Origin of the sequence: Paraburkholderia sp. Clong3 (assembly GCF_050436485.1) — a bacterium.
Taxonomy (GTDB): domain Bacteria; phylum Pseudomonadota; class Gammaproteobacteria; order Burkholderiales; family Burkholderiaceae; genus Paraburkholderia; species Paraburkholderia tuberum.
This window is the reverse complement of record NZ_JBNDMH010000003.1, coordinates 2,355,918-2,469,183: the sequence shown is the minus strand read 5'-3', so window position 1 is coordinate 2,469,183 and position 113,266 is coordinate 2,355,918. Positions and strand designations below refer to the sequence as shown.

The following is a 113,266-nucleotide window of genomic DNA, read 5'->3' as shown; positions in this document are numbered from 1 at the left end:
GCGAATCGATCGGTCAAGCGGCCTGCGCAACCTGCGCCGCGTCGAGCGCTTCCCGGCGCGCGGCTGCTGCCTTCTTCGTCTTGCCGGCACGCGACGGCGGCTGGCAGGCGCCGCACACGACGTTGTGCTGCAGGTCGTGCTTGTGCGCGACGAACTTGCCGGTACAGCGGCAGCATCTGGTCAACTGCAGGATGTCGGCGTCGAAGAAACGCACGAGCGTCCACGCGCGCGTCAGATCGAGCACCGGCTCGGTTTCGCTGTGCTGACAGTGTTCGAGATACAGCCGATAGCCCTTGGTCAGCGCATCCAGATGCGAGCAGCGCGCTTCGTTCTTGAGGAACAGGTACGTGTTGTAGAACAGCGACGCGTGAATGTTCGCGAGCCACGTCATGTACCAGTCCGCCGAGAACGGCAGCATGCCCTTGGGCGGCGATACGCCCTTGACCTCGCGATACAGGCGGATCATACGGTCGCGCGACAGCGTCAGCTCGCTCTCGAGCACCTGCATGCGGGCGCCGAGTTCGATCAGTGCGATCGCGCGAAATACTTCCTGTGCATCTTCGGTCAGGCTTCGCTTGAGCATTGCAGTCACCTCGATCAGGCAAATTGCTCGGCGGGCTGGCCTGCAAGCAGGATCGCCGTGTGGGTCGGTGCAACTGCGGTGTGCTTCGTCGTTTGCGTCAACGCCGACAGCATCGCGTGGTCGTTGAAGCGGAAGAAGCACAAAAGCTGGTCGGAAGCGGCCAGCTTGACGATTTGCGCGAGCGACAGCCCGGCAAGCAAGTCAGCCAGTTCCGACGACAGTCCCAGCCGGAACATTCCGACCGGCTTGTCCTCGCGCAACATGCGTTGCGCGAGCATGATGTAAGACAAGTTGATCTCGCGGATTGAATCCAGCGTCTCGCTGCTACGGTCCATTTTGTCTGTTTCCGAAGCCCCGAATTACTATGTCGGCTTTGCGCCGTTATGTCTTTTCTGCCTCGCCGGCAACGCGGCCTCCGGCTACATGTTGCTACTTGCTACAGACAGCGAACATTTGATACAAGACGTTACATTTCGTAACAGCTCGGGACGAATTGTATGAAGGCTAAAAGCAGAAATCAATCCCTTCTCAAAAAAATATCTCAAAAAACTACATCATTTTTCGGTAAGTTTTTCACGCCATTGTAATGAATGATGCCAAGTGAATTTATAGCTCTTTCGACACTGGCCTCTATTCCATGAAAACCCTTGCTGGATGGGCATCCTACGCGACTGTCCGAGACGTGCGTCCGCACCGCGCGGCGATCGGTAAATTTGTTTTGGATTAGAAAGGAACAGAAAGCGATGGAATGGACGGTAATAAATACTCGCGCTGGGTGGCGCGTGAGGGGCGGATGGAGCCTGTAACCGTATGAAGCGTCCCCCGTTACAAACTACGCAAACGAGGGCCGGATTTGTAACGGCTCGATGAGGATGGGCAGCCGGTCTGGCGCACGCGTGCGACCCCGAGACCGAACAGCGGTCGCAGACGCGTACCGATCACGTTGCGGACGGAGGCTGCGAGAAGCCAGTGCCGTGCAGGCTGCCTGACATGATGTCGGTGCAATAGGACGACATTACAACGTTGACGAGGCGCCGGGAATGGCCGCAAGGAAGCGTTGTCAATGATTCCGAGGGCGCTATGCGAGGAATCGCGCCATCAGATCCTCGTCATGAAACACCCCGTCGACGTTCAAGGCGCCGACTTCGCACCCATATTTGCGAAAGCCGAGCGATTCGTACAGCCTGCGCGCCGCGTCGTTGCGGCTACCCACGGTCAGCTGCACCTGTCGCAAACCGTGGACGCGCGCCGCGCGCGTCAGCAACTCGCCGAGCAGCGCGCGCCCGACCCCACGACCAGCCGCTTCCTGTGCGACATACATGCCGACCACGTTCGCCTTGTGCCGCTCCTTGTGGGCTTTATTGCGCAGCAGACCGACGACGCCGATCAGCGGAGCGTCGGCCGACGCATACGCGCCAAGCAGAAACGTGCCTTCCGTCTCCGAGCCCTGCAGTGTCACGTCATGCTGCCCGGCGCCTTTCGCCAGCGCTTCGTCGTGGCTTTGTCCGAACGAAGCGGGGTGCGCCTTCAGCCCGCGCAGACGAAGCTGGAAATAGGCGTCCCGGTCGGCGGGTCCGAGTTGGCGGATCAGCAGGGTGTCGACGTTGACGGACATCTCACTTATTCGTGGTGAGTGGAGTGGAGGTACGCGAGCGGCTAGCCGCGCTGGTGTTCGGCAAATTCGCGCAGCGCCGACGCGGTTTGCTGATCCGCCGGAAAGAACGCCTCGATGGCGAGTTCCGACAGCGTAACGTCCACGGGCGTGCCGAACACCGTGGTGGTGCTGAAAAACGACAGCACGCCAAGCGGCGTACGCAGCCGCAATGGCACGGCGATCTGGTTGAGGACTGCATCGTCCAGCGTCGAGGCGTCTGCATCCGGCGGCGCGGGGTAGCCGGCCAGTTCGTCGCGTAGTGCGCTCAGCGTGTCGTCGCCGCTGACGTCGATCTGCCGTTGCAGGCGGCCCAGCACATGCTCGCGCCACGCATGCCAGTTGACGATCGACGCCGCAATGCCATGCGGATGCAGACTCAGGCGCAGTGCGTTGACCGGTGGCTTCAACAGTTCGGGACTCGCGCCGCTCAACAACGGCGCAATCGCATTGTTGGTCGCGACGATGGTCCAGTGCCGGTCGATCGCGAGGGCCGGGTAGGGCTCATGTCCTTTGAGCACCAGTTCGACGGCTTCGCGTGCGGCGGCGAGCTGCGGGTCGGAGAGGGGACGTTCGCGAAACAGCGGCGCGTAACCGGCCGCGACGAGCAGAGCATTGCGCGCGCGCAACGGCACGTCGAGGCGCTCGGCGAGATGCATGACCATTTCCCGGCTCGGTAGCGCGCGCCCCGATTCGACAAAGCTCAGATGGCGGGTCGAAATGTCAGCCTCCGTGGCGAGCAGCAACTGACTCATGCGCCGCCGCTGCCGCCATTCGCGGAGAAGTTCGCCGACCGCCCGAGTGCCGATCGGCGCGGATGATGGAGCCGCTTGTGCAATAGAGAGTGTGTTCATGCCACCGATCATAGTCAAAGCGTGCAAGCAATCGATTACCTGAGAGGTAATGCCCCGCCAATTTCAGTCAACGAGACGCGTGCCCGGCTCAGGCGGCAGCCAGGCGCAACGGCACGGCAGTGAATTTGACGCCGATCGCACTCGCCAGTTTGAGGACCGTGTCCATGCGTGGCTTGGAGCCGGGCGCGAGTGTCTTGTAGAGGCTTTCGCGGCCCAGGCCCGCTGCCGCGGCGATCTTCGTGATGCCACGTGCCTTGGCGATATCCGCGATGGCGGCGAGCAGCAGATCGGAGTCGCCTTCGTCGAGGGCGGCGTTCAGATAGGCCGCGACCATTTCGTCGTTGTCGAGGTACTTCGATGCATCGAAGCGTGCCGTTTTGATCTTGCTCATGACCGTTCCTTTCTGATGGTTGTCCACATTGCTCCGGCATGCCTGATATCCGCCTGCTGCGTGGACTTGTTACCCCCGCAGAGCAGCAGATACATCATGCGTTCCTCGCGCGCGTAGTAGACCCGGTAACCCGGCCCGCAATCGATGCGCATCTCGAACACGCCGTTTTCCAGCAACTTCGCGTCACCGAAAAGCCCGCGTTCCGCGCGGCGGAGCCGCACGAGAATTTGCGCCTTCGCCTTGAGGTCGGTGAGGCCGTGAAGCCAACGGTCGAACTCTTCGGTGCAGTTGATCGTGTACACGCGCGGTGTTTCGATCTGCGGATGATTGTATCTCCGGGGATACGGTCGTGCAAGCGAGAAAAGCGTCTCGATAAAGCGGTCCAAGCGGTCCTCCTGTTCATTGCATTGCCCGCCTCGCGATGTCGTCGGCGGGCTTCGATGAGTCACTTGAGGTTAGCGGTGCGAAGGTTTTTTGACGACTCGGCCGAATGACCTATTTGGCGAGAAAAACAGTGAAAAGCGCTGCGTGACAGCGAAGGCTGCATCCGCTTGATTACCTCTCACGTAATCGACGCAATGCGCGCGAGTCGTCAATCTTCATTCCGAGCCCGCCGCATGCGATGCGTATGCCGCGCGAAGTGCTCAGTCCTGTCAATCGAGGAGTTTGAGATGAATGCGCATACCGATTTGATCGACCGTTATTTCGATACCTGGAACGAGACCGATGGCGCGCGTCGTCGCGAGTTGATCGCGGCAACGTGGAGCGCCGATGCCGACTATCGCGACCCGCTGCTGGCGGGCGCGGGCCACGATGGCATCGACGCCATGATCCGCGCGGTGCATGAGCGTTTTCCGCATCACACGTTTCGCCGTACGACCGACGTCGACGGCTTCGCGAATCGCCTGCGCTTCTCGTGGGCACTGACGACCCCCGCGGGCGAGGCGATCGTGAAGGGCTCGGACTTCGGCGTGGTGGACGCGCATGGGCGTCTGCAAGCGGTCACCGGTTTTCTCGACGAAACCCCCGGCGCCGCCTGAGGCGTTTTTCACGGAGACGATCATGCATCAGCCCGCCGCTGCCAAGCCCGCACAAGTCCATCTCGCGTTGCTGCGCGTCGCGGCCGCGCTCGATGCGTTATCGAGTGCGATCGCCGGTTTCGCGCTGCTCGGCGGCGCGCGGGCGTTCATGTTCATCGCACTGCTCGGTTGGCGCGAGCCGGTGCTCGGCGGCGCGGGGCTCGTGTTGCTCGCTTTGGTCGGATGGCTGCGCTGGCAATGCGGTGCGTGCGCAGCGCCGCAAGACGTCCGGCGCGCTTGCTACAATCGATCGTCGTGCGGATGAAGCGTGACACCCCCGCAGCATGTTCCCAACCGAACGACCTGGAGAGCCCGTGCTGAAAAATCTGGACCCGCTACTGAACGCCGATATCCTGCACGCGCTGCGCTCGATGGGCCACGGCGACGAGCTCGTGATCTGCGACGCCAACTTCCCGGCCGACGCCGTCGCGCGCGATACCGTGCTCGGCAAGCCGCTGCGTCTCGACGGCGTCAGTTCGCCGCGCGCGATCCGCGCGGTGTTGTCGGTGCTGCCGCTCGACACCTTTATCGAGCATCCCGCGTCGCGCATGGAAGTGGTTGGCGAGCCGCACACGATTCCCGCGGTGCAGCGCGAAGCGCAAGCCGAGGTCAACGCGGGCGAGGGGCGCGAGGTGCCCTTCGTGTCGATCGAGCGGTTCGCGTTTTACGAGCGTGCGCGTCAGGCATACTGTGTGATCGCGACGGGCGAGGAGCGCGGCTACGGCTGCTTCGTATTCACGAAGGGCGTGTTGCTCGCGCCGGACGCGCCACGCGTATAGTCGCTACCACCTTTCTCGATTCATCACGACAAACCCATGAGCTTCCAGCTAGCCAGTCTCGATCATCTCGTTCTGAACGTCGCCGACGTCGAAGTGAGCGCGGCGTGGTACGCGCGGATGCTCGGCATGCGACGCACCGAGTTCGCGTCGCGCACCGGCACGCGCGTGGCGATGAACTATGGTAATCAGAAGATCAATCTGCGTCCCGCGTCGGCCGATACCGTCGCCTGGTTCACGTCGCGCGAGGCGGTGCCGGGCACGGCGGACCTGTGCTTCGTGACCACCGCAAGCCCGGACGACGTCAAGGCGCATTGGCTCGCGCAAGGCGTTGCTATCGAGGCGGGGCCGGTGGAGCGCGACGGCGCGCGCGGCAAGATGACCTCGGTGTATTGCCGCGACCCGGACGGCAACCTGATCGAGGTCGCCACGTATCCGTCAGCTTGAGCGGGCTTGGAAATCGCGGCCATTGCTCATATGCTCAGGGGCGAGGCGGGGAACTGAGCCCGTCCATTCGGGTCTGCTGCTTATTCAATACAGGAGTCCCCCCATGTCGCGTCCCGTCGATTTCGGCATTATTTTCATCGCCCGTCTTGCGCTTTCCGTGCTGTTCCTGTGGAGCGGGGTGATGAAACTGCTGGGCTATGCGGGCTTCGTCGGCTACCTGCATTCGAAAGGCGTGCCGTTCGTGCAGATCGCCGCGCCGATCGCAACCGCGGTCGAGGTGCTCGGCGGCCTGCTGCTCGTGGTCGGCTTCAAGGTACGACCGCTCGCGCTGGTCATGGCGGTGTATACGGTCGCGACGGCGGTGCTCGGCCACGACTTCTGGAATATCACCGACCCGGCCTTGCAGCACGACATGGTGATTCATTTCTGGAAGAACATCGGAATCGCGGGCGGTTTCCTGCTGCTGTTCGTTACCGGCGCGGGGCGACTGAGCATCGACAACGCGCGCGCGCCGCGCGGCGGACTCGGCGGCCTGTAAAGCGGGCTGTCAAGCGCGAGCGCGCGCAGTCGGCGCGGCCCGCATCCTGCTACACAGCAGGATTTCCAATCCGCGCCAATCATGGGAGCAGATGATGATTCAGAACTTCGAGCAAATGATCGGCGGCAAGCTCACGCAACTGTGCGCGAGTCTCGGCGAAGGGCCGACGCCGCATCGTGTGATCATCAGCCTCGCCGAGTCGGCGAAGACGCTGGTGGTTCTGGATGCGTCCGGATTCATCGGCACGCTGAAGGCGGACATCGAGGACCCGGAAAAGCTGGTCGCGGATGCGATCGCCAAAGCGCGCAACGAAGGCCTGATCGAGCGCGCAATCGCTACCGGCACGATTCAGGAGACGTCGCTGTAGGCGCCTGCATTACACACCGCTTACTTGCTCGCGGCGCTCGCGCCGCGCGCAGACGATGCCGCCGCGTGCGGCTCCGGATGCACGAAACACGCGAGCACGAGACCCAGCACCAGCAGTCCCACCGAAATAGCCGTCGCCGCTTGCATCCCCGGCACGATCTGCGTCGCGGCCGCACCGCCCGCGAGCGCGCCGAAGGCCGCCACACCCACCGCGCCGCCGGCCTGGCGCGCCGTGTTCAATACCGCCGACGCCGTGCCCGCGCGTCGCGCTTCGGTCGATGCGAGCACCGCCGTGGTCATCGCCGGCACTGCGAGTCCCATGCCCGACGGAATCAGCAAAAACGGCAGCAGCAGGCCAATCAGCGGCGTCTCGGCGTCGACGAGATGCAGCAGGCCATAGCCGAGACCAGCCGTGATCGCGCCGAGGATCATCGGCACGCGCACTCCCAGGCGGCCGATCACCCAGCCGCTCGCGACGTTCGAGATCAGGAAGCCGCCCGTCAGCGGCAGGAACGCGAGGCCCGCCTGCAACGGCGTGTAGCCGCGCACGCGCTGCAGGTAAAGGCTCAGCACGAACACCATGCCGTAATACGTCAGATTCACGCAGATGCCGAACAGCACCGCCGCGCTGAACGTGCGCGTGCCGAACAGCGACAGCGGCAGCATCGGGCGCGCGACGCGCGCTTCGACGAACACGAACGCACCCGCCGCCAGCAGCGCCAGCACGAAGCCGCCGGCGACCAGCGGATGCGCGAGCCCGAGCGGCCGCCATTCGATCACTGCGGCGACGAACGCGGTTAGCGCGACGATCGCGAGACACTGGCCGCCGAGATCGATGCCGCGTGGCGTCGCGCCGGTGTTGCCGCGAGCGGCGGCCGGCACGCCGCGTTGCGAGGTTTGCGGACGCGGAATCCACAGCAATGTCGCGAGCAGGCCGGCCGCGCAGATCGGTAGATTGACGAGAAAGATGCTGCGCCAGCCGAACGCGGCGATCAGCAGACCGCCAGCCACCGGCCCGGCCGCGATCGAAATCGCGCCGGAGGCGGTCCACAGGCCGACCGCGCGTGCCCGCAGCTTCGGTTCGTGGCCGAACGACTGATTGAGCAGCGCGAGCGAATTCGGCAGCATCGCGGCCGCGCCGATGCCCTGCACCGCGCGCGCGGCGATCAGCATCGGGGCGTCGAGCGCGAGCCCGCAGGCCAGCGACGCGAGCGCGAACAGCACGATTCCGCACGCATACATGCGCCGCGCGCCGAAGCGGTCGCCGAGCGCGCCGGCCGACAGCATCAGCACCGCAAACGCGAGCGTGTATGCATCGACGACCCATTGCAGGCCCGCGACGTTCGCGTGCAGGTCCGCGCCGATTCGTGGCAACGCGATGTTGACGATGGTCACGTCGAGTTGCGTGACCACGAAGCCGACGCTGACGGTCGCGAGAACGCGACCGAGGGCGGGCGAAAAGGAGGGTGTGGATGAGTTCATGACTGCATCGTAAGCCCGATGCAGCGCGCCACGTTTCGGCGTGGCGTGAAGTATGGATGTCGCCGGATCAACGCCCCCGCGGCGCATCCTTGATGAACAGCGTGGTCAGCGCGCCCAGCACGCAGATCGCCGCGACGTACAGCGGCGCGGCCAGCGGGTTCGACTTCATCATCAGCGATACGGCGATCGGCGTCAGACCGCCGAACACCGCATACGCGACGTTGTACGAGAACGAGATGCCCGAGAAGCGCACCACCGGCGGGAATCCGCGGACCATCACGAGCGGAATCGCGCCGATCACGCCGACGAAAAGTCCGGCCAGTGCATACAGCGGCACGAGCAGGGACGTATCGACGGCCAACTGGCGAAACATCACGTAGTACGTGATCGCAAGCGCAATGCCGCCGACGAAAATCGTGCGACCCGCGCCAATGCGTCCGGCGATCGAACCCGCCACCACGCAGCCGATCGTCAGGCACAGCGTCGCGACACAGTTCGCGAGCAGCGCGGTGGCCGGCTCGATGTGAAATTGCTTTTGCAGCAGCGTCGGCGTCATCAGGATCACGACGACGATCGCCGCCGACAGCATCCAGGTGAGCAGCATCGACACGATCACCGCGCGGCCGTGATCGCGCAGTACGGCCTTCAGCGGCACTTCCGCGGCGATCGCCTTGCGTTGCTTCAGTTCGGCGAACACCGGCGTCTCGTGCAGCCAGCGGCGCAGATAGACCGAGAACATACCGAACACGCCGCCGATGAGGAACGGAACACGCCACGCATATTCGGAAATATCGGCCGGCGTGAAATGGCGATTGACCGCCGACGCAATCAGCGAGCCGAGCAGAATGCCCGCCGTGAGGCCGGCCGTCAGCGTGCCGCACGCATAGCCGACGTGCCGCCCGGGCACATGCTCCGAGACGAACACCCATGCGCCCGGGACTTCGCCGCCGACCGCCGCGCCCTGCATTACGCGGAACAGCAATAGCAGCACCGGCGCGAGCACGCCGATGCTCGCGTAGGTGGGCATCAGGCCCATCAGCAGCGTCGGCACCGACATCAGCAGCACGCTCAGCGTGAACATGCGCTTGCGGCCGAACAGGTCGCCGAAGTGCGCCATGATGATGCCGCCGAGCGGCCGCGCCAGATAACCGGCCGCGAAAATGCCGAAGGTCTGCACCTGACGCAGCCAGTCCGGCATCGCCGCCGGGAAAAACAGCTGGCCGATCGCCGGCGCGAAGAAAACGAAGATGATGAAGTCGTAGAACTCGAGCGCTCCGCCGAGCGCGGCGAGACCGAGTGTCTTGTAATCGCTGTGCCCAAGCGGGCGGGGGGTGACAGCCTGCGCTCCACCCAGATTTGTCGCTTGCATTGCCATGTCTTTTGATGAATTGTGAGCCACGCGGGAGACGCGTGGACATACGGCGGTTGTCGGGCGAGAAGTGTGGCAGGCGCTGGGTAGAGCACGGGACACGGGCGCGCTGTCCGGATAGGGCGGGCGCGCTGACGACGGAGGCCGGCGCGGATTTTACAGGATGAAAGCGGAAGTCCTGCGGAAGCGCCCAGTTGGGCGAAGAAAGCGGCGGAAAATCGGAATGCTCCGAAGGGAGGGACCGGGGTGCGGCTCGGAGAATGGCCTGCATGTTCCTTGTCGAGAGTCCATCCCATGCGCGTTGCAGTCCTTCAGCGTGACCCGGTCATGCGTCAGTCCATTGAATCAAGTCTGGTGAGAGCCGGCCATTTCTGCGCGGCCTATGACGACGGCGTTGCGATGTCGAGGTCGCTCGTGCGCTCCACGATGGATCTGCTGGTGCTCGACTGGCAGGAGATGCGGCCCGCCGGCGCGGACCTGTTGCACTCGGTGCGCCGCGTGGCAGGCGAGCACGTGCCGATCATGTTCGTGTCGAACGACGGCTCGGAGGAAAGCATGGTGCGCGCGCTCGCCGGCGGTGCCGACGATTACCTCGCGTTGCCGCTGCGGGACGCCGAGTTTCGCGCGCGAGTTGCGGCGCTTCTGCGGCGCGCGTATCCGGAGCGTTTCAGCGCCGCGACCTGTTTCGAGATCGGCCCCTATTGCTTCGACACGATCCGCCGGGCGGTCACGCTGCGCGGCGAGCCGGTGCCGCTGTCGCCCACCCAGTACCGGATCGCGGCGCTGTTCTTTTCCAACGTCGATCGCGTGATGTCGCGCGACCATATCTTCGCGACGGTGTGGGGCCGCGAACTGCGCGAGTTCACGCGGACCATCGACAGTCACGTGTCACGGCTGCGTGTGCTGCTCGCGATCGAGCCGCACAATGGTTTCCGGCTGCAGCCGGTATACAGAAGCGGCTACCGGTTGCTGCGGCTTCACGACCATGTGCTCAGGGAGTGAAGATTGGCAGTCGGCGCGCACGGCATGAGGTCGCCACGGCCAGGTATATGCTGAAATCCGCGTTGCAGCCCGTCGCGCTCGCCAGCGGTGTTCATTCTCCTTACGTGTCCGTATCGGTTAGCCGGGTTGCCGCGTTTGCGCCGAGGGTCATCGACGCCGATACCGAATAGCGGGACGTTTCGCGCGCCGCGCGCGCGGCGGCTCACGCATCGCGCCGCTATGCCGAAATCGTCTCAATCCGCGCGTACGCGCACCAAGACCCACCGGCCCGCGATTCCTACCATGGGCGACATGAAAACCCTCAACATTATCGACTCGCACACCGGCGGTGAGCCCACCCGCCTCGTGGTGTCGGGTGGCCCGGATCTGGGCGGCGGCACGCTCGCGCAACGGCTCGAGGTTTTCCGCACCCGCTTCGACGACTGGCGCGCCGGCATCGTCACCGAACCGCGGGGCTCGGACGTGGTGGTCGGCGCGTTGCTTTGCGAGCCCGACGATCCGACTTGCGCGGCCGGTGTGATCTTCTTCAACAACGTCGGCTATCTCGGCATGTGCGGGCACGGCACCATCGGGCTCGTCGTGTCGCTCGCGCACATGGGGCGGATCGGGCCGGGACGACACCGCATCGAAACGCCGGTCGGCATGGTCGAGGCGACGCTGAACGAAGACGGCGGCGTCGCGGTGCGCAACGTGCCCGCGTATCGCCACCGCAAGGCGGTGCAGGTCGACGTGCCAGGCTATGGCGCACTGACCGGCGACATCGGCTGGGGCGGCAACTGGTTTTTCCTCGTCGCCGAGCATGGGCACGAGCTCGAAGCCGCGAACATCGCGAGCCTGACGGCTTTCAGCTCGGCGATTCGCGACGCGCTGATCGCACAGAACATCACCGGCGCGAACAGCGCGCTGATCGACCATATCGAGCTGTTCGGACCGGGTTCGCGCGAGGGCCTCGACAGCCGCAGCTTCGTGCTGTGTCCCGGCAATGCGTACGACCGCTCGCCGTGTGGCACCGGCACGAGCGCGAAGGTCGCGTGTCTCGCGGCCGACGGCAAGCTCGCCGAAGGCGCGGTGTGGCGCCAGGAGAGCATCATCGGCAGCGTGTTCGAGGCGAGCTATCGCACGGCGGGCGACGGCGTCCACGTGATTCCGACCATCACCGGTCACGCGCACATCATGGCCGAAGGGCGTCTGTGTTTCGACGAGCGCGATCCGTTCGCGTGGGGTATCCGGACCGCATGAGCCCGGACGCGCTGATCATCGGAGCGGGTATCGTCGGTGCCGCGTGCGCGGCGGAACTGGCCGCGCTCGGCATGCGCGTCGACGTGCTCGATGCGCAGCGCATCGGCGGCGGCGCGACGGCGGCCGGCATGGGCCATATCGTCGTGATGAACGACTCGCCCGCCGAATTCGCGCTGAGCCGCTATTCGCGCGAGCTATGGCTCGAGCTCGCGCCGCAGCTGCGCGCGCGCGACGCGTTCGCGCGCTGCGGCACGCTGTGGGTCGCAGCCGACGACGAAGAACGGCAAGCCGCCCGCGCAATGCAGGCGGCGTTTGAGAGCCAAGGCGTCGCCGCGCAATTGCTGGACTCGGCCGAACTGCGCGCCTGTGAACCAGCGCTCGCACCATCGATGGCGGGTGGCTTGCGCATCGAGCACGACAGCATCGTTTATGCGCCGACCGCCGCCGAATGGCTGCTCACGCAGTCGCCGCATGCGGCGAATATCAGCGTGCGACCTGGAGCGCCGGTCGCGTCGGTCGGTGCGGGCGGCGTGACCCTGGCGTGCGGCGAGCGCACCAGCGCGACGCACGTGGTCGTCGCGAACGGCCTCGGGGCGGCGCAATTGTTGCCGCGGCTGCCGTTGCAGCCGAAGAAAGGCCATCTGCTGATCACCGACCGCTACCCGGGGCTGATCCGTCATCAACTGCTCGAACTTGGCTATATCAAGAGCGCTCATCACGCGACCGGCACGTCGGTCGCGTTCAACGTACAGCCGCGTCCGACCGGGCAACTGCTGATCGGCTCGTCGCGCCAGTTCGAAACAACCGATCCGGCCGTCGAGATGCCGGTGCTCGCCCGGATGCTGCAACGCGCCGCGCAGTATCTGCCGGGGTTGCCGGCGCTCAGCGGCATCCGCGCGTGGACGGGGTTTCGCGCGGCGTCGCCGGACGGCCTGCCGCTGATCGGACCGGCCGGCGAGTTCGCGCCCGACGTCGGCTCTGGCTCCGCATCCCGCCTATGGCTCGCGGTCGGCCACGAAGGGCTTGGCGTGACGACCTCGCTCGCGAGCGCGAAACTACTCGCGGCGCAGATCGCGGGCCATGCCGCGCCGATTCCGTGCGAACCTTATCTACCGGTGCGTTTTGCAGAGCAGGTGGCCCATGACCGACACTGACGCGGCCCGCATCCGTTTGAGCGTCGACGGCCGCAGCATCGAAGTGAAACCCGGCACGACCATCGCCGCGGCGCTCGCGATCGCGGGTGTGCGCGGCTCGCGGCTGTCGGTCAAGGGCGAGCCGCGCGAAGCCTTGTGCGGGATGGGCGTGTGCCAGGAGTGCCGCGTGACGATCGACGGTCGCGCGCACGCGCTCGCGTGCCAGACGCTATGCCGCGACGGTCAGCGCGTGCAGACACGAAACGGGACAGTACACGTATGACGCAGCACTTCGACATCGTGGTGATCGGCGGTGGTCCGGCCGGGCTCAATGCCGCGCGAGCGGCGGCGCAGGCGGGCGCGACGGTCGCGCAGATCGATGACAATCCGCGCGCCGGCGGCCAGGTCTGGCGCCAGGGGTCCGCCTATCCGCCTAAAGCAGCGTTGCAGGCGTTGCTCGCGGCGTTGCAATCGCAGCAAAACTTCACTTACTGGCCATCGACGCGCGTGATCGCGCCGCTCGGCGCGCAAGGCTTGCTGCTCGAATCCGCCGAACACGGCGGCGTGTCGATCACCTATGACAGACTGATTCTTGCGACCGGCGCGCGCGAGCGTCTTCTGCCGTTTCCCGGCTGGACCTTGCCCGGTGTGACCGGCGCGGGCGCATTGCAGGCGCTGATCAAAGGCGGCATGCCGGTGCGCGACGAACGGATCGTGATCGCCGGCAGCGGCCCGCTGCTGATGGCCGCGCTCGCCACCGCGCGAGAGGCCGGCGCGCGCGTGATCGCGGTGGTCGAGCAGGCATCGGCGGCCGAGGTCGCGCGTTTCGGCGTGTCGCTGCTGCGCGAGCCCGCGAAGCTGCGTCAGGCGATCAGCCTCACGCGCGGCTTCGCGGGACTGCGCTACTGGACCGGCAGCATCGTGAGCGAAGCCCGTGGCGCGCAGCGTGTGCAACAGGTGACGATCCGGCGCGGTGAACGCGAGGTGACGCTCGATTGCGACCGCGTCGCGTGCGGCTTCGGACTGCTGCCGAACGTCACGCTTGCCCAGGCGCTCGGCTGCGCGATCAACGACGCGGGCGAAATCGTCATCGACGACGGACAGCGCACCTCGCTCGAACGCGTTTATGCAGCGGGCGAGTGCACGGGCGTCGGCGGCGCTGAGCTCGCTGGCGCGGAAGGCGAGATCGCCGGTCTCGTGGCGAGCGGCGCGGCGAGCACGCAACGCGCCGCGCTGGCGGCGCTCGTCGCGCAACGCGCTCGCTGGCGGGGCTTTGGCGGGCGCGTCGCGGCGTCGTTCGCATTGGGCGAGGCCGCGCGCACGCCGCCCGCCGACGCGACGCTGTTGTGCCGTTGCGAGGACGTGAGCGTCGGCGAGGTGCGCCGCTGCGCCGACTGGCGTGACGCGAAACTGCAGACGCGCTGCGGTATGGGCCCTTGCCAAGGGCGCATCTGCGGGGCGGCCGCGAGCCTGTACTTCGGCTGGCCGACCGCCGCGGCGCGTCCGCCGTTCAGTCCGGCGCAAATCGGCACGCTGATGAGCGCCGCCGAACCGCCGACGGCGGCGCCATGACGGCTCCGCGCTTACCCTCGGTAGATATTGGCGGGCGACGCGCGGCTCTATAATCGACCGCAATCAACCGAACGAGCGGGCTGCCCGGCCGCACCGGCGCAGCGATCCGCGAACGCAACCTAACGCAATCAACCAGGCACGCACCCACGGAACCGCACGATGAACACGCTGGCGCATCCGCTCGAAACTGACGATACGACGCTGTCCGGCATGCTGTCGCATTTCAGGTTGCTCGAGCCGGTATTCGATGCAATGCCGGACGTCGTGTTCTTCGTCAAGGACGCGGACGCGCGGTATGCGCTCGTCAACCGCACGCTCGCTTCGCGTTGCGGCTTCAAGGAAAAGGCCGCGCTGCTCGGCAAGACCGCGGAAGACGTGTTTCCGCGCCGCTTCGGGCGCATCTATACCGCGCAGGACAAGGCGATCATCGGCGTCGGCAACCAGATGCTCGATCAGCTCGAACTGCATCTGTATCCGGGCCGTCAACCGGGCTGGTGCCTGACCTGCAAACAGCCGTTGCGCGATGCGACCGGCAAGGTGGTCGGCCTCGCCGGCATCTCCCGCGATCTGAAAGCCGACGAAAGCAGCCATCCGGCCTACAGCCGGCTTGCCGCCGTCGTGCAGTCGATCCAGCAGAATTACGTGCAGCCGCTGAACCTGAAGCAGCTTGCGGCGATGGCGGACATGTCGGTCGCGCAGTTGGAGCGGTACTTTCACAAGGTGTTTCATCTGACGCCGCGCCAGGTGCTCCTGAAAACGCGACTCGATGCGGCGACCGCGCTGCTGGTGTCGCACGACAAGGTCACCGACGTCGCCGCGCGTTGCGGCTACACCGATCACAGCGCGTTCACACGGCAATTCAAGGCGACCGTCGGCGTCACACCGACCGAATACCGGATGTTGCTGCACGGTACGCTGCGCGGCTGAACGGCGTCGCACGTGTCATGGCGGGTCGCGCGCATCACTACTACGTGTACGTCGTCGCGCTCGACGACAAGGTGTGGAACGAGGCGCGCTTTCGTCGCGCGAATCCTGGTTACCGTTTCGACAAGCCGTGCGTGTACGTCGGCATGACGGGGCTCGACCCGGACGTGCGCTTCGATCGGCACAAGGCGGGCATTCAGGCGAATCGCTATGTGCGCGACTACGGCCTGCGTCTGATGCCCGAACTGTACGACGTGTTCAACCCGATGCCTTACCGCGGCGCGCAGGATATGGAAGTGGAATTGGCGATCGGGCTGCGTGAGGCGGGGTATGGGGTATGGCAGGCTTGAAAGGCTCGACGCGGCCGAATTCCATTGTGACGAGCGTGCTCAATGTGCTCGCCGCCATGCGATGACGCTGGCCGGCACTACCAATGCGATGGCGACGATATATCCCGAAACGATCAGCACAAAGTTGCCCCAAGCCTCGACATCGTAGGCGTCGGGCTCCCAGTTGGGATATAGGCAACGCAGTAGCCATCGAACGGAACCGGCGAACCATAACGGTATCTGGAACGATAGTTGTTGCGTGCCCCATGCGAGTGCAGTGCCTAATGCGACCCATATCCCAAGTGCACTGATGCACCATCGAAGCAATCGGGCGTCTCTCATCGCACTTCTACTCGCCCGTAAGCTCGCATGTTAGTTCCTGCCTCGACCGCGCCAAAGCCTGAACAGACGAATCGTGAAGTCTCTTTCCGATTGAGCTCGAAGGTACAGCTTACAGTCATTGGTTTTTGCTCCAGAATTCCCTGAGGTAACGGAGCAATGACTATTGCGTGTACGTCGGTGCCAGACAATCGGAGCGTTCTTAAAGATGCCTCGCATGTCTACGAAACTGATGCAGAAGCGCGGCGGTCTGATCTATCGCCAAAAACGTAGGCCACGCTCAATGGCTGTGCCTGAATAGAAAAAAGCCGCGTCAACGCAAAGCGCTGACGCGGCCTCAGATGACCGGGTCGCGAGCCGATCTGCTTACTTCACCCCAAGCCCTCGCAACACCGCATTACCCTCGGACGTCAGACGGATATGCGGCGTGCCCGCATCGTTCGAAACGGTCTCGACGAGACCTGCTTCGTAAAGCTGCGGAATTTCGGGTTTTGCGGATGCATCGATCGGCGCGTGCAGCAGCAGCAGCAGCGTCGCGAGCTCGTGATGGCTCAACAGACGGCGCAGGATAGTAGGCCGTTTGGCCGGTGTTTCGTTGGTGTTGATTTCGGGCTGATTCATGGAGCGCACCTCGTGCGGGGACATGTCCGGGGGATCTTGCGGACGAAGTCTTAAACGATTCTTAAGACTCCATTGTCCTGTAACACCGTGACATGAACGTTGCAATGGATCAGATTCCGGCGCCCGCAACTTCGCCTTTATGCGCCACAAGGCCTTATGGCGCGCAGGTTTTGCTTGCCGATTCGATCCACAGGTTGCTTACATGACGCTTGCCCGCATAGAAACGGTAAGTTGTCGCGCCGTTGTCGCTGCGTACCTTGACGACGTTCGAGTCGCCGAAGTCGAGCATCTGACCCTGCGGGATCCCGGTCGACTTGAACGCGGCGTTGTGATGATTGGCCATCTGCGTCAGACAGGCGACCACGTCGTCGACGGAACGCTGTGTCGTCGTGTCCGTGACGGGTTCGCCGGAATCCGGGTCTTTCTGGAAATACGCGCAAGCGCTGAGCAGTAGCGAAAGGGACAGGACTGCAGCGAACTTCTTCATATCTCTCCTGGCGTTGATTCGGCGATTCGGCTGAGCAGGCGCCATTATATCGAGACGGCGAGCCTGCCCCGATCGGGGACGCAGGTCGCGTGCCTGAAAAGACGAAATCCGTATCGACGCGGCGACTTCGAATGACGAAGCCGCCGTCGTGCCTCCGGTGTCCGCCCGTTACTTGCGCCGCTGCGCCTGCGCCGCGAGCCGCACCGCCGCATTGGTCGCGCCGTAGCCGTCATAGCCGCCGCGCCGCTCGACGATCTCGAGGAAGAAGCGCTGGTCCAGTTGCTCCGTATAAGCGTGGAAAAACTCGCCGCCGCGTTCGTCGCGGTCGTACAGGATATTGTTCGCGCGCATCGCTTCGAGCAGCGTGTCGGACAGCGCGTAGCGGGCCGCGAGGTCGTCGTAGTAATTGCGCGGAATGCGCAGGATCGGCACGCCGTCGGCGACGAACTCGGGGAGAGCGCTGAAGATGTCGCCGGTACTGAACGCGACGTGGTTCAGTCCGGAGCCGTGATACGTGTGCAGCGCCTCGGCCACCGCCGTATGGCGATCCACCGATGCATTCAGCGCGATCCGCACCGAGCCGTCGGGGCTGCGCAGCGCGCGGCTGCGCACGAGGCCGTACGGATCGGGAACGAGCACCCCCGGCTCGGCCAGGAAGCCGAACGCGGTGCGCAGAAACAGCACCCACGTATCGAGCGCATTCGCCGGCACCGACAGACACACGTGATCGATGCGCTCGAGCGGTCCCACCTCGGTCGGGCCGTTGACGTCGGTCAGCACGAAATCGGCCTCGAACAGCGTGGGCTGATCGGGCGTTTCGTCGACGAAGTAGTTGAGACTACCGTCCGGCGCCTGCACGGCCGGCAGCACGCGCTCGTTCGGCCCGATCTGGCCGGAGAACGGCGCGTAGCCAAAGCCGGCCGCGCGCTCGAATGCGTGGCTCGCGTCATCGACACGAAACGCCGATGCGCACAGCGACAAACCATGCTGCTGAAAAAACGCGTTCGCGAACGAATCGGGCTCGGCGTTCAGCACGATCGAGGCCGCGCCGTGCTGATACAGCGTGACGTCCTTCGAGCGATGCTGGCCGGCCTGGCGAAAGCGCAGCTTGCCGAGCCAGTCGGCTAGCTGCGTGCGCGTGGTGTGATCGACCGCGAATTCGAGGAACTGATAGCCGACGTGCGCGGGCGCGGCGGGCGAGCGGTACAGGCCGCCTGTCGTTTTGCGCGGCTGCTGTTGCTCTTCGAGCAGCGCGCGAGTTTGCTCTTCGAGGAACAACAACGAGCGATGGCCATCGGCGGCCGTGATCGTGGTGGGGGCGGCGCGAAAGCCGTCGTTGAAGATTTCCAGCGAAAGCGGGCCCTTGTAGCCAGCTTTGACGACCTGCGCGGTGAAGTTCGCGAGATCGAAGTCGCCCTGGCCGGGGAAGCAGCGGTAGTGGCGGCTCCATTCGAGCACGTCCATCGCAAGCTTCGGCGCGTCCGCGATCTGCACGAACGCGATGCGCTCGCCAGGAATGTCGGCGATCGCGTCGGGCGTGTCGTTCAGCGACAGCGTATGAAAGCTGTCGAGCACGAGCCCGAGATTCGGATGATTCACGGCGTCGACAAGCTTCCACGCGTGGCGATAGGTCTTTACGTGCCTGCCCCAGGCGAGCGCTTCGTAACCGGCGACCACGCCAGCCGCTTCGGCCGCGCGGGCGAGCGCGCCCAACTGGTCGATCATCAGCGAGTCGTCGCAGATCGTGTCCGGCGACACGTTGCTGCACACGAGGATGCGGTCCGTGCCTAGCTCGTGCATTACGTCGAACTTGCGCTTCGCGCGGTCGAGATTACGCTCGAGCCGTTCGGGACTGACACCGTCGAAATCGCGAAACGGCTGGAACAGCATGATCTTCAGGCCGAGGTCGTCGGCGATGCGGCGCACGTCGGCGGGCGAGCCGTCGAAATACAGCAGGTCGTTCTCGAAGATTTCGACACCTTCGAAACCCGCCGCACGGATCGCGCTCAGCTTCTCGACGAGGGTGCCGCTAATCGACACGGTGGCAATCGAACGTTGCATGAACGGCTCCTGCAAAAACGGACAAACGAGGGGGAAACTCAGAGAAAAACCGCGGCGGCGCGCCTGGAGGCGCGGCCTGCCGGGCTTGCTGCAATGCGCAAAAATGAGCGAGTTCGTTACGCACTGAAGCAGGACGCAGGCCGGAATACCCCACACTACCCGGGAGTTTCGATAGTCTATACAAACTAACTAGATGGTACAAATTCGTAGAAACCCCGAATGACGACGACGGCCGATGCGCGCACACTTCGCCATGCGTCGAAGAACCGCCGCGGGTGCCGCGGTTCGAGTCGCGCCTTATTTTGCGGGAGTCGTTGTCATGAGCTTTGCCTCCGTACTGGTCCTGAACGGACCGAACCTCAATCTGCTCGGCACGCGCGAGCCGGCCATCTATGGCGCGCAAACGCTCGACGACGTCGCGAAGCTGTGCCGCGACGCGGGCGAGCGCCTCGACCTCGCGATCGACTTCTGCCAGTCGAACGCCGAGCATCAGCTGATCGACTGGCTGCACGCGGCGCGCACCAAGGTCGACGGCATCGTGATCAATCCGGCCGCTTACACCCATACGTCGGTCGCGATCGCCGACGCATTGAGCGCGATCGAAAAGCCCGTCATCGAGGTGCATATCTCGAACGTGCATCGGCGCGAGGCGTTCCGGCATCACTCGTACGTGTCGGCGGTGGCGGACGCGATCATCGTCGGCTGTGGCACGCAGGGCTATGTGCTCGCGCTGGAACGGATGGCGACGATTCTTAAGAATAGGGCGGCGAAATGAACACTCAAGCGAACACCCGGGGAAATTCCCGGACCGACGCGCAGATCGCCGCGTTGGCCAATGCGCAGGCGAGCTTGCGGGCCACTCCCCGCTCCTTTCTGGTCGGCCTGATCGGCTCGGGCATCGGCGGTTCGCTCACGCCCGCGATGCACGAGGAAGAGGGCAGCAAGCTCGGACTGCACTATGTCTATCGACGCATCGATCTCGATGCGCAGAAGCTCGACACCGCCGCGCTGCCGGAGCTGCTGACGGCGGCCGAACGGATGGGTTACAACGGCCTGAACATCACGTATCCGTGCAAGCAGGCGGTGATTCCGCTGCTCGACGAACTGTCCGACGACGCCCGCGCGCTCGGCGCGGTCAACACCGTGCTGTTCAAGGACGGCAAGCGCATCGGTCACAACACCGACTGGTCCGGCTTCGCGCGTGCGTTCCAGCGCGGCTTGCCGGACGTGTCGCTGGAACGCGTCGTGCAGCTTGGCGCCGGCGGCGCCGGCGCGGCGGTCGCGCATGCGGCGCTGAACATGGGCGCGCAGTCGCTGACGCTGTTCGACGTCGATGCCGCCCGCGCGCAGTCGCTCGCCGACGAGTTGCAGGCGCGTTTCCCGAAAGCCAAGGTCAGCGCGGGCACGTCGCTCGAAGAATCGCTCTGCGCCGCGCAAGGCCTGATTCACGCTACGCCGACCGGTATGGCTAAAATGCCGGGCCTGCCGCTGCCGGCCGAATTGCTGCACCGCGACCTGTGGGTCGCCGACATCGTCTATTTCCCGATTCGCACCGCGCTGCTGCAGGCGGCCGAGGCGCTTGGCTGCCGCACGCTGAGTGGCGGCGGCATGGCGGTCTACCAGGCGGTCGACGCCATGCGTATTTTCACGGGCCTCGAGCCGGACGCCGAGCGCGTCTACACCCACTTTCAATCGTTGTTGCAACGCTAACCGGCCGCGTAGAGACCGGCACCCAAGCTGATCGAGGAGACAAGCACGCCATGACGCAATCGTTCCAATCCAGCTCCGCGGGCTCGCCCGCGCAGAACAAGGCGGCGAGCCCCGCGCGCCGTTCGAAAGCCCGTTACAAGATCCTCGCGCTGCTCGCGGTCGGCACGATGATCAACTATCTCGACCGCACCGTGCTCGGCATCGCGGCACCGCAGCTGACGAAGGAGCTTGGCATCAACGCCGCGCTGATGGGCCTGCTGTTCTCCGTGTTTTCGTGGAGCTACGTGGCCTCGCAGATTCCGGGCGGTCTGTTTCTCGACCGCTTCGGCAGCAAGCTCACATACTTCCTGTCGATGACGTTCTGGTCGCTCTGCACGCTCGCGCAAGGGCTCGTGGGGAGCATCGGCGGCCTGTTCGCCTTCCGTCTCGGCCTTGGCGTTTCGGAGGCGCCATGCTTTCCGACCAATAGCCGCGTGGTCGCCACGTGGTTTCCGCAAAGCGAGCGCGCGATGGCGACCGGCACCTACACGGTCGGCGAATATATCGGCCTCGCGTTTTTCAGCCCGTTCCTGTTCATGCTGATGGGCGCATTCGGCTGGCGCTCGCTGTTCCTCGTGGTCGGCGGCGTCGGTATCGCGTTCGGCGTGGTGTGGTGGCTGCTGTATCGCGAGCCGCGCGATCATCCGTCGGCGAATCAGGAAGAGCTCGACTATATCGAGGCGGGCGGCGGTCTCACGCAACGCAACAAGGATGTCGCGGGTGCGGCCGCGGGTGCAGCCGCGGGTGCAGCCGATACGGCGGCATCGAAGAAGAGCGGCTTCCAATGGGGCACGATTGGCCAGCTGCTCAAGCATCGCCAGTTGACCGGCATCTGCCTCGGCCAGTTCGCGGGCAATTCGACGCTGGTGTTCTTCCTCACGTGGTTCCCGACGTATCTCGCCACCGAACGTCATATGGCCTGGCTGAAGATCGGCTTCTTCGCGATCATGCCGTTCATCGCGGCTTCGATCGGCGTGATGTTCGGCGGCGTGTTCTCCGACTGGCTGCTGCGCCGTGGCAAATCGCCGAACGTCGCGCGCAAGCTGCCGATCATCGCGGGTCTGCTGCTCGCGTCGACGATCATTCTCGCCAACTATGTCGAGAGCAACGTCGTGGTGATCGCGATTCTGTCGGTGGCGTTCTTCGCGCAGGGCATGGCCGCGCTCGGCTGGACGCTGGTGTCGGATATAGCGCCCGAGGGCTTGCTCGGCGTGACCGGCGGCATCTTCAACTTCGCCGCGAACCTGGCGGGTATCGTGACGCCGCTCGTGGTGGGCCTGATCGTCGCGGCGACCGGTTCGTTCGTGGGCGCGCTGGTGTTTATCGGTGTCATCGCGTTGATCGGCGCGCTGTCGTATATCTTCGTCGTCGGCGATATCAAGCGGATCGTGCTGGTGGATTGAGTCTTCCCGCCGAGCCGTCGCTTCATGTGACGGTCGTGGTTCCCTTCGAATCCCCGGTTGTCGTCGCGGTGCGGCGGCAACCACGTCGACTGCCGTCACCGGTTTGCCGGGGCAGTAAGCCGCTGAACGCGCTGCGTTTCTCGAAGCGATAAAAAACGGGATGTGGCTTTCACCACATCCCGTTTCCATTTCAGCCGGTCGCCGCGCAACCGGCGTCAATCGTCCTTCTTCACGAACCGCAAGATCGCATCGACGATCATCGCCCGATGCCGCGCCCGCAGCCGCGGATGCGACGGATCGCGCCCAAACGCGGTGCCGAACGTATGCCGGTTGCCCACGCGATGGAAACACAGCGAGCTGATCATCAGATGCAGATCGATCGGATCGATGTCGCTGCGGAACTGACCCGCCGCGATGCCGCGCGCGAGCAGATCCTCGATCGTGTGAATCACGGTGACGTTGCGTCCTTTGAACGTCTTGACCTGCTCGACGTACTTCGCGCCGTGAATGTTTTCGATCGTCACGAGGCGCACGAAATCGCGCTGACGGTCGTGGTAGTCGAACGTGAATTCGACCAGCGCGCGCATGCCTTCGACCGGATCGAGTTCGCTGATGTGCAGGTCCTGTTCGAGCGCGCGAATGTCTCCATATACCTTTTCCAGCACCGCCTGGTACAACCCTTCCTTGCTGCCGAAGTAGTAGTACAGCATGCGCTTGGTGGTGTTCGTGCGTTCCGCGATCGCGTCGACGCGGGCACCCGTCAGCCCCATCGCGGAGAACTCCTGGGTCGCGACGTCGAGGATGTTGCGCTTAGTCTGCTCGGGATCGTATTTGCGTGGGGCGTCCACACGCGGGGCGTCGGTACGCCTGGCGCCGGTACGTCGCGCGTCGGCGTGCGGCGTGCCAGACACGATGCCGTTGGTATCAGGCTCGGCGGCCTTGCTTCCCTTTTTCATTGTGGTTTCGAGCGGCAGTGACGGCGCATTCTAGCATGGCGAAACGGGCCTCTGGCGTGGGTCCCGGGCATCGACGAAGGCATCTCGAAGGGGCTTGCGTGGCGCTTACGCGACCGGGCGCGTGGGCCGGCGGCGCGCGGCGAGTGCGTCGCGTGTTTGCATCGCGGTGTACGTGAGCTGCGCGGCCGCGAGGCCGAGCGCGCCGTACGTGCGCGCGAGGCCGAAGGTCGCGAACGCGTCGGGCACCGGCCGTTCACCGGAGATAGCCGCGGCCAGCAGTTCGCCCGACACCGTGGTCGGCGCCATGCCGTGTCCGCCGAAACCGACCGCGTACCAGACGCCGTCCGTGCTTTGGCCGATCTGCGGCATCTTGTGTCGCGCGTAGCTCATCAGGCCGCCCCATGCGTGCTCGATGCGCACGTCGCGCAGCTGCGGATAGACCTTCAGCAGGTCCTGTCGCAACAGACGCACGATCGCCTCGGGCTCGCGGTCGCGCACGGAGATGCGGCCGCCCCACAGGATGCGCGTGTCGGGCAACGGGCGGTAGTAGTCGAACGCGAAGCGGGTGTCATAGATCGCGGCGCGTGTGGCGATTGCGTCGTGCAAGCGTTCGCCGAGCGGCTCCGTTGCCATCACGTAGGTGGCGATAGGCAGCACTGCGCGCTCGACGCGCGCGTACACGTTGCGTGCATAGCCGCCGCCCGCCATCACGACGTGACGCGCGTCGAGCGCACCTTGCGGCGTCTCGACGACGAAGCCAGCGCCGTCGCGCCGCAAGCTGACGACCGGCGAGCGCTCGTGTATCGTCACGCCCGTTTGCGCGGCCGCCGCGGCGACGCCGACAACGTACTTGAGCGGATGAAAATGGAACGCGTTGCGCTCGAACAGGCCGCCGTGATAGCGGCTCGTTTTCAGTTGCGCGGCGAGTTGGTTGGCAGCGATCGGTTCCCAGTCGATGCCGAACGAATCGCGCATCAGACGCCGTTGGGCTTCGAGACGCGCCGGTTCGTCGAACCAGTTCGCGAGGATCACGCCGGCATCGGTCGCGTCGCAATCGATCCGATAGCGCGCAATTCGCTTGCGCATCAGCTCGACCGCGTCGGTGGTCAGCGCATAGAGTTCGCGCGCGCGAGTCGGCCCGAGCGTCTTCAGCAGGTCGGCGCAATCGAGGCTGTAGCCGCCGAACACGAAGCCGCCGTTGCGTCCCGATGCGCCGAAGCCGACCTGCTGCGCCTCGAGCACGACGACGTCTTCGACGCCGCGTTCGGCGAGTCCCAGCGCGGTGGAGAGTCCCGCAAGACCGCCGCCGACGATGCAGACGTGCGCGCTGCGTCGGCCGTTGAGCGGCGCGTAGGCGGAGGAGCGGGTGACGGTGGCTTCGTAGAAACTTTGCATGAGGCGCGAGCTTGTGGACACGCCCTAGGTTAGCGGCAATCGCGTGTGCCCGTCCAGCCCGCGTGAGCCCGCACGTCGACAGGCGCCCCGCCGCGCTTCGTTCTGCGTTATCGACCCCAGCGCAACACCAGCGGATCGAGCCGGCGTGCGATCTTCAACAGTCCTTCGCGCGTCGCCGGATGCATCTGCGGCAGCGGGTGACGCACCGCGTCCGAACCGATCACGCCGCCTTCCTTCATCAGCGCCTTGCACGATGCGAGGCCGCCCTGGCGATTCTCGTAGTTGATCAGCGGCAGCCACTGCTGATAGTGCGCGGCGGCGGCCTCGGTATCACCGGCCGCATAGGCATCGACGATCAGGCGGATGCCATCGGCATAACCGCCGCCCGTCATCGAGCCGGTCGCGCCCGCATCGAGGTCGGCCATCAGCGTGATTGCTTCCTCGCCGTCCCACGGACCGACGATCGCGTCGCCGCCCAGTTCGATCAGCTCGCGCAGCTTGTTCGCGGCCTGCGGCGTTTCGATCTTGAAGTACGACACGTTGTCGATCTCGCGCGCCATGCGAGCGAGGAACGGCGCGGACAACGGCGTGCCGCTGACCGGCGCGTCCTGGATCATGATCGGAATCTGGATGGCATCGGACACCGTACGATAGAACTCGTAGATGCCGCGCTCGCCGATGCGGATCGTCGCGCCGTGATACGGCGGCATGACCATCACCATCGCGGCGCCCGCGGCCTGCGCTGCGCGGCTACGCTCCGCGCACTGGTACGAGCTGAAGTGCGTGGTCGTGACGATCACCGGCACGCGGCCCGCGACGTGTTCGAGCGCGAGATGCATCAGTGTGTTGCGCTCGTCGTCGGACAGCGCGAACTGCTCGGAGAAGTTCGCGAGAATGCACAGGCCATTCGAGCCGGCGTCGATCATGAAATCGAGGCAGCGCTTCTGACCTTCGAGGTCGAGACGCCCGGCATCGTCGAAGATCGTCGGCACGACGGGGAAGACGCCGCGTAGGGCGGGAGAGTGTGACGCTTGGCTCATGGCGATGTGGTCCGTACGGGGATGGAAGGATTGCGCTCGAGCCCGCGAACGGGCGGCGCAACTGGATGAATGTCTCCTTCGGCGACTATACGGCGCTGGGCCTCGCGGGTATATTGAATTGTTTCCATATCGTGATCGCTTTTGCGACTCACCCCACCGATGAAAGACACGCTCAGCGTCCTGCTGTCGAAGCTGCGCATGAAGCAACTGCATCTGCTGATCGCGCTCGACGATCACAAATCGCTGCACAAAGCGGCCGGCGTGATGTCGATGACGCAATCGGCGGCGAGCAAGGCGCTGCAGGAGCTCGAATCGATGCTCGACGCGCCGCTTTTCGAGCGCTCGAAAAGCGGCATGATCCCGAACCAGCTCGGTCATTGCGTGATCCGATATGCGCGCGTCGTGACGTCGGACCTCACCGCGCTCTGCCAGGACGTCGCCGAAATTCGTTCGGGGCGCGGCGGGCGGCTCGCGCTCGGCGCGATCATGGGCGCGATTCCCGACTGCGTGGTGCCCGCGCTGAATCAATTGCATGCGGCGCAACCGGGTCTGGCGATCGAAGTGGTCGAGGACACCAGCGCACGAATGCTCGCGCAGCTCGACGACGGGCGGCTCGATCTGGTGGTCGGCCGAGCGGCGGTCGCGGCCGATCCGTCGAAGTATCAGTATCGTCCGCTCGGCGACGAGCCGTTGGCGGTGGTGGTCGGTTATCAGCATGCGCCGTTGCCGCGCCGCGAGATGATGTTGCGCGATCTCGCCGGGCATCGCTGGGTCATGTATCCGTCACACATGCCGCTGCATGCGCTGCTCGAACGCGAGATGGATCTCGCCGGCCTCGACATGCCCGACAATCCGATTTCGACGGCTTCCACATTCGTGACAGTTGCACTGCTGCAAAGCAGCGCCGAACTCGTTTCGCTGCTGCCGAGTGCAATTGCTGGGCCGTTCGTGCGGCACAAGATGCTGCGCGTCGTGCCGGTCAGGCTCAAATCGCCATCGCAGACGTTCGGCATCGTCACGCGCAAAGGCGGCGTGCTGTCGCCGCCGGCGGAACGGTTTATCGCGCTGTTGCGTGCACAGACGAAAGCGCGAATTTAGGCGCGGCGCAAACAGGTTGCTCAGCTGTCCGCCCGGTTGCCGGTAAGAATGCCAGCCAAAAAGCGACTTTCTTTCGGCAAGGGCCGCCAGAAACGGCAAAACCGCCCGAACAGGCGGTTTGTTATTCGTGTGAAAAGAGCTTCAATATCTCATGCCGGTTCGCGTTTTGTCATCCGACGCCAGCAGGTGTTGTAGCCGCGACACTGTCGCATCAATCCGAACCGATGAGGGTTTCTCGTTCCGAGCTACACTGGTTTGAATGAACTGAGCCAGGCTTGACGCCCTGGCCATCGCTCGGGGAGAGCAGCCATGAATCGGCCACCGCTTCGGTTTCCGCTTCGCGTGACCAGCACCGTGCCCGTGCGGAGTTGGCGTTGGCTCAAATGGGGGCTTGGCGCGTTTTTGCTGCTCGCGGTGGCGCTGATTGCGCGGCTCGTGCAGATCGAGATCGAGACCTCGCGACTGCAGGCGCGGTACCTTTCCGAGCTGACCCGCGACGTCGCTTTTTCGGTCACCGACGGTCCCAGTCATTCCATCCGCTTTCCGCAAGCCGACAAGGGCCCGTACGACGCGCGCCTCGGCTACGCGCTGTTGCCGGCTATCCAGCAGCGTCTGTTGCAACATGGCTTCGAAATCAGCTCGCAGGCGCGCGATTCAGAACGCATGCTTTCGCTAGCCGATGACGGCCTGTTCCTGCCTTACGACGAAAAAGACACGGCCGGCCTGCAATTGTTCGACGGCACCGGCGTGCCGCTATACAGCGCTCAGTTTCCCGGTCGCGTGTACGACAGCTTCGGCGCGATTCCGCCGCTCGTGGTGAACTCGCTGCTGTTCATCGAAGACCGCTATCTGCTCGATCCGGATCAGCCGAACCGCAATCCGGCGATCGACTGGGGGCGCTTCAGTCGCGCGCTCGTCGACCAGGGCGCGCGCGTGTTCAATCGTCATCAGCAGACGCCCGGCGGCAGCACGCTCGCGACGCAGATCGAGAAATTCCGTCACTCGGCGGGGGGCCGCACCGCGACGCCGCCGGAAAAGCTGCGGCAAATCGCGTCGGCGTCGGTGCGCGCTTATCTGAACGGACCGCAAACGCTGCCGGCGCGCGAACAGATCGTGGTCCATTATCTGAACTCGGTGCCGCTTGCCGCGCAGCCCGGCGTCGGCGAAATCAACGGTATCGGCGATGGGCTCGCCGCCTGGTATGGGCGCGATTTCCGCGAGACCAACCGGCTGCTGAAGGCGCCGTCGACCGATGCAAATCTGCCCGACCAGGGTCTGGCGTTTCGCGAAGTGCTGTCGCTGATGATCGCGCAGCGCGCGCCGTCGTTTTTTCTGCAGCGCGGCTATCCCGAGCTCGAACGGCTGACCGACAGCTACATGCGGCTGCTCGCGAGTGGCGGCGTGATCACCGGGCAGTTGCGCGACGCGGCGCTGGCGGCGCACGTCGAACTGCATCGCGCGCCGCGCAGCACACCGGATCTCGGTTCGTTCGTGTCGCGCAAGGCCGTCACGTCGATGCGCTCGCATCTGCTCGCCGCGCTCGGCGTGCGTAGTTTCTATGAACTGGACCGCCTCGATGTGCAGGCGACAGGCACGCTGAACAATGACGTGCAACAAGCCGTTGCCGAGCGCCTCGCCGCCGCCGCGACGAAAGACGGCGCGAAGGCCGCGGGCCTCGTCGGCTACGAAATGTTGCGCGGGTCCGACGATCCGTCGCATATCGCCTACAGCTTCACGCTGTTCGAGCGGCACGGCGACGCGAACCTCGTGCGCGTGCAGACCGATAGCGTGAACCAGCCGTTCGACATCAATTCCGGCGCGCGCCTGAACCTCGGCTCGACCGCGAAACTGCGCACCGTCATCACGTATCTGCAGATCGTCACCGATTTGCACACACGGTACGCATCGCTGAGCAATGCCGAGCTGAAGGCGATCACGCCCGATCCGAACGATCGGCTGACGCGCTGGGCGATCGACTATCTGCTGCACACGCGCGACCATTCGCTGCAGCCTATGCTCGACGCCGCCGTCGAGCGTAAATACTCGGCGAGCCCGGGCGAAACGTTCTTTACGGGCGGCGGCGCGCAGACCTTCACGAACTTCGAGTCCGACGACAACAGCCGCATCCTGACCGTGCATCGCGCGTTCCAGCATTCGGTGAACCTCGTGTTCGTGCGGCTGATGCGCGATATCGTGCACTATGAAATGGTGCAGACCACCGGGCCGTCGTCGCAATGGCTCGGCGATCCGGCGACCCGCAAGATGTATCTGACACGTTTCGCCGATCAGGAAAGCCGCGTGTACATGAAGCGTTTCTACACGAAGTACCACGGCAAGACGCCTGATCAGCAGATCACGCTATTGCTGCTCGGAGTGCGCAAGTCGCCCCCGAAAGTGGCGACCGCGTTGCGCAGCGTCGCACCGGATCAATCGAACGCGTGGTTCAACAAGATGATGTACGCGGCGCTGAAGAACACGCCGGCGGCTTCGATGCTCGACGACGAAGATCTCGCGAATCTGTACGACAAGTACGGCATCAACCGCTTCAACCTGAACGACCGCGGCTATATTTCGAGTGTGCATCCGCTCGAACTATGGACGCTGAACTACCTGCGCTCGCATCCGGATGCGACGCTTGCGCAGATCGAAGCCGCGAGCCAGGACGTGCGCCTGTCGACTTACTCGTGGCTCTTCAAAACGCGCTATCACGTGACCCAGGATCACCGCATCAAGCGCATGGTCGAGCTGCGCGCCTACGACGCGATCGGCAAATCGTGGCAGGCGCTCGGCTATCCGTTCGCGACGCTGACGCCGTCGTATGCGGCGGCGATCGGCGCGTCGGGCGATCGTCCGGCGGCGCTCGCGCAACTGATCGGCGTGATCACGAACGGCGGCAACAAGGTGCCGACCGAAACGCTGACGCAAATCGACTTCGCGAAGGACACGCCGTACGAAACGCATTTCAGGCGCGCGGTGGTCGCGCCGCAGCAGCAGGTGTCGCCGGAGATTGCCGGGGAGGTGCGGATGCTGTTGCGCGACGTCGTGACGGGCGGCACCGCGAGGCGTCTCGCGCAAGGCATGACGTTCCCGGACGGCGAAACGCTCGAAGTCTATGGCAAGACCGGCACCGGCGATCAGCGCTTGAACGTGTACGCGAAGGGCGCGCGGTTGATCGAGTCGCGCAAGGTGAATCGCAGCGCGACCTTCGTGTTCGCGCTCGGCGACCGCTTCTACGGCACGTTGACCGCGTGGGTGCACGAGCCGTATGCCGCGCGTTACGACTTCACGAGTGCGCTGGCGGTGCAGTTGCTGAAGTCGATGGCACCGGCGTTGCAGCCGTTGCTCGATAAGCCGGTTGAGAAAACGGTGACGGCGGCGCCGGCGGGATCGACGCCTGCGGCGACGAAAGTTGCCGCGCAGTGAATCGCTCACCGCTCGTCATAACCTGCCTCCGACGCCGCCGGCTTCAGGAACAGCTCATGCACCGGCGCGAAATGCGCATATAGCGGCAGAATCGCACCGCCCATCGCGCGGGCATCGGCGCCGATCGCGCCTTCGAGCAATTGCGGCCGCACCATCCCTTCCCATTCGAAACGATCGAGCACGCGCTCGGTGCGGCGAATGATCTCGCGCAGCAGTAGCCGGTCGAACTCGCCGTCGATCACGACGGCTTCGAGATCGAGCAACGCGGCCGCATTGGTTAGCGCGTTCGCGATCGCCGGGCACGCGCTGTCGAGCCATCGCTCGGTATGCCGCCACAACTCGGGCGACAACGCGCGATGATCATGCGCCGCGGCCGCCGGCGCGCCCGCATCGCTGAACAGTCGTTCGAGCACGAAGCCCGATGCCGCGTGCAGCAACTGCCGCGCGGGTTTGCGTGCGCCGCCTTCGCGCAGCGGGATCGAACCGACCGCGCCCGCGTTGTCGTGCGGACCGCCATGCAGACGTCCGTCGATCACGAGACCCCCGCCGATGAAGGTGCCGACGAACAGATACAGGAAGTTGTGGATGCCGCGGCCCTGGCCCATCACGAGTTCGGCCGCGCAGGCGGCCGTGGTGTCTTTGGCGAACTCGACGGGCAGGCCGGTTATCGTCGCGATGCGCGCGCGCAGATCGATGTCGTTCCAGGCGTCGAGCGCGTCGGGCGGCGCGCCGAGAAAGTCGCGCCAGCCGCCGAGCCACAACGGCGCCGCGACACCGACGCCGACCACCTTGCCCGCCTTCGCGCCGAGCGTCTGGTTCACGCGCGCGAGTTTGTTTTCGAGCGCGGGGAACAGCGCGCGCGGATCGGGATACGCATACTCGAATACGTCGCGGCATACGATGCGCCCGGCGAAGTCCATCGCGAGCACGTCGAGACTGCGGCGTCCGACCTTGATACCGATCGTGTACGCGCCGTCCGCGCACAACGCGATCGGCACCGACGGCTGGCCGATCTTGCCGCGCACGCGCGCGTGCTTTTCGAGCAGGCCGTCGGCGATCAACCGGTCGACGATCATCGACACCGTCTGCATCGAAAGACGCGTGAGGCGGCCGACCTCGGCCTTCGGCAGTGGTCCATGCAAGCGGATCGTTTGCAGCACGATGCGCTCGTTGAATTGCCGCATGCCGACCTGATTCGAACCGACCGTGCGTTTGACCGGCGAACGCCTGCTGGTGCTGGGGGTGTCCATTGTCGTGTACCGGCCTCGTGGCTCAGCGGATTGGGCGGCGCGTTATGCGATCGCCTTCACGTCGGCTTCCTTCGCGCCGGTCATGATCGCGACCGCTTCCGACATGTGCACATCCTTCGTATTGACGAGCGCCGCGCGCCGGCCGAGCCTCTGGATATGGATGCGGTCCGCGATCTCGAACACGTGCGGCATGTTGTGGCTGATCAGAATCACCGGCAGGCCACGCTCGCGCACGCGCCGGATCAGTTCGAGCACCATGTTGCCTTCCTTCACGCCGAGCGCGGCGGTGGGCTCGTCCAGAATCACCACGTGGCGCGCGAATGCCGCGCTGCGTGCAACGGCGACGCCCTGGCGCTGGCCGCCGGACAGCGTTTCGACCGCCTGGCGCATCGAGCGGATGCCGATTTGCAGATCCTTCATGGCGGCGGTCGCTTCGTCGAGCATGCGGCGCTTGTCGATCATCTTGAACAGCGAGCCGCGCCAGCCGGGCTTCAGCAACTCGCGGGCGAGAAACAGGTTTTCGGCGATGCTCATCGCCGGCGCGACGGCGAGTTCCTGGTACACGGTCTCGATGCCTTGTGCGCGCGCATCGAGCGGACTGCGGAACTTGACCGGTTTGCCGTCGAGCAGAATCTCGCCTTCGTCGGGCACCGTGGCGCCCGAGAGCGCCTTGATCAGCGACGATTTGCCCGCGCCGTTGTCGCCGATCACCGCGAGGATCTCGCCGGGCAGCACTTCGAAATCGCAACCGTCGAGCGCGGTCACGTTGCCATAACGTTTGACGAGCCCGCGTGCCTGCAGAACCGGCATCGCAGCGGACATGGAAGAGGAGGTGGAGGTCGACATGACAGGGCTCCTGTGCGGGATCAACGGCCGCGGTGCGAGAGTTTATCGGCGGCGACCGCGAGAATCACGAGGATGCCGGTGATCAATACCTGGTACACCGAGGAAACACCGATCAGCGTCAGGCCGTTACGGAATACGCCGACAATCAGCGCTCCAAGCAAGGTGCCGACGATCGAGCCGCGTCCACCGAACAGACTTGTGCCGCCGAGCACGACCGCGGTGATGCTGTCGAGGTTCTCGGTTTGCCCGGCCTGCGGATCGCCGACACCGGTGCGCGCTACCGACAGCAGCGCGGCGATGCCGTAGATCGCGCCGGCAAGCGTGTAGACGGTCAGCAGAATCCGCTGCGACGACAGGCCCATCAGTCGCGCGGCCTCGGCGTTGTTGCCGAGCGCGTACAGATGCCGGCCGGGCACCGTGTCGCGCAGCACGAACCACGTGGCCAGATACATCAGCAGCGTCAGCACGGTGCCGTACGTGACTTCCGCCGGTCCGAGCCTGAACGTGCTGCCGAGGAACATGATCGCATCGGGCAGGTTCGACACGCTTTCCGCGTTCGAGTAGATCTGCGTGAGCGCAAACGCGATGTTCAGCGTACCCAGCGTGACGATGAACGCCGGCAACTTGATGCGCGTGATCAACAGACCGTTCAGTAAGCCGAACAAGGTGCTGGCGCCGATGCCGCACAGAATCGCGAGGATCGGCGGCACGCCGAGCACGACCGCGAACTTCGTCATGATGATCGAGCCGAAGGCCATTACCATGCCGCAGGACAGATCGATGCCACCGGTCAGCACGATCAGTGTCTGGCCGATCGCGATGACCGCGACGACCATCGTCTGTTGCAGGATCAGCGACAGGTTCTGGAACGATAGAAAGCGGCTGCTCTGCGAGACAAAGAATGCGCAGGCCAGCACCAGCGCGATCAGCGGTCCGATTTCGGACAGCGACGGCAGGTGCTCGGTGAAAGACGGGCGCGGGCGGCCGGCGGGCGCGGAAGGTGTCGACATGATGGCAGTCCTCGGTACATGAGCGTGACATGTAGGTCACGCTGCAAATCAATTGGCGGCCCGGTGCGACGCGCAACGGGCCGCTGTGCAATGCGCGTTACTTGTTGCCCCAGCAGTTGTCGAGGCCGAACTTCGTATCCTTGCTGTCGATGCCGGACATCGGCTTGTCGGTGATCAGCGTGACGCCGGTGTCCTGATAACCGGACACCTTCTTGCCGGTTTTCGCGTAGTCGACGCCGGCGGTGACGCCGAGCGCGGCCATCTTCAGCGGATACTGCTGCGAGGTCGCCGCGATCGCGCCGGCCTTCACGTTGCGCACGCCTTCGCAACCGCCGTCGATCGACACGATCATCACGCCCTTGTCCTTACCCGCCGCCTTCAGCGCGCGATACGCGCCGGCCGCGGCCGGTTCGTTGATCGTGTAGACCACGTTGATGTCGGGCGCTTTCTGCAGGCAGTTTTCCATCGCCGTCTGACCTTTCGCCTGATCGCCGCGCGTGTCCTGGCTGCAGACGATCGACGGATCGCCTTCCTTGATGCCGAAGCCTTCGAGGAAGCCGTTGTGGCGCAGCACGCCAACCGACACGCCCGGCGCGAGATCGAGCGTGGCGATCTTCGCGGGCTTGCCGTTCAGCGCGGCCTTCGCATATTTGCCGATCAGCACGCCGGCCTTGAAGTTGTCGGTGGCGAACAGGGCGTCGGTTGCGTCCTGCGGATCGGTCGGCGTATCGAGGGCGATGACCATCACACCGGCCGCGCGTGCCTTCTTGATGCTCGGCACGATCGCCTTGGTGTCGCTCGGCGTGATCAGGATTGCTTTCGCGCCGGCCGTCATCATGTTTTCGATCGCGGTGACCTGACTCGCATTGTCGCCGTCGAACTTGCCGGCGGCCGTGATCAGTTTCGCGCCGTCTTTCGACGCGGCCGCGTCCGCGCCCTGACGCATCTTGACGAAGAACGGGTTCGTATCGGTCTTCGTGATCAGGCCGATGACGGGCTGGTCGGCGGCCTGGCTCGCGCTTGCGCACCACAGCGCCGCTGCCACGGCGCACATCGACGCGATTGTCCTGGCGACAGGACGCCTGTGGAAATTCCGATTCATGAGACGCTCCTCCGGTTATTGGCAACGACGTATGGGACTGCAGATAGATCGAAACTGCGAAGCTGCGGGCTTGACGTTTGACGATGACGCTTCGACGCAATGTGGTCCGAAGGAAATCGCCTAAATCACTTTGGTTGATTTAGTACAGCAGGCGGGCGACTGCTCGTCAAGGAAATGTGAACGCGGAAAATCGCTGTGCAGCGAACCGCGTGCAGGCTGAGCGCCTTGTGTGGTAACGCTTTGGCGCCGTGCTGCAGTGCGAAGCGGCGCTTCTCGGCTTGGGGAAAGTCCTGGCCCGTCTGAAAGCGGGTTGAAATATCAGCGGTGGTTTTTCAACGCAATTCGAGGTGCGTAACGCGCTTTTTCAGTGGGCGCCGAATGTTTGCGAGAGGTTGCGGCGGAACAGCGCTTGCTCGCATCGACTGAATGCGAACCTTTCGGAGAGACCCATGCCCTCGCACTGGTGGCAGCGACGACTTTCTGGTCACCGTGGCGTTGGCGGCGCTCGCATGCGAAACGGTCCAGGCGCGCGTCCAGACGTTTGCACAGGTGTCGTTCGCGCCACGCATCGGCGTGCCCGCGCAATTGCGCGTTACTGCAACCTTGCGGCGCGGCTGTAACCGCCACATCAACGCGAACGCGGTGCGGCCGTCGATGCGCGCACGACCAGATTCGGCTCGGACGAAATCCGCATCGGCACGGGCGCCGGCATGTCCCGCGCGGCGCGTCCCGGCTGTCCGTACGAAGTCTCGATCAGCTCGCGCAGCAGTTCCACTGCAAGTCCGGCGACCTCGACCGTCGGCACCGCCACCGTCGTCAGTGCGGGGCGCGACTCGCGCGCGAGCTGGATGTCGGTGATGCCGATCACGGACAGATCGTCCGGCACGCGCAGGCCGAGATCCGCGGCCGCGTGCATCGCGCCGAGCGCAGGCAAATCATTGGTCGCGAAGATCGCGCTGAGTTGCGGATCGGCTTCGAGCAGCGCGCGGGCCGCCAGGTAGCCGCCGTGGATCGTGTCGGCCGCGTGTCGCACACGATTTCTCGTCACACCGGCCGCGCGCAACGCGTCGACGAAACCTTCGAAGCGCGCCGCGTGAATGCCCGACGCCTTGCTGCCGACGATCGCACCAAAGCGCCGATGCCCGAGCTCGAGCAGATGCTCGCCGGCCAGTTGGCCGGCCAGCCGGAAATCGACCGCGACGCACGGCAGCCCGGGCGGCTCGGTGGGCCGCTCCCACATGCACAGCACGACCGGCGTGCCGCGCGCTTCGGTCTTGTGCAGATCGGCGAAATCGAGGTTCGCGTTGGTCACGAGCACGCCTTCGGACAAGGTGCCGGCGATCTGGTCGAGGTACGCGCGGCCGCTTAGCGGATCGTCGTTGGTATTGCAGATGATCACGAAGTGGCCGCTCGTACGCGCAGCGCGTTCGACCGCGAGCGCGAACTCCGGATAGAACGGATTCGCGATGCTCGACACCATCAGCGCGAGCGTCGGCGCGCGGCCCTCGGCGAGCGCGCGTGCGGCGAGATGCGGGCGATAGCCGAGCGCCGCGACTGCCTCGAGCACGCGTTGCCGGGTCGTTTCGCCAACGCGGCCGCGCTTGCGCAGCACGTTGGACACCGTCGCTGGCGTGACGCCGGCATGACGCGCGACTTCGCTGAGTGTGGGCATGATGTGGCCAGTATTTGGGATGGCTGTCCGACATTTGCGTCGCGGCGCGAGGCGCGGCAACATCTGTCATCGAACCAACGTACAAAACGATATCGGAGACAGACCAACGATCGCCTTGCGATCGATTTTTCGGTCGCGCTGATTAAGCGCTTAATCTCCGACTTCGCGCCGATTAAATCACGGAGTCGATGCAATGGCGAGCATTTCGTTACGAGGCGTGCAGAAGGCGTATGGCGACGGTGCACCGGTGATTCGCAACGTCGATCTGGACATCGGCGAAAACGAGTTCTGCGTGTTTCTCGGCCCGTCGGGTTGCGGCAAGTCAACGCTGTTGCGCATGATCGCCGGGCTCGAGGATGTGACCGACGGCGACCTGTCGATCGGCGGGAAGATCGTCAACGACGTGCCGGCCGCGCAGCGTGGCGTAGCGATGGTGTTCCAGAGCTACGCGCTGTTTCCGCACATGAGCGTGTTCGAGAACATGGCGTTCGGCCTGAAACTCGCGAAGACCCCGAAGGATGAAATCGAGCGCAAGGTGCGTGAAGCCGCGCGCATCCTGCAACTCGAGGCACTGCTCGAGCGCAAGCCGAAGGCGCTGTCGGGCGGGCAGCGGCAGCGCGTCGCGATCGGCCGCGCGATCGTTCGCGAGCCCGGCGTGTTTCTGTTCGACGAACCGCTGTCCAATCTCGATGCAACCTTGCGCGGACAAACGCGCGTCGAAATCGCGCGTCTGCATAAGCAGTTTGCGAAGGCGAGCGTGGTCTACGTGACGCACGATCAGATCGAAGCGATGACGCTCGCCGACAAGATCGTGCTGCTGCATTCGGGCAAGGACACCGAGCGCTACGGCAGCATCGCGCAAATCGGCGCGCCGCTCGAGCTGTATCACCGCCCGAAAAGCCGCTTCGTGGCCGGCTTTATCGGCTCGCCGCGAATGAATTTCCTGCCGGGCAAGGTGGCGTCGCTCGATGCGCAGGGCGTGCTCGTCACGCTCGATCACACCGGCGAGAACGTGCGTGTGCCGGTCAGCAGCGCCGGATTGCAGCCAGCGCAGCCGGTCACGTTCGGCGTGCGTCCCGAGCATCTCGAGTTCGTCGATGCATCGGCCACGACCAATGCGGCCGCGTCGCAAGACGGCGTGCTCGCGCGCACCGTATCGCTCGTCGAGCAGCTTGGCGAACACAGCTACGTGCACCTCGATCAACCCGGCGGCGCCGTTCTGATCGCCAAGGCGCCCGGCAACACGCGCCTGGCTCCAGGCGATCGCGCGAGCCTGCGGGTGTCGCGCACGGCCTGTCATCTGTTTACCGAGGACGGTTTCGCGGCCGCGTCGCTCGAATCCGTCGAACACTACGCTTGAAAAACACTGGGGACATAGGGATGCGTCTTGGAGTCTGTTATTACCCGGAGCACTGGCCCGAGTCGATGTGGGACGACGACGCGCGCCGGATGAAAGCGCTTGGCATCGAGCAGGTGCGGATTGCGGAATTCGCCTGGAGCCGGATCGAGCCGACTCCCGGCGAATACGACTGGGACTGGCTCGATCGTGCCGTCGACGTGCTCGGCGCGGCTGGCCTGAAGGTCGTCATGTGTACGCCGACCGCGACGCCGCCGAAGTGGCTGATCGATCGTCATCCGGAGATCCTGCCGATCGGCGCCGATGGACGTCCGCGCGCGTTCGGCTCACGGCGTCATTACGACTTCTCGTCGCCCGCGTATTTCGAGGCTTCGCGTCGTATTTGCACGGCGGTGGCCGAGCGTTACGGCAAGCATCCGGCGGTCGCTTTCTGGCAGACCGATAACGAATTTGGCTGTCATCACACGGTGGTCAGCTATTCGCCGGCCGCGGTCGCGCGCTTTCGCGAGTGGCTGAAGGCGCGTTATCGCACGATCCAGGCGTTGAACGAGACGTGGGGCACAGTGTTCTGGAGCATGGAGTACCGCGGCTTCGAAGAAATCGACGCGCCGGTCGGCACCGTGACCGAGGCGCATCCTTCGCATCGTCTCGACTACCGGCGCTTCGCATCCGACGAAGTGGCGCGCTACAACCGCATGCAGGTCGAGATCATTCGCGCGCATTCGCCGGGGCGGCCGGTCGCGCACAACTTCATGCAGCTCTTCACCGAGTTCGATCACTACAAGGTCGCGGCCGATCTCGACGTCGCAACGTGGGACAGCTATCCGCTCGGCGCGCTCGAAGAGCAGTGGTTCGCGCCGGACATCAAGGCGCGCTGGTTGCGCACTGGTCATCCGGACTTCGCGTCGTTCAATCACGACGTCTATCGCGGCATGTCGAAGCTGCCGTTCTGGGTGATGGAGCAGCAGCCGGGTCCGGTGAACTGGGCGCAGTGGAATCCGGCGCCGCTGCCGGGCATGGTGCGGCTGTGGAGCTGGGAAGCGTTCGCCCACGGCGCGGGCTGCGTGTCGTATTTCCGCTGGCGTCAGGCGCCGTTCGCGCAGGAGCAGATGCACGCGGGTCTCAATACGCCCGATAACCGGCTCGACGTCGGCGGCAATGAAGCATCGCGGGTGGCGTCCGAAATTCACGCGGTGCTCGCCGCGAACGCCGATGCCAATGCGTCGATCCGCTCGAAAGTCGCGCTCGTCTACGACTATGAAGCGAAGTGGTTGTTCGAGATTCATCCGCAGGGCGCGGACTTTCACTATCCGCGGTTCGCGTTCGAGTACTACTCGGCTTTGCGCGCGCTTGGACTCGACGTCGATGTCGTGCCGGCCGATGCATCGTTCGATGGTTATAGCCTCGTCGTCTTGCCGCCGCTGCCGGTCGTGCCCGACGATTTCGCCGAACGTCTCGCGCGCTCGGGCGCGCAGGTCGTGCTCGGTCCACGCACCGGATCGAAGACGCGCGAGCTGCGGATTCCGGCGAATCTGCCGCCGGGCGCATTGACGTCGGTGCTGCCGCTGCGCGTGTGGCGCGTCGAATCGATGCGGCCGAACGTGACCGAAGCGGTGCTGCTGGAACAGCAGGGCGGTGCCGCCGAGGGCTTCGCGCGACACTGGCGCGATTTCATCGACAGCGATGCATCATCTTCATTCGACGTGCGGGCGCGTTTCGCGGACGATCATCCGGCGTACGTGCGAAGCGGCGCGTATCACTACTTCGCGAGCCTGTTCGACGACGCCTTGACCGTGCGCCTGTTCGCGCGCATCGCGCAGGAAGCGGGCCTCGAAACGCAGGCACTCGGCGACAGCGTGCGCATCAGCCGTCGCGGCGGACTGACGTATGTGTTCAACTATGGCGATCGAACCCACGCGCTCGACGACATTTCCGACGACGCATTCGTGATCGGCTCGCGGGAGGTGGCGCCGCAAGGGGTAGCGGTCTACCGCTCGCAATAGAAGTCCGGCCTTGGCAATTCCACGCAGTCATTCGATATAGAAGCGACAACGACGTAAAAACCATGGAATGAAGGAGACAGTCAGGATGAAACTGAAACCACGCAAGATTCTGTTGGCGCTCGCGCTGGCCGCGGTTGCCGCGGGGACCTCGGTCGTCGTCGGCACCGCGCAGGCGGCCACGCTCGCGCTGAACATCGCGTACAAGGGCGCGAGCCAGCGCGCGGTTTGGCAGCAGGTGGTCGACGAGTTCAAGAAGGCGCATCCCGGGATCGACGTGAAGGTATCGTTCATCGATGAGGAAGCCTACAAGGTTCAGTTGCCGGGTTGGCTTTCGACTGTCGCGCCCGATATCGTCAACTGGCACGACGGCGAGCGTATGGCGTATTACGCGCAGCGTGGCCTGTTCGAGGATCTGACCGGCGACTGGCAGAAGAACGGCTGGAACGACATGTATGCGTCGACGAAGGAAGCATCGTCGTACAAGGGCAAGCAGTATGCCGCGCCGACCGTGTACTACTCGTGGGGGATGTTCTATCGCAAGGACCTGTTCGAGAAGGCCGGCATCAAGGGCGAGCCGAAAACGTGGGACGAGTTTCTCGACGCCGCGAAAAAGCTGAAGGCCGCCGGCATTACGCCGATCGCGGTGGCGGGCCGCGATGCCTGGACGCTGGCCGGCTGGTTCGATTATCTCGATCTGCGCCTGAACGGCAATGCGTTTCACCAGAAGCTGATGGCCGGCGAAATTCCGTACACCGATCCGCGCGTGAAGAAGGTCTATACGACGTGGAAGCAACTGATCGACGACGGCTATTTCATCAACAATTCACTGTCCTACGATCTCGACGCGGTGCAGCCGTTCCTGTTCCAGGGCAAGGCTGCCATGATGCTGATGGGGACGTTCATTGCGGCGGGTTTCCCGGACAACGTGAAGCCGCAGATGGGGTACTTCCAGTTCCCGATCATCGACTCCAAGGTGCCGACCGCCGAGGATGGACCGGTCGAATCGCTGCATATTCCGTCGAAAGCGAAGAACAAGTCCGATGCGCACACGTTCCTTGCGTTCGTCGAGACGCCTCAGATCGGTGCGCAACTCGCGAAGGGACTCGGCTCGTTGTCGGCGAACAGCAAATCGCCGGAGCCAGAAGATCCGATTTCGAAGATCGGCTTCCAGATCCTGTCGAACACGAAGGGCGGCATTGCGCAGTTCTACGATCGCGACATGACGAAGGAAATGGCCGACGAAGGGATGAAGGGGATGCAGCAGTTCGTCTCCGATCCGTCGAAACTGGACGACGTCCTCGCGCAGCTCGAGCAGACGCGTCAGCGTATCTACAAGAAGTGAGCGGCGGCGGCCGCAAGGCCGCTGTCCGATGCATCGGATTGGATCGGGAGATTGATCGTGTCGCATTCCGTCAGCCGTCATAGCGTCGACGGTCCTGTTGAACCCGGCGGCCCGGGCTTGCCGGCGTCGAGCGGTGCGCTGGGCGGCGCGTCGGTCGCGTCGCGCCGGCGCGGCCCGACGCCGACCGCGCGGCGGCAGCGGCGCGCCGCGTTCCTGTTTCTCGCGCCGGCCTGCTTCATGGTGGCCGTGTACGTGGTGTGGCCGATCCTCTCGACGATCCGCCTTAGCTTCTTCAACTGGGATGGGATGACCGAGCCGACCTTCATCGGCCTCGCGAACTACATCGAGCTGGTCCATACGCCCACGTTCTATACGGCGCTCAAGAACAACCTGATCTGGCTCGTGCTGTTTTTGCTCGCACCGCCGATGGGCCTCGCCGTCGCGCTGTATCTGAATCAGGCGGTGGCGGGCATCCGCATCGTCAAGTCGCTGTTTTTCGCGCCATTCGTGTTGTCGGGGGTCGTGGTCGGACTGATCTTTTCATGGTTCTACGATCCGACCTTTGGCCTGCTCGCAATGATGCTCGGCCACGGCGTGCCGGTGCTCGGCGATCCGCGCTATGCGACGCTCGGCATCGTGTTCGCGGCGCTGTGGCCGCAAACCGCGTACTGCATGATTCTTTATCTGACCGGCTTGACCACGTTGAACGCCGAGCAGATCGAAGCTGCGCGAATGGAAGGCGCGCAGGGCTGGTCGATGCTCTGGCATGTCATCCTGCCGCAGTTGCGGCCCACGACGTTCATGGCCATCGTCGTGACGATCATCGGCGCGCTGCGCAGCTTCGATCTGATTTCGGTGATGACGGGCGGCGGTCCGTTCGAAAGCTCGACGGTGCTCGCCTATTTCATGTACGACCAGGCGATCAAGTACTACCGCATCGGCTATTCGGCGGCGATCGCGGTGGTGCTGTTCGGCATCATGCTCGTGTACATCGTCTATCACCTGCGGCGAATGCTGCGCGCCGAGCAATGAGGAGCCGCTGATGTTTCCGATTCCGATCGACAAATGGAAGCCGGCCACGCGCCGCGCATACAAACTGACGTTGCCGATTGCACTCGTGATCTGGCTGTTGCCGATGATCGCGGTGCTGGTCACGTCCGTGCGTTCGACCGAAGAACTGAGCGAGGGCAATTACTGGGGATGGCCGAAGCACTTCGCGATGTTCGATAACTATCGCGAGGCATTGACGACGTCGCCGATGCTGCATTACTTCTGGAATAGCGTGCTGATTACGGTTCCTTCCGTAGTGGGTTCGATCGCACTCGCGGCGATGGCGGGCTTTGCCTTGGCGATCTATCGCTTTCGCGGCAATTCGACGTTGTTCGCGACGTTCGTCGCGGGCAACTTCGTGCCGATCCAGGTGCTGATGATTCCGGTGCGGGATCTGTCGTTGCAACTCGGTCTGTTCAATACCGTGAGCGCGCTGATTCTGTTTCATGTGTCGTTCCAGACCGGCTTTTGCGCGCTGTTTCTGCGCAACTTCATCAAGCAGCTGCCATTCGAGCTGGTCGAGGCGGCGCGCATCGAAGGGGCGAACGAGTGGACCGTGTTCTTCAGGATCGTGCTGCCGCTGATTCGTCCCGCGCTCGCGGCGTTGGCGATCCTCGTGTTCACGTTCGTGTGGAACGATTATTTCTGGGCCTTGTGTCTGACGCAAGGCGACGACGCCGCGCCGATCACGGTCGGCGTGGCCGCGCTGAAAGGGCAGTGGACGACCGCGTGGAATCTCGTTTCGGCGGGATCGATTCTGGCGGCGCTGCCATCGGTCATGATGTTCTTTGCGATGCAGAAGCATTTCGTCGCGGGTCTGACGTTTGGCGCGACGAAGGGGTGATGCTGTTCACGCGTGGCGCTGCCGCGTAGAGAAGGGTTGCCCGCGGAAGCGGGCTTTTTTCGGTGCGGCGCGCAGCTGCTCGCACGCTGACTTCTCGATCAACGCTTTTCAGCTGACGCCGGGTTGACCCGCTGCATAACGGCATTCAACGCCGCGCGCACTATCGAGAGGCCGCTTGCCTTCGCCGACTTGGCTCGCGAAGTCCAACTTCTGCTTCCGGTATGGCTGCTACCCCTATCAACCATCGAACGAGGCCTTCCTGCCTGAAAACAGGAAGGAAGGCGCCTGCCGCTATCAGGCCGGATCAGCGTACTTCAGCGTCCACGTCAGCGTACGGCTGGCGCCGCCCGTCAACGCGAACGGGTTGGTCGAGGTAAGACTGCATGTCGAAGCATTCACTCGTCATGGAGCCGACGCATTGCTTTCGCCTCCATGCCGACTTCCTTCGCTTTTCTTTGATCTGTCGAGGCCAGGGGCGATGCGAAAAATTACCAAGAATACCAGACCAGGTATCAGATGCGCGTGCCGATCCGTCGAGGCCACCAATTCGCCCGCTCGCCGCCCATCGGATAAGATACGGCCCGCCATGCATTTTTTAGAACGGAAGGAGTGGTTTCAATGATCGAGCCGAGCAACGTTTTCAAGGAAAATCTCGCCAGAATGCCGGCAATCGACGGCATCGCACGCATCGATCTGGTCAACGGCAGCGGTACCGTGGTCGCTAGCATCGAGAACAAACCTGGCAAGCAGGGCTCGCTCGCGGTGTACAACTACCTGCGCGGCGCGTTCGGCACGCTCGACGCGAAGGCGGCCGAACACGGCCTCGCGCTGTTTGCCGAGCATACGGCCGACGCGCGCAACCGTCCGGGCGCGCATCCGAACGTCGATCACCTGCTGGCGATTGCCGCTGGCGGCGAGGCATTGCGCATCGATGTTGTTCCGGCAGCTTGAGGCCGCTCAAAGTCTTTTCCGCGCCGGCAAGGTAGAGGTTTTCCTGCCGCTGCCGCGAATTCCAACGCCCCGGCGACGGGATTTGCGGCCCACCTGCGCTAATTGCTCGGTAAAAACCCTTGTTTTTCCCGAAGCCCCCGGATTGGCTTCAGATTCGGCTTCTGTTCGGTGAATTGAAACGCGTGGGGCGGCGCACACTGGGTTCGTCCCGTCGCGTATATCGCGCTTTTCCGTCAGGAGCCCCGGATGTCTTCCCGTCACAACAAACCCCACCGGTTCGACGCCGACCCGCCGGAACTCACCACCTCGGAACGGGATCAGCCGACGCCGGGTCCGGACGACCGCGCGATGCGCGAACTGCAACGCGGTTCCGAAGCCATCGTGCGTCTGGCCACGCAGGCACACGCGGCCATCGCCCGAAGCGACGAAGCGGGCGCGCAAGCCGCGCGCCAATCGCTCGAAACGCAGCTGACGTTCACGACCGCCCTGATCGATGAACTGCTGTTCGGTGCGCCCGAGCGCTCCACGCTGCATTGACAGCCTACGCGGCAGCATCACCGTATTAACCCGCAGTTCCGGAAACTGACATGAGCGCTTTGACCGTCATTCTTTGCATCTGGGCCATGGTCGCGTTTTGCGCGGTCCTGTTCATCCGCGGCGCGAGTCCGCGCGTCGAGCGTGAGGCGGAGCAGCCGCGTGCTCGTCCGTCGCGCTATTCGATCGCAGAGTAACGCGCACGACCAACGACGCGGAACCAACGGGGTAACATGAGGAGCGCCGGCGCCACTGCCGGCCGGCACCGACGATGTTCCCCACGGAGGTTCCCGTATGGACACACATTCGATTCTCGGCATGCTGCATGCCGAAGAGGCTTTGCTGGTCTCCATCGTGCGGTCGCTGCCCGACGATATCAGGCGCAGGATCGCCAACGACTTTCACGAGCAGGCGCAACTCGCCGAAAGCTCGCATCTGAATCCCACCACGAACCGCGAAACGAGCGACGCGTTCAAGGCCCATGTCCGACGGCTGTCGAACATGCTTGCTTCGTTGTCGTAACCCGGTCGCGCAACGGCGACCCCGACGTCTCGCTCCTGAGCAAGGACTCGACGCGGGCCGTTGCCCGCGTGCCGATACCGGCGTCGGCACCCGCACCGGTCGTGCCCGCTGCGCAAGCTCCCGCGTACACCGTGAGGGAAGCGCCGGTCGAGCGTACATTCGCGGCGGCCGCGCAGAGCATCGGCGTCGATGCGGGCACCACAGCCATTCTGTCGCGCGCGTTTCACGACGAGCTCGATCTGTCGCGCGATCTGCAACCTGGCGACCGCGTGCGCGCCGTATTCGACACCGGTAGCGACAACAGCAAAGACGCATCGCGCGAACCGCTCGCGGTGCGCATCATGCGAGGCTCGACCGCGCACGACGTGTTCCTTCAGAAAAATCTTCACGGCCAACCGGTCTACTACTCGAAAGACGGCGTCAGCCGAGGGCCTGCGTTCGAGCGCTATCCGCTCGACTTCACGCGCGTGTCGTCGGCTTTCTCGTTGCGCCGCTTCGATCCGGTGCTGCGTCGTTGGCAAAGTCATGACGGTGTCGACCTTGCCGCGCCGGTTGGCACGCCCGTGCGTGCCACCGCGCGCGGCGTAATCCGCTTTATCGGCCGTCAGACCGGTTATGGCAACGTGGTCGTCATTCAGAACCCGGCACTGTTTTCTACGACGTTCGCGCATCTGTCGCGCTTCGCGAAAGGACTGCGCTCCGGCAGCCGCGTAATGCGCGATCAGGTGATCGGCTATGTCGGCAAGACCGGTTGGGCAACCGGACCGCATCTGCATTTCGAGGTCCACGTGAACGATGTGCCGCAGGATCCGCTCAAGGTCGACCTGCCGCGGAAGAGGTCGCTTGCCGGCGATGAATTACGGCAGTTCGAGTCGCGTGTCGCGCATTTGACCGCGCTGCTGTAAGCCGCTTGCCGTCTCAACTTTGCGACACGCCGGTCCGCATGATTCAGGCGCGCTTTCGTCGCATGACGTGTCGGCATGTTGACTGGTACGGGTCGCAAACCTTGATCCGTCAATGCGCGTTCGGGTATTCCCGCGCGCGTCGAACGACGTGTACGAGCCAGCACGAAGGCGTCGGGGCATTCCCGCGGCGTCTCATTTCCGATGCATTGCGTGCGATCAGGCCCGCTTCGAAGTGCCCCGGCAGGCATTTCTCCATACGTAGCAAGCCTTCATTCCAGCATGGCATAGCCATTGCAATGACGAATGCACAAGAACTACACATGTTGCAGCCGGGATTTCACGCAGTGAACAAATGCCGACGGCAGCAAAAATCTTCGCGATTCGCGCTCGGGGAGCGTGGCGCAACTTGCGAGGTGGGGCGGGGCCAATTGCAAACGGATGTCGACAAACAACGACGACGCGAGCGGACGTTACGGCTGCATCTAACGTCCGCTCGCGATCGTGACGGCGTGAAGCGATGACCCCGCCATTTTTTTTTCGTGCTCGCGGGTGAAGCCGAATTCGCGGCGGGCCCCGCTAAAGGGCGCTTGCGCGCGGGCCGGCGGGCTGCGAAGATCATGCTAACGACCGCCGCATCAGGGAATTCCATGTTAGCGTCGAGCCCGTTTCCCGCATTGCTGCACCACGCGAGCCTGTGGCTGCAAGCCTACGCGCTCGTCATGGTCATGATGGGCGTCGGTGCGTTGCTCGAGCGTCGCTGGCCGGCCGCATTGCTGCAATCGCGCGCGGGGCAGCGTCTGAACATGGCGTATGCGGGTCTGTATCTGGCGTTGGCGGAAGCCACGAAGCCGCTGACGGCGGCCGCGAGCGTCGCGATCGTCAATGCACTCGGCGGCGGGATGGTGGTGCTGGTGTCGCGCGGGTGGGGCGCGCTCGCTTCGTTCGTGATCGTGCTGCTGACGATCGATTTCCTCGAATACGCGTTTCATCGCTTGCAGCACACATGGCCCATCCTGTGGAAGCTGCATTCGCTGCACCATAGCGCGGTGGATTTCAACGTGACGATCACGTTGCGGCATCATTGGATAGAAGTGCTGCTCAAGGGCTGCCTGCTTTATCCGCTCGTCGGCGTACTGTTCAAGGTCGAGCCGTGGATCGTCGGTGCGACCTCGATCGTGTTCATGTTCGGCAACTATTTCGCGCATCTGAATCTGCGCATGGACTTGGGCCGCTACGTCACGTGGGTCAACAATCCGCAGTATCACCGGCTGCATCACTCGATTCGCGCCGAGCATCTCAATCACAACTTCACGCAGCTATTGCCGATGTGGGATCACGTGTTCGGCACGCGTTGGGTGCCCGCGAAACACGAGTGGCCCGCCACCGGTCTCGACGATGGTACGCAGCCGAGCTCGCTGCTCGGCGCGTTCAGCTGGCCATTGGGTCAGCATGCGGCACGCGATGCGTTACCCGTTCGCAAGCCGCTTGCCGTGCTCGACAAGAAAGCGAAATAACGCTGGCTACGCGGGTTGCGCGGCGCGCACCGCCTTGCCGTCCAGCAGCGACACGATCAGCGTGGCCATCACGAGCACGCCCAGCGCCGCGCGCAGGCCGAGCACGCCGGCACCGAAACCGATCAGCGGCGGCCCGACCAGAAAGCCCGCATAGCCGAACGTGGCCGCCATCGACACGCCGATCGCCGGCGTCGCGCTCGAGCGACCCGCCGCGCTGAAAATCACCGGAACGATATTCGCGAGACCGATGCCGACCATCGCGAAGCCGACGCACGCGCTCAGCACCGTCGACAGGCTCAGCACGAGCGCGAGTCCGGCGAGCGCGATCAGACCGCCGAGCGCGACGACCTTGCTCGAACCGAAGCGCCGCACCGATGCGTCGCCGGCGATCCGGCAGGCCGCCATCGAAAACGCGAACGCGGAGTAGCCGATCGCGGCGACGCTCGCTTCCTGGTTCAATGTGGAGCGCAGGTACACCGCGCTCCAGTCGGCCACCGCGCCTTCGACGAGCATGCACATGAACGCGAGCAGCGCCAGTTTCATCACGCTGCTGTCGGGCCATGCGAAGCCGCTCGACGCGGCGGCCGCGCGCGGACCGATATCGCGCAACGCAAACGACGCGGCGAAAATGATCAGGGCCGCGATGAACAGATCAGGCGCGAACAGCCCGCCCACGACGCCGACGCCGCTTTTCTGCAACATCGCGCCGCTCGCCGCGCCAAGCAGGCCGCCCGCGCTCCACGCGGCATGAAACGACGACATGATCGGCGCGCGCCAGCGTGTTTCGATCGCGCTCGCATGTCCGTTCATCGACACGTCGAGCGCGCCGTTCGACGCGCCAAGCGCAAACAGCACCACGCACAACGTCAGCATGCCCGGCGCGAGTGCGGGCAACGGCAGCGCGATCGCGAATGCCGCGCCGAGCAGCGCGGTGGCGCGGCCGCTGCCGACGCGCGGCGCGAGCTGTCCCGCGAGCGGCATCGCAACGATGGCGCCGAGCGCGAAGCAGAACAGCGCGATGCCGAGCGAGGTGTCGCTGAGCGCCAGGCTTTCCTTGATGCGCGGCACCTCGACCGCCCATGCGCCGATGCCGAAACCGTTGGCGAGAAAGACGGCGAGCGTCGCGATGCGTTCCCTGACGAGTGAGTTCATGGGCGTGCCGTCATCACGTTATCGCAGACGGCCTGGAGGCTCGCGACACGCGCGTGCGGCACGTCCGCTTCGACGAACAGATAATCGACGGCCGAAACAGGCGCTACCGCGAACGGCGCCGCTGTCATGAGCTTTTCCGAAGTCAGTGCGATGGCGATCTGGCTACTCGCTTTGACCATCGCGCGTTTCAATTCGGCGTCCTCTGCGTCGAATACGGCGACGCCTTCGTCGGGGTCGAAGGCGCAGGCGCCGAGAAAACAGAGATCCGCGCGGATCTGTTGGATCTGCAGCAGCGCGGTCGCGCCGAGCGAGCCCGCCGCGCCGCCGGCGATGCGGCCGCCGATCAGGATCACGTCGATACCGGGGCGGTTCAGCAGCCGCGCGCAGGCCTCGGGCGAATTCGTGACGACGCTCAGGCCGGCGTTGTCGGGCAGCGCCGCCGCGATCGCGACGTTCGTCGTGCCTGCGTCGAGCAGCACGATCTGCTTCGGACGAACGATCGATACGGCCGCCGCGGCAAGGCGTGCCTTGCGATCGACGGCCTCATGCATGCGCAGCGCCGCGGGTTTGTCGGCGGGCGACATCAGTAGCGCACCGCCGTACACGCGCTTGCAGTGCCCCTGATCCGCGAGATCGCGCAGATGACGGCGCACGGTGTGCTCGGAGATCTGCAGCTCGGCGGCCAGCTCGGCCGCGAGCACGCGACCATGCGTGCGCAATCGCTCCAGAATCAGTGCTTCGCGCTGCTCGGGCAGTAGCCCGTTGATTGCATCTTCCCGGGTTCGCTGCATGGATCTCGTCTCCGTTTCGGCGTGAATCGATCATAATCGAGCAAAATATATCGTAAACGCTCGTGAGGCACAAGCGGTGCGCCCCGGCTCGTCTTGATCTCACGCGACGCCGTTCGGTTCGGGTGGTGAGTCACGGCCGAAAACCAGCCGGTCGAGCAGCCACACCGCGACGAGCGTTGCGCCCATCAGCGGGAAAACGACGCCGAGAAGCGCGAGGCCGGTTTTCCAGCCACGCATCGGCGGCGCGGCGCGCTCGCGCGACGGCGCGCCGAGCGAGCGTTGCGGCCGACGTTTCCACCACATCACGAAGCCGGTCACAGCGAGCGCGCCAAGGCCGAGCGAAATGGCCGCGCACAGTATCTGATTCGCGACGCCGAAGTAGCGACCCATATGCAGCGAGGTGCCGTACGACACGGCCTTCGCGATCGCGCCGTAATCGCCGTAGCGAATGTCCTTCAGGATCGCGCCGCTGTATTGGTCGACGTACAGCGTGCGTTCGTCTTTGGGATTCGCGGGGAACCAGGAGAGCGTGTAGACGCCGGCTGCGGAGTTCGGCAGCACGATGCGGTAGCCGTCCGCGATACCGAGCGACGCGGCGAGCGCGACGATATGCCCGAGCGACAGAGGCTGCGCCGCGTCGGTGGCCGCGGAAGAGGGCACGCTCGCGTTGCCCGCGGCCCACGGCGTCAGCGGCAACGGCAGGTCGTCCATGACCATGCCGGGCATCGAGCCCATGTCGGCGCGCGTGGCATGCGCGAGCGTGGCGCTCGCGTGGTCCGGGTGGTCCGAGGGCGTTCCCGGCACGATGGAGCGCAACGGCAAACCGCCCCACGCGCCCGGCGGAGCGCCAAGCTGCGTCGCGGTCGCGAACGCCTTGAACTGCTTGCCCCACGAGCCGGTCCACGGCAGCCCCGTCAATACGAACGCAAGTGCGCCAAGGGCGAGCCAGATGCCGATCACCGCGTGAAGACTTTTCCATAGCGGACGTCCTTTCAGCGCCAGGCGCGGCAGCAGCACAGCGCGCGTGGTCGTTTTGCCGCGCGGCCACCATAGTGCGACGCCGGTGCCGATCATCACGAGCGTCCAGCATGCGGCCAGTTCCATCAGCAGTTCGCCGGGCTTGCCGAGCAGCAGCTTGCGATGAAGCATGCGATCCACCTGCATCAAGCGATGCTCGACGCTCAGCGTGCCCAGCACCTCGCCGCTATACGGATTCAGATAGACGCTCTGCTGCGTGCCGTCGGCGAGACGAAATACGAATTCGGCGCTGCGTTGCGGATCGCGCGTGATCACCGCGGTCGTCGCGATCGAGCCGGGCGGCATCGCCGCGCGCGCTTTCGCGAGCAGCGCGTTGTCGGCCAGCCTCGGCACGGCTTGCGGTGCGACGACCAGTTGCTGTCGATAAAGCAGCGGCTCGATCTGCGGCTGGAAGCAATACAGCGTGCCGGTGATGGCGAGCACCAGTAGAAAAGGCATCACGAAGAGGCCCGCGTAAAAGTGCCAGCGCCACAGGGTTCGATAGCCTGGATGTGTCGGGCCGCTCGCGGCGGCGGTTGTACCGTTCTGCGCGCGCACGCGTTCGGCGGTTCGAGTCGTGGACATGAAATCCTCGTCGGGCAAATGGGTCGATGGTTCGTGTGCGACAAGCGGTTTGCCGCGTCTTGCGTCAGGCCTAGATATGCAGCTTCGCTTCGACATAAAACGTGCGGCCCGGATACGGGTGGTAGACGAAGTAGCGCGCGTCGAACAGGTTGTCGACGCCGATGCCGAGTTCGCTGAGCTTCGTCGGCTTGAACGTGAACTTCGCGTCGGCGACCGTGTAGGTGCTGGTGCCGCCGAACACGTTGGGGTTCGTGTCGGTATTCGTCAGCGTGTTGTATTGACGACCCGAGTAACGCGCAGCGAGCGTCAGCGCCGCGCGCGCGTCGAAGTGATACGTCGCGGCAAGATTCGCGCGCCACAGCGGAATGCGGTAGAAGTACTTGCCGACCGAGGCCGGATTCCGTGCGTTCTCGAGGATCTTCGACTGCGTGTACGCGACGCTCGCGAGCAGATCGAGCCCGCGCACGAACACGTCCTCGCCCGAATAGCTCGCTTCGACGCCGCGCGAGCGAACCTTGCCGATGTTCTGGAAGTTCGTCACGTTCGGAATCACGGTGGTGTCGGTCTGACTGAAGATCGTGTTCTTCACGTCGTCCTGAAACAGCGAGAAGCGGAACACGCCATTCCAATGCGCCCATTCGGCGCTCAGCTCTTTCGACAGATCGTCTTCGGGCTGCAAATATGGATTGTTGTTGACGATCGCGGAGCCGTTGATTTGCCCCTGGAACAGTTCGCTCGCGGTCGGAAAGCGATACGCGCGAGCGATCGACGCGCGCAAAGTCAGCTCGTCGCTGACATCGAACGATAACGACGCCTTCGGCGAAAGGTGGCGCTGGCTGGCATCGCTGTACGCGATCGTCGCGCCGGGCAGCGACTGTGCGCCATCGTAGGCTTGCCAGTCTTCATAGCGCGCGCCGTAGACGAGCTTCCAGCGCGGCAGAAAGCGCCACGCGTCCTGCGCATAAAGAGCTTGCGTCTGCGTCTTGCCGGTGAACGCGTTGGCGAACGAGGTCGCGTCGCCGTCGCGCCAGTTCAGCGTGTTGTAGGTCTGGTTGTCGACGAAGTAGTTGTCGTAGTGGTAGCCGACGCTCAGTGCGTGATTGGCCAGTCCTGGCTGGTTCGTCGCAGGCGTATAGGTGCCGCGCAGGTCCAGCGTCTTCCAGCCGGTGCCGTCGTTGAACAGCACGGTGCCGGGGCCATTGCCCGGGCCGCCGGCATTCGCGGTGCGTGCGACGCCATTGCCGATGTCGTAATACGAGGCGATCGCCTCGCCGTTCCAGCCGGTCGCGTTGCGCGTTTTCAGCGACACGCCGTAGAGCCAGTTCTCGCTGTGCCCGACACCCGGCGCAAACGCGGCCGCCGGAATCGTGTAGTGGTAACCGTTGATCGATACGTTGCCGCTGTACACAGGGTTGCCGGCCGCGTCGCGCAGGAACGTCGATGTTTCGCTGTTGTACGTCTGGTGCCAGTAGCCGAGCGTGAAGCCGCCCTGCAGCGTCGGCGTGAAGTCGTACTGCATCTTCAGCTTGAACTGGTCCTGCACCGTGTGCTCGATGCCTTCGCCGTTCACACCGAGCACGGCCGTCGGCGCATTGGTCTGGTTGTTGTAGAAATAGGCGCCGGTGACGGGCGTGTCGCCGGCCTTGGCGGGCGTGGTCGATTTAGCGAGTGTTGCGAATTGCAGCGGCTGACTCGTGTTCTCGAGATGATTGACGCCGAGCCGGTACGAGAACTTGCCGATGCTATCGCCGATCGACGCGCTCGCTTCGCCGCCGTTGAAGCTCTGGTTCACGCCGAACAGGCTGAAGTGCTGCGTGAATGCCTTCACGTCGGCGTTGGCCTCGAACTGCTTTGGCATGCGCGTGCTGATCAGCACGGTCGCGCCGAGCGAATTGCCCGGATACAGCGCGGAAAACGGCCCGTAGATTACGTCGACCTGCTGGATTTCGTCGGGATACACCATCGACCAGCGCGGCGGAAACGAATAGCTATTGCCGAGCAGGTTGCTCAGCAGCAAGCCGTCCGCATAGACGAGGCCGCGCGCGCTCTGCGTATTGCCGGTGCCGCGCACCGCGATGATCGAATTCAGATCGCCGATAAAGCGCTTGCGTACCGCCAGGTTCGGCATGTACTTGAGCACGTCCTCGGTGTTGACGACGTTCCAGTTCGCGAACTGATCGCGCGTCACGGTTTCGACGGAGGCGGGCAGGTTCGGGTCGACGGCGCGCGGTGCGGCGCTCGCGCTTGCGCTCGCACTGACGCTGACGGCGGGCAGCGTCGCGTCGGTGTTTGCGTCGGCGGCCTGCGTGGGTGTTGCGACGAAAGCCGGCACGAAGGCAGGCATGAGCGCGGGCCAAAGAACGGAACGACGAACCGCGCGATGAGCGGAAAAGACAGCGTCACGACGGACGCAATAAGAGAGCCTTCGCAGCGCGAAGTTGAACATGAGCGTTTCCTCGATGCATTGAACAGGCGATCGCAGGCCTCGTCGATGTAGGCGACGAAGGCGCGATCAGAACCGGTAGCGATCAGGAAACGGCAGGTGGGGCGCGCGGACGTCCCGACGGGAAGGCGCCAAGCGGGGTGAAGCGGGTGGACAGCGTGGGCGGCGCGGTGCCGGCCAGCGGCAGCGCGGCCGGCGGCTCGACGGCGGCGAGCGTCGGCATCGCGACGTGATGTTCGAGCAGATGACAGTAGCCGCAGGCGCCGAATGCATCGTCGTGGCTCAGATGCACGGGCGCGGGGCTGGATTGAGCGACGACGCTCGCATCGCTCACATTGCTTGCACCAGCCGGATGAAGCGCCGAACATAGCGCGGCAATCGGCTCGTGGGCGCGGCCCGATTCGAGCAACTGACTCACGAGCGGCGCGAACACGACGAGCCACATGGCGACGAGGCCAAGCCATGCGGTCAGGTGGTTGCGCGAGTGTCGAGTCATGATCGTCGAAGAAAAGACGGGCGCGATTCTAGCATCACCGCGCGATCCTTTCATTCGCAATGACGGCCTGAGCTTCGTGAGCTTGCAGAAGGGGCAGGGCCAGGACGAAGCGCGCAATGCGCCGGTACACGCTGCGCCTGTTCCGGCGCGCGCCGGGCGAGGACTGGGCGAGCTCCGTCGAGCGCGTGCGGCAGGCGTGCGTCGAGCGATTCGGCGGCGCGCTATGACGCCTCTGTGAGCTGCATGTGATACAGGCCCCACGGCGACAATTCGAAGCGGTCCTTCAGTGGCTTGGCCGCGAGTTCGGGAATCTGATCGGCGTCGTAGATCGCCCATAACGGCCCCACGCCGCCGAGCGTCAGCGGCTTGCCGTCCATTTGTGTCGCGACGATGAAGTGATACTCGCGTACCTTGTCGAGCGTCGTCAACACCGCGTAGCCATCGACCGCATGCATGACGATTTGCGTGCTGCCCGCGTCGGGCGCGCCGACGTTTGCGAGCACGTCGGTGAGCAGCGGACCGCTAAACGTATGCGGGTGCGCATCGTATTCGATCGTCGGATGGATCGTCACGGTCTTCATGCTGGCGAGCCACGGCAGATCGACGCCGTACGCTTGCGAAAACTTCACCTGATGCTTCGCCAGCAGTTGATCGAGAGCCGGATTGAGCGCGCCGCGATTGCTGTGCCTGATCGCGCCGGAGATCGTCAGGAGGACTGGAGACGGCCCGCATTCGGCGTGCTCACGCTTCGCGCCGAATGCGGGCGCGATCGCCGCGCCCAGTGCCGCGGCGCTGGTCAGGAACTGGCGTTTGTTCATTACGTTTTCTCCGGGTGTCGTCGAGGCGCCGCGTGGTGAGGTGCGCGCTCTTCTATTGTCGGAGAATTGTCGCCGCAGGTGATACGGCGATGCTTCATTAACGCGTCATTCGCTATGCTATTTCCGCTTGCGGTTCGTGCCGGAACTGGCACGGTTCCTTGCGCGGCGGTCCAATGCGGTGCGCGTCTTCGCAGGCTTATGACGAAGTCCTTTTCCAATGCCCATGGACGCACGAACCAGGCGCAACGCAAGAAGCCTCGCGTACATCGGGGAAATCATACTCGACGTCAACTCTTTGTCGCCCTGATCAATGGAAGTGCTCAGTTCGCGCCGATACTGACGGTGCGCGTCACATCGACGACCGACAGCCGGATCGCGTCGATCAATGCGCGCGCGGCCGGTGACGGCGTGCCCGCCGCGCGCATCGTCAGGCCGATCTCGCGCCGCGTATTGTGCAGCGGTACATCGAGCACCACCAGTTGCCCGGACTGAATCTCGTGATGCAGCTGCTGCGCCGACAAGGCCGCCGCCATGTCGGTACCGAGCAGCAGGCCGCGAATCACCGCGAGGTCGGCGGTCTCGACGGTCGGCAGAGGCGGCTTCACCTTCATCCGCTTGAATTGCGTTTCGAACAGCGCACGCGCCGGCGCGTTGCTGCGCGGCAGAATCCACTGCGCGTCGCGCAGACCCATGATGGTCAGATCGTGCGCGTGAGTCAGCGGATGACCGCGGCGCACCAGCACCACCATGTCTTCCGACATCAGCCGCTCGTTTTTCAGGCCGCTCGTCGCGTCGTTGTCGCGCAGCGCGCCGAGAATGAAATCGATGTCGCCCGCTCGCAGACCGGCCACGAGCGTCTCGTATGCGCTTTCGTCGGTGACCACGCGCACGCCCGGATTCTCCGAGGTCATTCGCGCGATCGCCTTCGGCAGGATCAGCGTGCGCCCGAGCGGCAACGCGCCGACTGTCACCGAGCCCTGAATCTTGCCGTGCAATGCGGCGATATCGTCGGGGACGTGGCGCAGTTCGTTCAGCGCGCGGCGTACGTGAAGCAGGAACGTTTCGCCCTCGGCCGTCAGCAGAATGCCGCGCGGGCTGCGGTGAAACAGACTCAGTCCCGAGCCGCTTTCGAGTACCCGGATCGCGGTACTCACCGCGGGCTGGCTGATGCCGAAGGTTTTTGCCGCGCTCGGCATATGCCGATGCCGAGCGAGCGCCGCGAATAGTTGCAACCGCCGCGTGTTGAGCAGGTACGCGGGCAATGCGCCTGCCGCGACGGGCCGGCGGCGCGTCTGTCGCGCGGTGCACCATCGGGCGAGTTCTTCGAGTTCGGCGAAGATCCGCTCGCAGCGATGCAGCACCGCGCGGCCGACCGGAGTGGGCAGCATGCCCGAAGGACCGCGATCGAACAGCGGTTCGCCGAGCGCCGACTCGAGCTCCTGCACGGAGCGCGTGACCGCCGACTGCGCGCGAAACAACGCGGCCGCCGCGCGCGTCGCGCTGCCCATCTCGGCGACGAGCCGGAATGCGCGCAGTTGCGCGAGATTGAGCAGGTCCTTGCTGCTGACCGACAGCGGCGCTTTGGCGCTCGCCTGGCTGGTTGCGGCGGAAAGCGTGTCGTTGCTCATGCCGCGCCCGCGATCAGATGCAACGACGGCAGCGACAGATTCAGACTTTCCTTCGAGATATGCGTGTGCTCCTTCATCAACGCCTCGACGCGCGCGCCTTCGCCTTTTTTCAGCGCGTCGACGATCGCGTGATGCTGGCGATGCGCGTACATCAGCATCATGAATTGACGCTCGCGCGCGGATTCGTCGAACGCGATCGTGAACGGCGACACGAACGGCACCTTGTCGTTCAGACTGAGCGCGGCCGTGACCGCCTGGTTCTGCGCCGCGTCGACGATCAGCGCATGAAAGCGGCCGTTCATCTGCGCGTAGCGCACGTCGTTTTCGGCGACCATTGCGCAAGCTGCGCTTCGACGAGCCGCTGCCCCGGCGACAGTTCGCCCGACAGGATCTTCTCGCGTAAGGTCTGCACAATCGCTTGCTGGGTGGTCTCGTTCATCGTTTCGTCGCTCGTCGGAAGCAGCGCAGTATAGCCACGCGTGCAGCACCGCTCCAAGCCTTAAAAATGTGCGTTGCGAGTTGTTTTCCGGGCCATCTGTTTTATTTATCGCGTGACGAGATGCCACGGCGTCGGGGAAGGCTTGCCTCACGGGCTTGGGATACCGAGGGGGGCCCTGCGCGGCGTGGGTCGGGGTGCGCTTCATCCGCGCTCCGGCCGCGCAAATGCCGGGCTTTTACTCGTCAACCCGGCGCTGCCTGAGGTATACCCGTGCTTCCCGTATCGCGACACAATTTCTATCTTTGTATCCCAAGACGGTCGTGGTGACTAGCGCGGTAAACCTGGCGACCTATCCGATTGGCAGCAGCACGAAGTGACGGAAGAGAACGAATATGGCAAGAATCATTGGTGGTATCGGCACCTCCCATGTACCCGCGATCGGGTTGGCGTATGACAAGGGCAAGCAGAACGAACCGGCATGGGCGCCGATGTTCAAGGGTTATGAACCGGTGGCGCAGTGGCTGGCCGAGCAGAAGCCCGACGTGATGGTGATGTTCTACAACGACCACGCGAACAGCTTCTTCTTCGACTGCTATCCCACGTTCGCGCTTGGCGTGTCGCCCAACCACGAATTCGCCGATGAAGGCGCCGGCAAGCGTCCGCTGCCCGACATCGCCGGTCATCCGGATCTCGCGATCCATATCGTCGAGCAACTGGTCGCCGACGAATTCGATCTGACCGTCTTCCAGGACCGCCCGCTCGATCACGGCGTCAATTCGCCGCTGTCGCTGATGCTGCCGCATCAGGGCGGCTGGCCGCTGTCGCTGGTGCCGCTCGAAGTCAACGTGCTGCAGTATCCGCTGCCCACCGCGAATCGCTGCTACCGGCTCGGCCAGGCACTGCGTCGCGCGATCGAATCGTTCGAGCAGGATCTGAAGGTCGTGGTGGTCGGCACGGGCGGGCTGTCGCACCAGGTGCATGGCGAACGCAGCGGCTTCAACAACACCGAATGGGACATGGAGTTCCTCGACCTGATCGTCAGCGATCCGGAGCGTCTTGCCGCGATGAAGCACGTCGATTACGTGCGCCTCGGCGGCGCGGAAAGCGTCGAGACGATCATGTGGCTCGCGATGCGCGGCGCGCTGGGTCAGAAGGTCCGCGAACTGCATCGCAGCTACTACCTGGCGACCAGCACCGCGATGGCCATGACGATCTACGAAGAAGAGGTGGCGTAATGAATCCGCAACTGGTTGGCGTCGAAGAACTGACCGGCACGTATCCGTTCGATATCCGCCAGAGCATGAAGGCGATGCGCCTGAACCGCTTTTTCTGGCAGATGCGCGAAGCGTCGGCGCGCGCGCTGTGGCTCGAAAACCGCACCGCCTCATACGATGCGGCCGGCCTGACGCCGGAAGAACGCACGCTGGTCGACAACACCGACTGGATCGGTCTGATCCGTTATGGGGTGTCTTTCTTCGTGCTCGAGAAGTTCGCGCGTGTAGTGAAGATCACCAATCTCGGCGTGTACGCGAGCATGCGCGGCGAAACGCTCGAAGCGTTTCTGAAGACTCGTCAGGTACCCGACGCCGTTTAAAGGCCGCGCATCAAGGCGCGCATCAAGGCAGCACTGTCCGCTGGGCAATCCGATTTGACGCCCCCGCCAAGCCCCGCGACACGGCGATACTCGAACTCCGCGAGTTTTCCCGCCGGCTGGTCCGCGAACTCGGCTTCATGCGCACGACCATCGCCGACAGCGATCTGGCGCCATCGGCCGTGCATGCGGTGATCGAGATCGGCATGTCGCCGGGCATCAGCGCCAAAGATCTGGCGACCATCCTGCGGCTCGACGCGGCGCGTCATCTGTACGAGTCATTCGGCTTTCGGCTAGGTGAAGAATCGGAAGGCACGCAATCGGGAACACGCGTGGTCGAGCAGCGTTTCAACCGGCTTTCCGCAAGGAAAGGCGATAACGGTACTGCGTGATCGGCGCGGCAGCGAACTCGACGCCGTCGGTCAGTGCGCGAGGACCGACGCCGCGATCCGGTCGGCCAAATCGCCGAGAACGCGGCTCAACGCGGCCGCCTGCGCGAGCGCATCGTGTCCATCGATCGCGGAGTCGAGCGTCACCTGCTGCCGCAGCGGCGCCTGATCCGAGTGCCCGGCCAGCAGCGTCCACTCCGCTTGCAGCGTCAGCGTGCCGCTCTCGTCGGCCGTGGCATTCAGCACGGTGACGACCAGCCTGCGCGTGCCGGGCGGCGCCGGTGCATCCGGAACGACGAACGATCCGGCGGGCAGCCGCGTGAGCAAGTCCTGGGCAAGCGTTTTGCGCATCATCTGAGCGAGCGGTGCGCCCCACCGGTCGCTATCGTCGATCGTCAGCCGGTTCTGCGAAGCCAGCGTGACGACTTCGAGCCGATCGAGCACCGCGGGAATATGCACGGCGGTCAGTTGAATCGGTGGGATCGGCGCCGTGGCGGGCGGCGCGTCGGCGGGCATCGGGTTCAACGTCACATAGCGTGTCGGTATGCTGTGTCCGCATCCGGCGAGCGTCATCGTCGCGACGGTTACGACAAACGCCGCCGTCCTGACGCTCGTCGCGAGCGATGCCGCGACGGCGCGTCCGACGGGGAACGTGGACCTCGTCATCATTGAGCCTCCTGCTGCCTGCCATGGATCAGCGCCTCCGGATGGCGGTCGAGATAGTCGGCCAGTGCCCGAATCGAGCGTGCGGTGTCGGTCAGCTCCTGCATGGCGGCAGGCAGGTCGTTCTGGCTCGACGCGTCGCCGCCTAGCGTCCGGTTCGCCGCGGCAATGGTGCGATCGGCCGCGTTCGCGGTGTCGCGCAATTGCGCGACGAGCGGACCGATCTGTGGCGAGACCTGCTGCAACGTGTGATCGATCTGCGCGACCGAGTGGTCGATGTGCGTCAGGCTGTCCTTGATCTGAGGCGAGGAACTGAGCGCGTTGATATGCGCCGCGATACTGCGGACCTGTTCGCCGGTTTGCCGGATCGGAAGATCGTCGATTTTCTGGATCACCTCGTTGGCCTTGGCCATCGTCGTGTCGAGATTCGCGGCGGCGACACTCGGAATGACGGGCAGGCCGTCCTCGCTGGCGAGCGTCGCCACCGGCGCGCCTTGCACGAAGTCGAGGTTGATCTTGTCCGCGCCGACGAGCGGCGGATCTTGCGACAACCGCGCGCGCAAGCCTGTGGCGACGAGGCGGGTGAGCATGCCGTCGACGAGCGGGCGCCAGTCCCCGTTGGCCGGTGGCGGCGCGCCGACGATGCCAAGCTGCGACGGGTTCAGCGCGATCTGCACCGGGGTGCTCAGCGCGCCCGTGCGTGCGTCGTAGTTCAGGCGCACGCTGGTGACGGTGCCCACGTCGAAACCGCGCAATTGCACATCGGCACCACTCTTCAGGTCGCCGACCGCACCGTCGAAGCGCACCAGATAGGTGACGACCGGGCCGTGCCCCGGCGCGAGCGCGGGGCGGCGATCGACACCGTCGAAACGCGATGCCGGCTCGCCGGGCCCGGGCTCCATCACGATCTCGGGGCCGGACAGCACTGCCTTGATCGACGCCGGATCGTTGAGATCCACGTGGGCGCCGCGCAGGAAAAAACCTGGTCTCGCTGCGCAGATACTTTTTTTCGGCGCGATCTATCTTGAGCTCGGCTTTCACGTGTTGGCCATCGGGCGCGAGCGTAATCTCCGAGACGGCGCCGACCTTCACGCCGCGCAGCGTGACGATCGTGTCGTCGGGCTTCATGCCGTACGCGTTGTCGAAGGTTACCGTGACCGTCTCGCCCTGATGCATCAACGCGCGAACGCCGAGCCATCCGGTCATCGCGAAGGCTGCGACCGGCACCGCCCAGATCCAGCCGGGCCACCCGCTGCGCCGCACCTGGGCCTGCGAACGACGGGGACGCGTGCCGCTCATCGCTTGCTCCGCGGGTGGACGTCCCACATCAGGCGCGGGTCGAATGCGCGCGAAGCGGCCATCGTCAGCAACACGACCAGCGCGAACGCGGTGGCGCCGATGGCGGGTCTGGCCGCGGCGATGCCGTCGAACCGGATCAGCGGCACGAACGCGGCGATCGTGAACACGTCGACGTACGACCATCGGCCGAGTTCGTCGATCAGGCGGTACAGATGCGCCTTGACCCGCAGATGCCGGCGCGAACGGCGCCGAACGGAGACGACGAACCATGCCATGCCGAGAATCTTCGCCACCGGAATGACGATGCTCGTACAGATGATCAGAATGCCGATCGGCCACAAGCCAGCGTGAAACAGCTGGTAGACGCCGTCGATGATCCGGGTTGAGTGGGTCCGCCCGAGTTGCATCGAAGTGGTCATCGGAAAGAAGTTGGCCGGGATCGTCAGAACGAGCGCGGCGAGCGACAGCGCAGCCGCGCGCACGACGGCGTCGGTTTTGCGAGCGCGCAACGTCAGTGCGCAGCGAGGGCAGGGGCGCCCCTCCTGCGACATCGGCACGACCAGATCGCAAACCGTGCAGGACAGCGGCGCTTCATGTTCCGGCAACTCGTTTTCCGCGGCGATCGCGCGCCACACCGTTCTCCGGTCGAGCGACGCGCGCGTGAGCATCGACAGCAGCGCCGCGGCGATGAAGCAGTAGCCGCCGGGGGCGATCGTGCCGGTCAGATTCTGCGTCACGCGCGCGTAACCGACGAAGCAGCCGACCAGATAGACATCGGGCATGGTCCAGATATCGAGCGAGGTGGTCCAGCGAAACAGCGCGCCGATTCCTCTGGTACGCCGGCCGAGCCGCAGCGCGACGAGGACGATCACGAGGCCGCCAAAGCGGATGAACGGCAGCACGATACCGAAGGTGCCGAGCAGTACCGCGAGAATGAACCAGCCATCGTTCCACATCTCCACGATGCCCGACGACAGCAGTGACGAGCGTTCGACCCCGAGTATGTGGACATACATCAGGGGCGCGAGGTTGGCCGGAAACAGCAATACGAAGGTCGCGGCCGCGCAGGCGAGCGCCGCGGTCTGGCTTCGGCCGCTACGCCGCTCGAGCGGAAAGTGACAGGCGCGGCAACGCGCGTAGGTATGTGCGGTGAGCGGCGGGATGTCTTCGAGCGCGCCGCATTCGGGGCAGCCGATCGTCATGCGACGTTCTCCATCGGCTGTCCGTTTTCAGGCGGGCAGCGCGTTGCGAATGAGGTTTCGCCGATCATCACTCGACCCCTGGCGCCGTTTGGCGCGTGCATGTACGGCAGACGCGCTGGCGCGCACCAGCTCTTGTCCTCCACCAGCATGGCGCGTTCCCGGCCGGCCTCGGCGCGCCGGGCAGCGCGGACCGTCGGCGGCGGCGGTGTGGCGTCAGTCGGGTGAGCGGTTCCGATCCGCTTCGCTTTGCGAGCCGGGCGGCGTGCCCGGTTTGGTGTCCGGCGCCGCTGACGGAGCGGCGTCGGCAATGATCAGCAACCTCGAAGACAGCGCGTCGGGATGGCCCGGCTTGAACCAGTTCATCTCGGGAATGCGTGAATCGGTCAGGTAGATCGTGCCGTCCGGCCCTTCCGCGAACGTATCCGGCCATCGCAGGCCGGGCTCGTGCAGCAACGTCGTCAATGTCGCGCCGTCCCATACCTTCACCGCATGTTCTTCGACCGCGGTAATCAGCAGGCGTCCCGTCCGGTCGATGTGCAGCCCGTCGGCGGGGCGATGCTCGAGCACTTTCTCGACGCGGTTGCCGACTTCATCGGTCGCGAGCGTGGTATCGCGAAGCGCTTCGGTGGGCACGCGGTAAAGCGTTTTGCCCTTCACCGCCTGCCAGTACAGATACAGTCCATCGCGAGTGAGCGCGATGCCGTCGGCCGCCAATTCGACGCCGCGTCCATCGGGACGCCGCAATGGTGCGCCGCCTGCATGGACCGTGACGCCCGGATCCGTTTGCGTCGACGGATGCCCGTCGAGCACGCGGCGCGCTTGACCGGTGCCGAGATCGACCACCACGATCGCGCCGCGTGTTCCAGAGTCCGTGATGTAGGCGAAACGGCCGTCCGGACTGATGCGCACGTCGTTCAGATAGCTGCCCTGAGGCGCGATGTCGAGCGTGAACGCAATGCAGCCGACGACGCTATCCGTCGCAAGATCGATGCGGACCAGTTTAGGGGCACCCGGCACGACGAAGGCCTGGGCCGGCGCGCCGGGGTCGAGTACCCACAGGTTGTTTTGGCAATCGCACAGCATCGCCTGCACGCAGACCCAGCGATCCTGCGGGTTCAACTCGTCACGCCTGGCATTGCGCCAGCCGTTCCATCGATCGTCGGGATAAGGACGGACGTCGCCATCGGGCGTGAGTACGCCGACGGAGATCGGCGCGTCTTCTGTCCAGCGCGGGAAGTTGACGAAGATGCGTCCGTCCGCGGCGACGGCGACGCCGGTCACCTGGTGCCCGAACGACGCAATCTCGCGCAGATGCGGCAGCGAGCCGTCGTCACCGGCGCTCGATGCAGGCGCGGCGGTCAGTGGAACCCGATCCGCGGCGGTTGGCGTGGCGGTGTCTTTCATGGGCTGCCTCCGGGACAGGACGGAAATGTCCGTATTCAGCAAAGCGAATGCCGCGTGCAAAGATAAAATGAATCGTAATCCGCGAATCTTTCGGAAGGTATTCAACGTGAATTGCCGACCGTCCTTTATGCGAATTGTTTGACTTTCGCGCGAGCAGAGAACGGGAGTGCGCGCAATAGGGAAAGCCGAGTTGTCGCGTAGCGCTTGATACGACATGGCGGGCTAAAAGGCCGCGTTGCTACTACGTCATTCAGGGCGAAAAGAATCGCTCCGCGGCGGCGTGCGGAGCCGCCGTACCAAACGGTCCATTTCGGCAACTCTGACTCTCAGGGTTTCTCCTGACTCGCCTTTGGACCCGCCGTGTCACTCGTGCGCTACACCGCTCATTTGCAAAGAAAAAATAATGCCGACGTCAAAGGAATGTGCTAGAAAATAACAATTGCACGCGCAGACGAATAGCCACGCCTGCAAGTAAAAATTTCGGCTTTCAATACTCTTAATCGGCCGCGAGGTGGATCATGAGAACAAGGACGCTTTGGGGGCTCGGGGTGACGACGGTCGCTTCGGTGCTAACGCTGCAGTGTTATCCAGCGTGGGCCGACGGGCCCGAAGCGGCCTATGCGTCCGACGACGAGGTGCCGGCCGGCTCGCTCAGTCCGAACGAGTACAAGGTCAATGCGGACGGCATGAAAGAAGATCCGAATGCGAAGATGTCGGACGTGGCCCGCGCGTATCGCAATGGCTATATCAATCGCGGCAAGCAGGATCAGGCCGATTACCAGGCAATGATCGACTCGCACAATCACGGTCAGCGGCAACCCGCCAGGACCGACGTCGCGCGGGTCGACGTGCCGCCGCTGCCGCCGGGCGTTCCCGAAGACGATAACTCGAAGTACACGAGTATTCCGCCGCAGCCTCAGAAGCCGCGGCCGGTCCAGTACGCGCAGCGTCAGGTGCCGCAACCGCCGCCGCAACAGCAATATCAGCAGGTGTACCAGCAGCCGCAATACGCGCCGCCGCCAATGCAATACCAGCAGGCGCCGGCCTACGCGCAGATGCAGCCGGTCTACGACAACCAGCCGGTATACGTGCGGCAGGACTATCCTCAGCCGCCCGTGCAGTACGTGCCGGTTTATCCGCAGGCGCAATACGATGAAATGCCGCAGGTCGTGGAAACGGTGGTTCAACCGGCCGCGCCTGTCGCTTATCAGGTTTATCGTCCGCCGGTCTATTGGGCGCAGCCGCGCATGTATGCGTATCGCGCGCCGGTCTATAGCTATCGTATGTGGCGTTGAGGTATTGCGCGAGTCGTGGCGGCGTTGCGCAGCAATGGAGCGCCGCGGCGAATACTCGCACGCATCGATTGATTGGTCGATAGAAAGTACTCAGCCCGGCGCATTCGTGGCGGGCCGAGTACTTTCTTTTATTCGTTTTGCGCTAGGGACCGCTGGCACCTCTCGTGCGCACATTCAGATGGTTATTCACCTGTCTGACTCCGCGCACCGACCTCGCGACACTGCCCGCGCGTTGCACCTGAGCGCGCTGCGGTACCCAACCGGTCAGCGTCACGATACCGCGGCGCGCCTGCACGTGAATCGACGTTGAATGCAGGTTCGGTGTGCGTGCGAGCGCGCGCCGCACGTCGCGCGCGAGCTCGCTATCGGGTCTGTTGCGAGCCGGCGATGCCGCGATGGATTGGCTTTGCGCGGAAGCATCGTTCGGCATGCCACCACTGGTTTGCGCATTCGCACAGGTCGCAGTGCCGATCGCAATCGCTGCCGCGGCAATGGCGCCAATTAGGGTGCTCGCGCTGTCTTTTCTCACAAGTCCTCCTGTACCACCTGATTGTCGCTCGCCGCGCAGCAGATCGACGTTGCGGCTATTGCGGTTGCCCGTTGCCCAAGAGCGCGTCCGTCGTGACGACCGTGCAGTACTCGTGATCGAGATTGGCCAGTGACATCGCATGAACGTCGTCGGCGCTGCGCGGCGTTCCGTACCAGTCGGTCCGTGCAAAAGTGAAACAGCCGTCGGCCACGAGATAGGTATCGAAGCCGAGGTTGCCGGCCATCCGCACCGTGGCCTCGACCGAGTTGTTGGTGATGACACCCGCCACGACCAGCGTCGTGTGGCCGGCGGCGCGCAGGCGGTCCTCGAGTCCCGTGCCGATGAACGCGTTATTCGTGCGTTTCGCAATCACCGGTTCGTCGGGCAACGGCACGTTCGACGCCTTGAATTCGTGTCCCGCCTGACCGGGCCGATAGTGCGACCCAGGCTCCGTCGAGTCGTGCCGCACATGCCACACCGGCCAGCTTCGGCTACGCCAATGCGCGAGCAAGCGGCTCACCTGCGTCTCGGCGGCGGGATTGTTGCGCTCGCCCCAGCTCGGATGATCGATCGCGCGTTGCAGATCGATCAACAACAATACGGCGCCGGCGGAAGGAGCGGGAGAGCGCATGGGTCGAATGAGTCTGTGTGGGTGTCGATATGATTCTGGCAGACTTTACCGTATTGGCGCCATCAATAGCCATGTATGATGGCGGGCTCGCGCCCGGCAGGGCGCCCTGCCGGGCGGCTTGCGCGGATCGCGCGCCGTCTGCCGCGCCCACCGGGCCGCAACGCCTCCCTTCACGATGACCCAGAGGAAGACCGCCATGACGGCTGCAACGCAATTCGACCAGGTTTCTGTTGTCAAACGAGCCAACGTGTACTTCGACGGCAAGTGCGTGTCGCACACCGTGCTGTTCGCCGACGGCACGCGCAAGACGCTCGGCGTGATCCTGCCCGGCACGCTGAACTTCGGCACCGACGCGCCGGAGCTGATGGAAGTGCAGGCGGGCAAATGCCGCATCCGTCTCGACGGCAGCGATGAGTGGAAGACCTATGGCGCGGGCGAATCGTTCTCGGTGCCTGGCAAGAGCCGCTTCGATATCGATGTGGTCGAAACGCTGGACTACGTTTGCAGCTATCTGTAGGCGGCTTTAAGGCGCGTGCAGTGGGATAAGAAAGACCTGTTGCAAGCAGCCGGGACGGCTTGGACAATGGACCCAGGCTATCTTTGCTCAGATGTGTTGAAGAGACAACACGCAAGCATTCGCGAGTGCATGCGTGAGCCAGGTGCTCAGAATGGGCCGTCCATTACGCTTCGCTTCGACGATGAACCTTACACCGTCTCTTTCGCCACGATCTCCTCGATCACCTGCACGAATTGCTCGACCGGCTGGCCGCCGGTCACCAGATAGCGGCGGTTGAAAATGATCGACGGCACCGATTGAATGCCCATTTCCTGATTGTTCTTTTCCGCTTCGCGCACTTCATCGGCATACGCGCCGTTCGTCAGCACGTCGCGCGCTTCGTTGGCGTCGAGTCCTACCGACTGGGCCGCTTCGACCAGCACGTCATGATTGCCCGGATTCTTGCCGTCGGCATGATACGCGCGCAATAGCGCGAGCTTCAGCGGCAACTGGTGGCCTTTCAGGCCGGCCCAATGCAGCAGGCGGTGCGCGTCGAACGTGTTGTAGGTGCGGGTGCGCGGACCGAAATCGAAGCCGACGCTCGCGCCGCGTTCGCGGATCATCGCCTGCGTTTCGGCGATCTGCGCGGCCGTGCGGCCGTATTTCTTGCCGAGATACTCGACGATGTCTTCGCCGTCCGGTCCCATCTGCGGATTCAGTTCGAATGGATGCACGACGATGCGCGCGTCGATTTTGTCCTGAAGCCGCGCGAGCGCGAGCTGCAGCGACGACAGGCCGATCGCGCACCACGGGCAGGCGATGTCGGAAACAAAATCGATGGTGAGCTGCTGTTTCATGGTTGTCCTGGCGGAAATGAAGTGCGATGCGGCGGCGGCGAGTGCGGCCGCAACGATACCGAGAGCGTAGCGTGAATCGTGCGTCCGTGCAGTGCGGCTGAATTTGACCGCAAGACCCGGAGTGTTTTCCCGCCACCACACTCGTACACTAAGTTCATCGAGCTACCTACCTTGATGGCGCGGGCGACGGGCCCGCGCCGCCCACTCATCGACGATGAACGCAATCGCTCCCACCCAAACGATCGACCAACGCGCCGACGCACTCGACTGGCCGCGGATCGAACACGATCTCGATCAGTACGGCTGCGCCGCCGTGCCGCAACTGTTGACGCCCCGCGAATGCGACGCGCTGAGCGCGCTCTATACACGCGACGCGCTTTATCGCAGCCGCGTCGTCATGGCGCGCCACGGCTTCGGTCGCGGCGAATACAAGTACTTTGCGTATCCGCTGCCGTCGCTCGTCGGCGGCTTGCGCGGTGCCCTTTATCCGCATCTCGTGCCGGTCGCGAACCGCTGGAACATGGCGATGGGCATCGACGTGCGCTATCCGCCGAAACATGCGGATTTCATTCGACGCTGCCATGACGCCGGCCAGGTGCGTCCGACGCCGCTGATCCTGCAATACGGCGAGGGCGATTTCAACTGCCTGCATCAGGATCTGTACGGCGAACACGTGTTCCCGCTGCAGGTTGCGGTACTGCTGTCGGAGCCGGGGCGCGACTTCACAGGCGGCGAGTTCGTGATGACCGAGCAGCGTCCGCGCATGCAGTCGCGTGCCGAAGTCGTGCCGCTCGCGAAGGGCGACGCGGTCGTGTTCACCGTGAACAGCCGGCCCGTGCAGGGTACGCGCGGGCCGTATCGCGTGAATCTGCGGCACGGCGTGAGCCGCCTGCGCTCGGGACATCGGCATACGGTCGGCATCATCTTTCATGATGCGCTGTGAGGACCGCTGTCGGCGCAATGGCGCAACACCGCGTGCCGTGAGACGATAACGGCCACGATTCCGGCGATCAGCCGCCATTGTCGTAAGATCCGTCGCCTCGTCCCATGGAAAACCTGCTCAAGAAACTCGATCTGACTTCGCTGCGTCTGTTCGTCGCCGTTTGCCAGGAGCGCAATATCGCGCGCGCGGCGCAGCGCGAGTTCATCGCGTCGTCGGCGGTGAGCCGGCGCATCGCCGAGATCGAGGCGCTGATCGGCTTGCCGGTGATTCAGCGGCAGTCGCGCGGCATTACCGTGACGCCGGTCGGCGAGACCGTGCTGCGCTACGCGCTCGCGATCATCGGCAATATCGAGCAGATGAGCGCGGAGTTGTCGCGCTTTTCGACGGGCGTCAAAGGGCGCGTGAGGGTGGTCGCGAATCTGTCGTCGATCGTGCAGTTTCTGCCTGAAGACGTGGCCGCGTTCGGCCGCGCGTTCCCGGATGTAGCGATCGAACTCGAAGAAGAAAACAGCGCGGACGTGCTGCGTATCGTCGACGAACACGGCGCGGACTTCGGCATCTGCAATCCGGTTGCTGGCAGCGAGGTGTTCGAGCAGATGCCGTACCGGCAGGACCGGCTCGCGGTGCTCGTGCCGGGTGGGCATCGGCTCGCCAGCGCGGCGCGGGTGAACTTCGACGATCTGTTGCACGAGAGCTTCGTCGGCTTGCGCAGCGAAAGCGCGCTCACGCGCTTGCTCGCGCAGCAGGCGGCGAGCGCGGGCCAGCAGCTCGACGTGCGGATGCGCGTGAGCAGTCTCGATGCGCTGTGCCGGATGGTGCATGCGGGGCTCGGCATCGCGATCGTGCCCGAGCCGGTCGGCCTGCTCTACGTGAACACGCTCGATGTGCGGCTGCTGCCGCTTGCCGATGCGTGGGCGGAGCGTCATCTGATCATCATCTTCAAGGCGCGCGAGCAGTTGAGCGCGAGCGCGGCCGCGCTGGTGTCGTTCCTCGGCAATCCGCCTTAGACGATTCCACCACCCGCACTCCGCGCCGCGGCTCCGCCATCGAGCATTCGCGAAACGAGACGGCAGCATTGCCGCACCGGCACTTCGGCATCCGCCTTGCGCGCCGTATAGTGAGCGCAAGGAGAATGCAGTGATGAGCGATACGATTCGTTTGGACGGCCGCGTGCTGTACCTGTCGCAAGACCCGGCCGTGATCGAGGCGCAACTGGCCGGCGAAAACTTCACTCGCGACACGGCGGGGCCGTTGCGCGACAACGTGTCGACGGACGAGATCACGCCCGTCACCGTCATGCTCACCTACGACGAGCGCCTCGGCCAGTACCCGTACGTCGGCTTCAAGGCCGGCGAGCGTCTGCCGATCGGCCGCAATGCGGTGAAGGACGGCGGCTTTCGCGTGACGGTGGCCGGCAAGCGCTACGGCAAGGGCTCGTCGCGCGAATCGAGCCCGCTCGCGGAGTTGTCCGCAGGTATTCGCCTGATCGTTGCCGAGAGTTTTGAGCGTATCTATCAGCAGAACTGCGACAACATCGGCATTCTGACCACGACCGATTTTTCCGTGCTCGATCGCTTGCTCGCAGGCGTTGCGGTGCCGATCGACGAATTCCTGAAAGGCCGCGACTCGCTCACGCAGCAGATCATCCGCAGCGGCGGGCTGCTCGCGTATAGCCGGTTCGCGGAGTGGCCCGCGCCGGGCGCGCGCGCGAGCGATGCCCCGAACGATGCGCCGGGCGCCGAGCCGAAAACGCTGGTCGAGAAGATCATCGACCGTCATCTGCATCCGGGCACCGCGAGCGCGCAGCGCGGCGACGGCGTGTTCATCGCCGCCGACTGGCGCTTCAGCCACGACTATTTCACCGGCATGTGCGCGCATCTGATGCATCGGGCGTTCGGCAAGCCCGCGCCGCTGCATGCGCCGGATCACATCATCGCGTTCCAGGATCATCTGGTGCTCGCGCCGCAGAGCATCCCTCACGTGCGCGACGGTCTGTTGCCGGGCGTCGCGAATCTGATGGAAGGCCACACGTCGTTTTCGCGCGGCTACCCGGTGCGCTCGCACGGCGCGCTCGATGGTGTGCCCGGCTCCGAGGGCATCTGTCATGCGTTGATGGCCGAGCAATACGCGCTGCCGGGCCAGGTAGCATGCGGTACCGATTCGCACACGCCGCATTCGGGCGCGCTCGGCTGCCTCGCATTTGGCGCGGGCGCGACCGAAATCGCCAATAGCTGGGTCACGGGCTACGTGCGCTGCAAGGTGCCGGAGACGCTGCGCATTGAGATCGACGGCCAGTTGCGCGACGGCGTGACCGCGAAGGACGTCGTGCTGCATCTGCTGCGGATGGAGGCGATTCGCTCGGGCGGCGCGATCGGCCTCGTGTTCGAATACGGCGGCGCGGCGGTGCGCGCGATGTCGATCGACGAACGTGCGACGCTGACCAACATGGTCGCGGAACTCGGCGGCTTCACCGGCATCGTCGAACCGGACGAGCGCACGGTCGCGTTCCTGAAGGAGCGGCGCGGCGTCGATTTCGTGCTGGAAGGCTGGATGAAAAGCGACGCGGACGCGACCTATCGCGACACGATCCATATCGATGCGAACGCGATCGAACCGATGCTCGCGCGTCCGGGCGACCCCGGCAATGGCGTGCCGGCGCCGCGGCTCGAACAGGACGTCGCGATCGATATCGCGTACGGCGGCTCGTGCACCGCGGGCAAGCGCGAGGACTTCGATTTCTATCACGAGGTGCTGCGTTGGGGCGTCGAGCACGGCCTACGGGTGCCCGAGCGCACGCGTTTGTATCTGCAATTCGGCACGATGGCGGTGCGCGCGTATTGCGAGGAGCAGGGCTATCTGCCGGTGTTCGAGCGCGCGGGCGTGACGCTCGTGATGCCTGGCTGCGGCTCGTGCGCAAACTGCGGACCGGGACAATCTGCCAACCCGAACGACGTGACGATCAGCGCGATCAACCGCAATTTCCCCGGCCGTTCGGGACCAGGCGACGTCTGGCTCGCGAGCCCGTACACGGTCGCGGCGAGCGCGCTGGCCGGGAAAATTACCACGTTCGAACAATTGCAACGCGGGCACGGCTAGAATGCTGGCCGGACTCCGGCCGACCCATCGTGGCGCGTGCGACGCGCGACAAGACGCAAGGCCGGCATCGAACCGGCCGCGGTAAGCGCTCAGCCCTGCCGTAAAAGCAGTCGCAACAGAAGGAGACAGACAACATGGCATTCCCCGATCCCGCGGGGTCCGTCGCGCGCAGCGGCGGTACCGTGGCGCATTCCACTGACGCGGCCGGCAGCGCCGAGCGCAGCGCGCCCGCGCAGGTGGCGGGCCACGCATCGCTCGACGCCGGCAGCATTTCGGCGCGCCTCGACCGCTTGCCCGCCACGCGCTCCGTCTGGAAGCTGGTGGTGCTGCTGAGCCTCGGCTTCTTCTTCGAACTCTATGACCTGCTGTACTCCGGCTACATCGCGCCGGGCCTCGTGAAAAGCGGCATGTTGACCGCGACCACGCATGGCCTGTTCGGCTCGACCGGCGTCGCGAGTTTCATCGCCGCGCTGTTTGGCGGCCTGTTTATCGGCACGATCGCGTGCGGTTTCCTCGCGGATCGCTTCGGGCGGCGCGCGGTGTTCACCTGGTCGCTGCTGTGGTACACCGCGGCGAACCTCGTGATGGCGTTTCAGGAGACCGCGACGGGCCTTAATTTCTGGCGCTTCGTCGCCGGTGTCGGCATCGGCGTCGAACTGGTGACGATCGGCACGTACATCTCCGAGCTGGTGCCGAAGCAGATCCGCGGCCGCGCGTTCGCGTGCGAGCAGGCGGTCGGCTTCACGGCCGTGCCGGTGGTTGCGTTTCTATCGTTTCTGCTGGTGCCGCGCACGCTGTTCGGTCTGGACGGCTGGCGCTGGGTCGTGCTGATCGGCGCGCATGGCGCGCTATTCGTCTGGTGGATTCGCCGCGCGTTGCCGGAAAGCCCGCGTTGGCTCGCGCAGCAAGGACGTCTCGCCGAAGCCGACCGCGTGATGAACGCGCTCGAGGCGAAGGTACGTCACGAATATGGCCGCGAGTTGCCGCCGCCGGCGCCGCCGGTACCGATCCCATCGCGCGGCAGCTTCCGCGACATGTGGCTGCCGCCGTACCGCAGCCGCACGCTGATGATGACGATCTTCAACATCTTCCAGACGGTCGGCTTCTATGGCTTCGCGAACTGGGTGCCGACGCTGCTGATCAAGCAGGGCATCACGATCACGACGAGCCTGATGTATTCGAGCGTGATCGCATTGGCCGCGCCGCTCGGTCCGATCATCGGGCTGTTTATCGGCGACCGCTTCGAGCGCAAGACGGTGATCGTCGTGATGGCCGGCGTCAATATCGTGTGCGGGTTGTGGTTCAGTCAGGCATCGGGGGCGGTGCTCCTCGTGAGCCTTGGGGTGTGCCTGACGCTGGCCGGCAACATCATTTCGTACAGTTATCACGCGTACCAGGCCGAATTGTTTCCGACCAGCATCCGGGCGCGCGCGGTCGGCTTCGTCTACTCGTGGAGCCGCTTTTCCGCGATTTTCACGGCCTTTCTGATCGCGGCCGTGTTGCGCTACTTCGGCACGACCGGCGTGTTCGTGTTCATCGCGGGCGCGATGCTGATCGTGATGCTGGCGATTGGCTTGATGGGGCCGAAGACGAAAGGGCTCGAACTCGAGAAGATATCCGCATAGCGAAGGCCGGCTGTCGAGCCGGCCCGCCACCATATGCCGCATTGGCTATGCCATCAATGGAATGCACGGTCAGAGCGCCGGCCTTCCTGCAAAGCGGGGTCCAGGACTGCTTCAGGTGCCCACAGGACGGATCGACAGCGCGTTCCTGACCGAAGTTACGCCAGGCACCCCTTTCGCCACCTCGGTTGCCCGGTCGCTTTCTGCCTGAAGCGGTACGCTGCCCTGCAGCGTGACAGCACCATCGCGGGCGCGAACTGTGATATTGGCCGTGGAGATGTTCCTATCTTTCACCAGCGCATTTCGAACCTGACGCTGTAGCGCCCGGTTCGCTGCTTTCATTGACTTGTAATGCGATCGGGCTTCGGGCGTCGTGGTCGGGGCAGACTCAGGGGCGTTAGCGTTGCTCGCCTGCGCATAGGCGTGAATCGAACCCGAAATCAGAAGGGCGGTACCGACCAGTTTGACGGCGTGGATTGCTTTCATGCATCTTCTCCTGTCGTTGCAGATCGTTGGGGCTACAGATTCAGGGATATCACACACACACGTCCCCACAATATTTCTGAGGCGGATCAAATGGCACTATAGGACAATAAAGGGTTAGGTCAAGCAACAATGCAAATCCGGGCAATTGCGCGGACAACCGAAGAAATTAGAATACTTCAAATTATGACGGCGCTCTAATTCTGTTGATAGGGTTGCAAATCAAAACTAGGGATTAGTTTTTTTCCGCCTTTAATCACGGATTACCGGTGTCTGATTGACATTTTTAGCCATCCCCGATGTAGCGGCACAGTTACATTGCGCCGTCGATTTACGCCGGCCTGGAGAGCGCGGAGCATGCGATACGCGACCCGCGGCAACTCGCCCTGCCGCACCTTTGCTGTGCATAACACGCACTCCGATGAAGAGGCCGAGCCGCCGTCCATGGTGAAGTAGGCAATTCGTCCATGCTCGCAGCCGCGCGTTCGCCGCCACGATCAGAACAACTGCTTCTGCCCCGACATCAGCGTCGTGAAATCGTCGCGTAACAACGGCAGAATCGCGTCGGCAACCGGCTGCAATTGCCGCGTCAGATAGTGCTCGTAGTCGATCGCCGAGCGCAGCGTTTCGAGCGGCTCGGGGCCGGCCACCGTCATCACGTAGCTGATCCAGCCGCCGTTCTGATATTGCAGCGGCCGTCCCTGCTGGCGATTGAACTCATCGGCGACGCGTGCCGCGCGCACATGCGGCGGCACGTTGCGCTCGTAAGCGTCGATCGGTCTGCGCAACTGCTTGCGATAGACGAGCTGATCGTCGAGCCGGCCGGCGAGCGTATCGCGCACATAGTCGCGCACGTAATCCTGATACGGCTGCTGCTTGAAGATGCGCCGATACAGCTCCTGCTGAAACTGCTGCGCAAGCGGCGTCCAATCGGTGCGCACGGTTTCGAGCCCTTTGTAGACCACGTCCTCGCGGCCGTCCGGCAATACCGTAAGTCCTGCGTAGCGTTTCTTGCTGCCTTCCTCGGCACCACGCACCGTCGGCATGAAAAAGCGCCGATAGTGCCGCTCGAATTGCAGTTCCAACGCACTGTCGATACCGAAGCGCGCCTGCAGCTTCTGCCGCCACGCCGCGTTGATATGTTCGACGAGCGCGCGGCCGATGCGCGCGGCGTCTTCCTCGTCATGCGCGTGCCTGAGCCAGACGAAGGTCGAATCGGTGTCGCCGTAAATCACTTCGTAGCCTTGCGCCTCGATCAGCTCGCGTGTCGTGTGCATGATCTCGTGGCCGCGCATCGTGATCGACGACGCAAGCCGCGGATCGAAGAAGCGGCAGCCGGTCGAGCCTAGCACGCCATAGAACGCGTTCATGATGATCTTCAGCGCCTGCGACAGCGGCTTGTTGTGCTCGCGCTTGGCCGCTTCGCGTGCCTGCCACACCTGCGCGACGATCGACGGTAAGCAGTGACGCGTGCGTGAAAAGCGCGCGCCGAGAAAGCCCGGCACCGAGCTCGCGTCGTCGGGATGCAGCATGCCTTCGACCAGACCGAGCGGGTCGATCAGAAACGTGCGGATGATCGACGGATACAGGCTCTTGTAGTCGAGCACGAGCACCGAGTCGTAGAGCCCGGGCCGCGAATCCATCACGAAGCCGCCGGGGCTCGCGGCGCCGGCCACGTCGCCGAGATTCGGCGCGACATAGCCCTGCCGATGCATGCGCGGCATGTACAGATGCGTGAACGCCGCGACCGAGCCGCCGCTGCGATCGGCGGGCAGGCCGGTCACGGTCGCGCGTTCGAGCAGGAACGGCAGCAACTCGGTCTTCGCGAAGATACGCGTGACGAGCTCGCAGTCCTTCAGGTTGTAACGCGCGAGCGCTGGCTTGTCTTCGTCGAAGCGGCGCTGGATTTCGTCCATGCGCTGATACGGATTGTCGATCGCCTTGCCTTCGCCCAGCACCGAGCGCGACACGTATTCGAGGCTGAACGACGGGAAGCTCCACGTCGCCGAACGCAAAGCCTCGATGCCGTCGATGACCCAACGACCCGCCACGCCCGCGAAAAAGTGATTGCGCGTGACGCCGTGTTCGCGCCACTCCATCACCGCGCCGCCTCGTCCGATGCGCAGCGGCACGCGATACTGCTCGGCATGGTGTTGCAGTACCTTCAGATCGAACTGCACGAGGTTCCAGCCGATGATCGCATCGGGATCGTGCCGCTCCATCCACTCGATCAGCTTTTCGAGCAGTTGTGCGCGGGTTTCGCAGTATTCGAGCTTGAAGTCGATGGCGTCGGTGACGTTGCCGATGTTCCCGCTGTTGCCATTCGGCGGCCCAAGCATATACACCTGCCGCTCGCCGCAGCCTTCGAGCGCGATCGAATATAGCTCGGCATGCGCGCTCGTTTCGATGTCGAGCGACACGAGCTTCAACGGCGGACGATAGTCGTGGGACGGTTTGAGTTCGCTGTCGAGCCAGGGGCCATCGAGCCCCGGACCATTCTGCTGCGGCACGCCGCTGAACCACACCGGCGCGGTGACGAAGCGCTCCATCATGTAGCGCTCGGGCGGCTGGATATCGGCTTCGTAGACATCGACGCCGCCTTCTCTGAGGCGCTTCTCGAAGCCTTTCAATTGCCGGTATTGCGCACAGTAAAGCCCGCTGACCGGCCGATGCTGGAAGTCGCGCAATTCGAGCGAACGCAGATCGAGCGGCGCGTCGCGGCGCAGGATCGTTTCGGCGCGTTCGCGATGTTCGGCCGGAATGAAGGCGACGGACGGCTGAGGGCGCAGACGGATGTGGCGCGGCCCGCTGTCCGTGGCCAGCCAGAACTCGATTTCCGTGCCGGCGGGCGTGTCCCGCCAATGTCGGGTCAAAATGAAACCCTGCTCGAACTCAGTCAAACTTCCACCTTTAAAGCGGCGCAATCGCCTTGCGCGATTTTACCGCCGCAGGCAGGGACTGTTGAACGGGCAATAAAAAGGGCGCTTCGCATTGAAGCGCCCAACCAGCACGGCTTTATCTCTTCAAAGCCGGTTCAGTTCGTTCCCGGTTCGCTCAAGCTTCGAGCGCCAGCGTCGCGAACGTGGCGAGCCAGTGCTCGCCCATGTAGTCGCCGGTCACATGCGGCAGCGCGCTGTGCAGATGACGCTCGGCCGCATCGAACAGCACGGTGCGACGCACGTCGCCGGCGGGCAGCGCACGCGCGAGCGCACGCTGGCACCACGCGCGGCTCAGATTGAGGCCGTCCAGATGCGCGATCTTGCCGTCGCTGCGATCGGTCACGGTGACGGGCTCGAACAGCGTCGCCGGTTTTTTCGCGCCGAGGTCCGGCAGGAAGCGTCCGAACCAGTCGGTGAACTGCGCCGACGGCAACACACGCCGCATCAACTCCGCTTCCATCAGCGACGGCGACAGGAACTCGTCGCCGGCCGGCTCCCATGCCTGACACGCGACGTCGTCCAGATACCAGCGCTCCGCGGTGCTGACGATCAGCGCCTCGAGCGATTCGCGCGAGGTTTGCCGAGCGAAATCGAGCGTCAGCGCGAGCGCGAACGCCATGTTGAAGTGCGTGCCGACGCGCAGCGGATAGGTTGCTTTCGGCAGGAACTCCGCGAAGCGCTCGACGAACGCCTCGGTGAGCGGCGCGAACGTCTTCGCCCAGCGCGCGGCTTCCGAGATTTTCATCGACTGCAACTGCGCGCCGAGCGTGAGCAGCCACGCCCAGCCATACGGCCGCTCGAAGCCGCGGTTGTGCGGCAGCTCCAGATACGCGAGTTCGCCGGCGACGTTCGCCGCGGTGAAATGCTCGTCGACCACGGCGACGATGCGCGCGGCCTCGGGCAGATCGGGGAAGCGTTCGAGCAGATGCAGGATCAGCCAGTAGCCGTGCACGCACGAATGCCAGTCGTAGCTGCCGTAGAAGATCGGATGCAAGGCGCGCGGACCCTGTACGTCCTGCGGTCCTCCAAGCGAGTGCGTGAGCTTGTTCGGATATTCGCGCGTGAGGTGGGCGAGCGCGACATTGGCGAATCTGGACGCGAATTCGCGGGTGAGCTGGGTGGTCATCGGCGGCTCCTCAGAAGCGGAATACGAACACGTACAACAGTATGGTGTTGACGATCAGCAATAGTAAAGCGGTTGGCCATTGCGCCTTGATCACGCCGTTCTGGTCCTTCAGTTCGAGCAGCGCGGCGGGGACGATGTTGAAGTTCGCCGCCATCGGCGTCATCAGCGTGCCGCAGAAACCAGATTCTTCGTTTCGACGAAGGGCGCGTACTTGAGCGTCAGCGTACCGACCAGCGTGATGAGAGCACGCGGCCGGTGGTGGCCGCATGCAGGCGCGAGATCAGATGCCGCGCCTGTTGCTTCAGACCGTTGCGTTCGAGCAGCGCGATGACCGACAGCGTGAGCCAGATCAGGCCCATGTAGCGGTTATCCGCGAATGCCTTGCCGAACGCGCTGACGATCTCCACCGTCTGCAAGCCGCCGGCTATCCAGGTCGCGACGCCCGCGATTATCGGGTAAACGCCGAGAAAGTGGCAGCATGTGCGGGAAACGATCAACCCGCGGTCATACCCTCCGCCGTCAACTGCCGCAACTGCTCCAGCAGCTTGACCGCCGGGCTCGGCAGAATCCCCTGGCGGCGCCGGAACGCGGTCAACGTGCGCCGCCCGACCACGCCTGGGACGCCGAGCGTATCGAACACGCCGGCCTTGCTTTCGGTCACGTACATCGTCGACGCCATCCAGCTCAGAAAGCCGGAACGCGCGACCAGGCTCTTCAGCGCCGTGACCGAGCGCGTTTCGACGACGACGTTCGGCAGTCCCAGCCCGCGCTCGGCAAACACGCTCTGCATGTGCTCGAACGGGCCGGTGCCGCGTGGCGGAATCGCCCAGCGTTCGCCCAGCGTGTCGGCGAGCGTGAGGTCGGGCTTGCGCCGCAGCGGATGATCGAGCGCGGCGACCACGTAGCTCGCGTCTTCCCAGCGGCAATCGGCAATCGCGGTGATCTCGTCGGTATCGGGCACGGCCATGCTGAGCGCGAGATCGATCTGACGTTTGACGAGCGCATCGGCGAGCCGGTCCCACACGCCCTCGATGATCTCCACGCGCAGGTTCGGCCATTTCGTCAACACGCCGCTCACCGCGAGCGGCAGCACGAGGCTCGCGATGCTGCCGACCGCGCCGACGCGGATCGTGCCGCGCGCGAGGCCGCGCATCGCGTCGATTTCCTCGCGCGCCTGTTCGGCTTCGCGTTGCAACAGGTTCGCGTGCGGCAGCAGCGCCTCGCCGACCGCGGTCAAATGCATGCCGCGCGAATGCCGCTCGAACAGCGGCGCGCCGACCTGTTCCTCGAGACGTCGGATGGTCCGGCTCAAGGCCGGCTGTGTGATGTGCAGCGCTTCGGCGGCGCGTCCGAGGCTGCCGCTCTCGACGATCACCGCGAACGCCTGCAGTTGTTGCAGGTTGTAAGTCATGCCGAAAGGTAATGCCTTTTTGCGAATTGGGCAATTTTCGGTTACCCCGGCGGCCGTGATAATGGTCATTCGATTTTTCGCGCTCACCAGACAGGAGACTTCGCATGACAAGCAGCGCGCCGCAGCAGAATCAGGCACACGCAATAGAACAGAGCACGCCGTGGACCGTACGCGACGCGGTCATCGACTTCGCGCGCCGCGTCGGCATGACGTCGATCTTCGCGAACCCGGGCTCGACCGAGCTGCCGATGTTCCGCGATTTCCCCGCGGATTTCCGCTACGTGCTCGGTCTTCAGGAAGCGGTCGTGGTCGGCATGGCCGACGGCTACGCGCAGACCACCGGCAACGCGGCGCTCGTGAACCTGCATTCGGCGGCGGGCGTCGGCAATGCGATGGGCAATATCTTCACGGCGTTTCGCAACCGCACGCCGCTCGTCGTCACCGCGGGTCAGCAGGCCCGCTCGATCCTGCCGTTCGAACCGTTCCTCGCCGCGACCCAGGCCACCGAATTGCCGAAGCCCTACGTGAAGTGGAGCATCGAGCCGGCTCGCGCGCAGGATGTGCCGCTCGCGATCGCACGTGCGTACGCGATCGCGATGCAGGAGCCGCGCGGTCCGGTATTCGTGTCGATTCCCGCCGACGACTGGGATCAGACTGCCGAGCGCGTGGCCGACCGCGAGGTCGCGCACATCATGCGTCCCGATCCGGCGATGCTCGAACGCATCGGCACGGTGCTCGACGCGTGCGAGCGGCCCGCGTTCGTGGTCGGTGGCGCGGTCGATCGCGCGGACGCGGCGGCTGAAGTCGTGCGCCTCGCGGAGCGGCATTCCGCGCGCGTCTACGTCGCGCCGATGACAGGACGTTGCAGCTTCCCCGAAACGCACCGGCTGTTCGCGGGCTTTTTGCCGGCGCTGCGTGAGCGCATCGTCGAGTTGCTCGGCGCGCACGACGCGATCTTCGTGATCGGCGCGCCAGCGTTCACGTATCACGTCGAAGGCAATGGTCCGCATGTGCCGCCGGGCTCGCGGCTGTGTCAGTTGATCGACGATCCGGGCATTGCCGCATGGACGCCGCAGGGCATCGCCGCGGTCGGCAACGTGCGGCTCGGCGTGCAGGATCTGCTCGCGCGCGCCGCGCCCAAAGCGCGCGAGTTGCCCGCGCCGCGCGCGGTGGCGCCGCGCGCGCTGCCGCCCGCGCGGGGCGAGCGGATGTCGGTCGCGTTCGCGTTGCAGACACTCGCCGAAGTGCGCGATCCCGATGGCATCGTCGTCGAGGAAGCGCCGAGCTCGCGGCCCATCATGCAGACCTATCTGCCGATCGCGCGCGCCGGCACGTTCCTGACGATGGACAGCGGTGGCCTCGGCTACGGCATGCCGGCGGCGGTCGGCGTCGCGCTTGCGCGGCCGGGCGAGCGCGTGATCGCGCTGATCGGCGACGGTTCGAGCATGTACTCGATCCAGGCGATCTGGAGCGCGGTGCAGATGCAGCTACCGATCACATTCGTGATCCTGAACAACACGCGCTACGCGGCGTTGCAGGATTTCGCGCCGGTGTTCGGTTTCGCGCCTGGCGAGACCGTGCAGGGCACGGACCTGCCGGGCCTCGACTTCGTGACGATCGCGGCGGGCATGGGTTGCCCTGGCGCGCGCGTCAGCGAGGCGGCTGAACTTGCCGACGTGTTGCGTCGCGCGCTGACCGACGGTGACGTGAAAAGCGGTCCCACGCTCGTCGAAGCGATCGTCGCGTAACGGCGCTTCCCATTCACGAAAAGGAGAGAGACCTACGATGAAAAACGTATCGATGCTGATCGGCGGCGAGCAGACACAGGCGCGCAACGGCGCGACCTTCGAGCGCCGCAGTCCGCTCGACGGCGAAGTCGCGACGCGCGCGCCGGCCGCGACCGTCGAAGATGCCGTCGCCGCCGCCGATGCCGCCGCGGCCGCATTTCCGGTGTGGTCCGCGCTCGGACCGAGCGAGACATGCGCATCTATCACGACGAATCGTTCGGGCCGGTCAAGCCGATCGTGCGCGTGCGTGGCGAGGAGGCCGCAATCGCGTGTGCGAACGACAACGAATACGGCCTGTCGGCGGCGGTGTTCAGCCGCGACACGGCGCGCGCGCTGAACGTCGCTAAATGCATCGAGTCGGGCATTTGTCACGTGAACGGCCCGACCGTGCACGACGAAGCGCAGATGCCGTTCGGCGGCGTGAAGGCAAGTGGCTTCGGCCGCTTCGGCGGCAAGGCGGGGATCGCGGAATTCACCGATCTGCGCTGGGTCACGCTGCAAACGACGCCGCGTCACTATCCGTTCCGATGAGGAGCGTCGCGATGGGCTCGCTGTTCGGCGGCCAGCTCGCCGAAGCGGGCCATCGCGTCGCACCGTACTGCCGACAGCAAAAAAAATCGAACAACGCGCGTGCAGCGCAAACAACGGAGACAGGTTCATGAGTTTCGTTCCTCCCGCTTCGGCCGCGGCCTCGACCGCGACCGCGCGCGACGACGCGGCGCCCGCCGGCATCGCGCGCGGCGGCAACACGGTCGACATCGGTCATGCACTCGACGACGGCCCCTACACGTTGCTGCAGAAAATCGCGGTGGTGCTCGCGGCGCTGTCGATCGTCGTCGACGGCTTCGACAGCCAGTTGATCGGCTTCGCGATTCCGATGCTGATCAAGGAGTGGGGCATCACGCGCAACGCGTTTGCGCCGGTGGTTGCGTCGGGGCTGGTCGGCATGGGTATCGGCAGCGCGTTCGCGGGGCTGTTCGCCGATCGCTTCGGCCGCCGCTGGGCGGTGATCGGCAGCGTGTTCGTGTTCGGCCTGGCGACCTGCGCGATCAGTCTCGCGCCGAACGTCGCGGCCATTGCGGCGCTGCGCTTTATCGCGGGGCTCGGCATCGGCGGCGCGCTGCCGACGTCGACCACGCTGACCGCCGAGTTCACGCCCGCGCGTTTTCGTACCTTCGCGGTGACGGCGACCATTCTGTGCGTGCCGCTGGGCGGTATGGTCGCCGGATTGTTCGCCGGCCAGGTGCTGCCGGTGTATGGCTGGCGCGGTCTGTTCGTAGCGGGTGGTGTGCTGCCGCTCGTGCTCGCCATCGTCCTGCTCGCGGCGCTGCCGGAATCGCCGCGTTTTCTGGCACGCCGTCCGCATCGCTGGCCCGAACTCGTGAAGCTGCTGCGGCGCATGGCGCGCGACGTGTCGGCCGATGCGAGCTTCACCGATGTGCGCGAACAAAGCGCTGAGAAACACGTCGGCTTTGCCGCGCTGTTCCGCGATGGCCGTTCGCGCGACACCGTCGCGATCTGGGGCGCGTTCTTCATGTGCCTGCTCGCCGTGTATGCGGCGTTCAGCTGGCTGCCGTCGATGCTGACGAGTGAGGGTTTGAGCGTGTCGCTCGCGGGCTATGGCCTGAGCGCGTACAACCTCGGCGGCGTAATCGGCGCGGTGCTGTGCGCGCTGGCGATCGGGCGCTACGGCTCGCGCTGGCCGCTGCTGCTGTGCTGCGCGGGCGGCGTCGCGAGTGCATGGATGCTGCTCGGCGTCGGCGCGACGAAGCATACGGCGTTGATGATCGTCGGTCTCGGCTTGCACGGGCTGTTCGTCAATGCGGTGCAATCGACGATGTACGCGCTGTGCGCATACGTCTATCCGACCAGCGTGCGGGCGACGGGCACCGCGTCGGCACTCGCGTTCGGCCGCGTCGGCGCGATTCTGAGCGCATTCGCTGGTGCCGCGGTGATCACGGCCGGTGGCGCGTCGGGCTATCTGCTGATGCTCGGTATCGCAATGGTCATCGTGCTGATCGCGCTGGCGGTGGTGCAGCGGCATATTCCGCGTCGAGGCGCCGCGAGCGCGCGCTGATCGACGCGACGTCTCTCGCGGTGCGTTCGTATCGCGAGGGACTTTTGCACGCGATCTGATTTTCCCCTTTGCAAGAACCTGTTTCTCGCGCATCGCGGCGGTTTCCACTTGCCCCATGCACGAGCGACGCTATCAACCTCGCTGAATATAAACGGGCAACGCCACTGCATTCGCCGCCGGATTGCCGGCCGCATTGGTCGGCAAATACTGTGTCTGAAACGCGGTAAACATCGCGGCAAACCCATCGGCGCGCTGCACGATCACCGCGCCGTCCTGGAACGCGCCGTTTTCGTTGTAATGCGGGCCGCGCGGATTGCCCTGATTCATGTGAGTCTCGTGAAGACCGTCCTTCTTCGGCAGAAACAGAAAGCCGAACCCATAGACCACGATGCCCGCGGTGGTCGGTGTCCAGAAATCGCGGTTGTGCAACTGGCCGCTGCCGTTGTCGTAGGGCAGACTTTGCGACGGCTTGCTTTCGTCGATGGTGAGGATTTCGTCGATGATGTCGTTGACGTCGGCGCGGTTGCCGTTTTGATCCTCGTAGGGGACGGGCCGCATGCGGTGAATGTCGAGCAGGCTGCTGTCCTGGAAGTAATCGAGCCGTGGAAAGCCGCTCGTGTAGAGGCCGAGGTTCAGGGGCTGCAGTTTCGCGGTGAGTGGATCGGCGAAGTTCAGATCGGCATAGAAGTACACGTCGTCGTTGCCGCTTGCGCCCGGTTGCGTCGACGCCGAATTGACGACGATGTTGAATGGTGTGTTGTCGTTGCCAGTCACCGTGATCACATAGTGCGGACTGCCTATATACGAATCTTTGAAGGGCGCCGCGCGCAGCAGTTTTCCCTTGAACATGCAGTATTCGTTCATGACTGAATGACCTTCTCGAAGTTGACGAACGGAAAGCGACGTATCCAAGCATACGGTGCTACACGTCGATAAACAACCGCGCCCGCTGTCATACGGTTGCAATGTTTTTATCCCACCGCTATTGCGGTGTGCGAGCAATCATCAACGAGCCGTAGCGAACCCGGCCGCCCATCGAGCCCATTCGACCAGCGCAAATGTCATGCCGCCGACGTCGATAACCGGCCATTCATAGCCATGGTTCGGCCGTTTCGGACACTTGTCAGTAATCAATCGCCCTATCGTGGACGCAATGCGTGCAGGCAGTCCGACGACAGCCAACTGTAATGCGAGCGACTCTCCATGTTCATGAAGGAACCCTAAGGTCTTACCGTTGTAACCAACGGTAAGGAGACGGCAAATGGCGACATTCCACCTGTCACAACGATGCAATAAGCTGTACCTACGACTTTCGATGTCAGCAGTTGCGGGAGCGGCCGCGCTCGCATTCGCTACGATGCCCACAGGGGTGTCTGCGGCAAGGGACGATCATGCGGCCCAGACCCTAACGCCAATCAAGCATGTGATCATCGTTGTCGGCGAAAACCGAACGTTCGACCACGTGTTCGGCACCTACCAACCCCCGCAAGGCCAATCAGTGTGGAATCTGCTGTCGCGGGGCATCGTCAATGCTGATGGTTCGCCGGGCCCGAACTTCAACAAGGCGCAGCAATACGAAGCGCAATTGGTTGGACCGGCAAAATTTGCGTTAGCCCCGCCGAACAAAACCTTGTACATGCCGCTGCCGGCCCCCAATACCGGCGGTGCGCCGACGGCGGCCAGCGACGCAAGTCCGCCACCTTTCGCGACTCACGATGCGGCCGCGCATGCCGAAGGCACGGCACTCGAGGCGTCCGACATCGATCAGTTGCTGAGCGGCGCGACAGGACTGCCGAAGGATGTAAAGGATTCGCGGGTGGCAAACTACAACGCGTTGCCGAGCGGTCCATATCTGTTGCAGCCGCCACTCTACGATGCGTACATGGGCGGTCCGGTGCACCGCTTCTATCAGGCGTGGCAGCAAGCGGATTGTGCCGTCGCACATGCGAGCCGCGAGAATCCGAGCGGGTGCCTCGGCGATCTGTTCGCCTGGGTGGAAACCACCATCGGCGCGGGCAGCAACGGCAAGCCGCAACCGACGCCATTTACCGATCAGACCACCGGCGAAGGCTCGAATGCGCTCGGCTTCTACAACGTGAACAACGGCGACATGCCGTACTTCACGAAACTGGCCCAGCAATACGCGATGAGCGATAACTATCACCAACCGGTGATGGGCGGAACCGGGGCGAACAGCATCATGATCGGTGCGGCTGATGCGTACTACTATACCGACGGCAGCGGCAATGCGGCAACGCCGCCGTCGGATCAGATCGAGAACCCTGATCCGTTGGCCGGCACCAACAATTGGTACACCCAGGACGGTTACTCGGGGGGCAGCTATAGCAACTGTTCGGACCCGGGCCAGCCCGGCGTCGGCGCGATCCGCCAATACCTTGAATCGCTGCCCTACGATCCCAAGCCGAACTGCGCGCCGAAGCACTATTACCTGCTCAACAATTACAACCCGGGATATAACGGCGACGGCACGGTGCTCGACACAACGAAGTCGCCGTTCACGATCCCCCCGTCACCCGTGCGCACCGTCGGAGACACGCTGCTTGATCGCAAGATCCCGTGGAAGTACTACGGGGAGGGCTGGAACAGCTTCATCAAGGATCCGTCGACAAGCGTCTACTGCAACATCTGCAATCCGTTCCTGTACGAGACGTCGATCATGACGAACAAGCACGTCCGGGACACACATCTTGCGGACTTGCCAGACCTGTACGCGGATATCCAGGCGGGCAAGCTGCCAGCTGTGTCGTTCGTGAAGCCTGGCGGACTGCTCGATGGGCATCCGACATCGTCGAAGTTTGGGCTTTACGAGGCATTCGTGCGAAAACTGGTCGACGCGGTGAAGAGCGATCCGAAGCTATGGGCCACTACGGCGATCCTCATCACCACCGACGAGGGCGGCGGCTACTACGATTCCGGCTATGTGCAGCCCGTCGACTACTTCGGTGACGGCTCGCGTATCCCGATGATCGCAGTGTCGAAGTATTCCGCTGGCGGGCGCATTTCGCACGGCTATGCGGATCACGCGTCATTGGTCAAGTTCATCGAACGCAACTGGGGGCTGCCACCGATTACCGGACGTAGTCGTGACAACTTGCCGAACCCGGTCCAGTACAGCGATAACCCATACGTGCCGGTCAATGCGCCCGCGATCGGCGACCTGTTCGATCTTTTCGACTTCGACCGGGACTCCGACACGCACGGGCATCATGACGGGTCGCAACCGGACCATGATGCAGGCAACGGCGGTAAGGGCTGGTGGCCTTTCTGACCATAACCTGGAACGCTCGCGCGACCGGTACAACGTAAAGTAGGACCGCCGCGCGTTCCGGCGGCGGTCACGGGGGGCAGATGATTGGTGCGATCCTGCGGCTGATGGGCGATTTGAAGGCTGTGCGGGCACTCGAGGGCTGAGGGAAACTGAATCGCAACCACGCAGTGCTATCGGATGCCCACCTGCCGCGCGGTCGCATCGATCGCCGCTTCTGCCTTCGAGACGATTTCGTCGATTTCCGGCCGGCTGACCACGAGCGGCGGCGACAGCAACATCCGGTCGCCGCTCGCGCGCATGATCAGATTGCCGTTGAAGCAGAAGTCGCGGCACATCGTACCGACATCGCCGCCATTCGCGAAGCGCTTGCGCCCGAGCGGCTTCTCGGCGAGTTGCACGCCCGCCACGAGGCCCGCGCCGCTGATCTCGCCAACGATAGGATGACCGGCGAACGTCTCACGCAGTTTGTTCTGAAAGTACGGACCCGTATCCGCTTTGACGCGCTCCACGATCCTCTCGTCGCGCAGCAGTTTCAGATTCGCAAGCGCGACGGCCGCCGCGACCGGATGCCCGGAGTAGGTGAGGCCATGATTGAAGTCACCGTTGTCGATCAGTGCGCGGGCGACGCGATCATGTAGACCGACAGCCCCCATCGGCACGTAACCGCTCGTCAGTCCCTTCGCGAGCGTGATCAGGTCCGGCTCGAAGCCGAAGTGCTGATGCGCGAACCATTCGCCGGTTCGGCCGAAGCCGCCGATCACTTCGTCCGCGACGAGCAGCACGTCGTACTTGCGGCAAATGCGCTCGATTTCCGGCCAATACGTGTCAGCCGGAAAAATCACGCCGCCCGCTCCCTGGAAAGGCTCACCGATAAATGCGGCGACATTGTCCGCACCGAGTTCGAGAATCTTCGCTTCGAGCTGCCCCGCGCGAGCCAGTGCGAATTCTTCCGCCGTCTGATCGCTTGCCGCTTCGCCGAAGAAATAGGGCTGATCGATATGTACGATGTTCTCGACTTTCGATGGCATCTGCTCGTGCATATAAGCCATGCCGCCGAGCGTGCCGCCCGCGATCGTCGACCCGTGATAAGCGTTTTTGCGCGCGATGACGAACTTCCTCGCGGGCTGTCGTTGCGTCGCCCAGTATTGATGGACGATGCGCAGCACGGTGTCGTTGCCTTCCGAGCCGCTGTTGCAGTAGAAGAAGTGATTGAATGGGGCGGGCGTCAGTTCGGCGAGCAGGGCAGACAGTTCAATCACGGGCGGATGCGTCGTCTTGAAGAACGTGTTGTAGTACGGCAGTTCCCGCATCTGCCGGAATGCGGCGTCGGCCAGTTCCTGGCGGCCGTAGCCGACGTTCACGCACCACAGTCCCGCCATGCCGTCGATGATCTTGTTGCCCTCCGAGTCCCACAGGTACACGCCTTGCGCCTTGACGATCACGCGAGAACCCGCGCGATTGAGCGAGCCCATATCCGAGAACGGATGGATGTGATGCGCGGCATCGAGCGCGCGGTATTCGGCGGTGCTGCGCGATGTGGCTTGCGAGGTCGGCGCGTCTTTCGTGCCGCCATGCTGCGACGTTTCCTTTTCCGCATACGTCACGTCTTCAGTCTTATAGCTCATACTGCCCTCCGTCTTTTCAAGGTTCTCATTGACCGATTGGCCCGCAGCACTCAAACGTGCAGCAGCAAGTGCCGGCGTTCCCACGAACTGATCACGCGGAAAAACGCTTCGTATTCGGTCTCTTTCAAGGCGAGATACGCTCGGACGAACTGCTCGCCGAGTACTTCGGCAATCGGCTCGCACGCGCTCATCGACGTCAAGCCTTCTTCGAGATTGCGCGGTAATTGATAGGGCAGGGCATAGCCGTCGCTCGCCAGCGGTTCGGTCGCGGCGAGCCGCTGCGTGATGCCGAGATAGCCCGCCGCCAAGGTCGCGGCAATCGCCAGATACGGATTGCAATCGACACCCGGAATCCGGTTCTCGATGCGGCGCGCGACCGGCGCGGAATGCGGAACCCGGAAGCCGACCGTGCGATTGTCATAACCCCACGCGACATTGATCGGCGCGGCCATGAAGCGCGACAGACGCCGGTACGAATTGATGTACGGCGCGAAGATCGGCATCAGCGCCGGCGTGTATTTCTGCAAGCCGGCGATAAAGCCGGTGAACAGCGAGGTCGGCTCGCCGTCGGCGGCGGTGAAGAGGTTGCGGCCGGTTTCCATATCGACGAGGCTTTGATGCATGTGCATCGCCGAGCCCGGCTCACCTTCCATCGGCTTCGCCATGAAAGTCGCGTACATCTTGTGACGCAACGCCGCTTCGCGCACGGTGCGCTTGAAGAGAAACACACTGTCCGCGAGCTTGAGCGGATCGCCGTGCATGAAGTTGATTTCCATCTGCGCGGCGCCGACTTCGTGTATCAGCGTATCGACTTCGAGTTCCTGCACGTCGCAGTACTCGTAGATGTCTTCGAACAACGGGTCGAATTCGTTGACCGCTTCGATCGAATACGCCTGGCGTCCGGTTTCCGCGCGACCCGTACGTCCGACCGGCGGTTGCAACGGCAGATCGGGATCGCGGTTCATGTCGACCAGATAGAACTCGAGCTCCGGCGCGATCACCGGTTTCCAGCCGCGCGCCTTATATAGATCGAGCACGCGCCGCAACACACAGCGCGGCGAGATTTCGACCGGGGTGCCGTCGAAATGCACGCAATCGTGAATCACCTGCGCGGTCGGGTCGACTGCCCACGGAATCATCCGGATCGTGCTCGCGTCGGGTACGCACACCATATCGGGATCGGTGACGCCGGTCAGCGAATCGCTTTGCGGATAGTCGCCGGTGACGGTCTGGATCATCACCGCCTGCGGCAGACGCATCGATTCGCCCGATTCGAACTTGCTGCGCGGAATGATCTTGCCGCGCGCGATGCCGGCCATGTCCGGAATAATTGCTTCGATTTCGGTGACATGATGCTTTTTCAAAAATTCGTCGATGTCATGCATGATTGTTCTCTCTGTTCTGGTCCGCGACCTGGGTCATGTGTGCAGGGTTTCGTGTATGCATGCGCGGGCGTTACTGACGCTGATTGCTTCGATCAGGCCGTCCGCCGCGAGGGCTTGGACCTCGAGGTCTACGCCCAGTCGCGCGATGCCCTGACCGTGCAATGAATTGACCCGCGCTTCGTGGGCGCAGCCCGCGAGGCGCTGCAGCATGCCGCCGCGCGTCAATACGATCGAATGCGATGCGGCGTATTGCGCGTCGAGCGAGTCGTCCTTGTTCCCGCGATGGTCGTTCAGTCCGCCGACCACGTGCGACGGATGAGCGCGGAGCATCGTTCTATCGGCGGTAATTCCTGCTATTGGTTGGTTTCGCATAACGAATAGGCGTGTCGATCGCACGCCGCACATCACGTGAACGGCGTTAAATAGCGCGCGCGGCGAGGTGGGAAAACGCGAAGGCGAGTCGACGCCAAGGCGAATCCGCGCAATAACGCGCAGCGCTTACCCGATTAGAAGCGGTTCGATTGAATCCGTCGCGATGCGCGGTGATCAGTCAGTGCCGCGCGGACGCAAGCAGCCAGTTCGCGAAAACGCGCGCAAACGGACGAATCGAGCAGCGAAAAGAGATGAAAGAGGAGAGGCGCTACGGCAGCAGCGAAGCGACTTCGTCTGTGCGCACCGCGATGAACGCGCGCGTGGAGAGGACGTTGCGGCGTCGAACGGAACGACGCGACAGGACTGTGATGACGGACAGAAAGCGGCGAAACGTAAGGCTGCCGTTGCTGCCGTCGGCGCTGGCGCCGTCAGCGCAAGTACAACGCGCCTGACTGCGATTCCAATTCACCAAAGGGCCTCGGACTCTCACGATGACACTCGACTGGCGTAGTTGAGGGTATTGAACGGCCTGTTTCGAATCCACAGCGGATATTGAAGAAACAGGACACGGGTTGATCGAGAAGAAACGGTACTAGACGGTAGTAGCTTAATTCGCCGCGCCGCCCACAAGATCTCCCACTAGCTAGGATATACGAGCTAAAAATGCCGTCAATTTATTTTTAGATTTTGGCAAAGCGGCATCGAGCGTGATGCCGCGTGTTTCGTCTACTGTTCATTCACTCCGCGAGACGTGCGCGCACCGTGTATTCGCCTTCGTTGCCCTTGTCTTCGAGCATGTGTGCCATCGCCATATTGAAGTCGGTCGGCAGTGGCTCGACCGGATAGCCGCGCTTTTCCCACGCATCGAGACCGCCCTTCAGCGCGCGCACATGATGAATGTTCTTCCGATGCAATTGCCTGACGATGCGCTTCGCGGTCGCTTCGTTGGGACACACGCAATAGACGACGATCGGCCGCTTCAGGTATTCCGGATGAATCGGATCGGGCGACTCGAGATCGAGCGGCCGGGCGCCGGCAATGCGGTGCGATTCCTTTTCGCGCACGGTGCTCGGGCGCGCGTCGAGAATCAGCGGCGGTTCGTTCGACTTCATCATCGCGTCGAGCTGATCGGGCGTAATGCGCGTATGCGCGAGCCAGCGACGAAACTGCAAGCGGCGCAGCCAGCGATACACCAGAACCGCCGCGAAGATCACCGCGAACGTATCGAAGATTGTGCCGCCGTTGTGTCGCACGAGCAGCATCATTTGCACGATCTGGTCGTGCAGGGCGCCGCCGCCGATCACCCGCGCGCGACCGACGAATGGGCGCGGCGCACGACGCGGCGCGGCCTGCATGCGCCGCGCGGCAAGTGGATCAAACCGGTGTGAGAAGCATGATTTGCCTCGCTTCAGGCGAGGCGGTCCGGGAAGAGGCCCGTTGGCTCACGCATCCTCGGACGGATCATAGGGCACCACGCGCTCATGCTCGTCCGCGTGATTGCGCGCGACGATCGCGCGCGCCGCGGCGTTCGCGTCGAGATTGAACGCCTGATGCGGCACGCCCGGCGGAATGAACAGGAAGTCGCCCGGCTCGGTGATGACCGACTCGCGCAAGCCCGGGCCGTAGCGCGTCTCGATCTTGCCTTCGAGCATATAGATCGCGGTCTCGTAGTCGGCGTGAAAGTGCGGCTCCGCATGGCCGCCAGGCGGGACCACGACCATGTACATCGACAGCCCGGTGCTGCCCGCGGTGCCCGCCGAAATGCCGACGAAATAGGGCAGCTGCTGCATCGTCGCCATTTCCCGTTCGGGGCGCACCTTGACCACCGGGGCCCGCGCGTCGTGCGTAACGTTTGACATGGTCGCTCCTTTCGTCGCCGCCGTGCCGGGCGGCTTCATGCATGCCGAACTGGAAGTCTAGACGATACGGGCGGCAATGTCGGATGGGATCGAGCGGACCTGGTGAAGCGCGGGCGACCGCGAAATCGCGTTGCTACAATGGTCGGCATACCCCGACAGAGATCACGGAGACAGCGCATGGCCACGCTTCAGCCCATCAGCCGCTACCCGGTCCCCGAGCCGAGCGAGTGGCCCGAAGACATCAGTGCCCGCATTCTCGAAGTGCAGGAGAAAGCGGGTTTCGTGCCGAACGTGTTTCTGACGCTCGCGCATCGGCCCGACGAATTCCGCGCGTTCTTCGCTTATCACGATGCGTTGATGCTGAAAGAAGGCGGTCTAACGAAAGGCGAGCGGGAGATGATCGTGGTCGCGACGAGCGCGGTCAACGATTGTCTTTACTGCGTGGTCGCCCACGGCGCGATTCTGCGCATCTACGAAAAAGCGCCGCTGCTCGCCGATCAGGTCGCGGTCAATCACCGCAAGGCCGACATCACGGACCGCCAGAAGGCGATGCTCGATTTCGCGCTGAAGGTGTGCCGCGCGTCGGGCACGGTCGACGAAGAAGACTTCCAGACACTGCGCGGCCACGGCTTCACCGATGAAGACATCTGGGACATCGCGGCAATCACCGCGTTTTTCGGGCTGTCGAACCGGATGGCCAACGTGATCTCGATGCGTCCGAACGACGAGTTCCATCTGATGGGGCGTGTGCCGAAAGCCGCGGCGGATGCACCGAAAAAGTAGCCTCGGCTGGAATCGCTTCAGCATCTCTATCGGCAATTCGCATCACGCCTGCGCGGGGCGAGATGAGCGCCGCGCGGGCGTCATCACCACGGTGTCGTCGATCGGGAAATGCAGCAGTGCCGCGATCAATCCCGCTGCGACCGTCGCTACCCATAGCAGTGAGTACGAGCCCGTCAGATCGAACACGAGGCCACCGAGCCACGCGCCGAGAAACGAGCCGATCTGATGGCTCAGAAAGCACACGCCGAACAGGCTGCCGAGGTGACGCGTGCCGAACACCTTGGCGACTAGCCCGCTCGTCAGCGGTACGGTGCCGAGCCACGTGAGGCCCATCACCGCCGCGAAAATCACCACGGACACAGCGCTTTTCGGCAGCGCGAAGAATGCGGCGATCGTCGCGCTGCGAATCAGATAAAGCCAGCCGAGCACATGATGTTGGCGGAACCGGCCGCCGAGCCAACCACATGCCCAACTGCCCGCCATGTTGAACAGGCCGATCAGCGCAAGCGCGGTGGCGCCCAGCCCGATCGGCATATGACACAGCGTCAGATACTCGGGCAGATGCGTCGCGATGAACGCGAGCTGAAAGCCGCAGGTGAAGAAGCCGAGCGTCAGCAAGCGGTAGCCGCGATGGCGCATCGCCTGTGACAGAACCTCGCGCAGCGGCGCCGCGGGCGCGTCCTCGAACCGCGCCTGAGCCGTCGCGTGGATCGGCGCACGCCGGTCGAGCACGATGCCGAGCGGCGCGATCAGCAGCATGGCGAAAGCGAGCACGAATAGCGATGTCGCGATGCCCGAATGCAGCCGGATGCCTTGTACGAGCGGCACCATCAGCACCTGTCCGGCGGAGCCGCCGGCGCTGACGAGCCCCATCGCGACGCTGCGCTTCTCCGGCGACGCAACGCGGCCGACCGCTGGCAACACCACGCCGAAGGTCGTGCAGCTCACGCCGATGCCGACCAGCAATCCCATGCCGGTCACCAGCAGCGCACCGCTCGGGGCGACCGCCGACAGCGCGAGGCCGGCCGCGAACGTCGAAGCGCCGAACGCGACGACCGGCGCCGAGCCATAGCGATCGGCGGCCGCGCCCGCGAACGGCTGCGCGAAGCCCCACACGAGGTTGTGCAGCGCGATCGCGAAAGCGATCAGCGTGACCGGCAGACCGCGGTCGAACGAGAACGGGCCGATGAACAGGCCGAAGGTCTGGCGGATGCCCATCGCGGCGCTCAGGATCAGCGCACCGGCGATGATCACGAGCGTCGTGGTGACGGTCGTCGCGGGAGCGAGGGTGGGGGCGGGTTGCTTGCTATGGGTCGTCGACATGGCGGCTCCTCCTTGGCCACCATCCTTGCAGCCCGCCGCGCAGCCGGCAAAGGAAAAGATTTCGACGACAGGTGAGTGTGGCTCACCTATGCGCTGCTACGTTCGTCCGCCGCCGCGTCCGCATGCGCGTCGAAGGCCGCCGCCTCGTCGACGAGCCAACGTTTGAAATCGGCGAGCTCGGGCCGCCGGATCGCGCTGTCCGCATTCTCCGCGCTGACCAGCCAGTAGGCGGTGGTCGATGCGACGGTGGCCGCGCAAGCCTCGAGCAGCGCGCCGCTCGCCAGATCGCCGTCGACCAGCGGCTTGCGGCCGAGCGCGACGCCGAGGCCCATGCTGGCCGCCTCGAAGGCGAGCTGGATCGTGTCGACGTGCAAGCCGCCGCCTGTATCGATGCCGCCGGTGCCGGTCGCGTCGAGCCACACCTGCCAGTCTTCACTCGCGGCGTTCACGTGAATCAGTGTCGCGCGTCGCAGGCTCGGGACACCGTGCTCGTCGCGCAGCGTTTCCAGATAAGCAGGGCTGCACACGGGCACGAAGCGCTCGCCGAACAGGCGCGTCCATGCCGTGCCGGCGACCGGCGCGCGACTCATGCGGATCGCAAAGTCGAAGCCGTCGACCGGAAAGCCGACCTGGCGACGCGACGTGTCCACGCTCACGACGACATGCGGCCAGCGCGCGCGAAAACCGGCGAGGCGCGGCAGCAGCCAGCGCGACGCGAAGGTCGGCGCGCAGCTGAGCGCGATCGGCCGATCCGCGCGATGATTGGGCAGACGTTGCGTGCCGATCGCGATCAGCGAAAACGCCTCGGAGACGTACGACAGATAATCCGCGCCAATCGCCGTTAGCGAGATGCCGCGCGGCTCGCGCACGAACAGTTCGACGCCGAGCGCTCCCTCGAGTCCGACGATGCCGTGACTGATCGCGCTCGGCGTGACGTTCAGCTCGGCGGCGGCGAGCTTGAAACTTTGATGCCTGCCGGCCGCTTCGAAAAAGCGAAGCGCGGGCAGGGGTGGCAGACGAAGCGGCATGTGCGTTCCCCAAGGCGCCGCGTCGTGCGTGGCGCGCGTGCCGGGTGGTGTTGGCGGGTGTAATGGGCTTGCTGTTTGGCGCAAGCATACCTTGCGCCGGCGCTTGGCGACTGGGTGGTCAAACCGCCGGCAAAATCGCCGCAAAAAGCCGCCGCTGCAAAATCATGGCGAGGCCTGTCGATTTTCCGCGGCCTCGTTCGTCGTCCCTACAGGAAGGGCGGCAAAGCGACGATGCCCGCTCGTCTTCCGTCCGTTTTTCTGACGATTTCTCACAAGGAGATGACTGATGAACGACGCAAACACTTCGATGCATACGCTGAAACCGGCCCGCGAACTGGCCGACTTGCCCTCGCGCTTTCCGGGCGAGAGCCCCGCATATCGACGCGCGCGCAACGCGTTGCTCGCCGAGGAGATCGAGCTGCGCCGCCGGATCGAGCGTGTCGCCGCGCAGCGTCGCGCGCTGCCGGCGGGCGGCGTCGTGCCGGAGGATTACCGCTTCGACGGCGAAGCGGGTCCGGTCACGCTATCGCAGATGTTCGGCGCGCACGACACGCTCGTGACCTACAACTGGATGTTCGGACCGCAACGCGCGCGGCCGTGCCCGATGTGCACGTCGCTACTGAGCGCGTGGGACGGCGAAATGCCCGATATCCTGCAGCGCGTCGCGTTCGTGGTGGTCGGCCGCTCGCCGATCGACAGGCTCGTCGCGTTCAAGCAGGAGCGCGGCTGGCGGCATCTGCGGCTGTATTCGTCGGGCGGCAACACGTTCAATCGCGATTACGCGGCCGAAGATCCCGCCGGCGACGACCTTCCCGCGCTGAACGTATTCACGCGCACGGGCGGCGTCGTGCGGCACTTCTGGGCCGAGGAGATGGGGCCGTCGACGTCGGACCCCGGACAGGACCCGCGCGGCGCGCCCGATCCGATGCCGTTGTGGACGATCCTCGACATGACGCCGGGCGGCCGTGGCACCGACTGGTATCCGAAGCTGGCGTATTGAGCGGCGCTGCCATGGAGCGATCGAGCGCTACGAATGCGTCTGCGCCGCGTGGCTCTGGGCGAGCGCGGTCCACAGAAACGTGCCGACCGCGCTCGCCCGCATCGGCAGGCTGAACAGATAGCCCTGCACCGCGCGCGCGCCGAGCGCCTTCACGACCTGGGCCTGCAACGGTGTTTCGAGTCCTTCGACCACGCATTCGAGCCCGAGGTTGCGGCATAGGTCGATCACGGATTTGATGATCTTCTTCGAGGCGCTGTTGGTATCGACGTCGCTCACGAAGCTGCGGTCGATCTTGATCGCGTCGAATGGCAGCCGATGCACGTAGCTGAGGCTCGAATAGCCGGTGCCGAAATCGTCGAGCGACAGCCGGCAGCCGGCCTGCTTCAGCATCGTCATCGCGGTGTGCGCCTGCTCGAAATCGCGCGTCAACGCGGTTTCGGTCATTTCGAACGTCACGCGATGCGGCGACACGCCGCTTGCCGCGACGATGTCGATCAGGCGGCGCGCGCGCGCCGACGTCGAGATATCGATCGCGGACAGGTTGAACGACAGATACAGATCGGCGGGCCAGTGCGCGACCTCGGCGAGCGCCTGGCGCAGCAGCACGTCGGTGATGCCGAGGATCAGCTCGGTCCGCTCTGCAATCCGAATGAATTCCTCCGGCCTGACCATGCCGAGCCGCGCGTTGTGCCATCGACCGAGCGCTTCGAGGCCGATCGGCCGGCGCGTGAGCAGATCGTAGATCGGCTGGAACTCGAGGAACAGCTCCGCTTCGAGGTCCGCATGGCGCAGCTCCTGCGTGACGAGGCTTAGACGCCGCATCTGCGTTTCGTGTTCGGTCGAGAAAATCACCGGCATGCCGCGGCGGTTTTCCTTGCCGACGTAGAGCGCGGCGTCGGCGCGTTCGAACACCTGCGCGACCGTCGAGCCCGCGTCGGGAAACGCGGCCCAGCCGATCGTGCCCGACAGCTCCGCGACATTGTCAGCGACTTGATAAGGCTGGCTGAGCGCATCGCAGATACGCAGCCCCAACTCGACCAGCGCTTCGTTCGACACCTTGTGGCGCACGAGCACCCCGAATTCATCGCCGCCCAGACGCGCGAACATCAGGCCCGTTTCGCCGATCAACACGAGCCGCGTGCCGACTTCCTGCAGCACGAGGTCGCCGCTCGCGTGACCGTAAATGTCGTTGACCTGCTTGAAGCCGTCCAGATCGATGAGGCCGACGTTGAAGCCGCCACCGGTTTCGAGCGCCTGCTCCGATATCGCGCTCAGCGCCGCGAAGAAACTGCGCCGGTTCGGCAGGCCGGTCAGACTGTCGATGCTGGCGAGCCGGTAGTTGTCGTCGCTGAGCCGTTGGGTGTTGTGCTGGCTTGCCTGCAGTTCGCGTTGCGCGTGCACCGCGTCTGCAAACGTGCGCCAGTAAAGCTGGATGATCGCCGCGAGCGCGACGCCGACCAGCGCCATGTCGACGGCCATCGCGAAGAACACCGGCGAGCCGCTCGACACGAGGAAGCCGGAGAAACTCAGGATGACGATGCAAAGCAGCAGAAGTGCGGGCTTGCGCAGATGGATCAGGCAGAACATGCTGCCGACCAGCGTCGTCGCCATATAGAACGCGACCTGCCCCTGCTGGTAGGCGGTGCCGTACGGAAACAGCAGCACCGACCAGCCGCTGAACGCGACGCCGAACACGCCGACGATCCATGTCACGCCGCGCAATTCGCGGACCGCCTGAGCGTCCGTCATCTTATGGTTGCGTTTGCGCCACCAGCGCACGCAGCGAAACACACACAGCGCGCCGAGCGTGCCGGGCACATATATCGACAGCCAGGCCGGTGCGCTGTCCAGATGCGTCGCCGCCACCGCCGCCGTGTTGACGAGCAGGATGAAGTAGAGAAGCGGTACCTGGCGGCGGAACGCGTGCAACTGCGCACGCATCAGCTCCCGGTCACCCTCGGCGACCGACAGTACCTTCTTCAATCTCGCAAGCCAAGCCATCGCCATCCCTTTAACGTTTGCGCGCTAAACGCAGCTGTTTATATCGGCGCGAGGCTGATTAACTTGAGCGCTCAAAGGGGTAACGGAGCATCGCAGTCAAGGGTCCGTGAACCCGGCTGCGCGCTTACGGATAGTCGGGCGGTAAGTACTACCTGGCGGCGCGTGTCGGCGGCGCTGGAACCAGACGTTTGTGCCGGATGCCGATCGCGAGTCTCGAGCAAAAGGCGGCCTTCGCGCATGCTCACAGCGTGGGGCACGACAGCACCCGCTGCGGCCGCATGGCGGTGCCGGGCTGGCCGGCCGGCGCGGGCGTGCCACGCGGCGCGGCCGAGACGAGCCGGACCGCGTCGGCGCCAGCATTCGCGAGCACGTATTTTTCCGGGCTGTCATCCGGCTGCCAGTACGCGCGAAACACGTCGCCGTCGCTGAACACGAGCAGCTTGCCGTGCACGGTTTTTCCGCCGCCGAGGAAGTCGACCGGTTCGCCGTCGCGTAGCGAAAAGCTCTGCGCGGCGCTGGAGTTCGTCGCACCGACGAGGGTCGCGCACGCGTTGTCGTCGGCCGCGGCCGCCGCCGACGACAACGCGGCGAGCAGCGCGCATGTTGCAAAGTGGCGAATTCTCACTTCTTTATGTCTTGCCGATAGTTAACTTGTGACATGTGTCGCAAATGGCGCGCCCGCGCATCGCGAAAAGGGCTATCGTCATCGGGAAGCCGGCGCGGGATCGCGTAACGCGACCTAAAGTACTGAAATTGCAACGGATTGTGATGCGCGGCGAACGCTCATGAGGCGGCGCGCGCGCATAAGCTCGCGATTCTTATGGCAGTTTGGGGCGCAAAAACGTCAAACCGGCGCCTCCGCCTTGATACAAGCCTTACACCCAGCGTTTGCGCGAAGGTGCGCCTATGCGTTAGTGTGTCGGTCCCGGCGCCTCAGAGGGCGCCGGTTCCATGATTACCATACGGGAAGTGCTATGAACAAACAGGAACTGATTGATGCAGTCGCCGCAGCGACGGGCGAAAGCAAGGCGGCAACCGGCCAGACCATCGACGCGATCGTCGAGGCAGTGACCAAGGCCGTGGTGAGCGGCGATACGGTGCAACTGGTCGGTTTCGGTTCGTTCTCGACCGGCGCGCGCGCGGCACGCGTGGGGCGCAATCCGTCGACGGGCGAAGAGATCCAGATCGCCGCGGCCAAGACGGTGAAGTTCACCGCAGGCAAGGCGTTCAAGGAAGCCGTCAACGCGTCGTAAGCAACGCGCTTCACGCCGGAGCATTCGCGATGCGCGCCGCAGCCCCGCTGTGAGGCGCGCGTGAGTGATGCGTCGGGCGTGAGGATCACGCGCTGCCCAGCCCGGCCAGGCGATTCGCCGGCAACTGGTGCGGCGCGTGTGTCTGGCTCCTTGAGCCGGGCGTTCGTGGGCTCGACCGGCTTCGATCGAGTCTGAAGCGGACCCGCCGCGGCCATCGCGATCGGGCGGTCCGTGCGTTGCCCTGTCAGCCCGCGCGACGCTTGCGGGTTGCCTCGGCGAGCGTGGCGAGCACCGGTTCGGTCTGCGCCCAGCTCACGCAGGCATCCGTGATCGACACGCCGTAACGCAACGGCACACCGGCCTTCAGGTCCTGACGGCCTTCTTCCAGATGACTTTCGAGCATCACACCGATGATGCGGCGCTCGCGCTCCGACAGTTGCCGCGCGATATCGTCCGCGACCTCGATCTGCCGCAAGTGCGATTTGTTCGAGTTCGCATGCGAGCAGTCGATCATCACCTGCTCGCGCAGACCCGCTGAACTCAGCGCTTCACAGGTCGCCTGCACCGACGCGCTGTCGTAGTTCGGCCCTTTCTTGCCGCCGCGCAGGATCACGTGCGCGTCGTCGTTGCCGCGCGTTTCGAAGATCGCGGCCATGCCCATTTTCGTCATGCCCATGAACGCGTGGCTTGCACGCGCCGCGACGATCGCGTCGGCGGCGATCTGCACGCCGCCGTCGGTGCCGTTCTTGAAGCCGATCGGGCAGCTCAGGCCCGACGCGAGCTGACGATGACTCTGGCTCTCGGTCGTGCGCGCGCCGATCGCACCCCACGCGATCAGATCGGCGATGTATTGCGGGCTCAACAGGTCGAGAAACTCGGTCGCCGTGGGCAGGCCCAGACCGTTGATGTCGAGCAGCAATTGCCGGGCGAGACGCAGGCCTTCGTTGATGCGGAAGCTGCCGTCCAGACGCGGATCGTTGATGTAGCCTTTCCAGCCCACCGTCGTGCGCGGTTTCTCGAAGTACACGCGCATCACGATCAGCAGATCGTCCCGGTAGTGATCGGCGGCGGCCTTCAGCTTGCGCGCGTATTCGATCGCCTGGTCGTGGTCGTGAATCGAACAGGGGCCGACGATCAGCACGAGCCGGTCGTCGCGGCTGTGCAGAATGTTGGCGATTTCGACGCGAGTCTTCTCGACCAGCGACTGCACCGCGGGCGGCACCGGCAGTTCGTCCTGCAGCAGCGCGGGGGAAATCAGCGGACGGACCGCGCCGATGCGCACGTCGTCGATGCGCGTGGTGTCCTGGGTGGCGTCGGCCGAGCCGACTTCCTGATCGTGCAGGGGATTGTCGAGGGCGCTCAAGATGTTCTCCGCAATCGGTTGATGAGGCGGCCTTGCCGCCTGATTATGCGAGCGCCGCCGCGATGAGGGCGTGCGGGCGCCGCGTGGGTTTGAGGTGGACCGTGCGGGTTGGGTTACTGCGTGCCTCGGGCGAGGTTTGACGCAAGGTCTTGCGTCGGGCTTGACGCGAAGCCGACGCGACCGCGCACGGATGCGCTGGCGCGATTATGACACCCGCGCCGGCCTCATGGCAGGTGGACCGGCGGGCAGGCGGCGCGGCGGATTCAGAGCTTCTTGAGCAACGCCATCGCGGCGGCCGGATTGCGCTCCTTGAAGCCGCTGATCACATAGAGATAGACGTCGCGCGTGGCGGCTTTCGCGGGCGGCTCCGCGCAGGTCTCGAGATCGTCGGGCGTGATGCCCGCGGCGAGCTGGCGCGCGCGTTCGGCCCACGCGTCGAGCGCTTTCGTCGAATAGCCTTTGGCTTGCTGTTCGCTCGTGCCCATGATGCGCGCGTAGACGAACGGTGCGGTGATGTCGGCGATCTGCGGATACTCGCTGTCGGCCGCGAGCACGACCGCGACCTTGTACTTGCGCGCCAGGGCGATGAGTTCCGGTGTCCTGAACGAATCGTGACGAACCTCGACCGCGTGCCGCAGCTTCTGTCCTTCGATGCTCGCGGGCAGCAGCTTCAGAAAGGCCTCGAAATCGTCGGCGTCGAATTTTTTGGTCGGCGCGAACTGCCAGTTGATGGGCCCGAGCTTCTGCTTGAGCAGCAGCACGCCGCTTGCGAAGAATCGCTCGATCGTGTCGCCGGCTTCGGCCAGCACCTTGCGGTTGGTCGCGTAACGCGGCGCTTTCAGCGAGAACACGAAATCGTCGGGCGTCTCCTGATACCACTTCTCATAGCTGGCCGGTTTCTGCAAACCGTAGAACGTGCCGTTGATTTCGATCGACGTCAGATGCCGGCTCGCATATTCGAGTTCGCGGCTTTGCGTCAGGTCTTCCGGATAAAACGGCCCGCGCCACGGCGCATAGGTCCAGCCGCCGATGCCGATGCGAATGCGTGCGGCGGACGTGGATCTGGACGACGTTTCGGTTGATTTTTTCGTTGGCGCTTTCTTTGCGGCTTTCGGTTTGTCGCCGCGTTCTTCGCCAGACTTCTCGCTTCGCTTGTTGCTTTCCTTCGCGCTTGTCGCTGCGGGCACTTGGGCTCTCCTTCGGGCTGCGGCGGGAAAGCTCGTAGATTAGCCGCTTTTCTCGCGGCGCGCGGCGCTGGCTTCGTCGAAACGACGGCTCGCTGCGGCCACTTCCACGCGAAAGCGCTGCAACGCGCCGAGCGCGAGGTCGGGCGGCGTCAGCGCGACCCACAGCACGTCGATCAACTGATCGGCGGTGGCGTCGATATCGATCTGCCGGTTCGTCAGCGTCGCGTCCCACAGCACGTGCTCCATCGGGCCGAACACCATCGAGCGCAACAGGCGCAGCGGCATGTCGGAGCGAATCTCGCCGCTTTGCTGGCCTTGCGCGAGCACGCGCATCAACGGCGCGGTGTAGCGGCGCTGCAGTTCGGTCAGCGCTTCGCTCAGTTCGTGATGCCGCGTGCGGCCTTCGGACAGCACGAGCGCGCACAGATCGGTGCCATTCACGAGCATCAGCCGCAGATGCATGCGCACGATGAACGCGAACTGCTGGCGCACGTTGCCGTCGCGCGGCAGGCCCGCTTCGATCGCCTCGATGATCTCGTCGTACCAATCGCCGATGACACGAGCGCACAACTCGCGCTTGCCGCGAAAGTAGCTGAACACCGTCGCCTCGGAAACGCCCAGGCGCTGCGCGATTTCCGCGGTCGTCGCGCGTTCGTAGCCCTTTTCGGAGAACACGTCGCGCCCCGCCTGAAGAATCTCCTTCACGCGCTGCTGCGACTTGCGCCCGGCCGGCTGGCGACGCGAGACAGGTAATCCGGCCTTCTCGGCAACCGTCATATGAGTAAAATTCAGATTTGTGATGCGGATTGGGGCTCGAGCTGGCGTTTGAACGCTGCGTCTGTGCCCGATGAACGCGATCGTAGCACCGAATCGGCCGGCTCATGCGGGTTTGTAAGTTTATGAGTAACACTCAAAAATACCTATTGACGCTTACGTCAATCTGGCGTGAAATGCGCGTTGACATGCTTTCGCGTGCCGCTTCGCATTCCACCAGCGGCCGCCCACGAACTCAGGAGACACCGCAATGCCCAATCTGCCCGGTTTGCAGTTCCCGCTCGGCGAAGAGATCGAAATGCTGCGCGACAGCATTGCGTCGTTCGCCGCCAAAGAAATCGCGCCGCGCGCCGGGGAAATCGATCGCACCGATCAGTTCCCGATGGACCTGTGGCGCAAGTTCGGCGACCTCGGCGTGCTCGGCATGACGGTTTCCGAAGAGTACGGCGGCGCGAACATGGGCTATACCGCGCATATGGTCGCGATGGAGGAAATTTCGCGTGCGTCGGCATCGGTTGGCCTGTCGTACGGCGCGCATTCGAACCTGTGCGTGAACCAGATTCATCGCAACGGCACCGACGCGCAGAAGCGCAAGTATCTGCCGAAGCTCGTGTCGGGCGAGCACGTCGGCGCGCTCGCGATGAGCGAGCCGAACGCGGGCTCGGACGTGGTCAGCATGAAGCTGCGCGCCCAGAAGAAGGGCGATCGTTACGTGCTGAACGGCACCAAGATGTGGATCACCAACGGCCCCGACTGCGACACCCTGGTCGTCTATGCAAAGACCGATCCCGAAGCGAATTCGCGCGGCATCACCGCGTTCATCGTCGAGAAGGGCATGAAGGGTTTCTCGGTCGCGCAGAAGCTCGACAAGCTCGGCATGCGCGGCTCGCACACCGGCGAGCTGGTGTTCCAGGACGTCGAAGTGCCGGAGGAAAATATCCTTGGGGCATTGAACGGCGGCGTCAAAGTGCTGATGAGCGGTCTCGACTACGAGCGCGCGGTGCTCGCGGGCGGCCCGACCGGCATCATGGTCGCGGTGATGGACGCGGTCGTGCCGTATATCCACGACCGCAAGCAGTTCGGCCAGTCGATCGGCGAATTCCAGCTGATCCAGGGCAAAGTCGCCGATCTGTACACGACGCTGCAGGCATGCCGCGCGTATCTGTACGCGGTGGGCCGCCAACTCGACACGCTCGGCAACGACCATGTGCGCCAGGTCCGCAAGGACTGCGCGGGCGTGATTCTGTACACGGCCGAAAAGGCGACCTGGATGGCTGGCGAGGCGATCCAGATTCTCGGCGGCAATGGCTATATCAACGAGTATCCGGTCGGTCGTCTGTGGCGCGATGCGAAGCTCTATGAAATTGGCGCGGGCACGAGCGAGATTCGTCGCATGCTGATCGGCCGGGAGCTGTTTGCCGAAACGCTGTGATGCAAGCGCGCGTGAACCCCCTCAATACGCCGCACTTTGGAGAAGCGACGTCATGCCGATCATCGAATCGAAACTGAACCCACGCTCGGACGACTTTCGCGCGAACGCGGCGGCGCTCGAAGCGCTCGTCGCCGATCTGCGCGCGAAGATCGAGCAACTCGCGCAGGGCGGCGGCCAGGCCGCGCGCGACAAGCACACGAGCCGCGGCAAGCTGCTGCCGCGCGAGCGGATCGCGCAACTGCTCGATCCGGGCACGCCGTTTCTCGAACTGTCGCAACTCGCCGCGTACGGCATGTACAACGACGATGCGCCGGGCGCCGGCGTGATCACCGGCATCGGCCGGATCGCGGGACAGGAGTGCGTGATCGTCTGCAACGACGCAACCGTGAAGGGCGGCACCTACTATCCGGTCACCGTGAAGAAGCACGTGCGCGCGCAGGAAATCGCCAGCGAAAACCGCTTGCCGTGCGTATACCTCGTCGACTCGGGTGGCGCGAATCTGCCGAATCAGGACGACGTATTTCCCGATCGCGATCACTTCGGCCGCATCTTCTACAACCAGGCAAATCTGTCGGCCGCGGGTATTCCGCAGATCGCGGTCGTGATGGGCTCGTGCACCGCGGGCGGCGCGTATGTGCCGGCGATGAGCGACGAGTCGATCATCGTCAAGAACCAGGGGACGATTTTTCTCGGCGGCCCACCGCTCGTCAAAGCCGCGACCGGCGAAGTGGTCAGCGCCGAAGATCTCGGCGGCGGCGACGTGCATACGCGTCTGTCGGGCGTCGTCGATCATCTTGCGCAGAACGATGCGCATGCGCTCGGGATCGCGCGCAGCATCGTCGGCCATCTGAACCGCGTGAAGCCGGCGCCGCTCGTATTGCAGGAGCCGAAGCCGCCGCGCTACGACCCCCAGAGCATCTACGGCGTGATTCCGGTCGACACGCGCAAGCCGTTCGATATCCGCGAAGTGATCGCGCGTATCGTCGACGATTCCGCGTTCGACGAATTCAAGGCGCGCTACGGCACCACGCTCGTCTGCGGCTTCGCGCATATCTGGGGGCATCCGGTCGGCATCGTCGCGAACAACGGCATTCTGTTTTCCGAATCGGCGCTGAAGGGTACGCACTTCATCGAACTGTGCTGCCAGCGCAAGATCCCGCTCGTGTTTCTGCAGAACATCACCGGCTTCATGGTCGGCCGCAAGTACGAAAACGAAGGCATTGCGAGGAACGGCGCGAAGATGGTCACCGCGGTCGCGACCGCGAAGGTGCCGAAGTTCACGGTGATCATCGGCGGCTCGTTCGGCGCGGGCAACTATGGCATGTGCGGCCGCGCGTATTCGCCGCGCTTCCTGTGGATGTGGCCGAACGCGCGCATCTCCGTGATGGGCGGCGAGCAGGCCGCGTCGGTGCTCGCCACCGTCAAGCGCGACGGCATCGAAGCGAAGGGCGGCAACTGGAGCGCGGAGGAAGAAGAGGCGTTCAAGCAGCCGATCCGCGAGCAATACGAGCATCAGGGCCATCCGTACTACGCGAGCGCGCGGTTGTGGGACGACGGCGTGATCGACCCCGCGCAAACTCGCGACGTGCTTGGGCTGGGTTTGTCGGCGGCGATGAACGCGCCGATCGAAGACACGCGTTTCGGCGTGTTCAGAATGTGATGGCCCGCGTCACCGCGATGCGACCGCGTAAGGCAAAGGAGTGTTACGCATGCAATACGAAACGCTGAAGGTCGAGTTTGCCGGCCAGATCGCGACGGTCGCGCTCAATCGTCCGGACGTGCGCAACGCGTTCAACGAAACGATGATCGCCGAGCTGACCGCCGCATTCACCGCGCTCGACACGCGCGACGACCTGCGCGCGGTCGTGCTCGCCGCGAACGGCAAGGCGTTCTGCGCGGGCGCCGACCTGAACTGGATGAAGAAAATGGCCGGCTACTCGGACGACGAGAACCGCGCCGATGCGATGCGGCTCGCCGGCATGCTGTCGGCGGTATATCGCTGCAACAAGCCGGTGATCGCGCGCGTGAGCGGCGACGCATACGCGGGCGGCATGGGCCTGATTGCCGCGTGCGATATCGTCGTCGCGGTCGACAGCGCGCACTTCTGCCTCTCCGAGGCGCGGCTCGGGCTGATTCCCGCGACGATCGCGCCATACGTGATTCGTGCGCTCGGCGAGCAGGCGTCGCGGCGCTACTTCCTCACCGCCGAGGCGTTCGACTGCGCGACCGCCTTGCGACTGGGTCTGGTCAGCGAAGTGGTCACCAGTGCGGAACAGCTCGACGCAACGGTCGCGCAACTCGCGCAGACGCTGTGCGCGAACGGCCCGCAAGCGGTGCGCGCCTGCAAGCGGCTCGTGCAGGACATCGCGGGCCGCGAGTTGAGCGACGCGCTGATCGAGGACACCGGCGTGCGGATTGCGAAAACGCGGGCCGGCGCAGAGGGCCGCGAAGGCGTGGCGTCGTTCCTCGAAAAGCGCACGCCGGGCTGGCGCAACTGACATGCTCCGCTAACAACCATCGCCCCGTACCGCCCATTTCATCGAGACACTCATGTTCAACAAGATCCTGATCGCCAACCGGGGTGAAATTGCGTGCCGCGTCGCGGCGACCTGCAAGCGGCTCGGCATTGCGAGCGTGGCCGTCTATTCGGACGCCGACGCCAACGCGAAACACGTCGCCGCCTGCGACGAAGCGGTGCATATCGGCGGTTCGACGGCGGCGCAAAGCTATCTGCGCATCGAGCGGATTATCGAAGCCGTGCGCGCGACCGGCGCGCAGGCCGTGCATCCGGGCTACGGCTTTCTTTCGGAAAACGAAGACTTCGCGCATGCGTGCGAGGCGGCCGGCATCGTCTTTATCGGACCGCCGGTCGAAGCGATTGCCGCGATGGGCTCGAAGGCCGCCGCGAAAGCGCTGATGCACGCGGCCGCGGTGCCGCTCGTGCCCGGCTATCACGGCGACGACCAGGAGCCGCAGCTGTTGCAGCGCGAGGCGGACACGATCGGTTATCCGGTGCTGCTGAAGGCGAGCGCGGGCGGCGGCGGCAAGGGCATGCGCGTGGTCGAGCGCAGCGCGGACTTCGCGGCCGCGCTGCTGTCGTGCAAGCGAGAGGCGGCGAGCAGCTTCGGCAACGATCGCGTGCTGATCGAGAAGTATCTGACCCGGCCGCGTCACGTCGAGGTCCAGGTGTTCGCCGATCAGCACGGCGGCGCCGTTTATCTGTTCGACCGCGACTGTTCGGTGCAGCGGCGTCATCAGAAAGTGCTCGAGGAAGCGCCCGCGCCGGGGCTCCCGGCCGAGGTCAAGCGCGCGATGGGCGAAGCGGCCGTGGCCGCCGCGCGCGCGGTCAACTACGTTGGCGCGGGTACGGTCGAGTTCATCATGACGCCGACCGGCGAGTTCTATTTCATGGAGATGAACACGCGGCTGCAGGTCGAGCATCCCGTCACCGAGATGGTGACGGGGCAGGACCTCGTCGAATGGCAGTTGCGCGTTGCCGCGGGCGAGAGTTTGCCGCTCACCCAGCAGCAGTTGAAGCTCGACGGCCACGCGATCGAGGCGCGCATCTACGCAGAGCATCCGGCGCGCGGCTTCCTGCCGTCCACCGGCACGCTCAAGCATCTGCGCATGCCCGAAGGCGTCGAGTTCGCGATCGACGCGGCCGGGCTCGGCGAGCCGGGCCGCAAGGCGCCGGTGCGTATCGACAGCGGCGTGCGCGAGGGGGACACGATCACGCCGTTCTACGATCCGATGATCGCCAAGCTGATCGTGCACGGCGCGACGCGCGAGGAGGCATTGGCGCGCCTCGCGCGTGCGCTGCATGCCTGCGAGGTGGTCGGGCCGCACACGAACGTCGAGTTTCTGCGGCGCATCGTCGCGAGCGAACCGTTCGCGAGCGGCGAGCTCGACACCGGTTTGATCGAGCGTCATCACGACGTGCTGTTCGCGCCGGCACAGAAGCCGTTCAAGGAAGCGCTCGCGCTCGCGTGCGCCGCGTTGTTGACGCGCGAGGGCGGCACCGCGCACGGCGCGTCGCCGTGGGACGCGTTGTCGCACTGGCGGCTCAATAGCGGCTACACGCAAACGCTCGGCTGGCGCGTGATCGACGACGGTGCCAACGACGACAGCCCCGACGCGTTCACGGTCGTTTTCGCGCGCAACGGGGACACGCAAGCGCTCGTGCAAACACTCGAACACGACGGCGTGCGCGAGGACTTCACATGGTCGGTCGGCGCGGGCCCCCATGAATTGCGCGCGACGATCGGCGATGCGCGCGTGACGGGGCGTGTATTCGTCGACGGCGACAGGTTCCACGTGTTCTGCCACGGCGAGACGCTCGCATTCGAATGGCAGAACCTGCTCGCGCATGCCGCGGATGCCGAGCACGGCGAAGGCCGTCTGACCGCGCCGATGCCGGGCAAAGTGATCGCGGTGCTGGTCGAACCAGGCGCGGTGGTCGAGAAGGGCGCGCCGCTGATCGTGATGGAAGCGATGAAGATGGAGCATACGATCGGCGCCCCGGCGGCGGGCACGGTCGCCGAGGTGCTGTATGCGGTCGGCGATCAGGTCAGCGACGGCGCGCAACTGCTGGTGCTGGAGGTGCAGCAGGCGGGTGAATAAGCGCGTCGAGTGGCAGATGAGCGAGTAGGTGAATCAAGCGAGCCGCGCGTAGCCCGCGGCGCGCGCTTCGCTTTCCAACTCGCCGATGCGCGCGTAGTCGGTCAGCGGCAACGTCGAAAAACCCCTTAAACGCAGGCGTTTTGCGCGCTCGGGGCGGACGCTCAGCGCCTCGTTCAACGCGTCGCGCAACGCGGCGACCGTGGCGGGCGGCACATTGGCCGCGGCGATCAGCGGCAAGCCCGGCGAGGCGGCGGTCATGCCGATCGCGCGCACGCGCCCCGCGAGTTCCGGAAGCACGTCGCAAACGAAGGCGAAGGTCACGCAGTCGATTGCGGCGACGTCCGCGCGATTGTCCGCGACCGCGCGCAGCGAGCCGACATGCGAGCCCGTGCGCAGCACCGCGCCGAAGAACATGCCGGCGCGCGCGAGCGGCGCGACCGCGTGACGAAAGGCGTTCATGCCGCTGTTCGAATCGTCCTGGTTGTAGGCGGCGCGCGCGCCTCGGCACGAGGCGAGTGAGTCGAAGCGCGCGTCGGCGCGCGCGACCAGTACGCTCGAGTAATGCGCGCCGTCGCAGCCGGGCGCATCGAAACAGGGTGTCGCGACCAATTGTACCTGCGCGTGCAGCCCCTGCATCAGCGGATAACCGCAGGTCTGGGAAATCAGCAGATTCGGGCGCCGCCAGAAGCCGTGCAGTTCCTCGTCCGGTTCGACGATGCGGCACGCGGGCTTGACCCGGCGCAGCACGTCGTCGAGCCACTCGCGCCATTCGAGGTCGAGCGCGGGTGTCACGTTGTACATCGGCAGGGCGGCGATCCAGTTCATGAAGGCGTTTCTCGCGCCTAATGTCTGACCAATTTGAATTCATCGAGACCGAGCCGCACCGGCTCGCTCGGCGTGAATTGCCATCGCTGCGCGGCTACGGAGAGGATCTCGTCCTGCGCATCCTCGAACGCGACCAACAGGTCCTGCTTGCGACGGCTCACGGCGCCACAGAACTCGACCAGCGCGTCGGCGCTAACTTCAAAAATCTGCGCACGATCGTCGCAGCACACGCGGAACGCGACCGTCGCGCATTCCGTCACACAGGGCCGGAACCCTTCATCGACATAGACCGACATGGCGAACTCCTTCGGACGCCTGAATCGACAGGATGACAAACCGCGCCTGCCAGGTATGTGGGAGAACCGGCATTGACGGCCAAATGCCCGGCGCCGCGACAGGCGCGACGGTCCGGAAACTGGCGAAAAGTAAGCCAGAAACTGGCGGCGGACTCGTTCAAGTCCGAGCCAGGGCCGCGGCGTGAACCGTGGCCGGAGGGAGACGGCGGCGGTTCGACTCGCCATCGGTCTCGCCTGCTGGTGGCCCGCCCCGGGTCAGAATCGCGGCGGGCACTGCTCAGAAAACGCTTAAATCGGGCCCTCCAATCCAATGTCGAAATCGACGCGATAGCCGCTCGCGCCGGTCTCGGACTGTGTTTGGATTTTCTCACCAACCTCGCGGTGCAGATCGGCGTAGGTATCCACTTTACGATTAGCGCGCGTTTTGTGCAGGCGATGCGTCCGGCGGGGCTGGCCGGGTTGCGTGAGCGGCCGGGATATTGAGCCGACGGATCAGCGGGCCCAATGTCGTCGCCTGAATCAGCAGGCTGAATACCACGACGAGATACGTGACGCCGATGAACATTTCGCGTCCGTGAAACTCCGGCAGCGACAGCGCGAGCGCAATCGAGATGCCGCCGCGCAGTCCGCCCCACGTCAGCACGACAGCTGAATGCGGACTGAGCCGCCGGAAGTTCTGCAGCGCGAGCAGCGGAATCGCGACGCTGACGCCGCGCGCGAACAGCACGACCGGAATCGCCGCCAGCCCGAGCCAAACGATCTCGACGCGCAGCGACAGCGCAATGATTTCGAGTCCGATCAGCCCGAACAGCACGAGATTGAGCAACTCGTCGAGCAGGTCCCAGAAGTTGAACAGATGCTCGCGCGTCTTCTCCGACATCGACGTCGACGCGCCGTGATTGCCGATCACGAGCCCCATGATCACGACCGCGAGAGGCGCTGACACGTGCAGCGCTTCCGCGAGACTATAGCCGCCGGTCGCGAGCGCGAGTGTGATCAGGATTTCGACTGGATAGCTGTCGATACCTCGCAGCAGCAGCGACGCGCCGAAGCCGAGCGCCGCGCCGAGCACGAGCGCTCCGGCGACTTCGCGCAGCAGATCGAATGCGATCGCGCCCGCGGAAAACTCGTTCGCGCCGGTCGCGAGTCCGACTAGCGTGACGAATGCGACGACGGCCGTGCCGTCGTTGAACAGCGATTCGCCGGTAATCTTGGTTTCGAGGCTTTCGGGCGCCGCCGCGCGCTTGAGCACGCTGAGTACCGCGATCGGATCGGTCGGCGAGATCAGCGCGCCGAACACGAGACACCACGGCAGGCTCACCGGCTGGCCGAGCCATTGCGCCGCGTAGTAAAAGCCGAAGCCGACCACCGCGATCGAAATCAATACGCCGATCGTCGCGAGCATCAGCACCGCGCGCCGCTGCGTGCGCATCTTCGACAGATCGACGTGCAGCGCGCCGGCGAACAGCAGCAGACTTAGCAGGCCGTGAAACACGATGTCGGCAAAATCGATCTGCACGACGATCTTGCGCGCGGCGATCGCCATCGCCGGATAGTAGAATCCGAGCGCAGAAATGCCGACGCAGACGACGAGCCCCACCGCGGTGATGCCGAGCGTGTCGGGCAACCTGATGAATCGATAATTGAGGACGCCGAACAGCGCGACGATGGCGAATAGCGCACCGGCAATCTGGAAGACGCTCATCGTGCACGCTCTCCCGCTTCGCGGCGGCGCGAACGCGTGATCAGGGTGGCACCGAGGTAACTCGCGCGACAAGGCATAAAACAGGCAGGCAGAGAATGCCGACACAATTGCGATATTGAACCAGCGAGATGTTTCACCAGCAATTCCTTATTCAGGCTCATTCAATCCGATAAGCGATCTGCGGTCTGTAATGACACGATCTTTGCCGCTGGCGATCGAGCGACGTACCGGGACGGACGCTTTATTCAAACGCGGCGGACGATGCGGCCAGACGCAGCGTACTTTTTATTGGACCACGAGCGGATGACGGCGAACCGGGCGGAGCCAGGCTCGCCAGACGGGCGCCACGATGGGCAATGGCAGTGTTCGGACTACTGAAGCGCCGGAGGAGTTCCGGTCTTTATTTTGGGATATAGTTTTTTATTTCGAGATGGTTCGCGGGGCTTGATTCGTCGAGGCTATTCGATCGAATCTGAATAAACGGTATGAATCTGTAATCCGAATTTGCCGGTCCGATGACTTCACATTGCATGGAGCCTTGTGATTCATTGTTCCAAAATCTGTAAAGCATATATCTAATCTCACAGTAAAACTGTTTTGCTCGTCATTGAGCATCGTTGACGCTGGAATTGGCAGGTCGAGAGCAGGGAAAGCCCTAACCGGGAATCGCCCAGGATATGACAATTGTTGACAAATGCGAGTCGAGAATGATGCAGCATAGATACATGGCGAAATGCTGTTATGTAGCAATGGGTGAAGGCGGAGAAGAGCATGGAGCAAACCTATCGTTATCGGGGATTCGACATCGTGGTCAACGCGTTGCGCGCGACCGATATGTCCACCCATGTCGGCAGTGCCACGCCGCGGCGCGCGTACGTGGCGAGCGTCACGTTGAAGACGCGGCTGATCGGCGGCGAGTGGTCGACCGCTTTCCGGGTAGCTTCGGTGCCCGGTCGTTCGTCGACCGATCTGCGGGAAGTGCTGGCGGCTGGATTCGCGGCCGCCACTCGGGTCGTCGACGACGTGGTAAGCGTGATGGGCGACGGGTTCGCGCGCAAGGCGGCCTGAGTTCCACACGGGGCGCTCGGCGCCGTGGTGCCACGCGGCAGGCGTGATCGCGCACAGGGGTGCCCAGGCGGTCCCGGCATTTCAAAGCGCTCGCGATCGTTGACCGTCGACTACGGTTGTCGGTCGTGGCGAGCGTCGAAATAACCACGCGTATCCCTGCGGTGCGTGTGGGTCCCAGGCAGGGCGTGCTCGTCTCCTCAGCGTCCTGTTGTTTTAATCCCGCCCCCCTGTGCGGGATTTTTTTTGTCAGTCGACATTGCGGGCGCTCGGTAATGCACTGCCACATCCGCACGGCAAAGAAAAACAACAATTTTAACTTTTGTTTGCATTGCGTTTCTTGCTTAATCGTTATAGTCGAACGGGAATCGCGAAAATGTAATTCGGGTTCACTTTTTATTTTTTATGCGCACGCGACACAAGGAAAAGTGCATGTTTAGCTCGCGATTTATGTCGGCTGTGTGAAATCCGGGTGAAAAAGCAAGCGGAACAAATAATGCTTATTCGAAAATCCTTTCTGTTTGCCGTTATTGTCTCCGTCGTGGGGACGACGCAGACCGATAGTCCCGATCCTCACGAACGGCCCGCGCGGATGAATGCGGCGGACGGCACACTGGCCACGTGATCGCCTGCTAACGGGGCAGCAAGGAAAAAAGCCTCGAACACAGGGCGTGATCGAGGCTGCCGAAGGACAGACTCAATGCCTGTCTGGGAAGGTCGATCGGACCCGTGATCGACCTTCCCACTATAGCGAGTTACCCGCCGAGCAACTGTGAACAAATGTCGCGGTCGAATCGACCGGCGAATTCGCGAATAAATCTGAATCGTAGCTTCGGATTCGACTGGCATGCGGATAACGCTGATTACCCACGCCCCTGCATCCGGCGTCGTATATGCAGCCGCCCCGGCGGCTCGAAATACGTGCCGAAGCGCACGAGCCCGGCCTTCTTCAAATGACACGTCATTTCGAAGCTGACCAGCACGCCGGGGTCGTCGTCCTCGAGGATGTCGATGTCGATCGCGCGAATACGAGGTTCATATTTCAGCAGCGTCGCTTCCATCTGCTGCTTCAGCGCGTGCGCCGACGACGGCAATGCCTTGTAGATGTTCGTCATGTCCGGCAGACCGTAATCGGGCAGGTGCTTCAATGCGCCCGCGCGCGTGTTCAGAATGCGTTGCACGTTCTGCTGCACGCTCAGGCATTCGAGCGTGCGGTCGTCGTATGCGTCGAGCGGCTCGCCGCCGATCTGGCCGAGCAGCATATCGTAGAGAGACGGTCCCGCCGGCATCGAGTGGCGCTCCGTTAGCCGTTCGCCGCATGTTCAGCCACGGCTTCTTCGCGATCGATGAAATCGATCGTCAGACTACCTTCGGGTGAACCGGTCAGCAGGATCCTGGCGGGCGCGATTCCATATGCCATGCGCGCGAGCAGTTCGCGCGACACCGTGGGCAGAATGCGCTGATTGACAAACGCATCGACGTTGCGCGCGCCCGATTCGCGCGCGAGACACAACGCGGCCATCGCATCGATCAGCGCTTCGTCGCAGCTCAGTTCGACACCGTGCTGGCGGTGCAGACGCTGCGCGACGTTACCGAGCTTCAGGCGCACGATCGAGGCCAGCGCGCTCGCATCGAGAGGGCGGTACACGAGCGTCTGGAAGCG

At 64.2% G+C, this 113,266-nt stretch carries 103 protein-coding genes and 9 pseudogenes (1 of these 112 running past the window's edge); 52 read left to right on the top strand and 60 right to left on the bottom strand.

Annotated features, from left to right (window positions below; all coding sequences use genetic code 11):
- Positions 1 to 13: 13 nt before the first annotated feature.
- From flhC to OKW30_RS34620, 6 genes are all read right to left on the bottom strand, one after another.
- A complete protein-coding gene (gene flhC / locus OKW30_RS34645) occupies positions 14 to 583 on the bottom strand; it encodes a flagellar transcriptional regulator FlhC (RefSeq protein ID WP_018423439.1) in 570 nt (189 codons plus the stop codon).
- A 14-nt stretch (positions 584 to 597) separates the two neighbouring features.
- A complete protein-coding gene (gene flhD, locus OKW30_RS34640) occupies positions 598 to 918 on the bottom strand; it encodes a flagellar transcriptional regulator FlhD (protein ID WP_184007179.1) in 321 nt (106 codons plus the stop codon).
- A gap of 743 nt (positions 919 to 1,661) precedes the next feature.
- A complete protein-coding gene (locus tag OKW30_RS34635; RefSeq protein ID WP_184063036.1) occupies positions 1,662 to 2,198 on the bottom strand; it encodes a GNAT family N-acetyltransferase in 537 nt (178 codons plus the stop codon).
- Positions 2,199 to 2,239: 41 nt separating this feature from the next.
- Positions 2,240 to 3,088 carry a helix-turn-helix domain-containing protein gene (locus tag OKW30_RS34630; RefSeq protein ID WP_184063034.1) on the bottom strand — a complete coding sequence of 283 codons (849 nt, stop codon included), beginning with the start codon at positions 3,086 to 3,088 and terminating at the stop codon, positions 2,240 to 2,242.
- A gap of 88 nt (positions 3,089 to 3,176) precedes the next feature.
- Positions 3,177 to 3,479, bottom strand: a complete 303-nt coding sequence (locus OKW30_RS34625; RefSeq protein ID WP_018423436.1) for an addiction module antidote protein — start codon at positions 3,477 to 3,479, stop codon at positions 3,177 to 3,179.
- Positions 3,476 to 3,865: a type II toxin-antitoxin system RelE/ParE family toxin gene (locus tag OKW30_RS34620; protein WP_221307591.1), complete on the bottom strand. Its 390-nt coding sequence runs from the start codon at positions 3,863 to 3,865 to the stop codon at positions 3,476 to 3,478. The genes OKW30_RS34625 and OKW30_RS34620 overlap by 4 nt, the downstream gene beginning before the upstream one ends.
- 285 nt (positions 3,866 to 4,150) lie before the next feature.
- Between OKW30_RS34620 and OKW30_RS34615 the strand changes: the two genes are divergently transcribed.
- The 6 genes from OKW30_RS34615 to OKW30_RS34590 all read left to right on the top strand — a co-directional run bounded on the left by OKW30_RS34615 (position 4,151) and on the right by OKW30_RS34590 (position 6,686).
- Positions 4,151 to 4,519 (top strand): nuclear transport factor 2 family protein, encoded by a 369-nt coding sequence (locus OKW30_RS34615; RefSeq protein ID WP_176379337.1) that lies wholly within the window; start codon positions 4,151 to 4,153, stop codon positions 4,517 to 4,519.
- Between the two features lie 22 nt (positions 4,520 to 4,541).
- The gene (locus tag OKW30_RS34610; RefSeq protein ID WP_184063032.1) at positions 4,542 to 4,823 is read left to right on the top strand and encodes a hypothetical protein; all 282 of its coding nucleotides are present in this window, start codon (positions 4,542 to 4,544) and stop codon (positions 4,821 to 4,823) included.
- A 49-nt stretch (positions 4,824 to 4,872) separates the two neighbouring features.
- Positions 4,873 to 5,337: an RbsD/FucU family protein gene (locus OKW30_RS34605; RefSeq protein ID WP_090806945.1), complete on the top strand. Its 465-nt coding sequence runs from the start codon at positions 4,873 to 4,875 to the stop codon at positions 5,335 to 5,337.
- A 36-nt stretch (positions 5,338 to 5,373) separates the two neighbouring features.
- Positions 5,374 to 5,781, top strand: coding sequence for a VOC family protein (locus OKW30_RS34600; RefSeq protein WP_090806942.1), 408 nt, complete (start codon positions 5,374 to 5,376; stop codon positions 5,779 to 5,781).
- Positions 5,782 to 5,884: 103 nt separating this feature from the next.
- The gene (locus OKW30_RS34595) at positions 5,885 to 6,319 is read left to right on the top strand and encodes a DoxX family protein (RefSeq protein WP_018423430.1); all 435 of its coding nucleotides are present in this window, start codon (positions 5,885 to 5,887) and stop codon (positions 6,317 to 6,319) included.
- Positions 6,320 to 6,413: 94 nt separating this feature from the next.
- A complete protein-coding gene (locus OKW30_RS34590; RefSeq protein WP_184063403.1) occupies positions 6,414 to 6,686 on the top strand; it encodes a hypothetical protein in 273 nt (90 codons plus the stop codon).
- 20 nt (positions 6,687 to 6,706) lie between these two features.
- Here the strand turns inward: OKW30_RS34590 and OKW30_RS34585 are convergent, their stop codons facing one another.
- Both OKW30_RS34585 and OKW30_RS34580 read right to left on the bottom strand, forming a co-directional pair.
- Entirely contained in the window at positions 6,707 to 8,167 is a 1,461-nt protein-coding gene (locus tag OKW30_RS34585) for an MFS transporter (protein WP_429348855.1), read from the bottom strand.
- 67 nt (positions 8,168 to 8,234) lie between these two features.
- The gene (locus OKW30_RS34580; RefSeq protein WP_187626414.1) at positions 8,235 to 9,536 is read right to left on the bottom strand and encodes an MFS transporter; all 1,302 of its coding nucleotides are present in this window, start codon (positions 9,534 to 9,536) and stop codon (positions 8,235 to 8,237) included.
- A 294-nt stretch (positions 9,537 to 9,830) separates the two neighbouring features.
- On the opposite strand from OKW30_RS34580, the gene OKW30_RS34575 reads away from it, so the two are divergent.
- The 7 genes from OKW30_RS34575 (at position 9,831) to OKW30_RS34545 (ending at position 15,756) form a co-directional block, all read left to right on the top strand.
- On the top strand, positions 9,831 to 10,538 hold the full coding sequence (locus tag OKW30_RS34575) for a response regulator transcription factor (RefSeq protein ID WP_429348854.1): 708 nt from the start codon (positions 9,831 to 9,833) through the stop codon (positions 10,536 to 10,538).
- A gap of 282 nt (positions 10,539 to 10,820) precedes the next feature.
- Positions 10,821 to 11,777 (top strand): 4-hydroxyproline epimerase, encoded by a 957-nt coding sequence (locus OKW30_RS34570; protein WP_429348853.1) that lies wholly within the window; start codon positions 10,821 to 10,823, stop codon positions 11,775 to 11,777.
- Positions 11,774 to 12,931 carry an NAD(P)/FAD-dependent oxidoreductase gene (locus OKW30_RS34565; protein WP_429348852.1) on the top strand — a complete coding sequence of 386 codons (1,158 nt, stop codon included), beginning with the start codon at positions 11,774 to 11,776 and terminating at the stop codon, positions 12,929 to 12,931. Before OKW30_RS34570 ends, OKW30_RS34565 begins: the two co-directional genes overlap by 4 nt.
- Complete coding sequence (locus OKW30_RS34560) at positions 12,918 to 13,193, top strand: 2Fe-2S iron-sulfur cluster-binding protein (RefSeq protein WP_429348851.1); 276 nt, start codon at positions 12,918 to 12,920, stop codon at positions 13,191 to 13,193. The genes OKW30_RS34565 and OKW30_RS34560 overlap by 14 nt, the downstream gene beginning before the upstream one ends.
- The gene (locus OKW30_RS34555; RefSeq protein ID WP_429348850.1) at positions 13,190 to 14,482 is read left to right on the top strand and encodes an NAD(P)/FAD-dependent oxidoreductase; all 1,293 of its coding nucleotides are present in this window, start codon (positions 13,190 to 13,192) and stop codon (positions 14,480 to 14,482) included. Before OKW30_RS34560 ends, OKW30_RS34555 begins: the two co-directional genes overlap by 4 nt.
- A 159-nt stretch (positions 14,483 to 14,641) precedes the next feature.
- The gene (locus tag OKW30_RS34550; protein ID WP_090806925.1) at positions 14,642 to 15,409 is read left to right on the top strand and encodes an AraC family transcriptional regulator; all 768 of its coding nucleotides are present in this window, start codon (positions 14,642 to 14,644) and stop codon (positions 15,407 to 15,409) included.
- 17 nt (positions 15,410 to 15,426) lie between these two features.
- A complete protein-coding gene (locus OKW30_RS34545) occupies positions 15,427 to 15,756 on the top strand; it encodes a hypothetical protein (protein WP_429348849.1) in 330 nt (109 codons plus the stop codon).
- A 684-nt stretch (positions 15,757 to 16,440) separates the two neighbouring features.
- Here the strand turns inward: OKW30_RS34545 and OKW30_RS34540 are convergent.
- The 3 genes from OKW30_RS34540 to OKW30_RS34530 all read right to left on the bottom strand — a co-directional run bounded on the left by OKW30_RS34540 (position 16,441) and on the right by OKW30_RS34530 (position 19,243).
- Positions 16,441 to 16,695 carry a hypothetical protein gene (locus tag OKW30_RS34540; RefSeq protein WP_090810191.1) on the bottom strand — a complete coding sequence of 85 codons (255 nt, stop codon included), beginning with the start codon at positions 16,693 to 16,695 and terminating at the stop codon, positions 16,441 to 16,443.
- 154 nt (positions 16,696 to 16,849) lie between these two features.
- Positions 16,850 to 17,182: a hypothetical protein gene (locus OKW30_RS34535; RefSeq protein WP_090806920.1), complete on the bottom strand. Its 333-nt coding sequence runs from the start codon at positions 17,180 to 17,182 to the stop codon at positions 16,850 to 16,852.
- Positions 17,183 to 17,350: 168 nt separating this feature from the next.
- Positions 17,351 to 19,243, bottom strand: coding sequence for a bifunctional sugar phosphate isomerase/epimerase/4-hydroxyphenylpyruvate dioxygenase family protein (locus OKW30_RS34530; RefSeq protein ID WP_429348848.1), 1,893 nt, complete (start codon positions 19,241 to 19,243; stop codon positions 17,351 to 17,353).
- Between the two features lie 319 nt (positions 19,244 to 19,562).
- On the opposite strand from OKW30_RS34530, the gene aroQ reads away from it, so the two are divergent.
- Genes aroQ through OKW30_RS34515 form a run of 3 tightly spaced genes read left to right on the top strand, consistent with a single transcriptional unit; the run spans position 19,563 to position 22,395 of the window.
- A complete protein-coding gene (gene aroQ, locus OKW30_RS34525) occupies positions 19,563 to 20,018 on the top strand; it encodes a type II 3-dehydroquinate dehydratase (protein WP_184063010.1) in 456 nt (151 codons plus the stop codon).
- Positions 20,015 to 20,953, top strand: coding sequence for a shikimate dehydrogenase (locus OKW30_RS34520; RefSeq protein WP_429348847.1), 939 nt, complete (start codon positions 20,015 to 20,017; stop codon positions 20,951 to 20,953). The genes aroQ and OKW30_RS34520 overlap by 4 nt, the downstream gene beginning before the upstream one ends.
- Before the next feature lie 50 nt (positions 20,954 to 21,003).
- The gene (locus OKW30_RS34515; RefSeq protein ID WP_090806913.1) at positions 21,004 to 22,395 is read left to right on the top strand and encodes an MFS transporter; all 1,392 of its coding nucleotides are present in this window, start codon (positions 21,004 to 21,006) and stop codon (positions 22,393 to 22,395) included.
- A 215-nt stretch (positions 22,396 to 22,610) separates the two neighbouring features.
- Here the strand turns inward: OKW30_RS34515 and OKW30_RS34510 are convergent, their stop codons facing one another.
- The 3 genes from OKW30_RS34510 to OKW30_RS34500 form a co-directional block, all read right to left on the bottom strand.
- The gene (locus OKW30_RS34510) at positions 22,611 to 23,351 is read right to left on the bottom strand and encodes a TetR/AcrR family transcriptional regulator (protein WP_090806910.1); all 741 of its coding nucleotides are present in this window, start codon (positions 23,349 to 23,351) and stop codon (positions 22,611 to 22,613) included.
- Between the two features lie 105 nt (positions 23,352 to 23,456).
- Entirely contained in the window at positions 23,457 to 24,746 is a 1,290-nt protein-coding gene (locus OKW30_RS34505; protein ID WP_429348846.1) for an NAD(P)/FAD-dependent oxidoreductase, read from the bottom strand.
- A 107-nt stretch (positions 24,747 to 24,853) separates the two neighbouring features.
- On the bottom strand, positions 24,854 to 25,786 hold the full coding sequence (locus OKW30_RS34500) for a dihydrodipicolinate synthase family protein (RefSeq protein ID WP_184025420.1): 933 nt from the start codon (positions 25,784 to 25,786) through the stop codon (positions 24,854 to 24,856).
- 159 nt (positions 25,787 to 25,945) lie between these two features.
- On the opposite strand from OKW30_RS34500, the gene OKW30_RS34495 reads away from it, so the two are divergent.
- Complete coding sequence (locus OKW30_RS34495) at positions 25,946 to 26,884, top strand: LysR family transcriptional regulator (RefSeq protein WP_187626426.1); 939 nt, start codon at positions 25,946 to 25,948, stop codon at positions 26,882 to 26,884.
- A 309-nt stretch (positions 26,885 to 27,193) separates the two neighbouring features.
- Positions 27,194 to 30,307, top strand: coding sequence for a transglycosylase domain-containing protein (locus tag OKW30_RS34490; protein ID WP_429348845.1), 3,114 nt, complete (start codon positions 27,194 to 27,196; stop codon positions 30,305 to 30,307).
- Between the two features lie 5 nt (positions 30,308 to 30,312).
- Here OKW30_RS34490 and OKW30_RS34485 read toward each other — a convergent pair whose 3' ends face one another.
- From OKW30_RS34485 to OKW30_RS34465, 5 genes are all read right to left on the bottom strand, one after another.
- Complete coding sequence (locus tag OKW30_RS34485; protein ID WP_184025444.1) at positions 30,313 to 31,557, bottom strand: ROK family transcriptional regulator; 1,245 nt, start codon at positions 31,555 to 31,557, stop codon at positions 30,313 to 30,315.
- 42 nt (positions 31,558 to 31,599) lie between these two features.
- Positions 31,600 to 32,403, bottom strand: coding sequence for an ATP-binding cassette domain-containing protein (locus OKW30_RS34480; protein ID WP_184062996.1), 804 nt, complete (start codon positions 32,401 to 32,403; stop codon positions 31,600 to 31,602).
- A 20-nt stretch (positions 32,404 to 32,423) separates the two neighbouring features.
- Positions 32,424 to 33,413: an ABC transporter permease gene (locus OKW30_RS34475; protein WP_184062995.1), complete on the bottom strand. Its 990-nt coding sequence runs from the start codon at positions 33,411 to 33,413 to the stop codon at positions 32,424 to 32,426.
- 97 nt (positions 33,414 to 33,510) lie between these two features.
- On the bottom strand, positions 33,511 to 34,515 hold the full coding sequence (locus tag OKW30_RS34470; protein WP_429348844.1) for a sugar ABC transporter substrate-binding protein: 1,005 nt from the start codon (positions 34,513 to 34,515) through the stop codon (positions 33,511 to 33,513).
- A gap of 628 nt (positions 34,516 to 35,143) precedes the next feature.
- Positions 35,144 to 36,187, bottom strand: coding sequence for a LacI family DNA-binding transcriptional regulator (locus OKW30_RS34465; RefSeq protein WP_429348843.1), 1,044 nt, complete (start codon positions 36,185 to 36,187; stop codon positions 35,144 to 35,146).
- Between the two features lie 193 nt (positions 36,188 to 36,380).
- Between OKW30_RS34465 and OKW30_RS34460 the strand changes: the two genes are divergently transcribed.
- From OKW30_RS34460 to OKW30_RS34410, 11 genes and pseudogenes are all read left to right on the top strand, one after another.
- A complete protein-coding gene (locus OKW30_RS34460) occupies positions 36,381 to 37,547 on the top strand; it encodes an ABC transporter ATP-binding protein (RefSeq protein ID WP_184062990.1) in 1,167 nt (388 codons plus the stop codon).
- A 20-nt stretch (positions 37,548 to 37,567) separates the two neighbouring features.
- On the top strand, positions 37,568 to 39,547 hold the full coding sequence (locus tag OKW30_RS34455) for a beta-galactosidase (RefSeq protein WP_429348842.1): 1,980 nt from the start codon (positions 37,568 to 37,570) through the stop codon (positions 39,545 to 39,547).
- Between the two features lie 85 nt (positions 39,548 to 39,632).
- Positions 39,633 to 40,889, top strand: a complete 1,257-nt coding sequence (locus tag OKW30_RS34450) for an ABC transporter substrate-binding protein (RefSeq protein ID WP_429348841.1) — start codon at positions 39,633 to 39,635, stop codon at positions 40,887 to 40,889.
- Positions 40,890 to 40,946: 57 nt separating this feature from the next.
- On the top strand, positions 40,947 to 41,921 hold the full coding sequence (locus tag OKW30_RS34445; protein WP_187626433.1) for a carbohydrate ABC transporter permease: 975 nt from the start codon (positions 40,947 to 40,949) through the stop codon (positions 41,919 to 41,921).
- 10 nt (positions 41,922 to 41,931) lie between these two features.
- Positions 41,932 to 42,783: a carbohydrate ABC transporter permease gene (locus tag OKW30_RS34440; RefSeq protein WP_018423397.1), complete on the top strand. Its 852-nt coding sequence runs from the start codon at positions 41,932 to 41,934 to the stop codon at positions 42,781 to 42,783.
- Positions 42,784 to 43,401: 618 nt separating this feature from the next.
- Positions 43,402 to 43,734, top strand: a complete 333-nt coding sequence (locus OKW30_RS34435; protein ID WP_184064378.1) for a DUF2322 family protein — start codon at positions 43,402 to 43,404, stop codon at positions 43,732 to 43,734.
- Between the two features lie 246 nt (positions 43,735 to 43,980).
- A complete protein-coding gene (locus tag OKW30_RS34430) occupies positions 43,981 to 44,271 on the top strand; it encodes a hypothetical protein (protein ID WP_429348840.1) in 291 nt (96 codons plus the stop codon).
- A gap of 50 nt (positions 44,272 to 44,321) precedes the next feature.
- On the top strand, positions 44,322 to 44,465 hold the full coding sequence (locus tag OKW30_RS34425) for a hypothetical protein (protein WP_167368704.1): 144 nt from the start codon (positions 44,322 to 44,324) through the stop codon (positions 44,463 to 44,465).
- A 97-nt stretch (positions 44,466 to 44,562) separates the two neighbouring features.
- Complete coding sequence (locus OKW30_RS34420) at positions 44,563 to 44,790, top strand: hypothetical protein (protein ID WP_018423381.1); 228 nt, start codon at positions 44,563 to 44,565, stop codon at positions 44,788 to 44,790.
- 101 nt (positions 44,791 to 44,891) lie between these two features.
- Entirely contained in the window at positions 44,892 to 45,695 is an 804-nt protein-coding gene (locus OKW30_RS34415) for a M23 family metallopeptidase (RefSeq protein WP_429348839.1), read from the top strand.
- 617 nt (positions 45,696 to 46,312) lie between these two features.
- Positions 46,313 to 47,032 (top strand): annotated as a pseudogene (locus tag OKW30_RS34410) (sterol desaturase family protein); the annotation flags it as partial.
- Positions 47,033 to 47,215: 183 nt separating this feature from the next.
- Here OKW30_RS34410 and OKW30_RS34405 read toward each other — a convergent pair.
- The 9 genes from OKW30_RS34405 to OKW30_RS34365 form a co-directional block, all read right to left on the bottom strand.
- Entirely contained in the window at positions 47,216 to 48,361 is a 1,146-nt protein-coding gene (locus tag OKW30_RS34405; protein WP_429348838.1) for an MFS transporter, read from the bottom strand.
- Positions 48,358 to 49,152 carry a DeoR/GlpR family DNA-binding transcription regulator gene (locus OKW30_RS34400; RefSeq protein ID WP_184062975.1) on the bottom strand — a complete coding sequence of 265 codons (795 nt, stop codon included), beginning with the start codon at positions 49,150 to 49,152 and terminating at the stop codon, positions 48,358 to 48,360. Before OKW30_RS34400 ends, OKW30_RS34405 begins: the two co-directional genes overlap by 4 nt.
- Positions 49,153 to 49,251: 99 nt before the next feature.
- Entirely contained in the window at positions 49,252 to 50,754 is a 1,503-nt protein-coding gene (locus tag OKW30_RS34395; RefSeq protein ID WP_429348837.1) for a PepSY-associated TM helix domain-containing protein, read from the bottom strand.
- A gap of 70 nt (positions 50,755 to 50,824) precedes the next feature.
- Positions 50,825 to 53,098 (bottom strand): TonB-dependent receptor, encoded by a 2,274-nt coding sequence (locus OKW30_RS34390; RefSeq protein WP_429348836.1) that lies wholly within the window; start codon positions 53,096 to 53,098, stop codon positions 50,825 to 50,827.
- Positions 53,099 to 53,282: 184 nt separating this feature from the next.
- A complete protein-coding gene (locus OKW30_RS34385) occupies positions 53,283 to 53,693 on the bottom strand; it encodes a DUF2946 domain-containing protein (RefSeq protein WP_429348835.1) in 411 nt (136 codons plus the stop codon).
- 221 nt (positions 53,694 to 53,914) lie between these two features.
- Positions 53,915 to 54,511: a molybdopterin-dependent oxidoreductase gene (locus OKW30_RS34380; RefSeq protein WP_429348834.1), complete on the bottom strand. Its 597-nt coding sequence runs from the start codon at positions 54,509 to 54,511 to the stop codon at positions 53,915 to 53,917.
- Between the two features lie 320 nt (positions 54,512 to 54,831).
- The gene (locus OKW30_RS34375) at positions 54,832 to 56,139 is read right to left on the bottom strand and encodes a LysR family transcriptional regulator (protein WP_184062966.1); all 1,308 of its coding nucleotides are present in this window, start codon (positions 56,137 to 56,139) and stop codon (positions 54,832 to 54,834) included.
- The gene (locus tag OKW30_RS34370; RefSeq protein WP_429348833.1) at positions 56,136 to 56,474 is read right to left on the bottom strand and encodes an FCD domain-containing protein; all 339 of its coding nucleotides are present in this window, start codon (positions 56,472 to 56,474) and stop codon (positions 56,136 to 56,138) included. Before OKW30_RS34370 ends, OKW30_RS34375 begins: the two co-directional genes overlap by 4 nt.
- Positions 56,438 to 56,578 carry a GntR family transcriptional regulator gene (locus OKW30_RS34365; RefSeq protein ID WP_262421310.1) on the bottom strand — a complete coding sequence of 47 codons (141 nt, stop codon included), beginning with the start codon at positions 56,576 to 56,578 and terminating at the stop codon, positions 56,438 to 56,440. Before OKW30_RS34365 ends, OKW30_RS34370 begins: the two co-directional genes overlap by 37 nt.
- Before the next feature lie 392 nt (positions 56,579 to 56,970).
- On the opposite strand from OKW30_RS34365, the gene OKW30_RS34360 reads away from it, so the two are divergent.
- From OKW30_RS34360 to OKW30_RS34350, 3 genes and pseudogenes are all read left to right on the top strand, one after another.
- A complete protein-coding gene (locus tag OKW30_RS34360) occupies positions 56,971 to 57,813 on the top strand; it encodes a gallate dioxygenase (RefSeq protein ID WP_429348832.1) in 843 nt (280 codons plus the stop codon).
- Positions 57,813 to 58,172 (top strand): protocatechuate 3,4-dioxygenase, encoded by a 360-nt coding sequence (locus OKW30_RS34355; RefSeq protein WP_090806862.1) that lies wholly within the window; start codon positions 57,813 to 57,815, stop codon positions 58,170 to 58,172. The genes OKW30_RS34360 and OKW30_RS34355 overlap by 1 nt, the downstream gene beginning before the upstream one ends.
- Before the next feature lie 47 nt (positions 58,173 to 58,219).
- Positions 58,220 to 58,426 (top strand): annotated as a pseudogene (locus tag OKW30_RS34350) (MarR family transcriptional regulator); the annotation flags it as partial.
- Positions 58,427 to 58,591: 165 nt separating this feature from the next.
- Here OKW30_RS34350 and OKW30_RS34345 read toward each other — a convergent pair.
- From OKW30_RS34345 to OKW30_RS34330, 4 genes and pseudogenes are all read right to left on the bottom strand, one after another.
- A complete protein-coding gene (locus OKW30_RS34345; RefSeq protein ID WP_429348831.1) occupies positions 58,592 to 59,227 on the bottom strand; it encodes a PqiC family protein in 636 nt (211 codons plus the stop codon).
- Positions 59,224 to 60,520 (bottom strand): annotated as a pseudogene (locus tag OKW30_RS34340) (MlaD family protein). Before OKW30_RS34340 ends, OKW30_RS34345 begins: the two are co-directional and overlap by 4 nt.
- Complete coding sequence (locus tag OKW30_RS34335) at positions 60,517 to 61,722, bottom strand: paraquat-inducible protein A (RefSeq protein WP_429348830.1); 1,206 nt, start codon at positions 61,720 to 61,722, stop codon at positions 60,517 to 60,519. Before OKW30_RS34335 ends, OKW30_RS34340 begins: the two are co-directional and overlap by 4 nt.
- 213 nt (positions 61,723 to 61,935) lie before the next feature.
- Positions 61,936 to 63,126 (bottom strand): L-dopachrome tautomerase-related protein, encoded by a 1,191-nt coding sequence (locus OKW30_RS34330; RefSeq protein ID WP_429348829.1) that lies wholly within the window; start codon positions 63,124 to 63,126, stop codon positions 61,936 to 61,938.
- Between the two features lie 518 nt (positions 63,127 to 63,644).
- Here OKW30_RS34330 and OKW30_RS34325 point away from each other — a divergent pair.
- Positions 63,645 to 64,421 (top strand): hypothetical protein, encoded by a 777-nt coding sequence (locus tag OKW30_RS34325; RefSeq protein WP_429348828.1) that lies wholly within the window; start codon positions 63,645 to 63,647, stop codon positions 64,419 to 64,421.
- Between the two features lie 142 nt (positions 64,422 to 64,563).
- Here OKW30_RS34325 and OKW30_RS34320 read toward each other — a convergent pair whose 3' ends face one another.
- Together OKW30_RS34320 and OKW30_RS34315 are read right to left on the bottom strand one after the other, a co-directional pair.
- Positions 64,564 to 64,851 (bottom strand): BON domain-containing protein, encoded by a 288-nt coding sequence (locus OKW30_RS34320; RefSeq protein WP_429348827.1) that lies wholly within the window; start codon positions 64,849 to 64,851, stop codon positions 64,564 to 64,566.
- 154 nt (positions 64,852 to 65,005) lie between these two features.
- Positions 65,006 to 65,581: a cysteine hydrolase family protein gene (locus OKW30_RS34315; RefSeq protein ID WP_429348826.1), complete on the bottom strand. Its 576-nt coding sequence runs from the start codon at positions 65,579 to 65,581 to the stop codon at positions 65,006 to 65,008.
- A 196-nt stretch (positions 65,582 to 65,777) separates the two neighbouring features.
- Here OKW30_RS34315 and OKW30_RS34310 point away from each other — a divergent pair, with 196 nt between their 5' ends.
- On the top strand, positions 65,778 to 66,098 hold the full coding sequence (locus OKW30_RS34310; RefSeq protein ID WP_008917257.1) for a pyrimidine/purine nucleoside phosphorylase: 321 nt from the start codon (positions 65,778 to 65,780) through the stop codon (positions 66,096 to 66,098).
- Between the two features lie 188 nt (positions 66,099 to 66,286).
- Here the strand turns inward: OKW30_RS34310 and OKW30_RS34305 are convergent, their stop codons facing one another.
- Positions 66,287 to 66,934 (bottom strand): DsbA family oxidoreductase, encoded by a 648-nt coding sequence (locus tag OKW30_RS34305; protein WP_429348825.1) that lies wholly within the window; start codon positions 66,932 to 66,934, stop codon positions 66,287 to 66,289.
- A gap of 214 nt (positions 66,935 to 67,148) precedes the next feature.
- Between OKW30_RS34305 and OKW30_RS34300 the strand changes: the two genes are divergently transcribed.
- The 4 genes from OKW30_RS34300 to OKW30_RS34285 all read left to right on the top strand — a co-directional run bounded on the left by OKW30_RS34300 (position 67,149) and on the right by OKW30_RS34285 (position 72,598).
- On the top strand, positions 67,149 to 67,877 hold the full coding sequence (locus tag OKW30_RS34300) for a 2OG-Fe(II) oxygenase (protein WP_184025551.1): 729 nt from the start codon (positions 67,149 to 67,151) through the stop codon (positions 67,875 to 67,877).
- 104 nt (positions 67,878 to 67,981) lie between these two features.
- On the top strand, positions 67,982 to 68,884 hold the full coding sequence (locus tag OKW30_RS34295) for a LysR family transcriptional regulator (RefSeq protein ID WP_429348824.1): 903 nt from the start codon (positions 67,982 to 67,984) through the stop codon (positions 68,882 to 68,884).
- Positions 68,885 to 69,017: 133 nt separating this feature from the next.
- Positions 69,018 to 70,973 (top strand): aconitase family protein, encoded by a 1,956-nt coding sequence (locus OKW30_RS34290; protein ID WP_429348823.1) that lies wholly within the window; start codon positions 69,018 to 69,020, stop codon positions 70,971 to 70,973.
- A 134-nt stretch (positions 70,974 to 71,107) separates the two neighbouring features.
- Entirely contained in the window at positions 71,108 to 72,598 is a 1,491-nt protein-coding gene (locus tag OKW30_RS34285; RefSeq protein WP_429348822.1) for an MFS transporter, read from the top strand.
- 111 nt (positions 72,599 to 72,709) lie between these two features.
- Here the strand turns inward: OKW30_RS34285 and OKW30_RS34280 are convergent, their stop codons facing one another.
- The 6 genes and pseudogenes from OKW30_RS34280 to OKW30_RS34255 form a co-directional block, all read right to left on the bottom strand.
- On the bottom strand, positions 72,710 to 73,081 hold the full coding sequence (locus OKW30_RS34280) for a BON domain-containing protein (protein WP_018423351.1): 372 nt from the start codon (positions 73,079 to 73,081) through the stop codon (positions 72,710 to 72,712).
- Between the two features lie 494 nt (positions 73,082 to 73,575).
- Positions 73,576 to 75,978, bottom strand: coding sequence for a DNA polymerase II (locus tag OKW30_RS34275; RefSeq protein WP_184062936.1), 2,403 nt, complete (start codon positions 75,976 to 75,978; stop codon positions 73,576 to 73,578).
- 154 nt (positions 75,979 to 76,132) lie between these two features.
- Complete coding sequence (locus tag OKW30_RS34270; protein ID WP_429348821.1) at positions 76,133 to 77,143, bottom strand: DUF2891 domain-containing protein; 1,011 nt, start codon at positions 77,141 to 77,143, stop codon at positions 76,133 to 76,135.
- Positions 77,144 to 77,153: 10 nt separating this feature from the next.
- Positions 77,154 to 77,327, bottom strand: a pseudogene (locus OKW30_RS34265) (5-oxoproline transporter, DUF979 family subunit); the annotation flags it as partial.
- Positions 77,328 to 77,385: 58 nt separating this feature from the next.
- Positions 77,386 to 77,592: pseudogene (locus OKW30_RS34260) on the bottom strand (5-oxoproline transporter, DUF969 family subunit); the annotation flags it as partial.
- Between the two features lie 44 nt (positions 77,593 to 77,636).
- A complete protein-coding gene (locus OKW30_RS34255) occupies positions 77,637 to 78,554 on the bottom strand; it encodes a LysR family transcriptional regulator (RefSeq protein WP_187626457.1) in 918 nt (305 codons plus the stop codon).
- A 104-nt stretch (positions 78,555 to 78,658) separates the two neighbouring features.
- On the opposite strand from OKW30_RS34255, the gene mdlC reads away from it, so the two are divergent.
- The 4 genes and pseudogenes from mdlC (at position 78,659) to OKW30_RS34235 (ending at position 82,418) form a co-directional block, all read left to right on the top strand.
- Positions 78,659 to 80,302, top strand: coding sequence for a benzoylformate decarboxylase (gene mdlC / locus OKW30_RS34250; protein ID WP_429348820.1), 1,644 nt, complete (start codon positions 78,659 to 78,661; stop codon positions 80,300 to 80,302).
- Between the two features lie 37 nt (positions 80,303 to 80,339).
- Positions 80,340 to 80,477, top strand: a pseudogene (locus OKW30_RS34245) (hypothetical protein); the annotation flags it as partial.
- A gap of 56 nt (positions 80,478 to 80,533) precedes the next feature.
- Positions 80,534 to 80,872 (top strand): annotated as a pseudogene (locus OKW30_RS34240) (aldehyde dehydrogenase family protein); the annotation flags it as partial.
- A 127-nt stretch (positions 80,873 to 80,999) separates the two neighbouring features.
- A complete protein-coding gene (locus OKW30_RS34235) occupies positions 81,000 to 82,418 on the top strand; it encodes an MFS transporter (RefSeq protein WP_429348819.1) in 1,419 nt (472 codons plus the stop codon).
- A 132-nt stretch (positions 82,419 to 82,550) separates the two neighbouring features.
- Here the strand turns inward: OKW30_RS34235 and OKW30_RS34230 are convergent, their stop codons facing one another.
- Positions 82,551 to 83,282 (bottom strand): DUF2278 family protein, encoded by a 732-nt coding sequence (locus OKW30_RS34230; protein WP_429348818.1) that lies wholly within the window; start codon positions 83,280 to 83,282, stop codon positions 82,551 to 82,553.
- A gap of 559 nt (positions 83,283 to 83,841) precedes the next feature.
- Between OKW30_RS34230 and OKW30_RS34225 the strand changes: the two genes are divergently transcribed.
- Complete coding sequence (locus OKW30_RS34225; RefSeq protein ID WP_429348817.1) at positions 83,842 to 85,707, top strand: alkaline phosphatase family protein; 1,866 nt, start codon at positions 83,842 to 83,844, stop codon at positions 85,705 to 85,707.
- 170 nt (positions 85,708 to 85,877) lie between these two features.
- Here OKW30_RS34225 and OKW30_RS34220 read toward each other — a convergent pair whose 3' ends face one another.
- The 5 genes and pseudogenes from OKW30_RS34220 to OKW30_RS34200 form a co-directional block, all read right to left on the bottom strand.
- The gene (locus OKW30_RS34220) at positions 85,878 to 87,332 is read right to left on the bottom strand and encodes an aspartate aminotransferase family protein (protein ID WP_429348816.1); all 1,455 of its coding nucleotides are present in this window, start codon (positions 87,330 to 87,332) and stop codon (positions 85,878 to 85,880) included.
- A gap of 50 nt (positions 87,333 to 87,382) precedes the next feature.
- Positions 87,383 to 88,717: a glutamine synthetase family protein gene (locus OKW30_RS34215; RefSeq protein WP_184032116.1), complete on the bottom strand. Its 1,335-nt coding sequence runs from the start codon at positions 88,715 to 88,717 to the stop codon at positions 87,383 to 87,385.
- 60 nt (positions 88,718 to 88,777) lie between these two features.
- Positions 88,778 to 89,026: pseudogene (locus OKW30_RS34210) on the bottom strand (gamma-glutamyl-gamma-aminobutyrate hydrolase family protein); the annotation flags it as partial.
- A gap of 331 nt (positions 89,027 to 89,357) precedes the next feature.
- On the bottom strand, positions 89,358 to 89,561 hold the full coding sequence (locus OKW30_RS34205) for a hypothetical protein (protein ID WP_429348815.1): 204 nt from the start codon (positions 89,559 to 89,561) through the stop codon (positions 89,358 to 89,360).
- Between the two features lie 265 nt (positions 89,562 to 89,826).
- Positions 89,827 to 90,393, bottom strand: a pseudogene (locus OKW30_RS34200) (rhodanese-like domain-containing protein); the annotation flags it as partial.
- On the opposite strand from OKW30_RS34200, the gene OKW30_RS34195 reads away from it, so the two are divergent.
- On the top strand, positions 90,355 to 90,477 hold the full coding sequence (locus OKW30_RS34195; RefSeq protein WP_429292547.1) for a hypothetical protein: 123 nt from the start codon (positions 90,355 to 90,357) through the stop codon (positions 90,475 to 90,477). The pseudogene OKW30_RS34200 and the gene OKW30_RS34195 sit on opposite strands and share 39 nt — an antisense overlap.
- 54 nt (positions 90,478 to 90,531) lie before the next feature.
- Here OKW30_RS34195 and OKW30_RS34190 read toward each other — a convergent pair whose 3' ends face one another.
- A complete protein-coding gene (locus tag OKW30_RS34190; protein ID WP_187616330.1) occupies positions 90,532 to 90,948 on the bottom strand; it encodes a cupin domain-containing protein in 417 nt (138 codons plus the stop codon).
- A 177-nt stretch (positions 90,949 to 91,125) separates the two neighbouring features.
- Between OKW30_RS34190 and OKW30_RS34185 the strand changes: the two genes are divergently transcribed.
- The gene (locus OKW30_RS34185; RefSeq protein ID WP_429348814.1) at positions 91,126 to 91,731 is read left to right on the top strand and encodes a peroxidase-related enzyme; all 606 of its coding nucleotides are present in this window, start codon (positions 91,126 to 91,128) and stop codon (positions 91,729 to 91,731) included.
- A 42-nt stretch (positions 91,732 to 91,773) separates the two neighbouring features.
- Here the strand turns inward: OKW30_RS34185 and OKW30_RS34180 are convergent, their stop codons facing one another.
- Together OKW30_RS34180 and OKW30_RS34175 are read right to left on the bottom strand one after the other, a co-directional pair.
- Positions 91,774 to 93,054 (bottom strand): MFS transporter, encoded by a 1,281-nt coding sequence (locus tag OKW30_RS34180; RefSeq protein ID WP_429348813.1) that lies wholly within the window; start codon positions 93,052 to 93,054, stop codon positions 91,774 to 91,776.
- 86 nt (positions 93,055 to 93,140) lie between these two features.
- Positions 93,141 to 94,082 carry a LysR substrate-binding domain-containing protein gene (locus OKW30_RS34175; protein WP_429348812.1) on the bottom strand — a complete coding sequence of 314 codons (942 nt, stop codon included), beginning with the start codon at positions 94,080 to 94,082 and terminating at the stop codon, positions 93,141 to 93,143.
- Positions 94,083 to 94,368: 286 nt separating this feature from the next.
- Between OKW30_RS34175 and OKW30_RS34170 the strand changes: the two genes are divergently transcribed.
- Positions 94,369 to 95,082 carry a DUF899 family protein gene (locus OKW30_RS34170; protein WP_187626466.1) on the top strand — a complete coding sequence of 238 codons (714 nt, stop codon included), beginning with the start codon at positions 94,369 to 94,371 and terminating at the stop codon, positions 95,080 to 95,082.
- A 27-nt stretch (positions 95,083 to 95,109) separates the two neighbouring features.
- Here the strand turns inward: OKW30_RS34170 and OKW30_RS34165 are convergent, their stop codons facing one another.
- Together OKW30_RS34165 and OKW30_RS34160 are read right to left on the bottom strand one after the other, a co-directional pair.
- Positions 95,110 to 97,083, bottom strand: coding sequence for a putative bifunctional diguanylate cyclase/phosphodiesterase (locus OKW30_RS34165; RefSeq protein WP_429348811.1), 1,974 nt, complete (start codon positions 97,081 to 97,083; stop codon positions 95,110 to 95,112).
- A gap of 241 nt (positions 97,084 to 97,324) precedes the next feature.
- Entirely contained in the window at positions 97,325 to 97,708 is a 384-nt protein-coding gene (locus OKW30_RS34160; RefSeq protein ID WP_429348810.1) for a hypothetical protein, read from the bottom strand.
- 349 nt (positions 97,709 to 98,057) lie between these two features.
- Between OKW30_RS34160 and OKW30_RS34155 the strand changes: the two genes are divergently transcribed.
- Entirely contained in the window at positions 98,058 to 98,336 is a 279-nt protein-coding gene (locus OKW30_RS34155) for an HU family DNA-binding protein (protein WP_013092091.1), read from the top strand.
- 244 nt (positions 98,337 to 98,580) lie between these two features.
- Here OKW30_RS34155 and OKW30_RS34150 read toward each other — a convergent pair whose 3' ends face one another.
- The 3 genes from OKW30_RS34150 to OKW30_RS34140 form a co-directional block, all read right to left on the bottom strand.
- A complete protein-coding gene (locus OKW30_RS34150; protein ID WP_429348809.1) occupies positions 98,581 to 99,699 on the bottom strand; it encodes a 3-deoxy-7-phosphoheptulonate synthase in 1,119 nt (372 codons plus the stop codon).
- A 263-nt stretch (positions 99,700 to 99,962) separates the two neighbouring features.
- Positions 99,963 to 100,886 carry a DUF72 domain-containing protein gene (locus OKW30_RS34145; RefSeq protein ID WP_429348808.1) on the bottom strand — a complete coding sequence of 308 codons (924 nt, stop codon included), beginning with the start codon at positions 100,884 to 100,886 and terminating at the stop codon, positions 99,963 to 99,965.
- A gap of 39 nt (positions 100,887 to 100,925) precedes the next feature.
- Entirely contained in the window at positions 100,926 to 101,663 is a 738-nt protein-coding gene (locus tag OKW30_RS34140; RefSeq protein ID WP_184062904.1) for a TetR/AcrR family transcriptional regulator, read from the bottom strand.
- A gap of 247 nt (positions 101,664 to 101,910) precedes the next feature.
- On the opposite strand from OKW30_RS34140, the gene OKW30_RS34135 reads away from it, so the two are divergent.
- Genes OKW30_RS34135 through OKW30_RS34120 form a run of 4 tightly spaced genes read left to right on the top strand, consistent with a single transcriptional unit; the run spans position 101,911 to position 107,712 of the window.
- On the top strand, positions 101,911 to 103,092 hold the full coding sequence (locus tag OKW30_RS34135; RefSeq protein ID WP_184062902.1) for an isovaleryl-CoA dehydrogenase: 1,182 nt from the start codon (positions 101,911 to 101,913) through the stop codon (positions 103,090 to 103,092).
- 52 nt (positions 103,093 to 103,144) lie between these two features.
- Positions 103,145 to 104,752 (top strand): carboxyl transferase domain-containing protein, encoded by a 1,608-nt coding sequence (locus OKW30_RS34130; RefSeq protein ID WP_429348807.1) that lies wholly within the window; start codon positions 103,145 to 103,147, stop codon positions 104,750 to 104,752.
- A 49-nt stretch (positions 104,753 to 104,801) separates the two neighbouring features.
- The gene (locus OKW30_RS34125) at positions 104,802 to 105,590 is read left to right on the top strand and encodes an enoyl-CoA hydratase/isomerase family protein (protein ID WP_429348806.1); all 789 of its coding nucleotides are present in this window, start codon (positions 104,802 to 104,804) and stop codon (positions 105,588 to 105,590) included.
- A gap of 52 nt (positions 105,591 to 105,642) precedes the next feature.
- Positions 105,643 to 107,712, top strand: coding sequence for an acetyl/propionyl/methylcrotonyl-CoA carboxylase subunit alpha (locus OKW30_RS34120; RefSeq protein ID WP_429348805.1), 2,070 nt, complete (start codon positions 105,643 to 105,645; stop codon positions 107,710 to 107,712).
- A gap of 33 nt (positions 107,713 to 107,745) precedes the next feature.
- On the opposite strand, the gene OKW30_RS34115 is transcribed toward OKW30_RS34120, so the two are convergent.
- From OKW30_RS34115 to OKW30_RS34105, 3 genes are all read right to left on the bottom strand, one after another.
- Positions 107,746 to 108,537: a phosphate/phosphite/phosphonate ABC transporter substrate-binding protein gene (locus OKW30_RS34115; RefSeq protein ID WP_429348804.1), complete on the bottom strand. Its 792-nt coding sequence runs from the start codon at positions 108,535 to 108,537 to the stop codon at positions 107,746 to 107,748.
- 17 nt (positions 108,538 to 108,554) lie between these two features.
- The gene (locus OKW30_RS34110) at positions 108,555 to 108,833 is read right to left on the bottom strand and encodes a DUF1488 family protein (protein WP_018423012.1); all 279 of its coding nucleotides are present in this window, start codon (positions 108,831 to 108,833) and stop codon (positions 108,555 to 108,557) included.
- A 412-nt stretch (positions 108,834 to 109,245) separates the two neighbouring features.
- Complete coding sequence (locus OKW30_RS34105; RefSeq protein ID WP_187626475.1) at positions 109,246 to 110,538, bottom strand: cation:proton antiporter; 1,293 nt, start codon at positions 110,536 to 110,538, stop codon at positions 109,246 to 109,248.
- A 771-nt stretch (positions 110,539 to 111,309) separates the two neighbouring features.
- Here OKW30_RS34105 and OKW30_RS34100 point away from each other — a divergent pair.
- Positions 111,310 to 111,606: a hypothetical protein gene (locus tag OKW30_RS34100; RefSeq protein ID WP_184062891.1), complete on the top strand. Its 297-nt coding sequence runs from the start codon at positions 111,310 to 111,312 to the stop codon at positions 111,604 to 111,606.
- Positions 111,607 to 112,466: 860 nt separating this feature from the next.
- On the opposite strand, the gene tssE is transcribed toward OKW30_RS34100, so the two are convergent.
- Both tssE and tssH read right to left on the bottom strand, forming a co-directional pair.
- On the bottom strand, positions 112,467 to 112,892 hold the full coding sequence (tssE, locus tag OKW30_RS34095; RefSeq protein ID WP_184010942.1) for a type VI secretion system baseplate subunit TssE: 426 nt from the start codon (positions 112,890 to 112,892) through the stop codon (positions 112,467 to 112,469).
- Positions 112,893 to 112,906: 14 nt separating this feature from the next.
- On the bottom strand, positions 112,907 to 113,266 hold the 3' portion of the coding sequence (gene tssH, locus OKW30_RS34090) for a type VI secretion system ATPase TssH (RefSeq protein WP_429348803.1). Its footprint extends 2,352 nt past the window's final position; the window shows 360 of its 2,712 coding nt (coding positions 2,353–2,712); its start codon lies off the right edge, out of view; it ends in the stop codon at positions 112,907 to 112,909.

Coding starts and splice junctions, on each gene's coding strand:
- flhC (WP_018423439.1), bottom strand. CDS start 583: ATGCTCAAGCGAAGCCTGACCGAAGATGCACAGGAAGTATTTCGCGCG.
- flhD (WP_184007179.1), bottom strand. CDS start 918: ATGGACCGTAGCAGCGAGACGCTGGATTCAATCCGCGAGATCAACTTG.
- OKW30_RS34635 (WP_184063036.1), bottom strand. CDS start 2,198: ATGTCCGTCAACGTCGACACCCTGCTGATCCGCCAACTCGGACCCGCC.
- OKW30_RS34630 (WP_184063034.1), bottom strand. CDS start 3,088: ATGAACACACTCTCTATTGCACAAGCGGCTCCATCATCCGCGCCGATC.
- OKW30_RS34625 (WP_018423436.1), bottom strand. CDS start 3,479: ATGAGCAAGATCAAAACGGCACGCTTCGATGCATCGAAGTACCTCGAC.
- OKW30_RS34615 (WP_176379337.1), top strand. CDS start 4,151: ATGAATGCGCATACCGATTTGATCGACCGTTATTTCGATACCTGGAAC.
- OKW30_RS34610 (WP_184063032.1), top strand. CDS start 4,542: ATGCATCAGCCCGCCGCTGCCAAGCCCGCACAAGTCCATCTCGCGTTG.
- OKW30_RS34600 (WP_090806942.1), top strand. CDS start 5,374: ATGAGCTTCCAGCTAGCCAGTCTCGATCATCTCGTTCTGAACGTCGCC.
- OKW30_RS34595 (WP_018423430.1), top strand. CDS start 5,885: ATGTCGCGTCCCGTCGATTTCGGCATTATTTTCATCGCCCGTCTTGCG.
- OKW30_RS34590 (WP_184063403.1), top strand. CDS start 6,414: ATGATTCAGAACTTCGAGCAAATGATCGGCGGCAAGCTCACGCAACTG.
- OKW30_RS34585 (WP_429348855.1), bottom strand. CDS start 8,167: ATGAACTCATCCACACCCTCCTTTTCGCCCGCCCTCGGTCGCGTTCTC.
- OKW30_RS34580 (WP_187626414.1), bottom strand. CDS start 9,536: ATGCAAGCGACAAATCTGGGTGGAGCGCAGGCTGTCACCCCCCGCCCG.
- OKW30_RS34575 (WP_429348854.1), top strand. CDS start 9,831: ATGCGCGTTGCAGTCCTTCAGCGTGACCCGGTCATGCGTCAGTCCATT.
- OKW30_RS34570 (WP_429348853.1), top strand. CDS start 10,821: ATGGGCGACATGAAAACCCTCAACATTATCGACTCGCACACCGGCGGT.
- OKW30_RS34565 (WP_429348852.1), top strand. CDS start 11,774: ATGAGCCCGGACGCGCTGATCATCGGAGCGGGTATCGTCGGTGCCGCG.
- OKW30_RS34560 (WP_429348851.1), top strand. CDS start 12,918: ATGACCGACACTGACGCGGCCCGCATCCGTTTGAGCGTCGACGGCCGC.
- OKW30_RS34555 (WP_429348850.1), top strand. CDS start 13,190: ATGACGCAGCACTTCGACATCGTGGTGATCGGCGGTGGTCCGGCCGGG.
- OKW30_RS34550 (WP_090806925.1), top strand. CDS start 14,642: ATGAACACGCTGGCGCATCCGCTCGAAACTGACGATACGACGCTGTCC.
- OKW30_RS34545 (WP_429348849.1), top strand. CDS start 15,427: ATGGCGGGTCGCGCGCATCACTACTACGTGTACGTCGTCGCGCTCGAC.
- OKW30_RS34540 (WP_090810191.1), bottom strand. CDS start 16,695: ATGAATCAGCCCGAAATCAACACCAACGAAACACCGGCCAAACGGCCT.
- OKW30_RS34535 (WP_090806920.1), bottom strand. CDS start 17,182: ATGAAGAAGTTCGCTGCAGTCCTGTCCCTTTCGCTACTGCTCAGCGCT.
- OKW30_RS34530 (WP_429348848.1), bottom strand. CDS start 19,243: ATGCAACGTTCGATTGCCACCGTGTCGATTAGCGGCACCCTCGTCGAG.
- aroQ (WP_184063010.1), top strand. CDS start 19,563: ATGAGCTTTGCCTCCGTACTGGTCCTGAACGGACCGAACCTCAATCTG.
- OKW30_RS34520 (WP_429348847.1), top strand. CDS start 20,015: ATGAACACTCAAGCGAACACCCGGGGAAATTCCCGGACCGACGCGCAG.
- OKW30_RS34515 (WP_090806913.1), top strand. CDS start 21,004: ATGACGCAATCGTTCCAATCCAGCTCCGCGGGCTCGCCCGCGCAGAAC.
- OKW30_RS34510 (WP_090806910.1), bottom strand. CDS start 23,351: ATGAAAAAGGGAAGCAAGGCCGCCGAGCCTGATACCAACGGCATCGTG.
- OKW30_RS34505 (WP_429348846.1), bottom strand. CDS start 24,746: ATGCAAAGTTTCTACGAAGCCACCGTCACCCGCTCCTCCGCCTACGCG.
- OKW30_RS34500 (WP_184025420.1), bottom strand. CDS start 25,786: ATGAGCCAAGCGTCACACTCTCCCGCCCTACGCGGCGTCTTCCCCGTC.
- OKW30_RS34495 (WP_187626426.1), top strand. CDS start 25,946: ATGAAAGACACGCTCAGCGTCCTGCTGTCGAAGCTGCGCATGAAGCAA.
- OKW30_RS34490 (WP_429348845.1), top strand. CDS start 27,194: ATGAATCGGCCACCGCTTCGGTTTCCGCTTCGCGTGACCAGCACCGTG.
- OKW30_RS34485 (WP_184025444.1), bottom strand. CDS start 31,557: ATGGACACCCCCAGCACCAGCAGGCGTTCGCCGGTCAAACGCACGGTC.
- OKW30_RS34480 (WP_184062996.1), bottom strand. CDS start 32,403: ATGTCGACCTCCACCTCCTCTTCCATGTCCGCTGCGATGCCGGTTCTG.
- OKW30_RS34475 (WP_184062995.1), bottom strand. CDS start 33,413: ATGTCGACACCTTCCGCGCCCGCCGGCCGCCCGCGCCCGTCTTTCACC.
- OKW30_RS34470 (WP_429348844.1), bottom strand. CDS start 34,515: ATGAATCGGAATTTCCACAGGCGTCCTGTCGCCAGGACAATCGCGTCG.
- OKW30_RS34465 (WP_429348843.1), bottom strand. CDS start 36,187: ATGCCCACACTCAGCGAAGTCGCGCGTCATGCCGGCGTCACGCCAGCG.
- OKW30_RS34460 (WP_184062990.1), top strand. CDS start 36,381: ATGGCGAGCATTTCGTTACGAGGCGTGCAGAAGGCGTATGGCGACGGT.
- OKW30_RS34455 (WP_429348842.1), top strand. CDS start 37,568: ATGCGTCTTGGAGTCTGTTATTACCCGGAGCACTGGCCCGAGTCGATG.
- OKW30_RS34450 (WP_429348841.1), top strand. CDS start 39,633: ATGAAACTGAAACCACGCAAGATTCTGTTGGCGCTCGCGCTGGCCGCG.
- OKW30_RS34440 (WP_018423397.1), top strand. CDS start 41,932: ATGTTTCCGATTCCGATCGACAAATGGAAGCCGGCCACGCGCCGCGCA.
- OKW30_RS34435 (WP_184064378.1), top strand. CDS start 43,402: ATGATCGAGCCGAGCAACGTTTTCAAGGAAAATCTCGCCAGAATGCCG.
- OKW30_RS34430 (WP_429348840.1), top strand. CDS start 43,981: ATGTCTTCCCGTCACAACAAACCCCACCGGTTCGACGCCGACCCGCCG.
- OKW30_RS34425 (WP_167368704.1), top strand. CDS start 44,322: ATGAGCGCTTTGACCGTCATTCTTTGCATCTGGGCCATGGTCGCGTTT.
- OKW30_RS34420 (WP_018423381.1), top strand. CDS start 44,563: ATGGACACACATTCGATTCTCGGCATGCTGCATGCCGAAGAGGCTTTG.
- OKW30_RS34405 (WP_429348838.1), bottom strand. CDS start 48,361: ATGAACTCACTCGTCAGGGAACGCATCGCGACGCTCGCCGTCTTTCTC.
- OKW30_RS34400 (WP_184062975.1), bottom strand. CDS start 49,152: ATGCAGCGAACCCGGGAAGATGCAATCAACGGGCTACTGCCCGAGCAG.
- OKW30_RS34395 (WP_429348837.1), bottom strand. CDS start 50,754: ATGTCCACGACTCGAACCGCCGAACGCGTGCGCGCGCAGAACGGTACA.
- OKW30_RS34390 (WP_429348836.1), bottom strand. CDS start 53,098: ATGCCTGCCTTCGTGCCGGCTTTCGTCGCAACACCCACGCAGGCCGCC.
- OKW30_RS34385 (WP_429348835.1), bottom strand. CDS start 53,693: ATGACTCGACACTCGCGCAACCACCTGACCGCATGGCTTGGCCTCGTC.
- OKW30_RS34380 (WP_429348834.1), bottom strand. CDS start 54,511: ATGAACAAACGCCAGTTCCTGACCAGCGCCGCGGCACTGGGCGCGGCG.
- OKW30_RS34375 (WP_184062966.1), bottom strand. CDS start 56,139: ATGAGCAACGACACGCTTTCCGCCGCAACCAGCCAGGCGAGCGCCAAA.
- OKW30_RS34370 (WP_429348833.1), bottom strand. CDS start 56,474: ATGGTCGCCGAAAACGACGTGCGCTACGCGCAGATGAACGGCCGCTTT.
- OKW30_RS34365 (WP_262421310.1), bottom strand. CDS start 56,578: ATGAACGAGACCACCCAGCAAGCGATTGTGCAGACCTTACGCGAGAAG.
- OKW30_RS34360 (WP_429348832.1), top strand. CDS start 56,971: ATGGCAAGAATCATTGGTGGTATCGGCACCTCCCATGTACCCGCGATC.
- OKW30_RS34355 (WP_090806862.1), top strand. CDS start 57,813: ATGAATCCGCAACTGGTTGGCGTCGAAGAACTGACCGGCACGTATCCG.
- OKW30_RS34345 (WP_429348831.1), bottom strand. CDS start 59,227: ATGATGACGAGGTCCACGTTCCCCGTCGGACGCGCCGTCGCGGCATCG.
- OKW30_RS34335 (WP_429348830.1), bottom strand. CDS start 61,722: ATGACGATCGGCTGCCCCGAATGCGGCGCGCTCGAAGACATCCCGCCG.
- OKW30_RS34330 (WP_429348829.1), bottom strand. CDS start 63,126: ATGAAAGACACCGCCACGCCAACCGCCGCGGATCGGGTTCCACTGACC.
- OKW30_RS34325 (WP_429348828.1), top strand. CDS start 63,645: ATGAGAACAAGGACGCTTTGGGGGCTCGGGGTGACGACGGTCGCTTCG.
- OKW30_RS34320 (WP_429348827.1), bottom strand. CDS start 64,851: ATGCCGAACGATGCTTCCGCGCAAAGCCAATCCATCGCGGCATCGCCG.
- OKW30_RS34315 (WP_429348826.1), bottom strand. CDS start 65,581: ATGCGCTCTCCCGCTCCTTCCGCCGGCGCCGTATTGTTGTTGATCGAT.
- OKW30_RS34310 (WP_008917257.1), top strand. CDS start 65,778: ATGACGGCTGCAACGCAATTCGACCAGGTTTCTGTTGTCAAACGAGCC.
- OKW30_RS34305 (WP_429348825.1), bottom strand. CDS start 66,934: ATGAAACAGCAGCTCACCATCGATTTTGTTTCCGACATCGCCTGCCCG.
- OKW30_RS34300 (WP_184025551.1), top strand. CDS start 67,149: ATGAACGCAATCGCTCCCACCCAAACGATCGACCAACGCGCCGACGCA.
- OKW30_RS34295 (WP_429348824.1), top strand. CDS start 67,982: ATGGAAAACCTGCTCAAGAAACTCGATCTGACTTCGCTGCGTCTGTTC.
- OKW30_RS34290 (WP_429348823.1), top strand. CDS start 69,018: ATGAGCGATACGATTCGTTTGGACGGCCGCGTGCTGTACCTGTCGCAA.
- OKW30_RS34285 (WP_429348822.1), top strand. CDS start 71,108: ATGGCATTCCCCGATCCCGCGGGGTCCGTCGCGCGCAGCGGCGGTACC.
- OKW30_RS34280 (WP_018423351.1), bottom strand. CDS start 73,081: ATGAAAGCAATCCACGCCGTCAAACTGGTCGGTACCGCCCTTCTGATT.
- OKW30_RS34270 (WP_429348821.1), bottom strand. CDS start 77,143: ATGACCACCCAGCTCACCCGCGAATTCGCGTCCAGATTCGCCAATGTC.
- OKW30_RS34255 (WP_187626457.1), bottom strand. CDS start 78,554: ATGACTTACAACCTGCAACAACTGCAGGCGTTCGCGGTGATCGTCGAG.
- mdlC (WP_429348820.1), top strand. CDS start 78,659: ATGACAAGCAGCGCGCCGCAGCAGAATCAGGCACACGCAATAGAACAG.
- OKW30_RS34235 (WP_429348819.1), top strand. CDS start 81,000: ATGAGTTTCGTTCCTCCCGCTTCGGCCGCGGCCTCGACCGCGACCGCG.
- OKW30_RS34230 (WP_429348818.1), bottom strand. CDS start 83,282: ATGAACGAATACTGCATGTTCAAGGGAAAACTGCTGCGCGCGGCGCCC.
- OKW30_RS34220 (WP_429348816.1), bottom strand. CDS start 87,332: ATGAGCTATAAGACTGAAGACGTGACGTATGCGGAAAAGGAAACGTCG.
- OKW30_RS34215 (WP_184032116.1), bottom strand. CDS start 88,717: ATGCATGACATCGACGAATTTTTGAAAAAGCATCATGTCACCGAAATC.
- OKW30_RS34190 (WP_187616330.1), bottom strand. CDS start 90,948: ATGTCAAACGTTACGCACGACGCGCGGGCCCCGGTGGTCAAGGTGCGC.
- OKW30_RS34185 (WP_429348814.1), top strand. CDS start 91,126: ATGGCCACGCTTCAGCCCATCAGCCGCTACCCGGTCCCCGAGCCGAGC.
- OKW30_RS34180 (WP_429348813.1), bottom strand. CDS start 93,054: ATGTCGACGACCCATAGCAAGCAACCCGCCCCCACCCTCGCTCCCGCG.
- OKW30_RS34175 (WP_429348812.1), bottom strand. CDS start 94,082: ATGCCGCTTCGTCTGCCACCCCTGCCCGCGCTTCGCTTTTTCGAAGCG.
- OKW30_RS34170 (WP_187626466.1), top strand. CDS start 94,369: ATGAACGACGCAAACACTTCGATGCATACGCTGAAACCGGCCCGCGAA.
- OKW30_RS34165 (WP_429348811.1), bottom strand. CDS start 97,083: ATGGCTTGGCTTGCGAGATTGAAGAAGGTACTGTCGGTCGCCGAGGGT.
- OKW30_RS34155 (WP_013092091.1), top strand. CDS start 98,058: ATGAACAAACAGGAACTGATTGATGCAGTCGCCGCAGCGACGGGCGAA.
- OKW30_RS34140 (WP_184062904.1), bottom strand. CDS start 101,663: ATGACGGTTGCCGAGAAGGCCGGATTACCTGTCTCGCGTCGCCAGCCG.
- OKW30_RS34135 (WP_184062902.1), top strand. CDS start 101,911: ATGCCCAATCTGCCCGGTTTGCAGTTCCCGCTCGGCGAAGAGATCGAA.
- OKW30_RS34130 (WP_429348807.1), top strand. CDS start 103,145: ATGCCGATCATCGAATCGAAACTGAACCCACGCTCGGACGACTTTCGC.
- OKW30_RS34125 (WP_429348806.1), top strand. CDS start 104,802: ATGCAATACGAAACGCTGAAGGTCGAGTTTGCCGGCCAGATCGCGACG.
- OKW30_RS34120 (WP_429348805.1), top strand. CDS start 105,643: ATGTTCAACAAGATCCTGATCGCCAACCGGGGTGAAATTGCGTGCCGC.
- OKW30_RS34115 (WP_429348804.1), bottom strand. CDS start 108,537: ATGAACTGGATCGCCGCCCTGCCGATGTACAACGTGACACCCGCGCTC.
- OKW30_RS34110 (WP_018423012.1), bottom strand. CDS start 108,833: ATGTCGGTCTATGTCGATGAAGGGTTCCGGCCCTGTGTGACGGAATGC.
- OKW30_RS34105 (WP_187626475.1), bottom strand. CDS start 110,538: ATGAGCGTCTTCCAGATTGCCGGTGCGCTATTCGCCATCGTCGCGCTG.
- OKW30_RS34100 (WP_184062891.1), top strand. CDS start 111,310: ATGGAGCAAACCTATCGTTATCGGGGATTCGACATCGTGGTCAACGCG.
- tssE (WP_184010942.1), bottom strand. CDS start 112,892: ATGCCGGCGGGACCGTCTCTCTACGATATGCTGCTCGGCCAGATCGGC.